Origin of the sequence: Niallia circulans, assembly GCF_003726095.1 — a bacterium.
Lineage (GTDB): Bacteria > Bacillota > Bacilli > Bacillales > Cytobacillaceae > Niallia > Niallia circulans_A.
In genome coordinates this window covers 1384117-1499459 of the sequence record NZ_CP026031.1, presented here as the reverse complement: position 1 = coordinate 1499459, position 115343 = coordinate 1384117, and the positions used below count along the sequence as shown (strand labels likewise).

Annotated in this window: 108 protein-coding genes, 1 pseudogene, 1 riboswitch and 3 other annotated features (2 of these 113 only partly in view); of the genes and pseudogenes, 91 read left to right on the top strand and 18 right to left on the bottom strand. The window is 34.9% G+C overall.

Annotation, left to right across the window (positions count from 1 at the left end):
* From C2I06_RS07020 to murQ, 3 genes and pseudogenes are all read right to left on the bottom strand, one after another.
* A pseudogene (locus C2I06_RS07020) lies at positions 1–1270 on the bottom strand (PTS transporter subunit EIIC); it reaches 94 nt to the left of the window's first position.
* A 102-nt stretch (positions 1271–1372) separates the two neighbouring features.
* The gene (locus C2I06_RS07015) at positions 1373–2227 is read right to left on the bottom strand and encodes a MurR/RpiR family transcriptional regulator (protein ID WP_095328958.1); all 855 of its coding nucleotides are present in this window, start codon (positions 2225–2227) and stop codon (positions 1373–1375) included.
* A 21-nt stretch (positions 2228–2248) separates the two neighbouring features.
* Positions 2249–3148 (bottom strand): N-acetylmuramic acid 6-phosphate etherase, encoded by a 900-nt coding sequence (gene murQ / locus C2I06_RS07010; protein WP_123257757.1) that lies wholly within the window; start codon positions 3146–3148, stop codon positions 2249–2251.
* Positions 3149–3350: 202 nt separating this feature from the next.
* Here murQ and C2I06_RS07005 point away from each other — a divergent pair, with 202 nt between their 5' ends.
* The 7 genes from C2I06_RS07005 to C2I06_RS06975 all read left to right on the top strand — a co-directional run bounded on the left by C2I06_RS07005 (position 3351) and on the right by C2I06_RS06975 (position 12063).
* The gene (locus C2I06_RS07005; RefSeq protein WP_123257756.1) at positions 3351–3794 is read left to right on the top strand and encodes a PH domain-containing protein; all 444 of its coding nucleotides are present in this window, start codon (positions 3351–3353) and stop codon (positions 3792–3794) included.
* A 32-nt stretch (positions 3795–3826) separates the two neighbouring features.
* The gene (locus C2I06_RS07000; RefSeq protein ID WP_123257755.1) at positions 3827–4522 is read left to right on the top strand and encodes a DUF5694 domain-containing protein; all 696 of its coding nucleotides are present in this window, start codon (positions 3827–3829) and stop codon (positions 4520–4522) included.
* Positions 4523–4650: 128 nt separating this feature from the next.
* Positions 4651–5352: an alpha/beta fold hydrolase gene (locus C2I06_RS06995; RefSeq protein WP_123257754.1), complete on the top strand. Its 702-nt coding sequence runs from the start codon at positions 4651–4653 to the stop codon at positions 5350–5352.
* Positions 5353–5415: 63 nt separating this feature from the next.
* Complete coding sequence (locus C2I06_RS06990) at positions 5416–7509, top strand: class I SAM-dependent methyltransferase (protein ID WP_123257753.1); 2094 nt, start codon at positions 5416–5418, stop codon at positions 7507–7509.
* Positions 7510–7651: 142 nt separating this feature from the next.
* Entirely contained in the window at positions 7652–7831 is a 180-nt protein-coding gene (locus tag C2I06_RS06985; protein ID WP_061796280.1) for an H-type small acid-soluble spore protein, read from the top strand.
* 269 nt (positions 7832–8100) lie between these two features.
* Positions 8101–9462: a methyltransferase domain-containing protein gene (locus C2I06_RS06980; RefSeq protein WP_095328952.1), complete on the top strand. Its 1362-nt coding sequence runs from the start codon at positions 8101–8103 to the stop codon at positions 9460–9462.
* The gene (locus C2I06_RS06975) at positions 9463–12063 is read left to right on the top strand and encodes a polynucleotide kinase-phosphatase (RefSeq protein WP_123257752.1); all 2601 of its coding nucleotides are present in this window, start codon (positions 9463–9465) and stop codon (positions 12061–12063) included.
* A gap of 93 nt (positions 12064–12156) precedes the next feature.
* Here the strand turns inward: C2I06_RS06975 and C2I06_RS06970 are convergent, their stop codons facing one another.
* On the bottom strand, positions 12157–12708 hold the full coding sequence (locus C2I06_RS06970) for a class I SAM-dependent methyltransferase (RefSeq protein WP_206426399.1): 552 nt from the start codon (positions 12706–12708) through the stop codon (positions 12157–12159).
* Positions 12709–12990: 282 nt separating this feature from the next.
* On the opposite strand from C2I06_RS06970, the gene C2I06_RS06965 reads away from it, so the two are divergent.
* The 12 genes from C2I06_RS06965 to C2I06_RS06910 all read left to right on the top strand — a co-directional run bounded on the left by C2I06_RS06965 (position 12991) and on the right by C2I06_RS06910 (position 25031).
* A complete protein-coding gene (locus tag C2I06_RS06965; protein WP_123257750.1) occupies positions 12991–14901 on the top strand; it encodes a methyl-accepting chemotaxis protein in 1911 nt (636 codons plus the stop codon).
* A 64-nt stretch (positions 14902–14965) separates the two neighbouring features.
* On the top strand, positions 14966–15883 hold the full coding sequence (locus C2I06_RS06960; RefSeq protein ID WP_123257749.1) for a CobW family GTP-binding protein: 918 nt from the start codon (positions 14966–14968) through the stop codon (positions 15881–15883).
* A gap of 122 nt (positions 15884–16005) precedes the next feature.
* The gene (locus tag C2I06_RS06955) at positions 16006–17016 is read left to right on the top strand and encodes a permease (RefSeq protein ID WP_164463639.1); all 1011 of its coding nucleotides are present in this window, start codon (positions 16006–16008) and stop codon (positions 17014–17016) included.
* A gap of 21 nt (positions 17017–17037) precedes the next feature.
* Entirely contained in the window at positions 17038–17811 is a 774-nt protein-coding gene (locus tag C2I06_RS06950; protein WP_164463638.1) for a TIGR03943 family putative permease subunit, read from the top strand.
* Positions 17812–18290: 479 nt separating this feature from the next.
* Positions 18291–19109: a hydroxyethylthiazole kinase gene (thiM, locus tag C2I06_RS06945; RefSeq protein ID WP_123257747.1), complete on the top strand. Its 819-nt coding sequence runs from the start codon at positions 18291–18293 to the stop codon at positions 19107–19109.
* A 4-nt stretch (positions 19110–19113) separates the two neighbouring features.
* Positions 19114–19914 carry a bifunctional hydroxymethylpyrimidine kinase/phosphomethylpyrimidine kinase gene (gene thiD / locus C2I06_RS06940; protein WP_095328944.1) on the top strand — a complete coding sequence of 267 codons (801 nt, stop codon included), beginning with the start codon at positions 19114–19116 and terminating at the stop codon, positions 19912–19914.
* Positions 19915–19926: 12 nt separating this feature from the next.
* Positions 19927–20586, top strand: coding sequence for a thiamine phosphate synthase (gene thiE, locus C2I06_RS06935; protein ID WP_095328943.1), 660 nt, complete (start codon positions 19927–19929; stop codon positions 20584–20586).
* 195 nt (positions 20587–20781) lie between these two features.
* The gene (locus C2I06_RS06930; RefSeq protein ID WP_095328942.1) at positions 20782–20916 is read left to right on the top strand and encodes a YjcZ family sporulation protein; all 135 of its coding nucleotides are present in this window, start codon (positions 20782–20784) and stop codon (positions 20914–20916) included.
* A 307-nt stretch (positions 20917–21223) separates the two neighbouring features.
* On the top strand, positions 21224–22507 hold the full coding sequence (locus C2I06_RS06925; protein WP_095328941.1) for an ammonium transporter: 1284 nt from the start codon (positions 21224–21226) through the stop codon (positions 22505–22507).
* A gap of 173 nt (positions 22508–22680) precedes the next feature.
* The gene (locus tag C2I06_RS06920; protein ID WP_123257746.1) at positions 22681–23664 is read left to right on the top strand and encodes a DUF294 nucleotidyltransferase-like domain-containing protein; all 984 of its coding nucleotides are present in this window, start codon (positions 22681–22683) and stop codon (positions 23662–23664) included.
* A 1-nt stretch (position 23665) separates the two neighbouring features.
* Positions 23666–24394, top strand: a complete 729-nt coding sequence (locus tag C2I06_RS06915) for an exonuclease domain-containing protein (RefSeq protein WP_123257745.1) — start codon at positions 23666–23668, stop codon at positions 24392–24394.
* A 43-nt stretch (positions 24395–24437) separates the two neighbouring features.
* Complete coding sequence (locus tag C2I06_RS06910; protein ID WP_123257744.1) at positions 24438–25031, top strand: GNAT family N-acetyltransferase; 594 nt, start codon at positions 24438–24440, stop codon at positions 25029–25031.
* A 311-nt stretch (positions 25032–25342) separates the two neighbouring features.
* Here the strand turns inward: C2I06_RS06910 and C2I06_RS06905 are convergent, their stop codons facing one another.
* Positions 25343–25696: a hypothetical protein gene (locus C2I06_RS06905; RefSeq protein ID WP_123257743.1), complete on the bottom strand. Its 354-nt coding sequence runs from the start codon at positions 25694–25696 to the stop codon at positions 25343–25345.
* Between the two features lie 422 nt (positions 25697–26118).
* Between C2I06_RS06905 and C2I06_RS06900 the strand changes: the two genes are divergently transcribed.
* The 3 genes from C2I06_RS06900 (at position 26119) to C2I06_RS06890 (ending at position 29727) form a co-directional block, all read left to right on the top strand.
* A complete protein-coding gene (locus C2I06_RS06900) occupies positions 26119–26871 on the top strand; it encodes a DeoR/GlpR family DNA-binding transcription regulator (protein ID WP_095328936.1) in 753 nt (250 codons plus the stop codon).
* Positions 26868–27776, top strand: a complete 909-nt coding sequence (gene pfkB / locus C2I06_RS06895) for a 1-phosphofructokinase (RefSeq protein WP_095328935.1) — start codon at positions 26868–26870, stop codon at positions 27774–27776. Before C2I06_RS06900 ends, pfkB begins: the two co-directional genes overlap by 4 nt.
* Positions 27777–27849: 73 nt before the next feature.
* Entirely contained in the window at positions 27850–29727 is a 1878-nt protein-coding gene (locus tag C2I06_RS06890) for a PTS fructose transporter subunit IIABC (protein WP_123257742.1), read from the top strand.
* A gap of 80 nt (positions 29728–29807) precedes the next feature.
* Here C2I06_RS06890 and C2I06_RS06885 read toward each other — a convergent pair whose 3' ends face one another.
* Positions 29808–31106: a bacillibactin exporter BcbE gene (locus C2I06_RS06885; RefSeq protein WP_123257741.1), complete on the bottom strand. Its 1299-nt coding sequence runs from the start codon at positions 31104–31106 to the stop codon at positions 29808–29810.
* Between the two features lie 169 nt (positions 31107–31275).
* Between C2I06_RS06885 and C2I06_RS06880 the strand changes: the two genes are divergently transcribed.
* The 8 genes from C2I06_RS06880 to trpA all read left to right on the top strand — a co-directional run bounded on the left by C2I06_RS06880 (position 31276) and on the right by trpA (position 38989).
* Positions 31276–31917 (top strand): MOSC domain-containing protein, encoded by a 642-nt coding sequence (locus tag C2I06_RS06880; RefSeq protein WP_123257740.1) that lies wholly within the window; start codon positions 31276–31278, stop codon positions 31915–31917.
* Positions 31918–31976: 59 nt separating this feature from the next.
* Positions 31977–32226 (top strand) — a binding site (T-box leader).
* A 37-nt stretch (positions 32227–32263) separates the two neighbouring features.
* Positions 32264–32499, top strand: a binding site (T-box leader).
* Between the two features lie 88 nt (positions 32500–32587).
* Positions 32588–33985 carry an anthranilate synthase component I gene (gene trpE / locus C2I06_RS06875; protein ID WP_123257739.1) on the top strand — a complete coding sequence of 466 codons (1398 nt, stop codon included), beginning with the start codon at positions 32588–32590 and terminating at the stop codon, positions 33983–33985.
* Complete coding sequence (locus tag C2I06_RS06870) at positions 33966–34553, top strand: anthranilate synthase component II (RefSeq protein ID WP_123257738.1); 588 nt, start codon at positions 33966–33968, stop codon at positions 34551–34553. Before trpE ends, C2I06_RS06870 begins: the two co-directional genes overlap by 20 nt.
* The gene (trpD, locus tag C2I06_RS06865) at positions 34550–35575 is read left to right on the top strand and encodes an anthranilate phosphoribosyltransferase (protein WP_095328929.1); all 1026 of its coding nucleotides are present in this window, start codon (positions 34550–34552) and stop codon (positions 35573–35575) included. The genes C2I06_RS06870 and trpD overlap by 4 nt, the downstream gene beginning before the upstream one ends.
* Entirely contained in the window at positions 35576–36370 is a 795-nt protein-coding gene (trpC, locus tag C2I06_RS06860) for an indole-3-glycerol phosphate synthase TrpC (RefSeq protein WP_123257737.1), read from the top strand.
* Positions 36367–36978 carry a phosphoribosylanthranilate isomerase gene (locus C2I06_RS06855; RefSeq protein ID WP_123257736.1) on the top strand — a complete coding sequence of 204 codons (612 nt, stop codon included), beginning with the start codon at positions 36367–36369 and terminating at the stop codon, positions 36976–36978. Before trpC ends, C2I06_RS06855 begins: the two co-directional genes overlap by 4 nt.
* 18 nt (positions 36979–36996) lie before the next feature.
* Positions 36997–38193, top strand: a complete 1197-nt coding sequence (gene trpB, locus C2I06_RS06850) for a tryptophan synthase subunit beta (protein WP_123257735.1) — start codon at positions 36997–36999, stop codon at positions 38191–38193.
* Between the two features lie 4 nt (positions 38194–38197).
* Positions 38198–38989, top strand: a complete 792-nt coding sequence (trpA, locus tag C2I06_RS06845) for a tryptophan synthase subunit alpha (protein WP_095328925.1) — start codon at positions 38198–38200, stop codon at positions 38987–38989.
* A gap of 493 nt (positions 38990–39482) precedes the next feature.
* Here the strand turns inward: trpA and C2I06_RS06840 are convergent, their stop codons facing one another.
* Positions 39483–40409: a LysR family transcriptional regulator gene (locus C2I06_RS06840; protein ID WP_249928284.1), complete on the bottom strand. Its 927-nt coding sequence runs from the start codon at positions 40407–40409 to the stop codon at positions 39483–39485.
* Positions 40410–40861: 452 nt separating this feature from the next.
* On the opposite strand from C2I06_RS06840, the gene C2I06_RS06835 reads away from it, so the two are divergent.
* The 14 genes from C2I06_RS06835 (at position 40862) to C2I06_RS06770 (ending at position 55806) form a co-directional block, all read left to right on the top strand.
* On the top strand, positions 40862–42574 hold the full coding sequence (locus C2I06_RS06835; protein WP_095328923.1) for an ABC transporter ATP-binding protein: 1713 nt from the start codon (positions 40862–40864) through the stop codon (positions 42572–42574).
* Positions 42575–42765: 191 nt separating this feature from the next.
* Positions 42766–43740: a DMT family transporter gene (locus C2I06_RS06830; RefSeq protein ID WP_095328922.1), complete on the top strand. Its 975-nt coding sequence runs from the start codon at positions 42766–42768 to the stop codon at positions 43738–43740.
* 378 nt (positions 43741–44118) lie between these two features.
* Positions 44119–44895: a Cof-type HAD-IIB family hydrolase gene (locus C2I06_RS06825; RefSeq protein ID WP_095328921.1), complete on the top strand. Its 777-nt coding sequence runs from the start codon at positions 44119–44121 to the stop codon at positions 44893–44895.
* A 379-nt stretch (positions 44896–45274) separates the two neighbouring features.
* Positions 45275–46372 carry a glutamate 5-kinase gene (gene proB / locus C2I06_RS06820; RefSeq protein WP_095328920.1) on the top strand — a complete coding sequence of 366 codons (1098 nt, stop codon included), beginning with the start codon at positions 45275–45277 and terminating at the stop codon, positions 46370–46372.
* 16 nt (positions 46373–46388) lie between these two features.
* A complete protein-coding gene (locus C2I06_RS06815) occupies positions 46389–47636 on the top strand; it encodes a glutamate-5-semialdehyde dehydrogenase (protein WP_095328919.1) in 1248 nt (415 codons plus the stop codon).
* A gap of 55 nt (positions 47637–47691) precedes the next feature.
* The gene (locus tag C2I06_RS06810; protein WP_095328976.1) at positions 47692–48591 is read left to right on the top strand and encodes an AEC family transporter; all 900 of its coding nucleotides are present in this window, start codon (positions 47692–47694) and stop codon (positions 48589–48591) included.
* A 359-nt stretch (positions 48592–48950) separates the two neighbouring features.
* Positions 48951–49283, top strand: a complete 333-nt coding sequence (locus tag C2I06_RS06805) for a PadR family transcriptional regulator (protein ID WP_095328918.1) — start codon at positions 48951–48953, stop codon at positions 49281–49283.
* On the top strand, positions 49280–49924 hold the full coding sequence (locus C2I06_RS06800; protein ID WP_095328917.1) for a hypothetical protein: 645 nt from the start codon (positions 49280–49282) through the stop codon (positions 49922–49924). Before C2I06_RS06805 ends, C2I06_RS06800 begins: the two co-directional genes overlap by 4 nt.
* 93 nt (positions 49925–50017) lie before the next feature.
* Positions 50018–51499, top strand: coding sequence for a DUF4153 domain-containing protein (locus C2I06_RS06795; RefSeq protein ID WP_123257733.1), 1482 nt, complete (start codon positions 50018–50020; stop codon positions 51497–51499).
* A gap of 72 nt (positions 51500–51571) precedes the next feature.
* Complete coding sequence (locus tag C2I06_RS06790; RefSeq protein ID WP_095328915.1) at positions 51572–52186, top strand: sigma factor; 615 nt, start codon at positions 51572–51574, stop codon at positions 52184–52186.
* 26 nt (positions 52187–52212) lie between these two features.
* The gene (gene clpP / locus C2I06_RS06785) at positions 52213–52794 is read left to right on the top strand and encodes an ATP-dependent Clp endopeptidase proteolytic subunit ClpP (protein ID WP_095328914.1); all 582 of its coding nucleotides are present in this window, start codon (positions 52213–52215) and stop codon (positions 52792–52794) included.
* 340 nt (positions 52795–53134) lie between these two features.
* Entirely contained in the window at positions 53135–53551 is a 417-nt protein-coding gene (arr, locus tag C2I06_RS06780; RefSeq protein ID WP_095328913.1) for an NAD(+)--rifampin ADP-ribosyltransferase, read from the top strand.
* 97 nt (positions 53552–53648) lie between these two features.
* The gene (locus tag C2I06_RS06775) at positions 53649–54839 is read left to right on the top strand and encodes a class I SAM-dependent rRNA methyltransferase (RefSeq protein ID WP_095328912.1); all 1191 of its coding nucleotides are present in this window, start codon (positions 53649–53651) and stop codon (positions 54837–54839) included.
* Positions 54840–55026: 187 nt separating this feature from the next.
* Complete coding sequence (locus C2I06_RS06770; protein ID WP_123257732.1) at positions 55027–55806, top strand: HAD family hydrolase; 780 nt, start codon at positions 55027–55029, stop codon at positions 55804–55806.
* A 75-nt stretch (positions 55807–55881) separates the two neighbouring features.
* Here C2I06_RS06770 and C2I06_RS06765 read toward each other — a convergent pair whose 3' ends face one another.
* Positions 55882–56328, bottom strand: coding sequence for an Lrp/AsnC family transcriptional regulator (locus tag C2I06_RS06765; protein WP_047940607.1), 447 nt, complete (start codon positions 56326–56328; stop codon positions 55882–55884).
* A 226-nt stretch (positions 56329–56554) separates the two neighbouring features.
* On the opposite strand from C2I06_RS06765, the gene C2I06_RS06760 reads away from it, so the two are divergent.
* From C2I06_RS06760 to ppc, 4 genes are all read left to right on the top strand, one after another.
* A complete protein-coding gene (locus C2I06_RS06760) occupies positions 56555–57181 on the top strand; it encodes a YitT family protein (protein WP_095328910.1) in 627 nt (208 codons plus the stop codon).
* 184 nt (positions 57182–57365) lie between these two features.
* A complete protein-coding gene (locus tag C2I06_RS06755; RefSeq protein ID WP_095328909.1) occupies positions 57366–57746 on the top strand; it encodes a hypothetical protein in 381 nt (126 codons plus the stop codon).
* A gap of 241 nt (positions 57747–57987) precedes the next feature.
* Positions 57988–58287, top strand: a complete 300-nt coding sequence (locus C2I06_RS06750; RefSeq protein ID WP_061796239.1) for a heme biosynthesis protein HemY — start codon at positions 57988–57990, stop codon at positions 58285–58287.
* A gap of 457 nt (positions 58288–58744) precedes the next feature.
* Positions 58745–61507: a phosphoenolpyruvate carboxylase gene (ppc, locus tag C2I06_RS06745; protein ID WP_095328908.1), complete on the top strand. Its 2763-nt coding sequence runs from the start codon at positions 58745–58747 to the stop codon at positions 61505–61507.
* A 238-nt stretch (positions 61508–61745) separates the two neighbouring features.
* Here ppc and C2I06_RS06740 read toward each other — a convergent pair whose 3' ends face one another.
* The gene (locus C2I06_RS06740; RefSeq protein ID WP_123257731.1) at positions 61746–62063 is read right to left on the bottom strand and encodes a thioredoxin family protein; all 318 of its coding nucleotides are present in this window, start codon (positions 62061–62063) and stop codon (positions 61746–61748) included.
* A 309-nt stretch (positions 62064–62372) separates the two neighbouring features.
* On the opposite strand from C2I06_RS06740, the gene C2I06_RS06735 reads away from it, so the two are divergent.
* A complete protein-coding gene (locus C2I06_RS06735; RefSeq protein ID WP_095328906.1) occupies positions 62373–62807 on the top strand; it encodes a hypothetical protein in 435 nt (144 codons plus the stop codon).
* A gap of 58 nt (positions 62808–62865) precedes the next feature.
* Here C2I06_RS06735 and C2I06_RS06730 read toward each other — a convergent pair whose 3' ends face one another.
* Both C2I06_RS06730 and C2I06_RS06725 read right to left on the bottom strand, forming a co-directional pair.
* Positions 62866–63660: a Cof-type HAD-IIB family hydrolase gene (locus C2I06_RS06730; RefSeq protein WP_095328905.1), complete on the bottom strand. Its 795-nt coding sequence runs from the start codon at positions 63658–63660 to the stop codon at positions 62866–62868.
* A 125-nt stretch (positions 63661–63785) separates the two neighbouring features.
* A complete protein-coding gene (locus C2I06_RS06725; RefSeq protein ID WP_123257730.1) occupies positions 63786–64721 on the bottom strand; it encodes a helix-turn-helix domain-containing protein in 936 nt (311 codons plus the stop codon).
* A gap of 251 nt (positions 64722–64972) precedes the next feature.
* Between C2I06_RS06725 and C2I06_RS06720 the strand changes: the two genes are divergently transcribed.
* From C2I06_RS06720 to C2I06_RS06710, 3 genes are all read left to right on the top strand, one after another.
* Positions 64973–66130 carry a metallophosphoesterase gene (locus tag C2I06_RS06720; RefSeq protein ID WP_095328903.1) on the top strand — a complete coding sequence of 386 codons (1158 nt, stop codon included), beginning with the start codon at positions 64973–64975 and terminating at the stop codon, positions 66128–66130.
* Positions 66131–66220: 90 nt separating this feature from the next.
* Entirely contained in the window at positions 66221–67225 is a 1005-nt protein-coding gene (locus C2I06_RS06715; RefSeq protein WP_123257729.1) for an LLM class flavin-dependent oxidoreductase, read from the top strand.
* A gap of 107 nt (positions 67226–67332) precedes the next feature.
* On the top strand, positions 67333–67740 hold the full coding sequence (locus C2I06_RS06710) for a hypothetical protein (protein ID WP_095328901.1): 408 nt from the start codon (positions 67333–67335) through the stop codon (positions 67738–67740).
* Positions 67741–67854: 114 nt separating this feature from the next.
* Here the strand turns inward: C2I06_RS06710 and C2I06_RS06705 are convergent, their stop codons facing one another.
* Complete coding sequence (locus tag C2I06_RS06705) at positions 67855–68859, bottom strand: cation diffusion facilitator family transporter (protein ID WP_095328900.1); 1005 nt, start codon at positions 68857–68859, stop codon at positions 67855–67857.
* Between the two features lie 224 nt (positions 68860–69083).
* Positions 69084–69257: a hypothetical protein gene (locus C2I06_RS24920; protein WP_164463637.1), complete on the bottom strand. Its 174-nt coding sequence runs from the start codon at positions 69255–69257 to the stop codon at positions 69084–69086.
* Between the two features lie 237 nt (positions 69258–69494).
* On the opposite strand from C2I06_RS24920, the gene C2I06_RS06700 reads away from it, so the two are divergent.
* The gene (locus C2I06_RS06700) at positions 69495–71150 is read left to right on the top strand and encodes a copper resistance CopC/CopD family protein (protein WP_164463636.1); all 1656 of its coding nucleotides are present in this window, start codon (positions 69495–69497) and stop codon (positions 71148–71150) included.
* Between the two features lie 281 nt (positions 71151–71431).
* Here C2I06_RS06700 and C2I06_RS06695 read toward each other — a convergent pair whose 3' ends face one another.
* The gene (locus tag C2I06_RS06695) at positions 71432–72004 is read right to left on the bottom strand and encodes a biotin transporter BioY (RefSeq protein WP_235850211.1); all 573 of its coding nucleotides are present in this window, start codon (positions 72002–72004) and stop codon (positions 71432–71434) included.
* A 150-nt stretch (positions 72005–72154) separates the two neighbouring features.
* Between C2I06_RS06695 and C2I06_RS06690 the strand changes: the two genes are divergently transcribed.
* The 7 genes from C2I06_RS06690 (at position 72155) to tnpA (ending at position 76772) form a co-directional block, all read left to right on the top strand.
* The gene (locus C2I06_RS06690; protein WP_095328898.1) at positions 72155–72487 is read left to right on the top strand and encodes a DUF3889 domain-containing protein; all 333 of its coding nucleotides are present in this window, start codon (positions 72155–72157) and stop codon (positions 72485–72487) included.
* Positions 72488–72570: 83 nt separating this feature from the next.
* Positions 72571–73284: an MOSC domain-containing protein gene (locus C2I06_RS06685; protein ID WP_171509648.1), complete on the top strand. Its 714-nt coding sequence runs from the start codon at positions 72571–72573 to the stop codon at positions 73282–73284.
* 258 nt (positions 73285–73542) lie between these two features.
* Positions 73543–73839 carry a YfzA family protein gene (locus C2I06_RS06680; protein ID WP_095328974.1) on the top strand — a complete coding sequence of 99 codons (297 nt, stop codon included), beginning with the start codon at positions 73543–73545 and terminating at the stop codon, positions 73837–73839.
* Positions 73840–74045: 206 nt separating this feature from the next.
* The gene (locus C2I06_RS25775; RefSeq protein ID WP_275068594.1) at positions 74046–74177 is read left to right on the top strand and encodes a hypothetical protein; all 132 of its coding nucleotides are present in this window, start codon (positions 74046–74048) and stop codon (positions 74175–74177) included.
* Between the two features lie 298 nt (positions 74178–74475).
* Entirely contained in the window at positions 74476–74910 is a 435-nt protein-coding gene (locus C2I06_RS06675; protein WP_095328896.1) for a MarR family winged helix-turn-helix transcriptional regulator, read from the top strand.
* Positions 74907–76130 carry an MFS transporter gene (locus C2I06_RS06670; RefSeq protein ID WP_123257726.1) on the top strand — a complete coding sequence of 408 codons (1224 nt, stop codon included), beginning with the start codon at positions 74907–74909 and terminating at the stop codon, positions 76128–76130. Before C2I06_RS06675 ends, C2I06_RS06670 begins: the two co-directional genes overlap by 4 nt.
* A 186-nt stretch (positions 76131–76316) precedes the next feature.
* Entirely contained in the window at positions 76317–76772 is a 456-nt protein-coding gene (gene tnpA / locus C2I06_RS06665) for an IS200/IS605 family transposase (protein WP_095330205.1), read from the top strand.
* Positions 76773–76881: 109 nt separating this feature from the next.
* On the opposite strand, the gene C2I06_RS06660 is transcribed toward tnpA, so the two are convergent.
* Positions 76882–80052 (bottom strand): S8 family peptidase, encoded by a 3171-nt coding sequence (locus tag C2I06_RS06660; RefSeq protein WP_123257725.1) that lies wholly within the window; start codon positions 80050–80052, stop codon positions 76882–76884.
* 223 nt (positions 80053–80275) lie between these two features.
* Here C2I06_RS06660 and manA point away from each other — a divergent pair, with 223 nt between their 5' ends.
* Complete coding sequence (manA, locus tag C2I06_RS06655; protein WP_123257724.1) at positions 80276–81220, top strand: mannose-6-phosphate isomerase, class I; 945 nt, start codon at positions 80276–80278, stop codon at positions 81218–81220.
* A 269-nt stretch (positions 81221–81489) separates the two neighbouring features.
* Here manA and C2I06_RS06650 read toward each other — a convergent pair whose 3' ends face one another.
* The gene (locus C2I06_RS06650; RefSeq protein ID WP_123257723.1) at positions 81490–82281 is read right to left on the bottom strand and encodes a histidinol-phosphatase HisJ family protein; all 792 of its coding nucleotides are present in this window, start codon (positions 82279–82281) and stop codon (positions 81490–81492) included.
* 200 nt (positions 82282–82481) lie between these two features.
* Here C2I06_RS06650 and C2I06_RS06645 point away from each other — a divergent pair, with 200 nt between their 5' ends.
* The 6 genes from C2I06_RS06645 (at position 82482) to spoIIP (ending at position 87875) form a co-directional block, all read left to right on the top strand.
* Positions 82482–83249 (top strand): alpha/beta hydrolase family protein, encoded by a 768-nt coding sequence (locus C2I06_RS06645; RefSeq protein ID WP_095328891.1) that lies wholly within the window; start codon positions 82482–82484, stop codon positions 83247–83249.
* Between the two features lie 137 nt (positions 83250–83386).
* Positions 83387–84160: a DeoR/GlpR family DNA-binding transcription regulator gene (locus C2I06_RS06640; RefSeq protein WP_095328886.1), complete on the top strand. Its 774-nt coding sequence runs from the start codon at positions 83387–83389 to the stop codon at positions 84158–84160.
* Entirely contained in the window at positions 84157–85029 is an 873-nt protein-coding gene (locus C2I06_RS06635) for an HAD family hydrolase (RefSeq protein WP_095328885.1), read from the top strand. Before C2I06_RS06640 ends, C2I06_RS06635 begins: the two co-directional genes overlap by 4 nt.
* Positions 85030–85456: 427 nt before the next feature.
* The gene (locus tag C2I06_RS06630) at positions 85457–86062 is read left to right on the top strand and encodes a lysophospholipid acyltransferase family protein (protein WP_095328884.1); all 606 of its coding nucleotides are present in this window, start codon (positions 85457–85459) and stop codon (positions 86060–86062) included.
* On the top strand, positions 86059–86478 hold the full coding sequence (gene fabZ, locus C2I06_RS06625; RefSeq protein WP_235850209.1) for a 3-hydroxyacyl-ACP dehydratase FabZ: 420 nt from the start codon (positions 86059–86061) through the stop codon (positions 86476–86478). The genes C2I06_RS06630 and fabZ overlap by 4 nt, the downstream gene beginning before the upstream one ends.
* Positions 86479–86735: 257 nt before the next feature.
* Positions 86736–87875 carry a stage II sporulation protein P gene (gene spoIIP, locus C2I06_RS06620; protein WP_095328883.1) on the top strand — a complete coding sequence of 380 codons (1140 nt, stop codon included), beginning with the start codon at positions 86736–86738 and terminating at the stop codon, positions 87873–87875.
* A gap of 51 nt (positions 87876–87926) precedes the next feature.
* Here spoIIP and C2I06_RS06615 read toward each other — a convergent pair whose 3' ends face one another.
* Positions 87927–88874, bottom strand: coding sequence for a tyrosine-type recombinase/integrase (locus C2I06_RS06615; protein WP_095328882.1), 948 nt, complete (start codon positions 88872–88874; stop codon positions 87927–87929).
* Positions 88875–88981: 107 nt separating this feature from the next.
* Here C2I06_RS06615 and C2I06_RS06610 point away from each other — a divergent pair, with 107 nt between their 5' ends.
* The 8 genes from C2I06_RS06610 (at position 88982) to C2I06_RS06580 (ending at position 96000) form a co-directional block, all read left to right on the top strand.
* Complete coding sequence (locus C2I06_RS06610; protein WP_095328881.1) at positions 88982–90466, top strand: aminotransferase class V-fold PLP-dependent enzyme; 1485 nt, start codon at positions 88982–88984, stop codon at positions 90464–90466.
* Between the two features lie 163 nt (positions 90467–90629).
* Positions 90630–91235: a TetR/AcrR family transcriptional regulator gene (locus tag C2I06_RS06605; protein ID WP_095328880.1), complete on the top strand. Its 606-nt coding sequence runs from the start codon at positions 90630–90632 to the stop codon at positions 91233–91235.
* Positions 91222–92481 (top strand): MFS transporter, encoded by a 1260-nt coding sequence (locus C2I06_RS06600; protein WP_095328879.1) that lies wholly within the window; start codon positions 91222–91224, stop codon positions 92479–92481. Before C2I06_RS06605 ends, C2I06_RS06600 begins: the two co-directional genes overlap by 14 nt.
* 109 nt (positions 92482–92590) lie before the next feature.
* Positions 92591–92689: riboswitch (TPP riboswitch) on the top strand.
* A 69-nt stretch (positions 92690–92758) separates the two neighbouring features.
* A complete protein-coding gene (thiT, locus tag C2I06_RS06595) occupies positions 92759–93340 on the top strand; it encodes an energy-coupled thiamine transporter ThiT (RefSeq protein WP_095328878.1) in 582 nt (193 codons plus the stop codon).
* A gap of 153 nt (positions 93341–93493) precedes the next feature.
* Positions 93494–93913, top strand: coding sequence for a GNAT family N-acetyltransferase (locus C2I06_RS06590; protein ID WP_123257722.1), 420 nt, complete (start codon positions 93494–93496; stop codon positions 93911–93913).
* Between the two features lie 146 nt (positions 93914–94059).
* Entirely contained in the window at positions 94060–94182 is a 123-nt protein-coding gene (locus tag C2I06_RS25770) for a hypothetical protein (RefSeq protein ID WP_268926805.1), read from the top strand.
* A 194-nt stretch (positions 94183–94376) separates the two neighbouring features.
* Positions 94377–94541, top strand: a complete 165-nt coding sequence (locus C2I06_RS25460; RefSeq protein ID WP_249928283.1) for a hypothetical protein — start codon at positions 94377–94379, stop codon at positions 94539–94541.
* Entirely contained in the window at positions 94495–96000 is a 1506-nt protein-coding gene (locus C2I06_RS06580) for a glycosyl hydrolase family 18 protein (protein WP_249928282.1), read from the top strand. Before C2I06_RS25460 ends, C2I06_RS06580 begins: the two co-directional genes overlap by 47 nt.
* 54 nt (positions 96001–96054) lie before the next feature.
* On the opposite strand, the gene C2I06_RS06575 is transcribed toward C2I06_RS06580, so the two are convergent.
* Entirely contained in the window at positions 96055–97767 is a 1713-nt protein-coding gene (locus C2I06_RS06575; protein WP_123257721.1) for a methyl-accepting chemotaxis protein, read from the bottom strand.
* Positions 97768–98313: 546 nt separating this feature from the next.
* Here C2I06_RS06575 and C2I06_RS06570 point away from each other — a divergent pair.
* The 16 genes from C2I06_RS06570 to C2I06_RS06495 all read left to right on the top strand — a co-directional run.
* The gene (locus tag C2I06_RS06570) at positions 98314–98727 is read left to right on the top strand and encodes a CoA-binding protein (protein ID WP_095328873.1); all 414 of its coding nucleotides are present in this window, start codon (positions 98314–98316) and stop codon (positions 98725–98727) included.
* 641 nt (positions 98728–99368) lie between these two features.
* Positions 99369–101348: a DNA topoisomerase IV subunit B gene (gene parE, locus C2I06_RS06565; RefSeq protein ID WP_095328872.1), complete on the top strand. Its 1980-nt coding sequence runs from the start codon at positions 99369–99371 to the stop codon at positions 101346–101348.
* Positions 101345–103780, top strand: coding sequence for a DNA topoisomerase IV subunit A (gene parC / locus C2I06_RS06560; RefSeq protein WP_095328871.1), 2436 nt, complete (start codon positions 101345–101347; stop codon positions 103778–103780). The genes parE and parC overlap by 4 nt, the downstream gene beginning before the upstream one ends.
* Before the next feature lie 894 nt (positions 103781–104674).
* Positions 104675–105451 carry a hypothetical protein gene (locus C2I06_RS06555; RefSeq protein WP_095328870.1) on the top strand — a complete coding sequence of 259 codons (777 nt, stop codon included), beginning with the start codon at positions 104675–104677 and terminating at the stop codon, positions 105449–105451.
* Positions 105452–105529: 78 nt separating this feature from the next.
* Positions 105530–106594 carry an AbrB family transcriptional regulator gene (locus tag C2I06_RS06550; RefSeq protein WP_123257720.1) on the top strand — a complete coding sequence of 355 codons (1065 nt, stop codon included), beginning with the start codon at positions 105530–105532 and terminating at the stop codon, positions 106592–106594.
* 144 nt (positions 106595–106738) lie between these two features.
* Positions 106739–107302, top strand: a complete 564-nt coding sequence (locus C2I06_RS06545; RefSeq protein ID WP_095328868.1) for an SGNH/GDSL hydrolase family protein — start codon at positions 106739–106741, stop codon at positions 107300–107302.
* A gap of 8 nt (positions 107303–107310) precedes the next feature.
* The gene (locus C2I06_RS06540) at positions 107311–108042 is read left to right on the top strand and encodes a class I SAM-dependent DNA methyltransferase (protein ID WP_095328867.1); all 732 of its coding nucleotides are present in this window, start codon (positions 107311–107313) and stop codon (positions 108040–108042) included.
* A 21-nt stretch (positions 108043–108063) separates the two neighbouring features.
* On the top strand, positions 108064–108708 hold the full coding sequence (locus C2I06_RS06535) for a histidine phosphatase family protein (RefSeq protein ID WP_123257719.1): 645 nt from the start codon (positions 108064–108066) through the stop codon (positions 108706–108708).
* A gap of 47 nt (positions 108709–108755) precedes the next feature.
* Complete coding sequence (locus C2I06_RS06530) at positions 108756–109280, top strand: P-loop NTPase family protein (RefSeq protein ID WP_123259125.1); 525 nt, start codon at positions 108756–108758, stop codon at positions 109278–109280.
* A gap of 53 nt (positions 109281–109333) precedes the next feature.
* Positions 109334–109545, top strand: a binding site (T-box leader).
* Positions 109546–109590: 45 nt separating this feature from the next.
* Entirely contained in the window at positions 109591–110052 is a 462-nt protein-coding gene (locus tag C2I06_RS06525) for an HIT family protein (protein WP_123257718.1), read from the top strand.
* The gene (locus tag C2I06_RS06520) at positions 110052–110858 is read left to right on the top strand and encodes a PP2C family serine/threonine-protein phosphatase (RefSeq protein ID WP_123257717.1); all 807 of its coding nucleotides are present in this window, start codon (positions 110052–110054) and stop codon (positions 110856–110858) included. Before C2I06_RS06525 ends, C2I06_RS06520 begins: the two co-directional genes overlap by 1 nt.
* 126 nt (positions 110859–110984) lie before the next feature.
* Complete coding sequence (locus C2I06_RS06515) at positions 110985–112016, top strand: glyceraldehyde-3-phosphate dehydrogenase (RefSeq protein WP_123257716.1); 1032 nt, start codon at positions 110985–110987, stop codon at positions 112014–112016.
* A 248-nt stretch (positions 112017–112264) separates the two neighbouring features.
* A complete protein-coding gene (locus C2I06_RS06510; RefSeq protein WP_123257715.1) occupies positions 112265–112978 on the top strand; it encodes an ABC transporter ATP-binding protein in 714 nt (237 codons plus the stop codon).
* Positions 112971–114131 carry an ABC transporter permease gene (locus C2I06_RS06505; protein WP_164463635.1) on the top strand — a complete coding sequence of 387 codons (1161 nt, stop codon included), beginning with the start codon at positions 112971–112973 and terminating at the stop codon, positions 114129–114131. The genes C2I06_RS06510 and C2I06_RS06505 overlap by 8 nt, the downstream gene beginning before the upstream one ends.
* 30 nt (positions 114132–114161) lie before the next feature.
* Positions 114162–114779 carry an NUDIX hydrolase gene (locus C2I06_RS06500; protein WP_095328860.1) on the top strand — a complete coding sequence of 206 codons (618 nt, stop codon included), beginning with the start codon at positions 114162–114164 and terminating at the stop codon, positions 114777–114779.
* Positions 114780–114873: 94 nt separating this feature from the next.
* A protein-coding gene (locus C2I06_RS06495) for a nitroreductase family protein (RefSeq protein WP_095328859.1) crosses the window boundary here: on the top strand, positions 114874–115343 show its 5' portion. It continues 100 nt past the right edge of the window; the window shows 470 of its 570 coding nt (coding positions 1–470); its start codon is at positions 114874–114876; the stop codon falls past the right edge of the window.

The following is a 115343-nucleotide window of genomic DNA, read 5'->3' as shown; positions in this document are numbered from 1 at the left end:
AGAAACACTTGACCGGTAACAACAAGGAATGCAAGTGGGATACCAGATACGCCGATAGCTACAGTAGCAACTCCGAATGCAGCCTGAAACGCTCCGCCGATTCCAGCTCCCAAACATGCCGTTAAGAAGGGACGCCCTAGCGGAAGGGTAACACCAAATATCAATGGCTCGCCAATCCCAAGAATCCCTGCAGGAAGACCACCAGCAATAGCTCTCTTTAATCGTTTTTTCTTTGTTTTAAAGTAAATCGCAAACGCTGCACCTACTTGGGCAGCACCACCCATTGCAAGGATTGGCAGAAGAGGATCATTATCAATTGTATTAATTAACTCAAGATGTATTGGTGTTAACCCTTGGTGTAACCCAGTGACAACAAGGGGAAGGAAGGTTGCCCCAAGAACAAATCCTGCAACTACACCCCCATTTCCAGTAAGGAGGTTAATCCTTTTGTAATGACATCAGAAATAAGACCGCCAAGCGGCATAAATATGAGATAAGTCAAGATACCAGTAAGCAATAAAGCGACAGTCGGCGTAATAAAAAGATCTAGTGAGGTTGGCACATATTTACGAACCTGTTTTTCAACTAATGCGATAAAGATTGCTGCGAATAGCACGCCAATTAGTCCGCCTCGACCAGGCAGTAAATCTGTGCCAAATAAATGAATGCCAGCAACAGCGGGGTTTATTATCAAAATACCGGCAATAGCTCCAAGCGCTGGCGAACCGCCAAATTCTTTTGCTGCATTTGTACCAACTAATATGCCGAGGTATCCGAATAATCCACTGCCAATCACAGATAAAATGATGGCAAGTTGTGATTCTTCTGCCAGCACACCGGCCTGGACAATGGCTTTTGTAATTCCTGTTATCAATCCAGACGCTACGAGAGCAGGAATTAAAGGAATGAAGATACTAGCAATTTTGCGCAAAAATAATTTAAAAGGTGTTGCATTTTTTTTGTTAATTTCAGCTTTTGTGCTTGCTGCCTTTTCTTTTAGATTAATCCCGCCAGCATCTTCGATTAATCTACTAAAGGCTTCTGTAACTTTATTTACTTTTCCAGGGCCAAGAATAATTTGCAGTGTTTCTTCAACTACAACTCCTAATACTCCATCCACTTTTTTTAATTCTTCTTTATTGATTAAGGAAGAATTTTTCGGTGTGACACGAAGTCTTGTCATACAATGTGTGTAGCTAACAATATTTTCAGGACCACCTAATTGTTCGAGAATCTTTTCTGCTAAAATTTTATTGTTTTCACCAGCCATCTTAAATTCCCTTCTCTCCACTATTATTTATTTTTGCACTCCTATCAAATGTGTCCAGGCACCATGTTGTTTCTAGATAGGGAAGACACATTTAAGCGAATGCTACTTTCCTTCTTTAATAAATTGAATAGCTTCTCTTGTTTTATCAATAGAGGTAATAGTGTCCTCATATTGAACTGTTGCCATTGAGAGAAACAAAATATCCATGATATATAGCTGAGCTAGACGTGACGATGTGGCTGCACTTCGAAAGGGAGCTTCAGCTGAATAGGAAGTAAACAGCTTTATATCTGATAATGATGCAACAGAAGATTGACCGTATTTTGTTAGACTGATTGTTTTTACACCATGTTTCTTGGCAAGTGACATGACTTTAATTACTTCGGGAGTTTCGCCTGAATGGGAGATTCCAAAGACAATATCATCCTTGCCTGCATTTCCGATTAATGTAGCGACAAGATGTATATCAGTAAAGGCAGTAGCGTTTTTATGAATTCGCAGAAGCTTTTGCTGAGCATCTTTAGCGATAATATTGGAAGCACCAATCCCAAAAAAATGAACATTTTTTGCAGCAGATATAGTGTGGACAGCGCGCTCCAATTCTTCATAATTAATTATTTCTTCAGAATCACGGATACTCTGAATGCTGTTACTAGTTGTTTTTTGAACAATAGAGTAGAAGGATTCATCTGGTTCAATATCGCGATATCCTTGTTCAAGGGGCTTCACTAAATCGCCAGCAATTCTAACTTTTAAATCTTGAAAGCCATTTAAGCCTAAGGATTTACAGAGTCGAATAACCGCGGCTCCGCTTGTACCTGCATGCGCGCCGATTTCATGAACGGTACTGTTTAAGAGCATATTTGGATTTTCTAGTATAAATGCAGCAATCTTTCGCTCGGAAGCGGGGAGCTGCTCCAACATGCTTTGAATAATTTTTAAACCACCTGCTACCACAATCTTAACCACCTTTTCAGATTACTTCTGAATTGCTTTTTTTACATAACCATTAGCATTTGCTAAAAGCTGCTCTGCTTCTTGCTTGCTTGAATTTGTTTTTAACATGACGATTGCTGTTTTGACTTGTAAGTTTGCCTCTTCCAATGTTTCTAATGCTTGTTCATAGGAGACATCTGCAATTTTGCAAATAATAGCGATTGCTCGTTCCTTAAGCTTTTCATTGCTTACATGAACATCTACCATTAAGTTTTCGTATGCTTTTCCTAGCAATATCATGGAGGAAGTGGAGATCATATTTAAAATCATTTTGTGTGCAGTGCCTGATTTTAACCGGGTTGAACCGGTAAGCACCTCAGGACCGACAATCACTTCGATTGCTTGCTCTGCTTCTTTACTGATGGCTGCATTTTTATTACAGGATAAGGCAATTGTTTTTGCTCCAACTGCTCTTGCATACTGCAATGCTCCGATAACATAAGGAGTCCTTCCACTGGCGGCAATACCAATCACCGTATCATTTTTTGAAAGACTTATAGCTTTTAAATCTTTGATACCAAGCTCTGGCTGATCTTCTGCTCCTTCGACCGCTTTAAAAAAGGCTGTTTCTCCACCAGCGATCAGTCCTTGCACCATTTCGGGATCTGTACCAAATGTTGGTGGACATTCTACAGCATCGAGAACGCCTAATCTTCCACTCGTTCCTGCGCCCACATAAATAAGGCGACCGCCTTTTTGGAAGGATTCAAAAACGTATTGGACGGCTACCTCTATATCAGATAAGACTTCCTTGACTGCAAGAGCCACTAGTTGATCTTGTTCATTCATCAAACGCAATATTTCCATTGGTTCAGCCGTATCGATTTGCATTGTTTGCTCATTTCGAGATTCTGTTGTTAATAGCTCAAGCTTTTCTTCCATGGTAAATACTCCTTCTCCAAGTTTGTTTAGATTTGAAAACGATTTCCTTGAGATGATTATAATAAAACTAAAATGAAATTTCAATAATTCATAACAAATAATAAAATCAAATTTTATTTCAAGATGCTTACATAAAAGAAAAGACAATTGACTGAAACTTACTGTTATCCTTATACGTATGATAAGAGGAGGGGGTAAAAACATGATTTTCCGTTCGAAAGTAGATCGCTTCTTTATTATCATGTTGTTAGTCGTTATTTTTAGTATTGGGCTTGTTACGTTAGGTCCATTGTTTATAGAGAAGGAACGAACCATATTGCCCAGTATTATTATGAGTACCATTTTTATCTTATGTACTTCTTTTTTTGCATGGATTACATTTGGTATTAAGTATGTGTTTACCGATGAGTATTTACTAGTAAAAGGGGGACCTTTTCACAGTAAAATCCGCTATGAAAATATTACTAAAGTTGCTAAGACGACTGATATATTTACTGGTTTTCGACTGTTAACTTCCAAATCAGCAATCGAAATATTTTACATGACAGCGAGCCTTGGCAGTGTAAAAATATCGCCGCAGAACGCTGAATTATTTTTAATAGAATTAGAAAATAGAATTTCAAAAAGAGGAAAAAACAATAATTAACGATAAGTTATTTTAACGATGGCGGTGGAGATGTGAAGAAGATAATATTAGTAGGCACTTTTCATTTTGCGGAAAATGCTGATATGATAAAAAGGAAAGACGAAGAGATCGAAGAATTAGTTCAATTATTAGCAGAATGGAGACCTTCCAAAATTGCCTTAGAATGGGATAAAAAAGATGAGCAGCTTCTTATTGAAAAATTTCATCAAGAAAGTAATCAATATTCTTCAGATGAGATTGAACAAATTGGTTTTAGATTAGCGAATAAATTACACCATGATAAGGTATATGGTGTAAATTGGGAAGGGGAATTAGGGCAAGAAGATGTTCAAAACCTATTTAATGAAATAAAGGAAAATTATCAAGAACTATCTGAAAAAATGGAAAGTTTAAATAAAGCTAGTCCCGTGTTGTCTGCAACAAGTTCATTAATAGAGGCATTTCGCCGATTGAATGAGAACGCATATATACATAGACTTGAGGATCTTTATTTATCTTTTGTCTTAGTTGAAAATAAACAGGGTGTAAAAATTGGTATTCCCTTTCTAGATAAATGGATGAAAAGAGAATTGTATATATTTAATAATGTGCTAGAGATTACAAAGGATAATGATCAAGATTGTATTTTGCTTCTTATTGGCAGTGACCATTTGTGGCTATTAAGAAAGTTTTTTGAAGGAATTGGCTGGGAAGTAATAAATCCTTTTTCCTATACAAACAAAATATAAGGGGCAGGAGGAATGTTTCATGTATTCAATAGAAGGCTTCCATTAACGTTCAAGGTTACTGCCATTTTCACGAGCTCCCCCATTTTCTATAGGCATAAGAAGAATGGAAAAAGGGAGGATGAAAATCGATGGCAATTCACTACTTGAACATTAATAATAAAGAATTATATGTGGAAACGCATGGGAAAATGACAGGAAAAGCTATTCTATATTTACATGGCGGCCCAGGTGAAGGGTGTTTTGACTTTTCCATGAATCAAACACATCGTCTAAACAATTTTTTTCGTTTAGTTGTTATAGATCAGAGAGGAGTATGTCGCTCTGAAGAAATTTTTAAGGAGGAGTCTTTTGGAATAAACCATTTAATAGAAGATTGCGAAGAACTACGTATCCAACTAGGTATTTCTAAATGGTCGATTATAGGGCATTCTTTCGGTGGATATTTAGCCGTCCTATATGCAAATCGCTATCCATTTAAATTAATCGAGAACGGACGTTACGATCATTTTCAATATACAGATATAGACAAGAAAAAAGAAGTAGATATGATAGATAAGGAATTAAGAACGGATGCCTATTTCCAAAAGAAGGTTTTTTCCTTAAAAGAATATTTTGACGATTTTACAGAACTTCTGAGAGAAATACAAAAACCGACTCTGATTATAGCTGGTAAATCTGATCATGCTGTTGGACCAAACCATCATTTAACTTTTCCGTGTGAAAATGCAGTCATTCACTATATTAATGGCGGGCATCATCCATACATAGAGAATCAAGATGTGTTTAAAGAGGCAGTATTAAGCTTTGTAAATGATAAAAAGACTGTTTAGAATTAAATTAAATTAAATCCGATGATAATATTGTATTCATCATTTTGTCAGGAGTGAAAGGAAATGCTAGCCTCTCTACAGGTAATTCAAGAAGTGAGACAAGGAAATAAAGAGGTATTACGTCAACAGAAATGGCTGCAATATCTTTATATAACAAAAGAAAAGAATGTGAATTTAGAACAAGTTCCTTCGTTAGAAGGGTTAGAAAGCAATCCGGTTTTATCCTATGTGGAAAAGACTCTATTAATCTTAGATAATTGTACGAGTTTAAATGATCCTGAAAAACAAATAATAGAACAGGTTTTAATTTGGAGTGATGTAGCAAAATGTGGATCGCCTTCTCAGCGCAAATATTGGAGAGAAAGGGGATTTCAATTAGGCATTCATAATATTGGTTCTGCGCAAATTTATGCAGAGGAAATAAGAAAGACAACAAATGGCGAACGTAACTTGGTTTTAGAAGAGCTTATTTTTACACTTATTTATACACATGGATTAATAGGTCAATTTATAAGAGGAGAAGTTCGCTATTGTCAGTTAGAACCATTAATTTTATCTATGAATAAAAACATCGTAGTAGATCAAAATGATAGGTACCGTTTATTATATGTCTTGAATCAATGTATCATCGAAGCTGTTTCACCGCAAATATGGAAGGAAGTTCAAAAGGAAGTTAAAGAAGTTATCAGCTCTATTTTGGAAGGGAAAAGGGAGCAAGAGTTGCCATTAAAGGAAAGAATAAAGAGGCTGAGAAAAGCTGCTATCCAAAACGGTGAAAATTTTGATGAAGAGTATAGTCGTTTTTTAAAAGAATCGAAAAGAAATGAAATGCTTCAATTATTTTTTCATAAAACGGATATGTGGTATGTGGAGTCTGCTCTGCATGATTTCTCCTTGGAAGAATTTTTGAAAATCTTCCTATTAATCTATCAAAAAGTCGATCCATTAACAATAAGGCAAATCAGCTTTGAACCGTTTATGAAAGACATCTATTATGACTATAAAGGTAAAAAGACAATTAACTTATACAAAAAGAGAATCATTGAGGCATTTTTGAAAGAACAAACGATTGATGATTTAATTGCCGGCACAAAGTGCGCAAATGAACATGTCGAATTAGTGATTATTCCGCTTGACTCTTTAAATGAAAATATTAGCGTAACATTTGTTTATTCAAAGGCTGGGGAGAAATTAATTGAGTTTTGTCAGGAAGCAGAAAAATCCCCCCTTTATGAACGGGCAATCATTCTTTTATATGATTTTTTTGGTTTTCGAAAGGATGGCTTTGATCGAATGCAAAATGAACAAAACTATCTTGCTGATATGAATAATGCTGAAGACCATAAAAAGATGATTGCTGACTATGCAATAGGAAATAAGCTGCTGGATATAGGGGCAGGCGGTGGAATTATGTTAGATATTCTATCGGATCGTCATCCCCAAGCAACTGTTATCGGCATTGATATTTCTACCAATGTTATCGAGGCATTAGAAAAAAGGAAAATAAGAGAAAAGAAAACATGGCTTGTTAAACAGGCAGATGCACTGCAATTAAAAGAAACTTTTGCGGTGAATAGTATGGATACCATTGTATTTTCTTCGATACTTCATGAGATGTATTCTTATATTCCATATAAAGGGATGAAATTTAATCCAGAGGTTATTTTGGATAGCCTAACAAGTGCATTTGAAGTCCTTAAACCGGGCGGCAGAATCATAATTAGAGATGGTATTATGACCGAACCGAAAGAAGAATGGAGACAAATTGAATTTAAGCAGCCAAATGGTTTGGATTTTTTTAAACGCTATGTAAATGATTTTAAAGGCAGACAGATCGAGTTTGAGCAAATTAATGAAAGCACTGTTAAATTGCCGATAAATGATGCGATGGAATTTCTATATACTTATACATGGGGAGAAGAGGCCTATCCGCATGAAGTACAAGAGCAGTTCGGGTACTTTACCCCTGCAGAATATAAAGATGTTATTAAAAGGGTGATTGGCAATAAGGGGAAAGTGCTATTGTTTGACCATTATATACAAGATGGCTATGCAGAGCATCTATTACCGAAAGTAAAATTGATGGATTCCTCTCAAAACGTGGTTAAACTTCCTGACAGCACCTGTTTTATTGTGATTGAAAAACATCTTAGATAGAGCTTTAAATAGTTTTCAAGTAAGGCAAAAAAATGGAGAGAATAGATTTCCGCCTACTTTCACATAATGAAAAAGGATCTATTTTAATAAAGGAACCCTATGGGGAACTTAACATTTCTTTATATAGAAAGTAGGTGGAATGATGGATATTAACAGAGCAAAACAAATACTTTCCTCATCAGCAGAAATAGAAGTAAAGTATAACGGTGCCTCAGTTTGGCTGGAAGATATTAAAGAAAAAGATGCAACCGCAATCGTTCATCTGGTAGGCGGAAGTCAAGAACAAACAGAAGTTGACATTGCAAGCCTAGAAGAAGCTTAAAATCTCTCGCAAGACAACCACGAGGATAGAGGTTCCAGTTGGTAGACAAAAGGAGAGGATCAGAATGTTTTCATTCTGATTCCCTTTTTAACACTTGTAGCGGAAAACAACATCTCTATTAGAAGGGATTACAAAAAAAGAGTATAGGCAAAACTCCTAATTCAAGGAGTTTGTCCTCATTCTGCAACCACTCGTAATAGTGGTTCTTTTTTATGAAAAATATGGTAAAATAGTATTCAAATGGTTTTGAGAGAAAAAGAGGTGAGTTTATGCAAATAAGTCTTAAAGTATATGGCGAGCATGCAAGGATGGTCTCCCATCTTATTGCTAAAAATCCCCATAACTTATATGAAAGAAAAGAGAAAGGCGGGTTAGTGCGCATTGTTTTTACCAAAAACGAGGAGCATGAAGTCCAGATATTATTTTTCGTTACAGTAGATAATATGGAATTAACGAAAAATCAAACTAACTTTTCGTCTATTACACATTATATTAATGATAGAGAAAGTGCTGTCAGCAGTATTTTCTGCTCAGTTTTACGAAAGGCAGTTGGAACTGCATTAAATGGAAAGCCAAAAGATGAATTCAAAGAGTGGGTGAACTATTCTTTTCCCCTAGAAATTACATTTGGACCGCTATCTACCAAGTTAACCAATCATGAATTAGCAGAACTCTTTGAACCTTTAGGATATGAGCTTACGATCGAAAATGGCAAGGTACTTTTACCAAAGTCATTCGCGAAAAAAAGTTCAGCAAAATTTATTACGTTAAAGGCAAAACAGACGATACAAGACTGTTTCCGTCATTTGTTTGTGCTGATTCCAGTAATGGACCAATATAAACATTATTATATTGATGAAAAAGAAGTGGATAAGCTGAAGCGTTACGGAGAAGGATGGCTTTCCTCCCATCCGAAAAGAAATGAAATTATAAAGGAGTCGCTTGTTTTTTCAGATTTAATAGAAAAATCAAGGTTAATAGAATCAAAGCCTTCAGAGGAAAAACAAGCACCTTTGACAAAGAAGAAAAGCTTAAATCAATGGCGCTATGAGAAAATTATAGAAACTGTAAAGAAGCTTCCGCATAATAGCCGAATTGTAGATATGGGTGCTGGAGAAGGAAAGCTAACGGCCCAATTAGGCTTTATAAGCGGAATAGAAGAACTTATCGCAGTAGATCCTTCTGAACGAGAACAGTTAAAAGCTAAAAAAAGAATCGAGGCATTAGTGGATAAGCCTGACTTTCTTCTTCCAACTTTTAAATGGGGCTCTTTATTTTATTATGATAGTGAATTGGAAAAGAAAGATATCTTTATTCTCTGTGAAGTCATTGAGCATATTGACGAAAATCGATTAGGGAAGGTATTTGACACCATTTTTACAAAATACAAGCCTTATCATGTAATTGTGACAACGCCTAATCAAGATTACAATGCTGTCTATGATATGAATGAGGCAAAAAGGCACAGCGACCATCGATTTGAATGGACGCAGCAACAGTTTGAAGAATGGACCAAGTATTGGGAAAGTCATGCTAACTATAAGGTACAAATCGATGGGATAGGTGAATATATAGAAGGTTACGGCTATCCTACACAGATGGCCATATTTTCGCAGAAAAGAGGTGGATAAATGAAAACGATTCGAATACCCTATAACAGTATTGTTTTATTAATAGGACCATCAAATAGTGGCAAATCAACAACATTGGAAAATTGGATAAACAAAGGTTTTCTGCAAGCGGAAGAAGTAATTAGTTCCGATCATTTTCGGAAATTAGTCAGTAATATTGACTTTGTAGACTGGACAAATCAACCTAAAGAAGTAGCTGCCAACTTGATGGAAGAATATAGCCAAATCTCAACAGCGGCCTTTGAAATGATGAAACAAATGATTAGCGCAAGAGCGACATTGAATAAGCGAAGCTATATCGACGCAACCCATTTAAAAGAGGCAGAACGGGAAAAGTATCGACTTCTGGGAAAAAAATATCATGTTCCTGTAGTAGTGATTGTTTTTGATCTCTCTTTATCTGTCCTTCTGGAAAGAGACGAAAAGCGCACCCATCCGAGAGGAAAAGGGAAGGTAAAAAGACAATTTGAAATAATGCGTCAGGAAATCCGCAAAATCCAAAGGGAAAGCTATCACGCAATATATTATATTAGAGATCGGGACGAGTCAGTAAGTATCGAAACAGAAGAAGCTTCGTACTATTTAAATGCTGATAATGGCTTAGATATTATCGGAGATATTCATGGATGTATGGATGAATGTTACGAATTGCTAGAACGTTTAGGTTATATAAAACATGATGATGGGTTATATCGCCATCCAGAAGGTCGGAAATTTGTTTCGGTAGGGGATATTATGAGCCGCGGCCCAAAATCTACAGAAGCACTTTTCTTTTTCTCTGCTCACCTTAACCATAATCTTGCGTATATGATTGATAGTAACCATGGATGGAAAATAGCAAGATGGCTTGATGGGAAAAAAGTGACACTAAATCACGGAGATGAATGGATTAAAGAAACGTTTACTTCCTTTTCCCTTACATATACAGATGAGCAGATAGAAAAAATAAGAGAAGATTGGAAAACTATGCTTCTTCAGTCACCTTCCCATTATGTTCTGACAAGAAATGGTGTGAAAACAGCAGTTGTTGCTCATGCAGGGATAAAAGATCATTATATTGGCAAACAATCAAACACGATTTCCGATTTTACAAGATATGGAGAAACATTAGGAATGGACACAGATGGGAAGCCGATCCGTGGAGACTGGTACAGAAATCATCTATCAAAAGAATTAATTATTTGGGGACATGATCCGAAACCGGAGCCGCTCTTTGTGAATAATACAATCAATATTGACCAAGGGGTTGTTTTTGGCGGAAAGTTAACGGCTTTTCGTTATCCAGAAAGAGAATTTATTTCGGTTAAGGCTCAAAAGGATTATGCTCAAATTGAAGATAATCCATTAAAAAAATGGCAGGAAACAAGGCTTTCTCTGCCGAATGTTCAGCGATTTATTAATGGCTATAGTGTTTGGACAGATACGTTTGGAGAAATTAGTTGTCCGCAAAATAATGTGAAAGCAGCGATGGACAAGGTGTCCCATTTTACAATTCCCATGGAAGAGTTAATCTATATACCGCCAACGATGAGTCCTCCGCCGCAAACTTCAACAATCGAAGGATATTTGGAACATCCAATCGATGCCTATCATTACTACAAAGATAATGGGATAGACCAAATGGTTGTCGAGAAAAAGCATATGGGCAGCAGAGGGATACTTTTGTTATTTAAGAATCCAGAGGCAGCAGAAAAGTATGTTGGGAAAAGAAGTTTAGGCACTATCTATACAAGAACAGGGAGAGCCTTTTTTTCTATAGAGCTCGAAGAAAAAATTCTGACAAAGCTCCATTATGATCTGACAACTGTAAATTATTTTGATAAGAATCAGACAGACTGGGTATTGCTTGATGCTGAAATCCTTCCATGGAATTTAAAGGCAAAGGATTTAATTATTCAGCAATACGCACATGTGGCTGAAATGAGCGTGATGGATAGAGACAAGATTTACGAGCAGCTTCTTTGTGCGCAGCAAAATGGCATGGCTGTTAATGGCTGGGTAGAAGAATTTGCACAAAAGCGACAAAATGCGCAAAGTTTTAGTGAAGTGTACAATCAATATTGTTGGGAAATTCAACAATTAGAGGATATAAAAATCGCTCCATTTCATATCCTTGCACATAGCAACGAAAGTTATTTTCATCAAACACATCAGTGGCATATGGAACAAAACGAATATTTCAGCACAATTAGCAGTCTTTTTATGAAAACAGATTATCTGATTGTAAATGATGATGAATCATTAAAGAAAGCTGTCAGCTGGTGGGAAGAAATTACGACAGATGGCCATGAAGGGGTTATCTTTAAACCTTATCAATTCCTTGCGAGAAATCCAAAGGGAAAATTACTTCAACCAGCCATTAAAGTAAGAGGACGGAAATATCTTCAAATTATATATGGCATGGATTATTTAGAAAAGGATCAATTAAGACGATTAAAAGACCGTAAAACAGCTAAGAAGCAGCGCAATGCCTTAAAGGAATTGGCTTTAGGAATAGAAGGAATCAATCGTTTTATCCAGTTGGAGTCAGTGGAAAGAATTCATGAATGTGTCCTTGCGACATTGGCTTTGGAAGAAGATCCGATTGATGCAAGATTATAAGATAAAAAGCAAATTCAGAAGGATATTTTCTCGATGAATTTGCTTTCTATCCCAGCTTGATATTTATAAGGGAATGCACTGGTTAATTTTTCATTATCTTTTCCATGCATCGATTATAAGAGAAGGAAATAAAAGCTTTTCCCCGTTATTTCTTTGATCGTATTTTTTGGACCTAAAAATCACGCCATCTTTTCCGTGCCATTCATTTTCATGAAAAACACCTTCTTCATCACAATACTCCAATAAATGTACTTCGAATCCTGCTAATTCAAACATTTTTGACAATGTTTGATAATTATGAACAATCTTATGAGTGAAGGCAGGATGGTTTTTAGGCCCGGGCCCTCCGATTTGCACTATTCGTTGATACGATTCATCCGGAAAGAAACCGTCTGGTACAGCACAGCGAATATAACCTCCTGGGTTCAAATATTGATAGCAAAGTGAAGCTGCTTGAACACCTTCCTCAAAGGTGAGATGCTCCCATACATGTTCCGCTAAAATAGCGTCTATGGAACATTTTACAAACTTTAGCCAAGTTGAATCGTCCAATAAGTTAAGCTCATCTTCCTGTGTATGTATCCAGCCAGGATTATTCCTGTATTCCCCAGCACCAATAACAATCTTTATCGTTTCATCCTTCATATGAATCCCTCCATTTTAGAAATTACCATTAGCATACAATATAGAATATAAATTACTTTTTCGACAAGATAAAAATGTTAACGAGTAACAAATAAAAAACAGGTCAAATGACATAGGAATCATCGCCTATCTATTGTAAAATAATAGTACAGAAAGGATTACCTTTTTTCATGTAAGAATGTATGCGTATTCAAAGAGAGGGGAGATGACAATGAAAAAATTTCTTATAAAAAAAGAAAAGGAATTCCGTTAAAAAAGAAGCTTATTATTTCCTTTTTAGCAATGCTATTAATTCCGAGTATCTTAATTGGTGTATTTTCTTTTTTATATGCAAACAAGCAGATGGAAAAAGATTTTATAAGCAATGCGAGTACTAATTTAAACATGCTGGATAAGAGTATAACCAATTTAATGTCTGAAAAAATTTATGATGTGTCAGCATTAACAGAAACAATGACGAAAAAACTATTGGAAAAAGATCCGGAAACTCTGCAGAAAACCATTGAGCAGTATAGCCAAGTCCATCCTGAAGTTTCTAGTATCTATATTGGAACAAATGATGGAAAGCTTTTTCAGAAGTCTATGGAGGAAAATAATGATCATATGGATCCAAGGTTGAGAGATTGGTATAAAGCGGCTGTTAATAAACCAGGAGAAGCAGTTATCATGGATCCTTATCTTTCCCCAGTTTCTAAAAAGATGGTTATTACCATTGGAAAAACGATTGCAGATAATGCTGGCGTTATGGCAGTAACCATGAATTTAGATTACTTAGCAGAACTCGCAGGTGAAATAACATTTGGAAAAGAAGGCTATGTCATCTTACTTGATCAAAAGAAACGGTTTATTGTTCATCCAGATGAAAAACAAGGGGGTGTGGTGAAAGCCTCCTATTATGAAACACTTTATAACCGACAAGCTGGCACATTGGATTATTCAGCAGATAAGATTAGTCGGAAAATGGTTTTTCAGACAAATAAGCTGACTGGATGGAAGTTAGCAGGAACGATGGAAAAATCAGAAATTGTCAATCATTCCAAAGATCTATTGTATGCGGTAACAGGGATATTAGCTGTCTCTATTATTATTGGAGGGATCATGATGATGGTGATTGTTTCCTCTATTATCAAACCAATTAAAAAATTGAAAGAACAAGCCATTACAGTGAGTAAAGGGAATTTAACTACGGACATTAACATAACTGCTAAAGATGAAATTGGCGATGTTGCAGCAGCATTTCATACGATGCAAAATAATTTACGACAGCTTATTAGCAATATCGAGCAAAGTTCCGAGAATGTCGCTGCAAGTGCCGGTCAGTTAACAGCAAGTGCGAATGAGGTGACTATTGCATCAGAGCATGTAACCAATACTATCCAGCAAGTAGCTAGCGGTGCGGAAATTCAGACAAAAGGTTTGGATAATAATGTCGATAGTCTTAAGTCTGTCTTAAATGGAACAAATCAAATCGTTATTTTTAGTAAAGAGGTTTCAGATCTTTCAACAGGCACGATAGAAAAAGCATATGCGGGAGGGAACTCCATACAAGCAACACTGGAACAAATGCATGTAATCAATGGGACAGTTGCTGAATCAAATAAAATGATTAAAGAACTCGTAGAACAATCCAAGCATATCGAAAAAATAACAGAAAGCATTACTACTATCTCCGAACAAACGAATCTTCTTGCATTAAACGCAGCGATAGAAGCAGCAAGGGCGGGGGAGACAGGCAAAGGTTTTGCTGTTGTAGCAAATGAAGTACGTAAACTTGCGGAACAGTCTGGACAATTTGCCAGTAATATTTCGCAATTAATTACGGATGTACAGAAAACGACCGAGAATACAGTTCAAAGAATGGCAGAGGTATCACGAGCTGTTCAAACAGGACTAGAAGTAACGGATGAATCTCATATAAGATTTCAAGAAATTGTACATAGTATGAAGGAAATGACCCCACATATTCAAAAAGTTACGGACACTTCAAATGAGATGGCAACCACTCTAAAGGAGGTAAGCATCACAGCAGGCGAATTAGCGCAGATTGCCTCTGATAATTCGGCTTCTTCTGAAGAAGTTGTATCCCTAACGGAAGAACAGCTGGCTGCTATTGAAGAAATTTCAGGTTCCGCAAAGAATTTGTTGAATATGGCGGAACAACTCAAACGAAATCTTCATCAATTTACCTATTAATCGTCATATGAAAAGTACCTCTTGCATAAAGTAGCGTTAGGCTTTATATGCAGGAGGTATTTTCGTGGAAAAAATAAAAGTTTATTTAATAAATGGGTTTCTTGGGAGCGGAAAAACAACAACTCTATTAAAATGTATGGAATATTTTAAAGGGAAAAATAAAAAATATGCTATTATCTTGAATGAACTTGGGGAAACAAATATCGAAAAACACCTTTTTAAAGAGGAGTCACTCTATGAATTGTTAAATGGATGTGTCTGTTGTTCCATCAAAGAAGATTTAAGATCAACACTTAATGACCTAACCGTGACATTGCATAAAGAGAACATAGAAATTGTGTTGTTAGAAGGGACAGGAGTAGCAAATCCTTGCGAAATAATGGAGACATTTAGTGAACAGAGATATAGAGATAAATTTGAGGTCGTTGAAAGAATTTGTTTAATTGACAGCTTGCATTTTACAGAATATACAAGTATTTTTTCGAGCAGCAAAGAAGTGAGGCAGCTGCAGAAAGAGCAAATTGAGAACGGAACAGTATTAGTCCTAAATAAAATCGATCAGCTTTCAAGCAAGCTTGCTGTTGAAAAGGTGGAAAAGCGAATTAGAAAGATAAATCCTGATGCTCCGTTATTACATAGTAACTATGGCCATGGAGTAACAGCATATTTGGAAAAACAGGAAGGTACTAAAATCAAAGACCAATCTATTTCCCATCATCATCACCATCATCATATTAAAGCAATGAAAATAGTTCAAACAACCCCTATGACGAAAAGCGAATTACGAGATTTCTTAAAAAATAATCAAGATAAGTTACTGCGAGCTAAAGGAACAATCAAAAATAGTGATGATCATTCTTGGTATCATTTTCAATATGCTTCTGGTTTGCTAGAATGGCAAAAAGTAAAGGAATATCTTCCTGATCGAAAAGGAGAGATCATTTTAATAGGTGAAAAATTACCTGAAAAAGTAATTCTATAATACTTTCTTTGTGTATCTTAATCGAATCTAGCATAAGATACACTATTTTTTGCATAGATAGGATAGGACAAGCATAGATATAAACTATATAAGGATACATGATCGAAGAAAAGGAGTATGCTATGTCTATCCCAACTCGTATGAAGGATATTTTTATCTTTTGCTTATTTATCGCTTTAATGTATCTATTTTTTTTCGGGGATCTTTATGTGGCAAAGCAATGGAGCTTCGCATTGCCAGATCAAATAAAAACTATTTTTGTGTTATTTCTTGGGATTTTGCTTGAGGCACTTCCGTTTTTATTATTAGGTGCTATCGCCTCCTCTATAATTAATATTTATATTTCAGAAGAGTATATTGCTAGAATTATGCCGAAAAACCCAATAGCGGCCATTGGTGCTGCTTTAATTGCTGCAGTGATTACACCAGTCTGTGAATGTGCCATTATTCCAGTTGTTCGCAGATTAATTCAAAAAGGAATTCCTGTCCATATTGGTGTTGTCTTGTTAATGGGAGCTCCAATTCTTAATTTTATCGTTTTTGGCAGTACGTACTATGCCTTCCAACATAATTTATCGATTGCATACGGACGTTTTATCATTTGCGTATTGGCAGCCATTATAGTGAGTCTCATTATTTATTTCTTTTTTTCGAAACAAAAGGTATTAAAAACACAAAGGGAAGATTTAATGGCAGCCGTTCCTATTAATGAAAACAAAGGTGATTCTAAATGGAAAGGAATTTTGCATCATACGTGTCATGAATTCTTTACGATCGGGAAATATTTCATTGTTGGAGCAGTATTTGCAAGTGTTGCCCAAGTATATTTAAAGGATAGTTTTATCATGCAGGCGGGGGAATCACCAATTGAAGGAACAGCAGTAATGATGGGGCTAGCATATGTGCTATCACTTTGTTCAGAGGCAGATGCTTTCGTAGCAGCTTCCTTCTCCAAGATGTTTACCCCTGAAGCGATTATTGGTTTTTTAGTTTTTGGACCAATCCTTGATTTTAAGAATACATTTGTCATGATGGCCTCTTTTCGGGTGAAATTCGTATTCGTGTTTATTACGATTGTTACAATGATTGTCTTCTTGCTTTCGCTAGCTTCACGATTCATTTTGTTTTCATGACACATATAAGGAGGAAAAATGGTGAAAATTAAATGGAGTCCAACCTGGCAATTAGCAAACGAACTGCAAGGAATTGTGCTGATTGGCTTCAGTCTCCTTATTTTCAAGTTATTGGTGACAGGAGATGTCGGACAGCTTGTTGCCCCTAAAATGGTGCCATTATTAGGTATAACGATGACATTAATGTTTCTTCTTGGTTTTTTCTGGTTGTTAAATAGCAACTTAAAGGGAGCAGATTGTGATTGTGATGTATGCGACGAGAATGCCTCTTTCCTGAACCTTACTTTTTCTTATCTGCTATTCTTTAGCCCGTTGATGTTGTTTTTTACCTTACAAGACATGTCGATTGATAAAAGCATGCTCCCAAATATTCAATTTGAGCAAGGACAAACCTTTTCTGTTAGTGAAGGTCAGCTCAAAACCTCTGAAAAAGAAGATATGATTACAATTGAAGATGACAATTATTTGCAGACAATGGATATGATTCATACAAATTTGGATGATATGGCGGGTAAAGAAGTGATGATTACGGGTTTTATTCATCGGGAAGAATCCTTTTCCGATAATCAAGCAGTTATTGCAAGATATGTCATGACCCATTGTATTGCAGATTTAGGCTTGTTTGGTTACATGCTGGAGGGCGAAGTTGGTGGATTACAAAGTGATCAATGGTATGTGATAACAGGAAAATTGGATAAGAAGGAATATGAGGGTCAAATAATGCCTATCATTAAACTAGAAAAGGCCGAAGAAACAATAGCACCTGATGAAGATTACATATATTCATTAGACTAATAGGCTACCATTCTTGCATTATTCCTATTTTTTCGTTAAAATTTAAGAGAATTCAATTAAATATAAGCGGGGGCTTGTGGAAACAGGCTGAGAGTATGGCTAATCTGCCATTGACCGAATGAACCTGTTGGATAATGCCAGCGTAGGGAGGTGTAATGGGATCAAAACACTTTGCTTAGGCGTAGTGTTTTTATTTTGCCATAATTGCTGAAAAATCGCACGGCGCTTCCTTCGTATCCGTGTTAGGAATTCAGTTAGTTATGGCTTTTTTTGTTTGTACGTAATTTATTTCACGTTTGAAACGGGAAGATGCCATTGTAAGCATATCTATATTTGAGGAGAATAAATCGGCCTCAGAAAATACTATCTGCAAAGGTACTATGAAAGGGAATTCCCGTGAGAGGGAGATCACTTTGCCATCAAAACGTTAATAGTCTTAAGATTAATAGGGAACTTTAGAAAGGAAATGAGATTAAGAGATGAATGAAAAAGTTGACATGGTAATTCCGGCTATTTTAACAAAACTTCGAAAACATGTTCCGTTGGTTCATAATATTACTAATGTTGTTGTTACTAACTTTACGGCAAATGGATTACTAGCATTAGGAGCTTCACCGGTAATGGCATATGCAAAGGAAGAAGTTGCAGAAATGGCAGCAGTAGCGGATGCTCTTGTCCTAAATATTGGAACACTAACAGCTGAAAATGTAGAGAGTATGATTATTGCTGGGAAGGCTGCGAATCAGGCGAATACACCCGTAATTTTAGACCCTGTTGGTGCAGGAGCTACTAGTTACCGTACGGAATCTGTGCACCGTATTATGAAGGAAGTAAAAATCAGCTTGCTTCGCGGAAATGCAGCAGAAGTAGCGAATGTAGCTGGAATTAAAGCAAAAATGAGAGGAGTAGACTCTGTCGGCGAACATAATAATCAAGGAATCGCGCTGGAAGCTGCAAAGCTTTTACAAGTACCAGTGATTATAACAGGTGAACAAGATATAGTCGCAGTTGACGGGAAACTGGCTATTATCCATAATGGGCATTCCATGTTAACAAAGGTTACAGGAACAGGTTGTTTACTTTCCTCCATTCTTGGTGCATTTATTGCAGTAGAAAAGGATATCTTTCTTGCTTCTATAGCTGGTTTAGTAGCATATGGAGTTGCATCAGAAGATGCTTTTGAAAAGACGAGTGAAGAAGGTCCAGGAAGTTTTCAAATCGAATTATTAAATCAATTATCGAAAATAAAGGAAGAGAATGTAAAAGAAGCGATGAGAGTGGAGATTAAGAGGGGGTAATTTTATGGCTACAGCAAAAGCATTAACAATAGCAGGGTCAGATAGTGGCGGAGGAGCTGGAATCCAAGCAGATCTAAAAACCTTCCAAGAACTTAAAGTATATGGAATGAGTGCCATCACCGCTATTACCGCGCAAAATACCCGAGGTGTAGATGGGGTATACCCAATGACGCTTGAGGCAATTGAGAAACAACTAGAATCTATCGCAGTGGATTTACGACCAGATGCGTTAAAAACAGGTATGCTATTTAATAGTGAAATAATTGAATTGGTAGCGGAAAAGATAAAAGAGTATCATTGGAAAAATTTGGTGATTGACCCTGTGATGATCGCTAAAGGTGGTGCTAATTTATTGCAGAAGGAAGCAGCAGAGTCCATGAAAAGAAAGCTCCTCCCTCTAGCTACTGTTTTAACACCGAATATACCAGAGGCAGAGGTATTAACAGGGATGGATATTCGAAATATAGAGGAAAGGAAAGAAGCTGCCAAAAGATTAAATGCGATGGGGGTTGCTTATGTCGTTATAAAAGGTGGACATGGGGCCGAGAAGGAAGCTATTGATCTATTATTTGATGGCAGCGATTTTTCAAGCTTGGTGGCGGAAAGAATTCCAACGAAAAATACGCATGGAACAGGATGTACTTTTTCGGCTGCGATTACAGCGGCCCTTGCCAATGGTTATTCTATTAATGAAGCTTTCCGATTAGGGAAGGATTTTATTCATCAAGCTATAAAAAATGATCTTCATATAGGCAGTGGACATGGTCCAACCAACCATTGGGCTTACCAAGAAAGCAAAAGATAATATGGGGGATATATGACAACTTATACAAAAGAACGAATAAAACAATTGTTGAAAATTTATTTTATAACGGGAAGCAACAATAGTACATCTGATCCAAAAGTTATTTTGGAAGAAGCACTTAAAGGCGGGATATCGATTTTCCAATTTCGCGAAAAGGGAAATGGGGCATTAAGAGGAGAAGACAAAATTCAACTGGCAAAAAGGTTGCAAGAACTTTGCAAGCAATATCATGTTCCATTCATTGTGAATGATGATATTGAATTAGCCTTGGCCATTGATGCTGATGGGGTACATATCGGTCAAGATGATGAAAATGCCATAAAAGTTAGAAACATGTTAGGTAATAAACTGTTGGGGGTTTCTGCTCACTCCATAGAGGAGATTAAAGCAGCGATAGAGGCAGGAGCGGATTATATTGGCATAGGTCCTATTTACCCAACAAGTACGAAAAAGGATGCCAAAGCAGTACAAGGCACCTCTCTTATTGAAAAAGTAAGACAAGAGAACATTTCGATACCGATTGTTGGGATAGGGGGAATTACTACTGAAAATGCTCCTCCTGTTATACAAGCAGGAGCAGATGGAGTTGCTGTTATTTCGGAAATAAGTTTGGCAGAAAATCCTTATAAACAAACGATAAACTTAAGAAAAGCAGTTTTTGACCAAGCATAAGTTATATTTTTTTTAAGTAAAATGGCAAGAGTTTATATTTTTTGCGGAAAATAGACATTCACCCAACCCAAATATAGCTGCCTGCATACAATGGTTTTGTAGAGGAGCTAGAATAAAGAAAATATAAAGGCTCCTTATTCGTTAACCAAAAAAGAAATGGTTAATCTACTACAAAAGAGAAAGGGAGATGTATATATGTACGGTTATGGTGGATATGGATGCGGATATGGTACTGGAGCTGTTGGTGGTGTTGGCTACGGTGGCGGATTTGCATTAATCGTAGTATTGTTTATCTTATTAATTATCGTCGGTGCGACATTTATTTGTTAATAAAAGATAAAAAGCTGACCTTGTGTCAGCTTTTTTTACATATAAAAGAATTTACGTTTTGTTCATTAATGGGTATTTTTAAAATATAAATGGTAACGGTTTCGGAAAAATATCGAAAAATACATACAATTATCGTAATAAAACAACAGGTATAATAAAATAAATATAATATTTTAAGTTTTAAGAAAATTAAATTTAAAATACTTATTGACAGAAAATTTAATATGGGTAAAATAAAGTTATTAGAGTGTTAGATTATATGACACTCGATGGAAAAATAACGTACATAAAGGGGGAAGGTAACTTAATGGAAAATTTAGAGTTTTTAATGAACAGCTTGTGGACGATGATTGCTGCAATTTTAGTTATTTTTATGCTTGGTGGATTTATCTTATTAGAAGCAGGTTCGACAAGAATGAAAAATGCAGGCCATATTGCTGGTAAAACAATTTTTACATTTGGGATAGCTTCGTTAGTTTTCTGGGCTGTTGGTTATGGATTTATTTTTGGAGACAATGCTAATTTCTTTGTCGGAATGAGTGAGTTTTTCTACAATGGCGGTAGCGTTGGCCAAATAGATGGAGATGGATTACAAACTACTGTTTTCTTCGTCTTCCAACTAGCGTTTGCAGGGATTTCTTTAACAATTGCACTTGGTGGTTTTGCGGAGCGTGCGAAATTATCTGTATATCTAATTTTCTCCGTATTATTCGGTATATTGGTTTATCCTATCATTGCCCATTGGATTTGGGGAGGCGGCTGGTTAGCTGAGCATGGAAAGCAAGACTTTGCGGGCTCAACTGTTGTTCACTTAACTGGTGCAGCAGCGGCTCTAGCAGCTACGATCCTTTTAAAGCCGCGTATTGGAAAATACAATGCTGATGGTTCGGCTAACCCGATATTTGGTCATAACCAAGTTTATACAGCGTTAAGCGTATTAATTCTTTGGGTCGGTTGGTTCGGATTCAATGCAGGTAGTACAGTTTCTGTAGCAGACGGTTTCTTTGGATATGTTGCTTTAAATACAAACTTAGCAGCAGCAGCTGGCGCAGTAGCAGCACTACTAATTTCCTGGATTGTTTTAGGAAAGTCAGATATTACAACCATGCTAAATGGTGCCTTAGCAGGTCTCGTTGCCATCACAGCATCTTGTGCATTCGTTGAGCCTTGGGCAGCAGTAGTAATTGGTTTAATTGCTGGAGTACTGGTATTTTATAGTGTTCGCTTCTTCGAGAATAGAAAAATCGATGATCCAATTTTTGCACTATCTGTTCATGGTACTGCGGGAATTTGGGGAACACTATCTAATGGATTATTTGCAACAGCAGAGTTAGCGGAATATACGGGAGTAGGGAAAGCTGGTCTATTTTATAACGGAGGCTTTGGGCAATTAGGCGTGCAGGCGCTTGGTGTTATAACTTGTGGGTTATTCGCTTTTGCAATAAGCTATGTCATTCTATTTGTTATCAAGAAGGTTAGCGGACTACGAGTAACAGAAGAAGAAGAAATTATGGGCTTAGATATTAGTGAACATGGTTCATATGGTTACCCGGAAGCATTCTTGTCAAAAGACGAAACAAAAAGCTTATAAAATCAGACGTTTAATAGTCGCGATTAAGAAAACAGCCTGTAAATTAAATGAGGATAGAAGTCTCGCTGAAAAGTGAGACTTTTATCTTTTTTCATAAATCAATTGCAAATAAGAACATGTTATGATAGACATACAGATTAATATAAATATCGACTAAAGAAGGAAGTGCATGGATGTGCTCTAAAAATCATAGATTAAATGAATGGAAAAGAGAAAAGGAACTTTTTTTACAAACAACCACTTATCAAAACACTCAATTAAATGATTTTTACGATGAACTATTTATGGAGTTATTTCAATTCATCCTTTTTGAATATAAAAAAAATTATGGAGAACCTCCATGCTCATTTGTCTGGTTTGTTACAGGAAGCGCTGGCAGAAAAGAGCAAGGCATCTTTAGCGATCAAGATCATGGCATTATCTATGAAAGCAATGACGAAAACAGCAATCAATATTTTATCCATTTTGGAGAATGGCTAAGTGATGCGCTAAATGAAATAGGTTATCCATATTGTGAAGGGAAAGTCATGAGTAGTAATCCAATCTGGTGCAAATCCGTAGAAGAATGGAAACACCAATTACAGCAATGGATGGAAAAAGAAAACTGGGAATCAATTAGATTTTTGCAAATCTTTTATGATAGTAGACAACTATTTGGAGAGGAAAATTATGTTCAAGAGTTGAGAAGTTATATTCATCAGTTCTGCGTTCTTCATCCAATGCTTCTAAAAAGATTTATGAATAATGTAATGCGTATAAAAAAAGGGGTCGGAATATTTGGCCAATTTTTTGTTGAAAGAACAGGAAGTCACAGAGGATCGATTCATTTGAAGCATACGATGTATTTACCGTATGTCAATTCGATTAGACTTCTCTCTATTAAGGAAAAAATCCAGCAAACATCGACGTTAGAACGCATTCAAACATTGAGAACGATGGAGACATATGACAACTGGTTAAAACCATATGAAAGCTCTTTTCGGAGAATATTAGATTATCGCATTAATTCATTTAAAGAGGCAAAAACTTATGAAGATGTTCACTATTTGAATATAAAAGAGTTAACGAAAGAGCAAAGACAAGAAATAAAAGGATTAATGCGCCATGGCATCAAATTATATCATCAAGTACAAAGGATAATTGAAAAAGGGTGTTAAAATGGGAGTCGAATCGTTTCTTCAATATATGAGAGATTTATATGGAAAAGTAAATTCGAGTGTATTGCACGCTACTTCAAGTGGGAGTAATTCTCAGCAAATTGCTTTTATGAGACAGCTTCAAAAGGATTTAAAGGTTGAGGCTGCCTCTAGGTTACCATTAAATAATTTAAAAGCAGTTGTTTTTGATATTGAAACAACGGGATTTTTACCTGATAAAGGCGATCAAATTATTTCAATAGGTGCTATAAAAGTAGAGGGGAGCGATATTTTAGATGAGCAATTTTATACATTAGTAAACGCTAGAGTAGAGATACCAGAAGAAATAAGCCGCTTAACAGGAATTAAAACCGAAGATTTACTTGATGCGCCGTCTTTATCTGATGTTCTTGTGCGATTTTTTGGTTTTGTAAAAGATGATACGCTCATTGCTCACCACTCTTCCCATGAGAAAAGCTTTATGCAGTCTGCATGCTGGAGAAGTTTTAAAACACCATTTAAGCATCGAATCGTTGATACTTCTTTCTTGTTTAAAATCGTTGAACCACAACAAAGAATATTGACATTAGAGGAATGGTGCGAATTTAGTGATATTCCAGTCATTAATCGTCACCATGCCTTAGGAGATGCTAAATTAACTGCTGTTCTATGGTGTCAGTATTTACAAAGGGCTGAACAATTGGGCTGTCGCACGTTACAGGATATATATGAAAGGCTAGCATGTCGATAAAATAGAGGACAAAGTTTTAACAATTTACTGGTGGTGAATGTAAATGGATGTGTTTGAGACAAAAAGACTGTTATTAAGAGGATGGAAGGAAGCGGATTATAAAGATTTATATGAATATGCGCAAAAGGAAGAAGTAGGTCCGTTTGCGGGCTGGTCACCACATAAAAGTGAACAAGAAAGCAAAGACGTAATCCGCTATTTTTTACAGAATGAAAATTCATATGCGATTGTTTGGAAAGAAGAGAATAAGGTGATTGGAAGTATTGGTTTTCATGAACGAATGCCTGATGTTAAACTCTCTCATTTAGCACAGCGCGAAGTAGGTTTTGCCCTTAACCCCCGGTATTGGGGAAGAGGGGTTGTGCCAGAAGCAGTCAACCATCTATTAGAATATGGATTTGAAAAATTGTGTTTGGATTTAATATGGTGTGGTCATTTTGATTTTAATACGAAGTCAAGACGAGTAAATGAAAAATGTGGGTTTCGTTATAAATTCCAAAAAACCAATCACTATAAACTTTTTGATAACCAGTTAATTACAAGCGTTTATTATTGTATGACGAAAGAGGAGTATTTTAAAAAAATACGAGAAGCTTCAGTAGGTGTATCCCATACAAATCAAGTAAGAAGCACATAATAGAGACCGCTTCCCTAAAGGTGGAAGTGAATAATGAATAGGCTGCCTCGAACTTATCGGGCAGCTTTTTTGTATGAATTTTGGTAATTAAAAAGCACTTCGATCAAAACATTTAATTAATAGGGGGATATTAAAGACGGATAGAGGAAATTAATCCAAAAAAAAGTCGCTTCATAGAAGCGAAAAGAGACATTGGATTAAAGATTGAATCGATAACTATATATAGTGTGATTTTATAAAAAAACAACTATATATTGATTTGATAGTATCATACAATTTATTTTTACGCAATTATTTTCTATTAAATTAATCTAGGAAACAATGAGTAATACAATATAAAACAAGAGGATAAATCCTATGCCGAATAGTATTAGGTATTTCGTCCACATCGAGGAAAGCTTTTTTCGCTCTCGATTTTTAGTAAAGCCAATAAAAGATAGAGTGTTTTTGTATAACACAAAATAAATCAAGGCAAATCCTATATATTGTAAAATAAATAATCCTGTTAAAGACTGCTTTCCCTTTAAAAATTCCACATTAGGAAATGAGTAACCAGTAATAAGTTTTATAATCGTATCGTTAACTGTTCCGAAAATGGCAAATAAAAGGACCGCAGAAAATAGTATTTTAACAAAGTCTAAATAATAATAAGAAATTCTCTTCATATATTCCTTCCTTTTCTTTTGTAAATATTTTTCTCACCAGAACACAGAATACCATAAACAACGAGGAAATGATAAAGGAAATTCTATCTGTGTTGAACATTTAGTGCTGCGATTTTCGTAAAATCGGTAAATTAAAAGAGATAATTTAGGGAAAAATAATGATAGTTTTAAAAGGGAGAACAATAAAAAAATTCATATTATACTAAAAACGTTCACAAAACGTCAAAAATATGATAATATTTGATTGTTTTTGAAAGAAAATGCTTGAAATGTGAAATCGTTTACAGTATGATGTTCTTAAATTAAGTTGTTTTTTAATGAGGGTAAAAATCATATTTATCGTATCCTGTTTAGTTAAGGTTAATCACCTCAAAGAAAATGACATAATCCCAAGACATACCCTAAAAGGGAGCGTGATAATCTTGTTAACACCTGAAAGGCATGAACTTATTTTACAATTACTGAAACAACATAGTGTTGTGAAAATTCAAGATTTGATAGATGTTTTGAATACTTCAGAATCCACCATCAGACGCGATTTAACTCAATTAGAGCAAGAAGGGTTCTTGAAACGGGTGCATGGTGGAGCAGCTAGGCTCCAAAGGAAAATAACGGAGCAGAGTATGAGTGAAAAAGCGTTCAAAAACCTCCAAGAGAAAAAAATGATTGCGGCATACGCAGCAAAGCTAGTAGAAGATGGAGATAGTATATATTTGGATGCTGGTTCAACCATTAAAGAAATGATTCCATTCTTAAAGAATCGAGACATTGTTGTGGTAACGAACGGACTTACGCATATGACAAGCTTACTTGAAGCTCGTATTCAAACCTATATAACAGGTGGTTATGTCAAAGAAAAAACAAACGCGTTAGTCGGTCGTGGCGCATTATTAAGTCTTGATAACTATCGATTCGATAAATGCTTTATGGGTGTCAATGGTATTCATCCTGAATATGGGTATACTACTGCTGATCAAGAAGAAGCAATGGTGAAAAGCAAAGCATTATCATTATCAAGAGAAGCTTTTTTTGTCGCAGATGATAGTAAATTTTCCGAAGTTTACTTTGCAAAGATAGCTGATTTGCACAATGCTTCTATTATTACTAACTATCTGGATGAAGAGGTAAACGATTTATATTCAAGGAAAACTAGCATAAAGGTTGTGAAAGAATGATTTATACCCTAACTTTAAATCCTTCTGTCGATTATATAATCGAAGTGGCAGAAGTGCATTTAGGAGAACTAAATCGCTTAGAAAAAACAAGTAAATTTGCAGGTGGAAAAGGAATAAATGTTTCAAGAGTGTTAAAAAAAATGGGCGTGCAAAGTAAAGCGTTAGGATTTGTCGGCGGATTTACTGGAAGCTTTATTGAAACACAACTATTATCAGAAATGATTGAAACAGATTTTGTGAAAGTAGAAGAAGATACACGTATCAATGTGAAGTTAAAGAGTGATACAGAAACAGAATTAAACGCAAATGGTCCCGCTATTTCTGAAGTAAAGTTTCAGGAATTGAAAGAGAAGATTGCTGCTCTAACGTCAGAAGATCTACTAGTTTTAGCTGGAAGTGTTCCGTCTACTCTTCCTAAAACCACCTATGAAGAGCTAGTCAAAATCTGTCACGCAAATAATGTTTCTTTCGTCGTAGATGCAGAAGGTGAATTATTAAAAGCAGTCTTGCCTTATCAACCGTTTTTAATCAAGCCTAATCATCATGAACTGGGTGAATTGTTTGGGGTAACTATTTCGACTCCAGAAGAAGCGATCCCGTATGGAAAAAAACTATTGGAAATGGGAGCGCAAAATGTGATCGTCTCTTTAGCAGGTGATGGCGCAGTCTTGATTACTCAACACGAAGAAATTATTAGTACGGTTCCGAAAGGGCAAGTGAAAAGCTCAGTTGGCGCAGGAGATAGCATGGTAGCAGGCTTCTTATCTAAATATGAGGAGACACAGGATATAAAAGAATCCTTCCGCTATAGTATTGCCTCAGGAAGTGCGACTGCTTTTTCAATTGGATTATGTACAAAGGAAAAGGTAGAAGAGCTTCTTCCGCAAGTCCAAGTACAATCATAATCGATACACACCATTTCATAAGAAAGATAGATGAAAGTGGATAAAAATATAAATAAAAAGGGAGCGTTATGGAATGAAAATTACTGAATTATTAACGCAAGAGACTATCCTTTTGAATATTGAAGGAAATGGTAAGCTTGATGCCATTAATCAGTTAGTGGATATTCTTCATTCAGCGGGGAAATTAACAGATAGAGAAACGTATAAGCAAGCGATTTTAAATAGAGAAGAGCAAAGTACAACGGGAATTGGCGAAGGAATAGCAATTCCCCATGCAAAAACGAGTGCTGTAAAAACTGCTGCTATTGCGTTTGGGCGATCAAGCAGTGGTGTCGATTATGAATCATTAGATGGACAGCCGGCGAATTTATTTTTTATGATTGCTGCACCAGATGGAGCTAACAATACTCATCTCGAAGCACTTTCAAGACTATCTACATTATTGCTTAAAGAAGAAGTGCGCAGTAAGTTATTAACTGCAACTACAAAACAAGATGTAATATCAATAATTGACAGCTATGATGTAGAGGAAGAAACGGTTGACGAAAATATTGCCGATAAGAAGAATTTTATTGTGGCAGTAACTGCTTGTCCAACCGGTATTGCTCATACTTACATGGCAGCAGATTCATTAAAGGCAAAAGCAGCTGAAATGGGTGTTGATATTAAAGTTGAAACTAATGGTTCCGGTGGAGCAAAGAATGTTCTGACAGCAGAGGAAATTGACAAAGCAACAGCTGTAATTGTTGCTGCTGATACAAAAGTGCAAATGGAACGCTTCAACGGGAAACATGTGGTTGAAACACCTGTTGCAGATGGTATTCGAAAACCTGAGGAATTAATCAATCGCGCTATTAACCAGCAAGCACCGGTATATAACGGTGGATCAGGCTCTAATTCCGGCGAAGTTAACACAGGAAAAAAAGGCATTGGTAGTCAAATTTACAAACACTTAATGAACGGTGTTTCGAACATGCTGCCATTTGTTGTTGGTGGCGGAATACTAATTGCTATTTCCTTTATGTTTGGTTATAACTCAGCTGATCCGAATGACCCGAGTTATAATGCTTTTGCTGCTGTTATTAAATATATTGGTGGCGATAATGCCTTTGCATTATTAGTGCCAGTTCTTGCTGGTTTTATCGCGATGAGTATCGCAGATCGCCCAGGTTTTGCTCCTGGTATGGTTGCAGGATTTATGGCTGCTCAAGGTGGTGCTGGTTTTCTTGGTGGATTAATTGGCGGATTCTTAGCTGGTTATTTAGTTATCGGTCTAAAGAAAGTGTTAGAAGTACTTCCTAGATCATTAGAAGGAATTAAAACGATTCTACTTTACCCATTACTAGGAATTTTCTTTACTGGCCTTATTATGAATTATGTGATTATGGAACCTGTTGCAGCTATTAACACTGGTATGACAAATTGGCTGTCAAATATTGGTACGGGTAATGCCGTCTTCTTAGGAATTATCTTAGGTGCAATGATGGCGATTGATATGGGTGGACCAATCAATAAATCGGCATATGTTTTTGGAACAGGGCTAATTGCAAACGGTGTATTTGAGCCAATGGCTGCTATTATGGCTGGTGGAATGGTACCGCCATTAGCAATTGCTTTAGCAACAGTTTTATTTAAAAAGAAATTTACAAAGCAAGAAAAGGATGCAGGTTTAACAAACTTTATTATGGGTCTTTCCTTTATTACAGAAGGTGCTATTCCTTTTGCAGCAGGTGATCCGTTACGCGTTATACCATCTGTTGCAGTTGGTGCGGCAGTTACGGGTGGACTATCAATGTTCTTCCATATCGGTTTAAGAGCACCACACGGCGGTGTGTTCGTAGTTGGATTGGTTGATGGAAATCCATGGCTATACCTATTGGCTATTGTAATAGGGGCGATCATATCAGCTTTATTGTTAGGATTAGTAAAGAAGCCTGTTCAACAAAAATAAGTATAGAAAAAGCTGTAAATTGACTTTACTCGTTAATTTACAGCTTTTTTAATATGATCAAAGAACTGATGGAAGTTTTTCTATTGGTTTATTTTCTTTTCTTTCTTTTCTTCTTGACCATCCACGTACTTTAAACGAAAGAAGGCAGCGATCGCAGCGATTAATGTGATTGCACTTAGTAAATAAAATTGTAAATGGTCGATATGCTTCATTAAAATTGCCATAATAGGTGGTCCTGCAGCGACTCCGATAAACCGCATACTGCTATATATACTTGTGATGGTTCCTCTTTCTTTTTTTTCAATTCCCTCCGTAATAAGGGCATCAAGAGGTGGTAAACTAGCACCAATGCCAATGCCAGCCACTGTAAGAAAGAGAATGATAAACCACATATTGTCCGAGAAGTTGAGTGCAATCGTACCAATAATGATTGCAAGCAATCCAATAAAAGTAATCCAGCGCATTAAGTTTTTGTCTTTTTTAATTTTTTTCCCGGTAATATAGGAAGTAAGACATAAAGCACCAAGCGGTATAGCAAGATAGAGCCCTTTTTTAACATTTTTTATATGATATTTTTTTTCTAAAATATCTGATAGGTAAAACATTTCGGCAAATAATACAAACATAACGATTACCCCAATAAAGAAAATGGCATAGAGCCATTTTTTATCTTTATGCATTGTTTCTTTTGTATGCTGAATAAATTCCTTAAATGGTGCAGGTTTTTCTTTACTTTTTGGTGATTTTACAAAGATCAAAATCAAAACGATGGAAACCAAACAGAAGACAGGAATAGACATAAATGGGATGAACCAAATAAATCCTGCCAAAAAAGCTCCAAGAATGGGACTAAGTACTTTCCCAAAAGTGTTAGCTGTTTCAATAACTCCTAAAGTACTACTAACTTGTTCTTCATCCTTAAACAAATCACCTACTAGTGGCAATACTATTGGGAAGGCCCCAGCTGCTCCAACACCTTGAAGAGCCCGTCCAATAAGGATAATCCAGTAACTGTTATCCATCAGCCATGCAGCTAAACCAGAAATTACACCGCCAACACCTGCGATTATTAGGCTGGGGATAATCACTCGTTTACGACCGATACGATCAGATAGATATCCTGCCACTGGAATTAATATGATCGCTAAAACGGAATAGACTGTAATAATCATACTAACTTGAAAAGAGGATATATCCAGCTTTTTTTCAATCGAAGGCAATACTGGAATCAGCATACTGTTTCCAAGGGTCATTACTAATGGGATGGAAGAAAGTGAGAATATCGCCATTTTTGAAACCTTGACATTTTGCTTCTTCGCTGTCTTTTGTGCTTTGTTTGTAAGGTTTACTATGTTTTTATCATCATTTACATGATCCATTTTCATTCTCCCTGCTTTCAAATAGTTAACTATAGTTAATATGTACAGTCATGGCAAAAAATAAAGCATTTTCTTTCATCCAAAAACTGGATTTCATTATTTGGTTTACAAGCACTTTTCGTACAATAATATGGTATGATGAAATAAAAATAGTGGTGGTGTTTAATTAGTGGGGAAAATTATCACACTTAGTATTGGGAAGGAAAAAACATTTATATGGAAAAATAAAAGTATTTCTTCCGCGATTGGCAAAGAAAAAGTGAGTGAAGTCAGTCTAACATTTGATGGTTTTGTAGGCGATGGTGTTGCTAATCCAGCATTTCATGGTGGCAAGGAAAGGGCTGTCTGTTATTATCCTTTTGAACATTATAAAAAATGGGAAGACGAATTTAAAACAAAAATAAATCCTCCGGCGTTGGGGGAAAATATATGCGGAACGGAATTCACAGAAAAAAATACATATATTGGGGACATTTTTTCTTTAGGAAATGCTATTGTTCAGGTAACACAAGGAAGAGTACCATGTTCAACCATTTCAAAATATAATCAGATTGATCCATTTTTAAGTAGAATTGTGGAAACTTGTTATACCGGCTATTTTTTAAAGGTATTAGAAGAAGGCGTAGTCAGCGAACATTCTACGATGGAGCTAATAGAACGTCCGCAGAACAAGATATCAGTTTGGGACGCAACAAAAGTAATGCTTCTTGATCGTACAAATAAAGAAGCAATGCTTTCCATCCTGCAAATTGACGAATTAGCAGAAGATTGGAAGAATCGCTATAGAAAGGCACTTCAAAAAGTAAAATAAATTTTTGGGGAAAATGGTTGACTTTTATGTGAGAGTTCACTATTATGTAATTAACATATCGAACGGCAATGATGAAGAGTAGTATCTTTATTGAAAACGTCAGAGAGCTGGTGGTTGGTGTGAACCAGTGTGGACGATAAAGAGAATGGACTTCTGAGCTTCTAAACCGAACCAACCTTTGTAGTAGGCTTTAGCGAACGTCTCATCGTTACAAGAGACAGAAATTTGTCTAATAAAGACTGATTTCTTAAAGTGAGCTTAATTTTATTAAGCTAATGAAGGTGGCACCACGGGTTTCTCGTCCTTTTTATAGGAGAGAGACCCTTTTTTATTTTCAAAAAAATATGGCAAAACAATGAGGAAGAGTAGTAAGTATAAGAAAGATGTTAAAGAGAGTCGGTGGCTGGTGTGAACCGATACATTGATTATACTGAATGGACTTCTGAGTGGGGGCTTGAAAAAGAAGTAGGGCCTGACGGTATCCCCCGTTACTGGGATAGAGTATAATATTGTACTCGTAAAGAGAGAGTGAAGCTTCGCTCTAACCAGAGGTGGTACCGCGGTTTATGAATCGTCCTCTATTTGCAAATAACAATGCAAATAGGGGACTTTTTTTATAGAATTTTATAGATGAGCACTTTTCAAAAGCATCTGACTAGGAGGATTTATGATGGAAAATAGCATTTTGTTAATCGATGAAATCCAAGGAGATACACTGACACCCATTAGTATTTATCAAAGATTGTCTGGAAAAAAGAAATTTTTGCTCGAAAGCTCATTAAAACATGAAGATTCTGGAAGATTTTCTATCATTGGCTGCGATCCAACCTTTGAAGTTATAGGGAAAGGATTGGAAACAACTATTGTGGAAGGGGAAAAGCGAGAACAAAGAAAAGGAAGAGCACTCGATTTTATTAACGAATTTTTACCTGAAAACAAAGCGACGCTTCCCTTTCAACTACCAGTTAATGCGGGAGCATTTGGATATGTTGGGTATGACAATATCAGACTATATGAAAACATTGGCCCAGAAGCAAAGGATGAAATCGGGATTCCAGATGTGCATCTAATGTTTTTTGAAGATTTGGTAATTTTTGATCATTCAGAACTTAAAGTTTATTTAATTGCTAGCCCATTAAAGCACACAACAACGGAAAAAGAGTTAAAGTTCCGCCTTCAGATAAGAAAGTTAGAGATTACTGCACCATATAAAGAAGATTCACCTGAAGTAAAGGTAACTCCCTTTCAAGCAAGTATATCAAAAGAACAATTTATGGAGAAAGTGAAGAAAGCAAAACAATATATTTTAGAAGGAGACATCTTTCAAGTAGTTCCATCGCAGAGAATGACAGCTGAGATAGAAGGATCACCATTTTCTTATTATCGTAAATTGCGTATCAAAAATCAGTCCCCTTATATGTATTTCTTTGATTTTGAAGATTATGCAGTGCTCGGAAGTTCTCCTGAGAGCTTAATTAAAGCCGTAAATGGCAAAGTCATTACCAATCCTATTGCAGGTACAAGACCAAGAGGTAAGACGAAGGAAGAAGATAGCCAGTTAGAACAAGATTTACTATTGGATGAAAAAGAATTGGCGGAACATAAAATGCTTGTTGACTTAGCAAGGAATGATGTTGGGAAAGTGAGTAATTTTGGCAGTATTTCGATAGATAAATATATAAAAGTAGAAAAGTTTAAGCATGTTATGCACCTCGTATCGGAAGTAAGTGGAGAATTAAAGAAGGATTACTCGTGTGTAGATGCTTTAATTTCTTGCTTGCCTGCGGGAACAGTGTCAGGTGCACCTAAAATTAGGGCAATGCAAATTATAAATGAATTAGAAGGAACAAAACGAGGTATTTATTCTGGAGCTGTTGGCTATTTTTCCCAAAATGGGAATATGGACTTTGCTTTAGCAATTCGCACGATGGTTATTAAAGGCAAAAAGGCATTCATTCAAGCTGGAGCAGGAATTGTTCATGACTCTATTCCAGAAAAGGAATATGAAGAAACAATCCATAAATTAAAATTATTTTTGGAGGGACAACATGATTTTATTAGTCGATAATTATGATTCTTTTACGTATAACTTATTTCAATATTTAGGGGAGCTGGGAGAAGAGATAAAGGTTGTTCGAAATGATGAAATAACTGTAGAGGGAATTCGGACATTAAATCCTCATGGAATTGTTTTGTCTCCTGGACCAGGCAGGCCAGAAAATGCAGGCATCTTAATCGAACTTATCCAATCCCTTTATCAAGAATATCCAATTTTAGGGATTTGCTTAGGGCATCAGGCAATTGGATATGCCTTCGGTTCTGAGATAGTAAAGGCAGTAAATGTCATGCATGGAAAGACATCGACTTTACGAGTTACTGGTCATCCCTTTTTTCATGCTATGGAGGAACCGATTGAAGTGATGCGTTATCACTCTCTTGTTATTAAAAAAGGTACATTAACGAAGGAATTTGAGGTTTTGGCTAGTTCAACAGATGACCATGAAATTATGGCGATCAAACATAAAGATTATCCGTTGTATGGCTATCAATTCCATCCAGAATCGATTGGGACCGAGAGCGGCAAGCAATTTTTGCAAAATTTTATCAATGAAACTCGAGAGGAAGTGCAGAGATGAAACAATATGTGGAGAAAATCATGGCTAATGAATCATTAACTGAAACAGAAATGGAAGGGGCCGCTGATCTTCTTTTTTCTGATGACATTACCGATACAGAAATTGCTGCTTTTATGACAAGTTTAAAAATGAAGGGAGAAACAGTGGAAGAGATCGTGGGTATTGTAAAAGCCGTTCGTAAACAAACATTGTCTTTTGCTGAGCCTGTCAGTGGATGTATCGATAATTGTGGAACAGGTGGAGACAAATCACAAAGCTTCAATATTAGCAGCACGTCGGCATTTGTGTTAGCTGGAGCTGGAATTCCTGTCGCTAAACACGGAAATCGCAGTATTTCTAGTAAGACGGGAAGTGCAGATGTATTAGAAGAGCTTGGCATTAAGCTAAATATCACTCCAGAACAAAACATGCAGCAATTAGAAGAAGTTGGGATCACTTTCTTGTTCGCGCAACATGTGCAGCCGAAAATGGGGAGAATTATGAAGGTTCGCCGAGAATTAAGACTTCCAACTATATTCAATCTAATTGGTCCATTAACCAACCCAATTTCTTTGGAAAGCCAGGTGTTAGGGATATACAGAAGTGATTTATTGCTTACCTTTGCGGAAAGCTTACGGAAACTTGGTAGAAAACGAGCAGTTGTATTAAATGGAGCAGGTGGAATGGATGAAGCTTCCCTGCAAGGCGATAATCAGCTTGTCATTTTACAAAATGGAAGAATAGAGAAAATCGTCCTTACTCCAGATGATGTTAATCTGCCATATTATACAAATGAACAAATACGTGGAGGCGATGCTAAGGAAAACGCAGCTATTTTATTAAAAGTGTTGAAAGGAGAAAAAGGTGCATATCGAGATACAATCCTATTAAACGCTGGCATTGGTATCTATACAGCTGGAAGAGCGGAAAGTATTGGAGAGGGAGTCCATATAGCAAAGGAAAGCATTGACTCTGGAGCCGCACTTTATAAGTTAAACCAATTAGTAGAGGTTAGTAAAGAATTGGAAGGGGCAGGGATTTAAGTGACAACCATATTAGATAAAATTATTACAAAAAAAAGAGAAACAATTGCTGACCTTTATGAGAGAAAAGAAGTACTGCATACGAAAAAGCATTCTTTTAAAAAAAGATCCTTTATAGAGAAACTGAAGGATGCGGAAAAGTTAGCAATTATAGCTGAGTTTAAACGGGCATCCCCATCAAAAGGGGATATAAATATCGATAAAGATCCGAAGGAACAGACGAAAATGTATGAAATATATGGTGCAGATGCCATTTCTGTTTTAACGGATACCCCATTTTTTAAAGGCACATATGAGGATTTGGCGGAAGTAAGAGATACAGTAAATCTGCCGATTCTCTGCAAGGATTTTATCGTCGATAAAATCCAAATTGATTTTGCGAAATATTATGGAGCGGACATTATCCTATTAATTGCTGCAGCTTTAAAAGATAATGAACTTCATGAGTTATATACGTATGCAACAGAAATTGGTCTGGAAGTGTTATTAGAGGTTCACAATGAAGAAGAGCTAGAAAGAGCTTTGAAGACAAAGGCGCAATTAATTGGGGTCAATAATCGGAATTTAAAAACATTTGAAGTAACATTAGATACTACCGAGAAACTGGCAGGGAAAATTAAAGAAAGTGGCAGGTATATGATTAGTGAAAGTGGCATCTCCACATATACAGATATCCAAAAAGTTAGTGCAAGCGGAGCAAATGCTATTTTAGTAGGGGAAAGTTTTATGAAAGCAGCGGATCTTGAAACAAAAATGAAAGAAATGAAAGTGTCTATAAGGGCGGAGATAGAATGAATGTAAAAATTTGCGGAATTACAACAATAGAAGCAGCAGCATGTGCTGTTAGCTATGGTGCAAGTGCAATCGGTTTTGTATTTGCAAATAGTAAAAGAAAAATAAGCGAAGAAGAGGCTAAGGATATTATCGCTACTCTTCCTAAAGATTTAATGAAGGTAGGCGTTTTTGTCAATGAGTCCAAAGAAAATATAATGAAAATTGTGAATGTTACAGGCATCAATGTAATTCAGCTTCATGGTGATGAAACGGCAGAATTCGCAGCAAGTTTTTCCTTGCCAATCATTAAAGCATTTAGTATTTCCACGCCAGAGGATTTAAAACAAGTGGCAGCATATCCTTGTGACTATGCACTACTTGATAGCCCGAGAGGAAAGTATCATGGCGGAAATGGAATAGCGTTTGATTGGAATTTGATAAAGGATTATGACTTTGGCAATAAGAAAGTTATTCTTGCCGGCGGTCTAAACGAAAATAATCTTACGGAAGCATTAGAAACCACCCATCCATTTATGGTCGATGTAAGCAGCGGCGTGGAGACAGATGGCAAGAAAGATTTAGAAAAAATAAGAGTTTTTTTAGAATTAGCAAAAACTGTTCAAATTTAAGAAAAGAGGGAGCTTATTATGACAGAAACTTATGTTTATCCAGATAATAGAGGCCATTTTGGAAGGTATGGAGGTAGATATGTTCCGGAAACTCTGATGCTGGCAGTGACAGAGCTTGAAGCGGAATATAAAAAGGCACAAGAAGACCCTGCTTTTCATGAAGAATTAAATAATCTCTTAAAGGATTATGTAGGCAGAGAAACACCGCTATATTATGCAGAAAATCTTACAAAATATGCTGGCGGTGCAAAAATCTATTTGAAAAGAGAGGATCTAAATCATACTGGTGCTCATAAAATTAACAACTCTCTTGGGCAAGCACTTCTTGCAAAAAGAATGGGCAAAAAGAAAGTTGTTGCAGAAACAGGAGCAGGCCAACATGGAGTAGCAACGGCGACAGCATGTGCCTTATTAAATTTAGAATGTACGATTTTCATGGGAGAAGAGGACATTCGAAGACAGAAATTAAATGTCTTTCGAATGGAGTTATTAGGCGCAAAGGTTGTTAGTGTTACATCCGGAAGTGCTACCTTAAAAGATGCGTGTAATGAAGCCTTACGTTATTGGGTAACAAATGTGATAGATACTCATTATATTCTTGGGTCAGTTATGGGACCACACCCATTTCCGATGATGGTACGTGACTTTCAAAGTGTTATTGGTAAAGAAGCGAAAAAACAATACATCGAAAAAATTGGCAGGCTACCTGAGGCGATTGTGGCATGTATTGGCGGCGGCAGTAACGCAATGGGAATATTTTATCCATTTATTGAAGAGGAAAGTGTCGCTTTACATGGAGTAGAGGCTTCAGGACATGGCCTTGATACAGATAAACATGCTGCATCATTGTCGAAAGGAAAACCAGGTGTTTTACATGGTTCATATATGTACTTATTACAAAATGAAGACGGTCAAATCCAAGAGGCACACTCTATTTCAGCTGGTTTAGATTATCCTGGTATCGGTCCTGAACATAGCTTTCTACATGATATCGGACGTGCTAACTATGAATCTGTTACAGATGACGAAGCCTTTGAAGCACTACAATTACTATGTAAGATCGAAGGAATTATCCCTGCTTTAGAAAGTGCGCATGCCATTAGTTATGCAGTAAAACTTGCAGCGAAGATGGATAAAGAGGAAGGCATTATTGTTTGTTTATCTGGTAGAGGAGATAAGGATGTAAATACAGTTATGGAAAGAATGGGGGAGTAAGCGGATGATTACAATTGAAGCAGCCTTTAAAGCGACACTTGATAAAGGGGATAAAGCTTTTGTTCCATATATTATGGCTGGAGATGGAGGACTGGAAACATTAAAGGAGAAAGTACTTTTTCTTGAAGAAGCAGGCGCAACAGCAATTGAGCTTGGCATTCCTTTTTCTGATCCAGTTGCGGATGGACCGATTATTCAAGCAGCAGGGATTCGTTCTCTTCAAGCGGGCACTACTCTTAAAGGGGTATTAGAAACTATACAGTCGTTTAGAGAGCTAACGAATATCCCGCTTGTTATCATGACTTATTTAAACCCTATTTTAGCCTATGGCGTGGAGAATTTTTTTCAGGATTGTGAAAAAGCTGCGATTAATGGATTAATCGTACCTGACTTGCCTGTTGAAGAAGAAGCATTACTAGAGGAAGTAGCAGCAAAACATTGTGTTGAAATTATTCGATTAGTAACCTTAACAAGCCCATTAGATCGCATCGAAAATATTGCCAAAAAAGGGAATGGCTTTTTATATGCTGTAACTGTTACCGGTATAACAGGGTCTCGAACAAGCTTCCAAGCTCATTTAGGTACCCATTTATTAAAGGTCAAGGAAGTTAGTCCTATCCCTGTTCTTGCTGGATTCGGAATATCTTCTCCTGAACATGTTGTCAGCATGACTGAGTATTGTGATGGTGTCATTGTAGGAAGTAAAATTGTACAACTATTTTCTGAAAATAAACTGGAGGAAATAAAAGCATTAATAGCAGCTAGCAAAAAAGGGAATACATTACCCGCTATTTAAGTTTGGAGCATGAGTTCCATTTAGTGATAATAGTGAACAGGATTGAAAAATCGCAAATTTCTGTATTTTATTATAAATTAAAAAGGAAGGTTTCAGTAAAGTCACTTGTTATTTACCCGCAGGCTGAATACACTTCGCTTGCCGTGGGGGTTACTGCATTCAGCCTGCGAGTGTTACCACAAACCTTCTTACTTAAAATTAATCAAAAACCCCAAACATACGAATTTTAGTGTATGTGTATAATTGTTTGGGGTTATATTTGATTGAAATACTTATGTCCCAATCTGAATAGAAAGAAATGGTTTATACTAATATTCATCAGTTAGCAAGCTAACATGAGAATGTTTTTCTTTGTTATTTAGTTTTGTTCGAATGCTTCTAACGTCGTATATTGGCTAAAAAAATGCGCAAATTATTTCCAAATCACGGATCATTAGCTCAATAGCATTCTGTCCTTCTTGTCTCCTAGCAGTACTGGAAACTCTCCTACATATTACTCTCCTAAATTTATGTTTCGATATAATCGTTTATTTTCTTTCGTCAGCTCCTTGATTAGCGGAGATACTGCATGTTGTTTAAAAGAAAATTCTGGAGTGATATAGGAAAAATATCTGGTAATTGGCCTATTTTTGATCCGTAATATTTTTAGACTTCCCATGGAAAATTCTTTTTGGATAGCGTATTTAGAGAGAATAGAAATGCCTAAATCAGCTTCGATTGATTCTTTAATAATCTGTATGCTCCCAAATGACCGAATCATTGGCGGGGAGAATGCCTGGTTTTGAAAAAACTGATTAATAATCTGCCTCGTACCGGACCCCTCTTCCCTTAGGATCCAAGTTTCCTCATATAAATCGCTTAATTCCACGAATGTTTGATGGGCAAATCGATGATTTTTACTGACGATGATTACTAATTCATCTTCTTTAAAAGGTGTAATGGATAGGTGAGGGTGTGCTTTTAAAGGACTATCAATGATACCTAAATCAATTTCTCCACGTAAAAGTTGATCAACAATACGGTTCGAATTTCTAATACTTATCATTGGTTTCTCTTGGTTATTATTGATTCTAACATTGTTAGCCATTATTTTTGGCAGTAAATACTCTCCAAATGTAAAGCTTGAACCGATGGTGAGAGGACGGCTTTCTTTTTCGGAAAGGTGTTCAATTAAATTATTTACTTCCTTGTATTCCGATAAAATTTTCTTAGCATGAAAATAAAATAGTTCGCCTGCTTTTGTTAGCTTTACATACTTATTCGTTCTGTCTAAAAAGGTAATATTATACTTTTTTTCCAAGGCTTTAATAGAAAGAGTTACTGCTGATTGCGTAATATGTAAGCTTTCTGCGGCTCTCGTAAAATTCAGTTTTTCAGCAACTGTTACAAAGGTTAAGAGATGATAATCCAAAAAAAACACGCTCCTTTATAAGACATAGAATACATGATACATGAAGAAAGCAATATCGAGATTACCTAAAATAAGAGACAATACATTCTTTCTATCTATTATACTAAAAACTAGTAAAGAAAAAAGATTAATTAATAGAATAATCTAAAAATAAAGAATATTAACTAAATTATTATTTCTTTTTTTAATTATAAACAAGCAATCAGTCCTTACTCCTATTTTCATAAATGTTTTCTTCTGTAATTATTTCGGGATGATAAATATTTTTCTTGTAGAAAAAGTGAATTGCTAATATAATCAATAATGATTCTCATTATGATGGTATTTGGTAAAAGATTACATTGTGCGCTTTAGAAGAATCGAAGCAAGAGAAGGTTAGGATTTCGCAATAATAAATAAAGAGAAAACTAGTTTGATTGGTAAAATGGTAAATAAAACGATAGGAGTGAAGGAGAAAAATCATGATAAAACGCTTTTTTTCATATTATAAGCCACATAAAAAATTATTTACACTCGACTTTTCCAGTGCAATAGTGGTTGCTTTATTAGAGCTGGCATTTCCACTTGCAGTCTCTTGGTATATTGATGAACTACTTCCCGAAGGTAATTGGAGTAGTATTTTATCTGTAGGAGTAGGTCTGTTGCTATTATATGGTATCAGTACTTTTCTTCAATACATTGTTAACTTTTGGGGACATAAATTAGGGATTAATATTGAAACAGATATGAGAGGTCAATTATTTACTCATGTACAAAGACAATCCTTTTCGTTTTTTGATAATACCAAAACGGGACATATTATGAGTCGGATTACCAATGATTTATTTGATATCGGGGAACTGGCCCATCATGGACCAGAGGATTTATTTATTGCTATTATGACATTTGTCGGTGCATTTTGGATTATGCTTACGATTAATATTAAACTAGCACTTATCGTTATCTTTATTGTTCCAATTCTAGTTTGGTTAATTACATACTGTAACCGAAGCATGAACAAAGCTTGGGGACAAATGTATGGAGATATTGCAGATGTTAATGCAAGAGTGGAAGATAGTGTATCTGGGGTTCGTGTTGTTCAATCATTTACAAATGAAGAGTTTGAAATTTCTAGATTTACAGTGAATAACCGAAGATTCCGCAAAGCAAAAATCGGAGCATATAAAGTAATGTCGATTACTTCTTCTTCTGTTTATATGTTAATGCGATTTTTCACATTAGTCGTTCTAGTATTTGGTGCCTGGTTAACTTTTAATAATCAGATGAAAATTGGCGAACTAGTATCTTTTATCCTTTTTGTAAATATATTACAAAAACCGATTGATAAAATTAGTGCAATTTTGGAACTTTATCCGAAAGGAATGGCAGGATTTAAACGGTTCTTGGAGTTGTTAGATACGGAACCGAAAATCCAAGATCGCGATGATGCAATTGAAGTAGAATCCTTAAAAGGAAATATCCATTTAAACGATGTAAGCTTTGGCTATGATAAAAATCCTGTCTTGAAAAATATTAATCTTTCCATTTCGGCTGGGGAAACAATTGCTTTTGTAGGTCCATCCGGAGCTGGAAAGACTACGATTTGTTCATTAATACCACGTTTTTATGATGTAAATAGTGGTAGTATTAAAGTTGATGGTATCGATATTCGTGATATGACAATGAGTTCATTAAGATCACAAATTGGAATCGTACAGCAAGATGTCTTTTTATTTACAGGTACACTGAAAGAAAATATTGCATATGGAAATTTACATGCTACAGATGAAGAAATTCACGAGGCAGTAAGAAGAGCACATTTGGAAGAGTTAGTGCTTAAATTACCAGAAGGATATGAAACACAAATTGGGGAAAGAGGATTAAAGCTTTCTGGTGGTCAAAAACAAAGGATTGCCATCGCTCGGATGTTCCTAAAAAACCCGCCAATTTTAATATTGGATGAAGCCACTTCTGCCCTAGATACAGAAACAGAATTAATTATTCAAAATTCTTTAAATGAACTAGCTAAAAATCGAACTACTTTAATTATTGCTCATCGACTTGCAACTATTCGTAATGCTGATCGCATTGTAGTAGTTACTGAAAATGGGATAGAAGAAGAAGGAAAGCATGATGAATTATTAGAGCGTAATGGTATTTTTGCTAACCTTCATCGTGTTCAATATCAACGATAAACATATGGTCTGTACTTTTAAAGGTGCAGACCTTTTTTTATGGGTTGGTCACAACAATGAAGAATCCACAATTAAATTAAACAAAAAAACATAGGTTAGAAGGAAATAAAAAAAATATTGTTATTAATATCCAATATGCGATATATTGGATATAAGTTTTCGTGATTAACAAAAAAATAGGGGGGGAACAATTGAGACCAATCATTTTAGGGATATTTTCAGCTTTGTTTTTTGCGTTTACTTTTGTATTAAATCAGTCCATGGAAATAGGAGGAGGAAGCTGGATTTGGAGTGCTTCCCTGCGTTATTTTTTTATGGTCCCGTTATTGCTCCTAATAGTTGGGTGGAGAAGGAATTTAACAGCAGTATGGAAAGAATTAAGAGACAATCCAGTTACTTGGATCTTTTGGAGTTCAGTAGGATTTGGATTGTTTTACGGTGGTATTTGTTTTGCTGGAGCATATGGACCTGGTTGGCTGGTTGCAGGAACATGGCAGCTTACTATTATATCTGGAACATTGCTTGCTCCCTTTTTTTATGAGCAAAAAATGGACGGAAATGGCCGTATTCAAAAAATCAGAAGGAAAATTCCTTTTAAAAGCTTAACCTTTTCCATGTTAATTGTATTGGGTATTATCATTATGCAGCTTGAATTTGCCGTATCTATTTCCTTAAAGAATGCATTATTTTGCCTTATTCCAATTCTTATTGCATCCTTTGCCTACCCACTAGGTAACCGGAAAATGATGGAGGTATGTGATGGGAGATTAGATGTATTTCAAAGGGTACTAGGTATGACTGTAGCAAGTATTCCTTTTTGGGTTCTATTATCAGGTGTTGGTGCATTCACATTAGGATTACCTGGAAAGCAACAAGTGTTTCAATCTGCTATTGTGGCCATATTTTCCGGTATAATTGCTACCATCTTATTTTTTGCCGCAACAGATTTAGTAAAAGACAATTTGATTAAATTAGGAGCGGTAGAGGCAACACAATCATTAGAAGTTTTATTTGCCTTAATAGGAGAAGTTCTATTTCTTTCTGCCCCATTACCTAGCCATTTAAGTTTTTTTGGTATCTGTTTAGTTATGTTTGGAATGGTTTTACATAGTGTATATTCAAGTAAAAAATTACACATAAATAGAAGCATGGAAGCATCTTCATAAATGTTACGATCATATGTTGAAGATAAGGTAAAAATTTTGTTAAAACCCTAATGATTTTATGAAGTTTTGTTAGACTTATCGGAATTTTTTACTTTTTTATCCCTATTCGTTATACTATGGTAATGAGTAGGAAAGGCAAATTTAGAAGTTGAATATGTTAGTCAGAAGAAATGATTTGAATTTTGTTACTACGTGGATTGGCAAAAAATTTTAGAGGATTATTGCAAACAGTTTATTTAGCATAGCATGAACATGCTCTGTTTCAAAAATCTAGTTATGGTAAAAAAAGATAAATATACAGCTTAAGAATACGGAAATTCTGACAGTCGTGTTTTTTGGCTATCACTTCTAAAAATAATCATTAGGAGGAACAGCAAAATGACAAAGAGGTTAGAAGACAAAGAGATTAAATTAATCGCACTAGATATGGATGGTACTTTATTAGATGAAAAAGGAGAAATTCCAGAAGAAAATAAAAAAGCGATTAAAGAGGCCCATGACCAAGGACTGCATGTTGTATTAAGTACTGGTCGAACTATTGCAACTTGTAGAGATCATGCAAAAAGTCTGTTATTAAACTCTTATTTAATAACGGTAAATGGTAGTGAAATATGGGATATGAATGGTAATTTAATCGAAAGAAATCTTGTCGATGCAAGCAATATTCAATGGATGTGGGAATTAGCACAACAGCATAAAGCTAAAATGTGGGCTGCTAGTTGTGAGAAAGTCTGGGTAGATGAAATGCCAGAAGACATAAATAAATCAGAATGGCTCAAATTTGGCTATCATATAGAAGATGATAAAGTTCGTGAACAAGTCTTAACAAGTTTAAACGAGAAAAAATGCTTTGAAATCAGCAATTCTTCCCCAGTAAATATTGAAGTCAATGCGCTTGGTATAAATAAAGCAAAAGGACTTAAAAAAGTATGTGAACTTTTAGATATTACAATGGATCAAGTACTAGCTGCTGGAGACAGTTTAAATGATATTAGCATGATTAAAGAAGCAGGAATAGGCGTGGCAATGGGAAATGCACAAGATATAGTGAAACAGACAGCAGATGTTGTTACCTTGACGAATAATGATAATGGTGTCGCTTATGCAATCAGAAAATGGGCCTTAAAAAAAGAAATGGCCGGGATAAAAGAATAATCACTTACTGACAAATAGAACAAAAATTTTTTTGCTATTCTTATAAATTTCAAAAAACGATTGAAACAATAGTGAAAACTGCTTATAATTAGAAAAAAGAAAATCGAACGAAGCGAAAGGATTAGTATGTGAGAACCTTTCATAAAAGAGAGTGAAGTTTATAAGCTGAAAGACTTCATAATGAAAGAACACAGAACCTGCCTCTCAAGTCCTACTACAGTAGGCGCATTTCTTGCGTTATCAGACAAAGTGGAATCAATATTTATATTGGTTCAATTAAGGTGGTACCACGGAAAGCTCATTTTCGTCCTTTTAATAGGATGAAAATGAGCTTTTTTAATTGGGTGTATTCGGAGTAACTTAGTACGGAGGAAATCAAATGGAGAAGAAAAGAATTGTTGTAAAAATCGGGAGCAGCTCTCTTACAAATACAAAAGGAGCAATCGATCAATCAAAGCTAAGTGACCATATCGCAAGCATTGCAAAATTAAGAGAATATGGGCATGAAGTACTTTTAGTATCATCTGGAGCAGTGGCTGCGGGCTTTGGAAAACTCGGCTATCCTTCAAGACCAGTTACATTGAAAGGGAAACAGGCAGCAGCAGCAGTAGGTCAAAGCTTGCTAATTCAAAGCTATAATGAACAATTAAGTAAGTTTGGGATTGTTCCCGCTCAAGTATTACTAACAAGAAATGATTTTTCCAAACGTGATCGCTACCGAAATGCTTATTCTACATTAACAGAATTATTAGAAAGAAATATCTTACCAATTATAAATGAGAATGACACTGTATCTGTAGAAGAATTAACGTTTGGAGACAACGATATGTTATCAGCCCTTGTTAGTGGACTTGTCCATGCCGATCAATTAATAATTCTCACAGATATTAATGGCTTATATGACAAAAATCCAAAGGAAGATGCCTCAGCAAAACGGATTGATTATTTGCCTGAAATAACGGTGGAATGGAAGGATGCTGCGAAAGGATCTGGGTCAAAGGTTGGAACTGGTGGCATGAAATCAAAGTTGATTGCAGCAGAAACAGCAAATTCCTTAGGAGTAAAGGTTTTTATCGGAAAAGGCGAGGGGGAGAAGAAGCTCATCGATATTATAGAGGGGAAAGGAGACGGAACCTATATTGGTTCTGATGCTTTATCATCTATAAACAGTAATCGTCAATGGATATCCCTTCATTCTACAGTAGAAGGAAGTCTGTATGTGGATGAAGGAGCAGAAATGGCGTTGCTAAATAAAGGTGGGAGCTTGCTTCCAGCCGGTATTTATAAAGTTGAAGGGCTCTTTGAAAAAGGAAATGTTGTCGAAGTCTATGGTGAAAAAGGAGTTATCGGTAAAGGGGAAGTACTCTATTCTTCTGAAGAGCTAAAAGCGATTATTACACAAAGAGCAGAAGAAAAAACAATGATAAAACATCCTAAAATCGAAGTTATTCACCGTGACAAATGGGTGAAATTATAAAAAGGAGAGATGGAAAATGGGCGAAGTATATCAAAAAGGTAAATTAGCAAAGAATGCAAGTTATCAATTATTAAATAAGACAACGGAACAGAAAAATGCAGCTTTATCTTTTATTAGTAAACAATTAATAGAAGATCAAGAATTAATAATAAAAGCAAATAAAATAGATCTGGAAAACGGGAAAGAAAATGGTCTATCTTCTTCTGTTTTAGATCGAATTATGCTGGATGAAAAGCGGATTAATAATATGGCCTTAGCACTAAAAGAGTTAATTAAACTGAATGATCCAGTTGGTGTAGTGGTGGAAGAAATCGAAAAAGAAAATGGCTTAAAAATTATCAAGAAAACTGTGCCAATTGGCGTAATGGGAATGATTTATGAGGCGAGACCAAATGTAACGATTGATGCAGCAAGTCTTGCTCTGAAAACAGGGAACAGTATTGTCTTAAGAGGAAGTTCATCTGCTAAGCAATCAAATCTGGCTCTTGTTGACACAATCCATCGCGCGCTGGAGAAATCCGCAATTCCAAAAGAAGCAGTCCAGCTAATTGAAGATACAAGCAGAGAAACAGCGAAAGAACTATTTCATTTGAAAGAATTTTTAGATGTATTGATCCCTCGTGGCGGCAAAGGGTTAATTGATACGGTAGTAAATGAAGCAACCGTTCCGGTCATTGAAACAGGAGCTGGCAATTGCCATTTATTTATTGATGAAACCGCAGAGTTAACTATGGCCCTTGCGATTAGTTTGAACGGCAAAACGCAACGTCCATCAGTATGCAATGCCTTAGAGACTATTTTAATAGAAACAAAATGGTTTGCTCAACATGGATTAGCACTATTAGAAGCACTACATCATAATGGTGTGGAGATTTATGGAGATGAAACTGTCTGCACTACTTTTTCTTTTGCAAAAAAAGCGACAGAAGAAGATTGGTATACAGAATACTCTGCTTTGAAAGTAAGTATAAAAACAGTAGATGGAGTGACAGAAGCAATTAACCATATTAATACTTATGGTACTAAGCATTCAGAAGCGATTATTACAGAAAATATTGAAAATGCCGAAACTTTTTTATCAGGAGTAGATGCAGCAGCAGTCTATCATAATGCTAGTACAAGATTTACAGATGGATTTGAATTTGGTTATGGGGCGGAGATTGGAATCAGTACGCAAAAACTGCATGCTAGAGGTCCAATGGGATTAAATGCTTTAACATCCTTTAAATATTTTATTTATGGAGAAGGTCAAGTTAGAAATTAATTGCTGGCAGTTTACACCAGGGTATGTCATAGTTCACGAAGATTGGATGATGTTATTGGAATATTTAAGTATTTTATTACCTATTTTCTTTATTTTTTCCGTTGGTTTCATTGGACAAAAGATGCTTCATATTGATATAAAATCTGTTTCAGCTGTATCTGTTTATTTGATGACGCCGTTGTTGTCTTTTAGCGTTTTTTATGAAACAACTTTTACAATAGACTATTTGTATATGACACTGTACGCATTAACGTTAGTATTAAGTATTGTCGCGATCGTTTACATTATTGGATTTTTTAGAGGTTATTCGGTTAGAAAGACATGCGGAATGATACTATCCTCGGCATTTATGAACAACGGTAATTATGGAACTCCGCTTGTTTTATTTGTTTTCGGAGAGCCAGGCTTGCACTATGCAGTTATCTTAATGGTTATTCAGCAATTAATTATGGTTACGATCGGTGTTTATTATGCAGCCAAAGGCTCTGTTGATGATGGAAATGGGAAAGATACTTTAAAAAAAGTATTAAAAGTACCAGTTATGTATGGAGCAATTCTAGGAGCAGTCTTGCATTCTCTTCATCTACCGATTGGAGCAACGATGCTTGAGGCTATTAAGCTAGTTGGCAATGCGGCGATTCCAACCGTCATGCTTGTTTTAGGAATACAGCTTGCTAATGTCCGTCTAAAAAATATTTCTTATCGCCCTCTATCTGTTTCATTGTTACTTAAACTTATAGTATCACCAGTGATTGCATGGCTGCTAACGCTTGTATTGCCAGTAGATGAGATATTAAAACAAATAATGATTCTGCTTGCTGGAATGCCAGCAGCAGCAAACACAACCCTTTATGCTGTCCAATATGGAACAGAACCTGATTTTGTATCAAGTGCAACCTTTTTTAGCACATTAGCTAGTTTAATAACATTGCCTGTTATTTTGTCTCTGATTTAATCATTATTGTAAAATTGACAGGGGATATCAGTTTTTCTGTTTAAGATCAGAGATGGGGGAGAAATATTCCATTTTATTTTAAACCTGAAAATTATGTGAGTATGCTAAGACATGTTCGGATAATTATTCGGGTTTTTACTCGTTTTTTTAGAAGAAAATAGCATTTGAAAAAAGAACTGGAATGAAAGAACCAATTCATACGTTAAACTATATACAATGGCTAAATGAAGAATGCTAGTCTTTAAAGGCGTAGATTTGAGCAAAAAATTAGATTGGAGAGTCATATTTCATATTGCATTATAGCGATAGGAACGATACAATACTAACAAAGTACATTTTATTTCTAGGTAGGTGAAAATATGTTCAATAGAGAGCTAGTAAAAGGGAGTACATCTTTAATACTTCTACAGCTATTAGCAGAGAAAGAAATGTATGGTTATGAACTAGTCAAAGAAATGGAAAAAAGAAGTGATTATTCTTTGCAAGTAAAAGAAGGGACCTTATATCCCGCTCTACATAAATTAGAAAAACAAGAATATGTAGAATCTTTTTGGAAAGAATCAGAAAAAGGACCAGCAAGAAAATATTACCGAATTACCGATTCTGGTCAGCAAATATTGGAGCAAAAAACAGCAGAATGGAAAAACTTTGTGCAAACGATTGATAAAGTGATTGGGAGAAAGGGAATATGATTTCTTCAAAAGAATCCTACATGAAACAGCTGCGGGATTTACTCAAAGATCATGAGCAATCTGAAGAAATATGCATGGAGTATGAACTTCATCTAATAGACATATTGGAAGAGATTGCTTTTGAAAAACAATGTTCAGAAGAAGAAGCGTTAATTATGGCAATCCAAAGATTAGGAACACCACTAGAGGTTGTTGCCATGTATCAAGAAGAGTTAAACATGACTGCGAAAAAAACGCAATGGAATTTCTTTTTCGCTAATTTGTTTTTCTTTGTCGGCGGAATTGGTTTGACGATCATTTATCATCGCCTATCTAATCCAACAATCAGTAAATTATGGTCACTCTTAACCAGTATTCCATTTTTTCTTATTGTTCTTTACTTATTCTTTTGGCTTTTACTTGGATATGAAGTAGGCAAGGAATTTGGCCTTGGCGGAAAAAAACTTTTACTGAAGACATTTTGTATTTCATTAGTTCCTAATCTATTGCTTATGTGTTCCGTTGTCTTTAAGATTATTCCATTAACACTCTTTGATCCATTATTAACACCGGAATTTGTCCTTATCTGTATTTCTTTTACGATAATGTTATATCCAATATGTTATCTTGCCTTTCGCTATGGAACAACAAGATCGGTATAAGTTGTTCTTTTGTATACTACCTAGTATTACTGTGCAACGAATTTCTTTTTATTTCACTATATAGATAAACTATGTAAAGGGAGGGAAAATAACTTGAACAAGAAAAATTTCATTTATTTTATAAGCTGTTTTTTACTGGCAATTATTGCAGAAATAACGCTATTTACAGAGACAATTGGAATTTCCCTTAGTATTTTTGTTGTTGTTTTTTATGTTTTTTATTTTTATCTAACGAGGAAACAAACGCACACACATCGTTTAATTGGTATATATCTATTTGTGTGCATATGGCTATTATCATTGTCTTTTGTTTTCATAGCTAATCCTTCTTTTTATTTCTTTAATTTTATTGTTATTTTTAGTTTAATTGGTTTTCATACCACGTTATTAACAAGTCCTTCTTTTCTTAGTTGGTGCAATACCGATGTTTTCTTTTATTTAAGAAAGAAAGTCTCTTCCTTTTTTAAATTAGGAAAATATTTAACCTTTCTAGTATGGAAATCAGTAAATGCACGTTCTGATGAAAGGAATTATATCGCTATAAAAAGAATAGTATTAGGAATGGTAATTGTAATGCCAATTTTAATGTTATTAATTTTCCTGCTTAGTTCCTCAGATCAGCATTTTAATAATATGATGGTAACCATAATCACCCGGCTTTTTTCATTCCATATAGATGGAATAAGTACATTGCTAAGAATAGGTTTAATATTTGTTTTTCTATTACTATTCATGAAGACAATTAGTAAAAGGTCGATTATTATTCCAAGCGAAAGAAAAGGAAAACAAGGAAGATGGGAGCAAACAACTTTATTAACCATTTTACTTTTCATTAATGGGCTGTATATATTTTATACCATCGTACAGTTCCAATACTTTTTCAATGATGTATTATTGAATGGTTTTACATATGCTACCTATGCGAGAAGAGGATTCTTTGAACTTATTATCGTGACTGTGATTAACATATCAATTATTTTGTTAGTAAATAGCTTTGCTAAAAAACGCACTCTTTTTTTAAAAATATTTTTATCCTGTTTAATTGCTTTTAGCTTTATCATTCTTTTGTCTGCTCATTTACGATTATCTTTATATGAACAGGCGTATGGATATACATATTTACGATTATTTTCTCATTCCTTTATTTTACTCTTAGCGGTATTTTTCTCCTTCACATTGATAAAAATTTGGATGAAGAAAATTCAACTTATGCGTTTTTTCTTATTATTTTCCCTGTTATATTACTGCAGCCTGAATGTCATGGATATCGATCGCATAATCGTTAGCAAAAATTTGCAGCGGTTTGAGGAAACAAACTTAATTGATTTTCTCTATATAGATTCTTTATCTTATTCAGCTATTCCGGTTCTAGTAGATTATTACGAAAAAAATCCTGATATGGAGAGCGTAAAACAATTATTGCTTGCTAAAAAGGAACGCCTTCAGCAGACAGATCAAAAATGGCAGAGCTATAATATCGTGGAAGACCGTGCAAGAAAGTTACTTAATGCAATGGAGTTGCCTAAGAAAGTGCCTGAAAATCATGAAGAGAATAAATATCGATTAGAAGAATAATTTTTTTGACCCCGTATCTTTTTCGCTACCTGAAACGTTCTATATATAAACAGTAAAAGGAGGGATTTATCAATGAGGATGGAAATGCAAAATATAAAAAATCTGTATCAAAAACTCGATTCCTATTGTCGGTATCTTTCCTTAGATAAATGGGAACGAGAGGATTTAATTCAAGAAGCCCTTTTAAAAGCGATGGAAAATTATCAAGATAAAGATATTACACCTGCTTTGCTTAAAAAAATAGCTGATAATCAATGGATTGATAAAATAAGAAAAAAACAAGATATTATTGGTATCCAAGTAAAGGAACCAAGAGCAGAAGAAAAAAATTTAACCTCTATGATGCTGGCAGAATTTCTATCTGAAAAATTAACCTTTAAGCAAGGGATTGTCTATCTGCTCGTAGAGGGGTTTCAATTTCGCTTAAAAGAAGTTGGAGAATTATTAAATATAACAGAAACTGCTGTGAAATCAGTATTGTTCCGAGCTAGGAATCAAGTGAAAAAAGAGGCGATGATCGTTAAAAATCAGCATGATGAAGATAAGGAAAACATGCAAAGGATGTACTATGAAGTACTTAAGAGAGAAGATCCCGCTATTCTAATTAATTCAATCTATAAAAACATCCTTTTAGCTAAAGAAGATAAAAAATATTTGTCTCAACAGCCAATGCTTATGGCCGCATAATAATAGAATACAGGAGGTTAATAACAATGAGTACTATTCCTTATGTTATTGAACAATCAGCAAATGGAGAAAGATCCTATGACATATATTCAAGACTTTTGAAGGATAGAATTATTATGCTTGGGGATGAGATCAATGATCAAGTTGCTAATAATATCGTGGCTCAGCTGCTATTTCTTGCAGCAGAAGATCCAGAGAAAGATATTTCTATATATATCAATAGTCCTGGCGGTTCCACCTCTGCTGGTTTTGCTATTTATGATACGATGCACTATATTAAGCCAGATGTTCGGACGATTTGTACAGGAATGGCAGGATCCTTTGGTGCGTTATTACTTCTTGCTGGTACGAAAGGAAAAAGATATGCCTTACCGAATAGCGAAATTATGATTCATCAACCATTAGGTGGAACGAGAGGGCAGGCAACAGAAATTGAAATATCTGCGAAACGAATATTAAAACTTAAAGAACATATTAATCGTATTATGGCAGAGAAAACGGGCCAGTCTTTTGAGAAAATAGCAAATGATACAGAAAGGGATTATTTCATGAGTGCTGAAGAAGCAAAAGAATATGGCATTGTCGATGAAATAATTAGCGTGAAATAAAAAGAGGCGGAGCAAAAGGAGTCTAACCGAATATAAAACCGAACGAATATACGGCGATAGTTAAAGGGTAGCGTATATTTCGTTTGGTTATTTGTTTTTTGGTAAAAGTATTGTAGTAGCGGCCTATTCCATTGTGATCTCCGAAGCAGGATCTAGGAATTCTCGCGGCTTTCTTAAGAGAGTATCTAGACTTCTCCCTTTTAGTTAAATTCTTTCTTTCTTTCTCTACTTACATTATACCATTACTAACAGTACTATTTATAGACTAGTTTTTTTATAATTTCCCACTATACTAATATTGTTCTACAAAAATGAAAATAATAATTTAGGAGTGCATTGAATGAATATTAAAACAAACGCTTTAGACAATGGCCCGTTTTTTCATGGTACGAAAGCAGAACTGAAAATTGGCGATTTATTAGAACCTAATCACCTATCAAATTACCAAGATAAAAAATCGAACCATATATATTTTACTGCAACGATTAATGCTGCTAAATGGGGTGCTGAATTAGCAAGGTCTACTTCAAAAGAACGTATTTATATTGTAGAACCATTAGGTGAGTTTGAAAACGACCCGAACGTAACGGACAAGAGATTTCCGGGAAACCCAACTCGTTCCTATCGTTCTAAGTCTCCTTTGAAAATAATAGCGGAGTTAGGCGCGTGGGAAAGACATTCTGATGAAGAAATAAATCATATGCTTGAATCTTTAAAAAAATTAAGCGAAGCAGGAAAAAATGTAATTTACGATTAAGTCACATAACGATAGAGAAGATTAGCGTCTAGCTTCATTTCATGTATAATAGAAAGGGCATATGAAAATATTAGGTCGGAAAGTTAAAGGTGGCAAAATGGAAATCGTAACAGTACAAATTGAAACACCATTTGAGAAAAATTTATTAAATGGAAATCCCTTAATTTATAAAGAAGCTATAAAAGCTAATATTTCTCTTGAAGAAGGGCAAATAATAGATGTTGTAACAAAGAAAAACAAATTTATTGGCAGAGGATATTATGCCATTCAAAATAAAGGAATTGGTTGGATTTTGACAAGAGAAAGAAACATTCCTATTGATGATTCTTTTTTTGAAAATCGATTAAAAAAAGCAATTGATAAAAGAGCAGCCTATTTTAAGGATCCTGAAACGACAGCATTTCGGATCTTTAATGGGGAAGGCGATGGAATCGGAGGCTTTTCTGTTGATCTTTACCAAAATTATCTGTTAATCCAATGGTACAGTATTGGCATTTATAAATATAAAAGCTGGATTGTTGAATCGTTGCAGCGATTATTAGAAATAGACGGAATCTATGAGAAAAAAAGATTCGATGATAATGGAACATATATGGAAGACGATGATTTTGTGGTTGGTAAAAAAGCTGATTTCCCCCTTACTATTTTAGAAAATGGGATTAAATACGCAGTAAACTTGAATGAAGGTGCGATGACAGGAATCTTTTTAGATCAAAAAGATGTCCGTAAAACAATTCGAGATCAATATGCAAAAGGGAAAAATGTTCTAAATACTTTTTCTTATACAGGGGCTTTTTCGGTTGCGGCAGCTGTTGGTGGTAGTTTATCGACTACTAGTGTTGATTTGGCAAATAGAAGCAAGCAGAAAACGGCAGATAATTTTCTGTTAAATGATATTGACTTATCGAGTCAAAAAATTATCGTAGAAGATGTTTTTCACTATTTTAAATACGCAGTGAAGAAACAACTAAGCTTTGATATGGTCATTCTAGATCCTCCTAGTTTCGCACGTTCAAAAAAGCATACTTTTCGCGCAGCAAAAGACTATACTAATTTACTTAAAGAAGCAATTGCCATAACCAATAATGGCGGAATTATTGTCGCTTCCACTAATTGTGCAACCTTTGATATAAAGAAGTTTAAGGGATTTATTGATGCTGCCTTTCATCATCAGAAAGAAACATATCAAATAGTTGAACAATTTGGTTTACCTGCCGATTTTGCGAATATTAAAGAAGTAACAGAAAGTAATTATTTAAAAGTTGTTTTTATAAAAAAACTAAAGTGATATCTTAGAATATTATTTTCGATTTGAAATATCAAAGAAGGATTTTGCTGTTCAATAGCAAAGTCCTTTTTTATGAAAAAGAAGGGTTTACGTGGTTTAAAAACACTTGTAATCTTATAGAGAAAGATTCCTTTTGCTTGGCTATGCTTTGAATAAAATATTTTTTGTTTAAAAGGAGAACGGAAAAATGACAATTAAAGCAATTATTTTTGATTTGGATGATACACTACTATGGGATAAAAAAAGTGTACAAGAAGCTTTTTTTAAAACATGTAAATTGGCAGAAGAAAAATATAAAATTTCTCCTGTACGTTTAGAAGAAGCTGTGCGGAAGGAAGCCAGAGCTTTATATGAAGGTTATGATACATATGAATTTACGAAAATGATCGGGATTAATCCCTTTGAAGGACTTTGGGGAGAATTTCTTGAAGAACATGCTTCTTTTCCAATAACGAGAGAGATTATCCCGGTTTACAGGAAAGATGCATGGACAAAAGGATTACTAGCACTCGGAATTGATGATCCCGAATTTGGCGAAGAATTAGCGGAAGCTTTTCCAGAAAACAGAAAGACATCTCCTTACGTATATGAAGAAACATTTTCTGTCCTTAATCAATTAAAGGGTAAATACTCATTGTTATTATTAACAAATGGATCGCCTCATTTGCAAAATACTAAGCTATCTATTACACCAGAAATTTCTCCTTATTTTGATCATATTGTAATTTCTGGCGATTTTGGCAAAGGTAAGCCTGATCCTTCTATCTTTGAGCATGCTGTTTCTTTAATAGGTGTAGATAAAACTGAATGCTTAATGGTGGGAGATAATTTAATGACAGATATTTTAGGGGCTAATCGGGCGGGAATAAAGTCCGTTTGGATTAATCGTGAAAAGGCTGCAAAGCAGGATGTACTGCCCACATATGAAATACATCACCTTGAAGAATTATTCGCTTTATTAGATTAAGAAAGAAGAAAAGACTAGTGATCATTGGAGACATTTTGCCTCTTATGACGACTAGTCTTTTCATTTTTTAATTCATTATTGTGATTGTTCATTAGGTAATATATGTCTAAAAGGAACAGGTGAAGCTAAGATGACGGAAGTATTAATAGTGCCATAAGGAATTAAGCGGTCGACCAAGTTTCTCATTCCGTCAATTCCAGAAACAGCTGCTTTAATAATATAACTGACAGTACCGGTTACACGATGGCATTCAATAATGTCTGCTTCTGTTTTAATAAATTCCTCAAATGCATGTGGTTCTTCTTTTAGTTCACTGATTTGAATGTATAAAAGCGTTTCTCTCCCCAACTTTGCAGGTGAAATTCGGGCGCTGAATTCTAAAATTATCCCCTTTTCTTGCAATCTTAATAATCTTTCCGAAACACTCGGGCGACTCAAAGCTAATTTTTTGGATAAATCACTAACCGTAATTCTGGCATCTTCTTGTAAAATTTTTAGTAGTTGTATGTCAACCTTATCCATTTTAATGAATACTCCTTTTTGCAAAATGAATGTAATGATGCATATATTTATGCGAAATAGAGGAAGTACAAGGTAATTACATTCATATTGGTATGTAAAAACACTTCGATATATTCTATCATTATATATGTAAGAATTCCACCCTAAAATCACAAATTTTTAGGATTTCACCGATAAATCCTCGTTTATCTTCCGCTTATCATGATTACTATAGGAGTGTGTGGCATTGAGAAAAATAATTGTAATGATGTTTGGTTGTTTAATTACATCATTCGGTCTGTTTTTATTAAAAGGGTCAGCAATTGTTACTGGTGGAACAGCAGGACTCGCATTAAGTATCTCTTACTTATTACCTATTTCATTTTCCATCTTATTTACTTTAATAAACATACCGTTTTATATTTTATCCTACTTTAAAATGGGGAAGAAATTTACGTTATCCACCATCTTAGCTGTATCCTTAGTTACTTTATTTTCCTATTTATTATCCATCATTCTACCGCCGCTCGCTCTATATTCCCTACTAGGGTCTATCATCGGTGGCTTTATTATTGGAATAGGAACTATTATTTTGTTTATGAATGGTTCGTCTTTAGGGGGAGCACAAATTCTGTCTATTACGCTTCAAAAACAATTAAATTGGAATATGGGAAAAACAAATTTTATTTTTGATTCAATTGTTATTTTAATTGGCTTGTACAGTGTAGGATTAATTAGAGGTCTTTACAGCATTGTGTCAGTATTTATCATTTCGTTTATGATGAGTACGTTTAAGGAAAAAATAGCTAAAAGAAATACGAGTAATGCTAATATCGAAAAAGTTAACTCTGTGGTTGAAACACAATCTGTTTAACAATAGGAACCCCTAACTCCTCTCCTTCATATGAAAGAGGGGAGTTAGAGGGTTGTTTTTTGTTATAATAAAAAGGATATTCTTTATATTCAATATTATAATAAGGAAAAATAATTGACAGTGATAATCATTTTCATTTAAAATGTAAACAAATAACGAAATGAATAGGAAGGTGTAAGATATAATGAAAAATGATTTCATTGTTTTAGCTCCATTTCAATATATGATCGAATGTACCTGTCCTAGACCTGAACATACATTCATTCTTGATTTACATAAAGGGGATATCATTACCATTACTGAAGAAAAAAAATACGTTGATTCGCTTGGCTGGCTACTGCTTGTTATGGTAAATGACTATAGTTTCTTCATGTTTATCGATGAAATAGAAGAGTTTATTGCGAATAAAAAGATTACTTCCTTAATGGATATGGAATTAAGAATGAATTATTTAGAATATAAAGTAAATGAATCGTTAGATGGCTTAAATAAAGAGCAATTTGAGCTTTTTGCCAAGGAGCTTAATGATTTAAAATCCATTCAAAATGAGCTTGCGTTGATTTGATTATATAAATTTTCAAGAGTAATCCATGTAGATAAATTGGATTGCTTTTTTATTTTTATAAACGGATAGCGAAACAATCTAGTAAATCCTATGAAAGAGCCAAGGAGATTTTTTACAAAAGAAACAGAAAAAATGAATTAATTCAAACATAAAGTCTTGAATATTTGCAAACGTCTTTCTAGAAGATTACAATGGGATAGTATTATGAAGAAGGCAAATGTTCGCTTAGGAGGATTATTAGATGAAAGTCAAAATAAACAGACACGCTGTTAAAGTACTTAATCAAATGTTAGAAAAGGCTGAAGAAGGAGAAATGATTCGTGTATACATAACAGAGAATCATGGAAACCATGCACATTACGATTTAAAATTGGACAAGAAGACAGAACATGATGAAGTGGTGCAGTCTGATAAAGATATTCCTATTTTATTAGATACAAGAGATGCAGATTTCTTGGATGGTGTTTGGATTCAATATTTCCATGTTCCACAGCCAGGATTCACTATTTATAATCCATCAAAAGAACAACATCATCATTAAAAAAACAGGAAGTGGAAACACTTCCTGTTTTTTTATATTTGCTTTTGTCCTCATTTTAAATGAGATATTTCCATACTGATTGTTATATGTTATAATTAACTCCTAAATGAAAGTTGTTCTGTATTTAATCCGTCACTTTTAAGCGTAACAGAGCATTTAGGTTTACATATTTCATTTTTTAGGCTATATACTTTAAATGACATAAATGATGAGAATCAAGAAAAAATAATATTTAGGTCTCATATGTTCCCATAAATCTACCAGAAAATTTACATAAAAATCCAATGGAAGTTAATTGTTGTATGATTAATATAAAAAATAGATGATTTCTTAAAGATCTATCTTATCTATCTATTAATTATCGATTTTTGTTAATGAATTTTTAAAAGAATAATGATAGGATTAATGGTAATAAAGTATTTATGTTAAAAAATTTAGATTAAGGGATGGTAATCTAATGACAACAACGATAAAAGGAAATGAGAGCAGTTTACCTTTACGAAAAGATGTGAAACACCTTGGTAATATTCTTGGTGAGGTACTTATCCACCATGGTGGCCAAGAATTATTAGACAAGGTAGAAATAATTCGTAAATTAGCAAAAGAACTGCGGGAAACGAATAATGAACATACATATAACCAATTAAAGTTCGAAATGGAAAGACTAGATAAGCCAGTTCGCAGACAAGTTATTCGAGCATTTTCGAAATATTTTCATTTGGTGAATGTTGCTGAGTTAAATCACCGTATACGTCGTAGAAGAGAATATCAGCTAAGTCAAGAAAAAGGTGTACAGCCATATTCCATTGATCGTGCAATCATGGCATTTAAACAAAAGAATTTATCTGAAGAGACCATTCAAGAAGTCTTAAATACTCTTTCACTTGAACTTATTATTACAGCACATCCAACAGAATCAACAAAACGTACGATTTTAGAATCGCAAAAGAGAATTGCTAATATCTTAAAACAACTTGATAACCCAATGTTGACGAAGAAAGAGAGACAGCATTTAAACGATGATCTCTTTGAAGAGATAACGATCATGTGGCAGACAGATGAATTACGGCAAGAGCGTCCTACCGTAATGGATGAAGTTAGAAATGGTCTTTATTATTTTGAGCAAACATTATTTGATGTATTGCCAGAAATCCATCAAGAGGTTCAGGATGCACTGGATGAAAACTATCCTAATTTCGAATGGAAAGTACCTAATTTCTTATGGTTTGGTTCTTGGATTGGTGGAGACCGAGATGGTAACCCAAATGTAACACCTGATGTTACATGGCAAACACTGCATAAACAAAATGAATTAGTCATCCAAAAATACATTCATGCAGTAGATGAATTGATGAAGAGATTCAGTCATTCTACTAATCGTGTTAAGGTTAGTTCAAAGCTTATTCAGACAATTATGGAGGAAGAACAACTATATCTTACACCAGAAAAGAAATGGCCAGTTGAAAAAGAAGTTTATCGCCGGAAATTTTCAATTATTTTAGAAAGATTAAAAGAATATGGCAAATCTGAAAAAGGCTATGTGAAGGCAGAAGAGCTACTTGAAGATTTATATTTAATTCAAGAAAGCTTCGCCTTGCATCAACCAAAAGCCCATCAGCAAAAAGATTTACAAAAATTAATTCGACAAGTGCAATTGTTCGGTTTTCATTTAGCAACTCTGGATATTCGTAATCATAGTGGAGAGCATGAGGCAGCTATAGATGAGATTCTGCGTAAAGTTGGCATAACAGATAATTATAAAAATTTACCAGAAAATGAAAAAATAAGAATTCTTGAATCTGTTTTGAATGACCCTCGTCCTATTCTTTTATTAAACGAAGATTATTCAAATGAAACACAGGAAATGATTAGCACATTTAACATGATTAGAGAAGCACATAAGAAATTTGGAGAACGAGCTATTAATGTTTATTTAATCAGTATGACCCAGTCGCCAAGCGATATTCTTGAAGTACTTGTATTAGCAAAAGAAGCTGGAATTTATCGACTGCATGCGGATGGAACCGTAGAAAGTCACTTAAATGTAGCACCATTATTAGAAACAATTGATGATTTAATCGCGGGACCTAAGATTATTGAAACATTATTCCGCATGCCGGTTTATCGAGAACATTTAAGACAACATAATGACCAGCAGGAAATCATGCTAGGATATTCTGATGGCAGTAAAGACGGTGGCACATTAACAGCAAACTGGAAATTATTTAAAGCTCAGCGTGAAATTCACGAAATGGCTAGTAACTATCAAATCGGCTTGAAGTTTTTCCATGGTCGTGGTGGTTCACTTGGTCGCGGCGGCGGTCCGTTGAATAAGAGTATCCTATCTCAACCAGGTGAAACATTAGGGGATGGCGTAAAAATTACGGAACAAGGGGAAGTATTATCCTCGCGCTATTTATTAGAAGATATTGCTTTTAGAAGCTTGGAGCAAGCAACTTCTACATTGCTCATGGCAATTGCTCATATTTCAAAGGATATTAGCGAACATAAAGAAGAGAGAAATCTTTGGGAAGATTGCATGGAAGAAATATCTGCTATCGCGCTTGCAAAATATCAATCATTAGTTTTTAATGACCCTGATTTTATGACTTATTTTAAAGAGGCAACTCCTTTAAATGAAATAGGAAATTTAAAAATTGGTTCACGGCCAATGAGCAGAAAAAATACAACAACTTTTGAGAATCTTCGTGCTATTCCATGGGTTTTTGCATGGACTCAAAGTAGACAGCTTCTGCCCGCTTGGTATGCTGCTGGTACTGGATTAACAGAGTTTGCTCAGCAAAAGCCAGCTAATATTGAAATTTTAAAACAAATGTATGCAAAGTGGCCATTTTTCCACTCGACAATTGATAATTTACAAATGGCCTTGATGAAGGCAGATTTAACAACTGCTAGAGAATATTCTTCTCTTGTGGAAAATGAAGCAATCGGCAATCGGATTTATCAAAATATTAAAGAAGAATATGATAAGACAAGAGCTATTTTATTAGAAATCACTGGTATAGAAGAATTACTTGATCACACACCTTCTATTCAAGAGTCTGTTTATAGAAGAAATCCATATGTAGATCCATTGAATTTCTTCCAAGTTGATTTAATTAAACAGCTTCGTGAACAAGAAGTTCTTGACAAGGAATTACTGAATCAAGTTCTATTGACCATTAATGGTATCGCTGCTGGTTTACGAAATACAGGCTGATTTGAGGATAGCCTGAAAAAAAGATGAGTCTAATCTCAGACTGTAGACAAACTCCTTGAAATTCGAGGTTTTGTCTATGGTTTTTTTGTATAACCTCTTCTAATGGAGTGGTGTTTCCGCTACAGGGTTTTGCTTTCATATATGACAAAAGGGGATCAGAATGAAAACATTCTGATTCCCCTTTTGTTGATAAACTGAGAGGACAAATTAATATTACTCCTCTTTTTATTTCCCAAAATTATTTATATGATGCTAAAAATTCTTCTACCTGTTCAGGTGTTTTGGCATTGGCGCTGTGTAAGTGGCCAATTTTTTCACCGTCTTTAAAAACTAACAGACTTGGAATTCCCATGACATCATACTTTTCAGCTATTTCAGGAAGCTCATCTTTATTTAAACTATACCATTTTTTGTCATTATTTGCTTCCATGATTTCCCCAATGAACATATCCATTCTTGTACAATCAGGACACCAAGTGGTAAAAAACTTCACAATATTTGTATTACCATTGTTAATAATTTCCTCAAATGTTTCTACTGTTTTAATTTCATTCATATCTTTAAGCTCCTCATTAAATAAATTCCAAATAACTATGAAAAGTTACTACAATTTTTATTATACACATGAAACGTATTTCTTTCCTCCAAAATGCATTCTTTTCTCTAAGCATTTTATTTGCATTATAACGTTAGAAAGATAAGAATATACAAGGTAGGAGATGAAGGATGCAAACAATATGATATTGCCATTATAATTTATATTTATGCAGTTATTTTTTGACCCCTTATTTCGTTATAATAAATGAAATGTTGTCATATGATAAAGAGGGTTCATTTTGCGGTTTCAAGTAAGAGGAGGTAACAAATGAGTTCAACAAAAATAAACATCTCACCAGTGGAAAATACGTACATACGCTTAATATTAGCAATAGAGAATATGGATAAAGAGAAATTAGTAGATCTAGGTGATTCCTATTTACTAAAAGTCAATAAGAAAAATAAAAGCGGTAACGAACTTCACTTTTCCATGCTTTTTAACAAAAAGTTGATAAACAAAGTAGCAAGAAGTACGAATCCAACTGTAAATATTACAAAAAATAAACATCTTATCTCTCTTGAAATCACTATTATGCTTGATTTAACAGAGCCAATAAAAGAAGAGAATTTTTTCTGGATAAAAAAAGAATTTGCCAGCACTCCAGCATTTGAAATCTCCTACAAAATGAATGAAGAATATTTTGATAAGAAAATATTACAGCATCTGAACAAAGAAGCAAATGAGGAAAGTACAGAAGTTTAACAAAAAAGGATCAGTTTCCGTTTTAGGAGACTGATCCTTTTTGTTAAGGAATGATTACTTATTCTTCGATTAATCCAAGCCATTTTAAGCCATTGTAAATACCTGAATCGGTAACAGATGTGGTTGTATGCTTAGCATAGGAAAACAACAACTCATGTGCATTCCCCATCGCGAATCCTTCTCCAACTACTTGGAGCATTTCTTTGTCATTTAGGCCATCTCCAAAAGCAATAGAAGCTTCTTTCTCGATTCCTAATCTTTTTAAAATAAGGGAGACAGCAAACCCTTTATTTACTTTATCACTAATAACATCATAGGAATGTCTAAATCCATCGATATTAACTTGTGATAAGTGGATATCAGGGAAATCTTCGTATAGTGAAATATCTTCCTCTCTTAAATTGATTATAGTAATTCCTAGAATATTCGCTTTTTCATCTAGAGTAAAAGCTCTATTTTGCTTTAAGTGGAATTTTGCACTAAATTGTTTTGTCATTTTCCCTTCAGGGTGGGAAAGTAAATTATGAGTATTTGTATATAAAATTAGTTCATTTCCTTTTTCATTGGCAATGTCTAAGTATTTCGTGACCAAGTCAGGACTCATCGGTTGTCTAAAAACATCTTTTCCATTATGTATTGCATATGCGCCATTATAACCGATAAACGATTCTATGGCGAGTGTCTCTCCAATATGTGATATTTCATGCAGTGGTCTTCCAGTTGCTAAAAAGACCTCTAATCCTTTTTCTTTCATTAATTGCACCGCTTTTTTTGTGGAATCTTGGATCGTATCTTCTGGTGTTAAGATAGTTCCATCAATATCTAGGAACAAAACTTTATAAGTAATTGACATTTTTACCTCCATTAAATTTACATTTCTTCAATACCATACTACCATATAAAAAGGACAAATGAAAAAGAGTAACCAAAAAGGGAAATTATTTGGCTACTCTTTCAGCAGAATTTAAATGTTATCCATTATTTGAAAATTTTCCACCAGGATCTCCTTTTTTCTTGAGCAGCTGCGGCATGACGAAATGTTTGTACAAGTTCTTGAAAACTTCTTTCTCTTTGTTTAATTTCTTTATTCAGTTGTTCTCTTTCTAGCTGCAATGTTTCCATAAAATATTGATCATTTTCATTTAATTGCTCGACTGTTTTGTTTAGCTCTTCATTTGATTTCGAGAGATGCTCAATCATTGATTTAATTTCTTTTGCGGAAGAAACATTAGATGTCCATTGTTTCGAGTAGGTTTTTCTTTCAGCTTTCGAAATTTGGGAAAGTTTTTTGATTTTCGTTTGAATTTCTTCATATTTTGTTGTCGTAGTTTCTGCGTTTTTATGTAAAAGTTCGGAAAATTCATCTAAATGTTCGTATGTTTGTGTCTGCGTTTCCTTTACTGTATTAGTAATATGGGAAATTGTTTCTTCATGACCAGCTTTTATTTCCTTTGAGATCGTTTCTAATACCTCTGTTTTAATCCCATTTCTAATTTCATCTTTCACTTCTTCAAGAAAATCTTGTTTATAATTTTCCAAGGAAGAAAGTAATAGGCGAAAGTTTTGTTCTGTAATTTGTGATTTCGCCGTCTCAACAGGTTCTAAAGCTCCCTTTTTAGGAAGCAATTCGATGGTTGTGTTTTCGCTTTTTTCTTTTATTTCCACAATCTTTTCTTTCTTAGGTCTGTTAAGGAGCATTGTTAATGTTTCTTTTACTTCAGCTGTTTTTCGTTTCTCTTTATATAAATTTTTCACCTCATGTAGGAGGGTTATTTCTTTTTCGGTATAAATACGTGCTCCTGTTTTGGTTCTAGGTATCACGATAATTCCTTGAAATTCCTTTTCCCATTGTTTTAGCATTGTTGGCGTTGTCGTCAGTTTTTTTGATGCTTCACCTATCGTATATGCTTTCATTTTTTCTCTCTCCTTTTGAATAATCAATTTAATTGACCATCTTTACTGTATGTATTTAGAGAAGCGGGAATTAATTTCCTGCAACAAGACAAAAGCTATCAAAACTTCTGATTAGTTGACAAATTTCCCACTTTTTCTAATTTAGGAAACGATATTATTAATTCCTTTCTTCATTTATGTGTAGGTATGTTCATAAATGTATAAACTAAGACAATCGAAAGGTGTGCTCGGAGAAAAGGGGAGACTTACATATGAAAAAGAAATTCTTTGTTAGTATTTGTATTACTTTTATCCTTTTTATACATGCCAACCCTCTACTTACAAAAGCTTCTGATGAAAATCACAAGGAATCTATCTTTCCACTTCGAATTTTAGAAACAACGGATATTCATTCCTATCTTTTAGATTATAATTACGAAGAGAAAAAGAAAACGATTGAATATGGATACAATCGTGTTGCAAGTTTAATATTGCAGGCAAAAAAAGAACAAAGAAATACAATGTTGTTTGATGTAGGGGATGTAATAAAAGGAAGTCCACTTGCTGAATATGTAGCAAGTTCGCCGATGTTTTATTCTAGTGATATTCATCCAGCCTATAAGAGCATGAATTTAATGGGATATGACGCGGCAACGGTAGGGAATCATGAGTTCAATTTCGGATTAGATTTTTTGTTAAATACACTAATAGGGGCAGATTTTCCCTATACGAATGCCAATATTTATGTAGATGATCATAATGGTTATGAACAAGATGATATTCATTTTTTTCAACCTTTTCTACTATTAGATAAAATATTAGTAAATGATCAAGGAAAAACGGAAAATATTAAGGTGGGTGTCATAGGATTAATTACTCCAATAACCGGGGTATGGGACAAGGAGCATTTGGAAGATAAACTTATCATAAAAAATATGCAAAAAACAGCAGAAGAAATTGTCCCACAAATGAAAAAAGCTGGCGCAGATATAATTGTTGCTTTAGTGCATGCCGGTTTATATTCTGATCAATATTGGCCAAAACAAGGGAATAATGTCAGAGATATTAGCAAAGTCAAAGGAATAGATGTTATTCTTTATGGTCACTCGCATGGTATCTTTCCAGTTAAAGGAGAAAAAGGACCAAAAGGTGTTAACCATGAAAAAGGTATAATTAATGGAAAACCGACGGTCCAGGCAGGAAACTGGGGAAATCACCTTGGAATAATTGATTTAACGCTTAAGAAGAAAAAAGGAAAATGGGCAATTGTCGATTCAAAATCAACTGCAAAACCAATTATTAGGATTATAAAAAACAAAAAAATACCGATTGTTTCCCCAATGCCGCAATTGGAATATATTCTTTCGCGATATCATCAAGATACATTAGAGTATATAAACAGTAAGCAATTACTAAATCATTTTGATTAATATATTCGCAGAAATTTCAATATACAGGCAATAAAGTTGAAGGGAAGAACGGAACAGCTTTATAGTAAGTAGAGAGAAGGGGTTGGATATATGGGAAAAACATTACAGGAAATAAAATATTCCGTTCTTGATTTAGCACCGATTAGAGAAGGAAGCAATGCTGCTGAAAGTTTTAAAAATAGTTTAGAACTTATTCAACATGCTGAACAGTGGGGTTATAACCGCTATTGGGTAGCTGAGCATCATAGTATGCCTGGAATTGCTAGTAGTGCTACTTCGGTATTAGTTGGCTATTTAGCTGGGGGTACAAGCAAGATTAGAGTCGGAGCAGGCGGAATTATGTTACCGAATCATTCGCCTTTAGTTATTGCTGAGCAATTTGGTACATTAGAATCTATGTACCCCAATCGTATTGATTTAGGTCTTGGAAGAGCGCCTGGCAGTGATCAACTGACGGCAAGGGCATTAAGACGTTACCATCAAAGTGATGGAAGTGATTTTCCTGAATTGCTAGAGGAATTAAGAACGTATTTTAAACCATATGAAGAGACGAATTTACCAGTAAGGGCTATACCAGGGGAAGGGGTAACGATACCGATTTGGCTGTTAGGCTCTAGTGACTTTAGTGCTAGATTGGCTGGTCAACTTGGTCTGCCTTTTGCATTTGCTAGTCATTTTTCGCCAGACTATACGATTCCTGCACTTAATACTTATTATCAATCATTCTGTCCATCAGAAATTTTAACGAAGCCATATGTGATGGTTGGAGTGAATATTATTGCAGCAGACACGGATGAAAAAGCGGCCTATCTTGCTTCATCTTCTCAGCAGCAGTTTTTAAGTCTTATCCGGAACAAGCCGACACAACTGCAGCCCCCAGTTTCCAATATGGAGGAGATGTGGAGTACTTATGAGAAAGCTATTGTTCACAAGCAATTGAAAGCATCTATTATCGGCTCCAAAGATACAGTTACTCAGAAATTACAAACATTTTTAGAGGAAACCCAAGCGGACGAAATAATAATCAACACACAAGTGTATTCTCAATCTGAACGTCTTCGTTCATATGAAATTGTAAAAAATATTTTAAAATAAAAAGGCTGTAGCAAGTACAAAATGATATTATTTCATTTTGTACTTGTTTTTGTGTATGATAAAGCTATAGATATTTTGTCAGCTGTAAATACTTGGAGGGAACTGTTGTGAAAACAACTATGAAGTTGGTTAATCAAGAAAAAATCAAACAGATTTTAAAACAAATGGTCGATGATGCTTATGCTAATATAAAAGGAGAAGAGGTTTTACTTTGTATGGAATGTTGTGACGTAGATTTATACGTTGCGGCAGAATCTTGCGAACCATTTATAGAGGCAGTGAAAGTAAACTTTGAACTTGATGATTTAGGTGAAATTATGGATAGAGAAGCATACCACATATTAATGAGGGAACTCGATGAATACTATGTGGATTTACATGTGAAGTCTGGCTATTATGATTATTTTCCAGCAGGCACATATAAAGTCGATGGGAGAGAAGAGGAGTCAGAAACCAATGTTCTGGCACCTAAAGGAGTATTTTATGCGCCGTTTGAAGACGCGGTAATTAAATAGATTCTTTGTTAATTTTAAAGGCCAGGGATTTTTTATGTATTCCTGGCCTTTAGCATAGAAGAATAGTTGATTTTTAATTCACCTATTCAAGAATGAACCTTATAATCTTTGATTTTAATTTGTATGCTTTTCAGCCATCTTTTTATGCTTATCCAATTCGGAAATAAAATGGGGCCATTTTAAAATACCATCATCTTTATCAAATTCGATAATCACATCAGATACGCCTTTTTCTGATAAAATCTGCTTTTCAATTCGTTGTCTTATTTTATCTACTTGCTCAACGGTTAATTTACTATCGATTTCGATACTGAGTTCTACATGAAAATCTTCCCCTTCTTTGTAGACTGCTAGATCTTGGATATCGCGTACATCAGGATCTTTTATCGCGATATTGCCAATTGTATCTTGCATTTCTAAATCTGCTTCTCCTATAGCTCCTGCAGCGTTATCTAAAAAAACTCTCCCAACAACAATAAACATAAAAATGCCGATGATAATGGATACAACGCCTTCAGCTTGTTTAAAGTTTGTATATTCACTTACTATTACTGCCGCAATTGCTAAGATTCCTCCTGCTGTTGCTACGGAATCTTCTAAAAATACCAATTTTGTTGCAGGCTTGGCAGATTTTAAATAGGCAATGCTGGCAGAAAACAATTGTAAACCTCTTGTTTTTAAACCTGCTGTTGCAACAATTTCTTTCATTGCTTTAATTAAAACGGTAAATTCTAAGCAAACAGATATGGAGAGGATAATGATAATGAGTAAAAAGCCTGTTGATTCTTGTGGCTTAAAAACATGATCAAGCCCTTCGCGAATTGTTTCATAAGCCATAATTCCAACAATTAAAACCGCAAATAATAAAACAACATTGACAAGTCTGCCAAATCCTCCTGGAAAGCGTTTTGTTGGAGCTTTTTTACTTAATGCAGATCCAATAAACACAAAAAATTGATTGGCTGCATCACCAAGGGAGTGCATTGTTTCAGCAAACATCGCCACATTGCCGGTGAGAAAGTAAGCAACTCCTTTTAATAAGGAGATAACGGTATTTACTAAAGCAGCAAGCAGAGCTGAACGGTTTCCATTCTTTAATAATAATAAGAATTCCTTCATCCTATCTAATACCCTTCTTCCTCAGTAAAGGTCGTATACAAATAAAAAGAGAACTTCCCGTTTGTAACCAATTAAAGTTTAAGTGGTTACATTGTAAGGGAAGCCTCTATTAACTTCTAATTGATACTGAAAAAAACGTGTTCATTAAATTTTTTTCGTAAGTCTATGGTGTTATCAGACAATCGTTGAATATGTATGTCTAAGAAGTAGTAAATCCGGCATTTTTAAGCTGATTCGCTTTTTTCAACCGCACTGTTCCAATCAGGAAAATAATGGAGCGCATGGCGCATTAAATCTGGATGGCTTTGTTTTATCTTCTTTTTATTCATATTCATGCCATTTGAGCGTAATTGTTGAATGGCCAACAATACTTCATCAGCATTCATGCTAATATCCATGGACCTACCTCCTTTTAAATTTATTCATATTATTTACCAGTTCAACATATTTTATTCGCTTTTTCCGTAAATATTTCTTGGGAAAGCGCAAAAAATGCGCTATAAAGACAAATGTTGACTTCTCTACCTAGTTTAATGTCGAACTCTTTTAGGAAGGCAGCACTTCATTGTACGAATGTCTATTCTTTCGCTATAATTGGGAGGGGAATGAGAAAATAGAAGGACGTGATTTTAAAAGTGAATAGCAAAAAGTTGCTTATGATTCTTCCTTTCGTTGTATTAATGTTTAGTCTTTTAGGGATTAATAATGTTTCTGCACATGCTTATATTACAAATTCAAACCCTAGTGAGAATGAAATATTAGAGTCAGCGCCAGAGAGAGTATACATAGAGTTCAATGAAAAGATCCAAACTGGTTTTAAAATATTAAATGTTTTAAATTCATCGGGAGAAAGAGTAGACAAGAAAAATGTAGTCATTAATCCTGATACAGAAAAATCAATGGAAGTTGATCTAAAGTCAGATTTACCGAATGATATATATACGGTAGAGTGGAGAGTTGTTTCTGCTGATGGCCATTCTGTGTCTGGGATGATTCCTTTCAGCATTGGGGAATTACCGGATGGTGCAGATTTTCCAACTCAACAGGACAGTGGTAATCTAGTAAGTTTTATAAGCACGATGATCAATAAAGGCTTTCTTTATATAGGTTTTTCTGTCTTTATGGGATTATTGTTATTCTATACATTTTGGTATAGAAATAATAAATTATCCGCTAAGCTAGTAAAAAGAACGAAAAGAATTTCTATTATTGCTGTCTTATTACTTGCTATTAGTATTATTAGTGCATTAGTTATTCAAACACAAAGCTATGCTGGTGTAAGTCTATTAGCTAGTTTGAAGCCAAGTAATTTAATGGAAACATTGACAAGTACAAAGGAAGGAATTATTTGGATTGTACAAATGATCCTTTTAGCTATTTTATTCCTTGGACAACGATTTATTTGGGCAAAAGAAGCTTATTTAGATAGAAAACATTGGATAATTCCTGGATTAGCATTTATAGGCATCATGCTTTCAAAAGCATTTCTTGGCCATCCTTCCAGTTCACCTTATGAGACTGTAGCTATTGTACTTGATTTCTTTCACTTAATAGCAGCATCTATTTGGCTTGGCGGAATGATTGTTATTATTCTCTTTTTACGAGAAGGCATATTTGCTAAAGAAGGGGAAGGGCATGATTTATATTGGGGAACTATGGAGAAATATTCATTATGGGCCCTTTTTACTGTTGCGGTTTTAGCCATTTCTGGTGCAGTAAATGCTTCCTTATTAATTCCTGATTTTCAGTCATTAGTAAGTACGGCATATGGAAAGGTTTTGCTTATTAAAATTGGTTTACTTGTATTAATGTTGATTTTTGGTGCATATCACCTCGTTAGCAGACTTCTATTAAGAAAGAAAGACTTTTATAAAAAATCAATAAAAGTGGAAATTACACTTGGCATATTAATACTGATAGTAACTACAGCATTTACTCAAATACAGACACCGACCTTGCCTATCGACCTGCCATTTTATGAAGAAGCAGAACTTGGGTATAATGAAAATATCAGTTTATCGATCACACCTAAGAAAACGGGTGTGCAAAATCAGTATGAAGTATTTGTATTTGATAATAATCGTAAGCCAATTGATCCCGTGGAACAAATTACAATTAGTTTAAAACAGGGAGACAAAGAAATGGCGTTTCCATTAACGAAGGAAAAGGAAGGACATTATTTTGCAGAGAATCTTCAATTAAATCAGCCGGGAAAATGGGATGTAGAAATACATGTGTTAACCGATAAATTAGAATCACTGGATTATTCTTATTCTATTGACATAAGATAAAGTTTCATATAGAGGGCAATGGGAAATAGAGAAGAGGATAATTATTTCTCGGGAAAGCGCATAATCAGACAGGATTTTTAGAAGAGAACGTCGTATAATAGCGAATAACATAGAAAGCAATCGGTTTTAGTAACAAACTTGTTCGCTATTACCGAGGATTTTCAGACTATAGGCAAATACCTAAAATAATTATGGGGTTTGTCTATAGTCTTTTTTATTAGCTAAATGAGAGATTGTCCTTTAAAATGTGCCAGTCTTTCTTATCGAGAAAAATTTTCATGCTAATGCACGCGAAAGGAACTTTTTTTGATGACGGAATAATATAAGCGATGTCCTATAATACCAGCGATAAAAGTTAGGATAATGTCTTTTATTAAAGGTAGAGCCATCCAACTCCACATTAGTTGGTAGGTAAACCCTTCTGGTGCAGCATACCAAAGTTTGTAGGACATATACATCCAACTAGTCCCAATGATGTAATTAATCAATAATCCAATGAAGGCGCTAAAAATATAGAATGGGACGGTTTGCTTTTTTTCGATTAAGGAACCCACAAGAAATGCTGTCATAATAAAAGCTAAAATAAATCCAAACGATGGCCTAGTAATCACCATAAGACCGCCAGATATCCCCGCAAAGATAGGTATTCCAATAAGGCCAACAAGCATATATACAAACATCGCCACACCGCCTAACCTTTTCCCAAGAATCAACCCTGCAAGAATAGAAAAGAAAGTCTGAAGAGTTACGGGAACACCTCCAATTATAAGAAAACTTGTAACATTTGCTCCCACCGCCATAAAAGCAACAAATAAGGCAATCATTGTTATATCTATTGGCTTCCACTGTTTCAAAATGGCCACTCCCTTTTGTTTAATTTCTGTAATAAATATACTTCTCTAATTAATTTGTGTCAACTTATAATTTTAATTGGTTAACATATAAAAATACATATATTTTGTTTCTCTGTTCATACTAGAAATAACAAGAAAGGAGATGTTTGCATGAAAAAATTAAAATATCCATTCATAAGCATCTTTTTGGTAAGCTTATTCCTTATGCAGCTTAACGGTCCTTTACATACAGGTGCGGAAGAGCTGCCTTCCTATGTAAAATGGGGGAGAATTGCCATAACAAAAACGCAAGAAAAATATCCTAATAGTGAAGTTACTGATTATCTTCATGTAGGCAAGGAAGATAAGAAAGGAACATCTGTGGAAAAGTTTAAACTAATTGTAAACAAAGATCAAAAGGAAATTGGTGTATTTGTTCATTTAACTTTTGACACCCGCACAGAACGACTATTGTCGGTAGATATGCAGGAAACAAAGCCTTAATTTTCGAAAAACTCTCTAAAAGAATTGGTTTTAGAGAGTTTTTTTGTTTTAATAGAAGAAAGAGAAGTAAAAGGGGAGAAATTATGATAGGGAATATACAAAAGATTATGCGCTATCCAATAAAATCATTTACTGGAGAAAGCTTGGAAAAGGCACGGATTATGTCTTATGGAATATACGGCGATCGTAGTCATGCTTTTATCGATAAAGCAAATAATAAACATCTAACAATAACACAATACCCTAAAATGGTTACATATAGAGCAGGCTTTTCAGGAGAAGAGTCAATAGAAAAATTTCCTGATTTAACTATAACTGCAAATGATGGCTCGGAATATATTTGGGGGGAAACAGCATTACTAGAAAGATTAGAACAAGAAACGAATCGGACACTAGATTCAATTACCTATGCTCCGACCTTTGTTCCCTTTCCAGCAATTGAAGAAGACAATCTTTTATTAATTTCCACAAAGGCCCTATCAGAATTATCTACATCATTTGGTGAATCAATTGATGAGAGAAGATTCAGAGGAAATATTGTCTATGATCTCCAAGAAAGTGGTATAAACGAACAAGATCTACTAGGGAAAAAAATAAAAATCGGCTCAGACGTAATTCTGAAGATTAATAAGTTTTGTGAAAGATGTATGATCATAACTGTAGATCCAGAAACAGGCATCCGACAGCCGAAGCTATTAAAACAGATAGTTAAAGAGCGAAATAACCATTTTGGTTTATATGCAAGTGTGATTCATACTGGAATTATTCATATTGGTGATGAGATAGCTATTTTATAAAGAAATGGATAAATACGGATGGTAGAAACATAAAAGTAAATTATTTAAAGTTGAACAATCTATAATTACGAGTATCCACCCGCCATTTCCTTCTGATTTAATGGCTATTGATGATTTAAATAACAAGTTAGTAGAAATGGTATATATTCAATTTAATTTTTTCCAATAATACAGAAAAATTTTGAAACTTAATTCCTAACTATCCGTATGAATTTATGAATATATAGACAAGAGTATTCGTAAAGGATGGGATTTACATTGGTTAGGAAACAAAAAGCTTCAACATTTCTGGAAAAATATTGGGTATCTTCTATTAGCGTATTTGTATTGTCACAAATATTCTTTTTTACTTCAGAAGCCACAGGATGGATACTTAAATACAGAGATATGGATGGAACAATATTTGGGAGGCTTCTTGACAGTTATATTATCACTGAATGGTTTAATTTCTATGAAACACCACAGTATAATTTACTCACTGTCTTTTTTGTCGTCTTTTTTCTTGTGCCCGGAATAATAAGTGCGATAATAAAGATTTTTACTCGCGGTAAATAATAATACCATTGCGGATTTAAGCTGTAATAATAGATATGTGTGCAAGTGGGGAATAGAATAACGCTGGAGGCCATATTTAAACACTGCTGCTATTAAGCTGCCTGCTTATAGAAAAATGGTAGGATAGCGAAAGATCTATTCAGGCAGTCAATTTATAGTTATTAACCCAGAATAGGTACCTAAATTTTATAACGGGAAGTTAGAAGATGAAAATTAAAACAAGAAAGCGTAACAGTTTTTTTAAAGAAGTATTATTTGAGGTAGTAGGGGAAGTAGTCTGGAATATTGTACTGTTTATACCAAGAATGGTATTTCGTTTAATTAGTAGCATTTGGTAAATAGTTAGTTGATGTTTAAGTTTAATTAGTTACAAATTAAAAGACTATAGCAGCTTGTCATCCAGAAACATTGCTTCATTCAAGTTTTGGGGAAGATGTCTGCGATACACTACCGAATAAAGCAGCAGAAACATACTAAGATTAATAGCACAAACCAAGGCCATGGTTTGTGCTATTAATCTTAGTATGTTTGTATTATGTTTAATCAAACGTTTGTTTAAATGAAATATTATATTGCCATCTCCCACAAAGATATGATATAGTTACCTAGGTAATTATTTTTAGATCGGAGAAAGCAATGAACACGACTCATGATTTATTCCATTCTATCCAGCAGCTCGCACGACAATTAACCAAACAATTAAATACAGCACTTGAGCCATTTGATATTTATAGTTCTGAATGGGCAATTTTGTATGTATTAAAAAAGAATGGTCCCCTTACCCAAAAGGAAATCGCCGATTATCTATCCATAGAACCCCCTCCAGTAACACGTACCATAAAGAAGCTCGTGGAGAAAAAATATGTTCTGCAAATAAAGGGAGAAGACAAGAGGACAAATAGAGTTTTTCTAACAGATTTTGCTATACAGCAGTATGCGAAATGGGAAGCAGCTGTTCTGCAAGCAAATCAGGAGTTACTTGAACAATTGCCAATCGAATCTCGAAAGACTTTACAACACATAATTTTTGAATGGACTCATTCATTAACAATCAAGGAGGAAAAGAATTGAATAAAGAACCATTATGGACAAAGGGATTTATCCAAATATGGATAAGTAACTTTTTTTTATTTATGACGTTTTATTTTTTATTAGTTTCATTACCAATTTATGCGATTCGAGAATTGAATGGAAAGCAGTCTACAGCAGGCTTAATTGTTACGGTATTTATTATAACAGCTATTCTCATCCGCCCAGTAGCTGGTAACTTGATGCAGAAGTTTGGCAAAAAAGCTATATTTGTTACTTCATTACTTATTTTCTTAGTGGCAGCGGTTTTTTATTTATTTACTGATTCAATTACTAGTTTGCTCATCGTTCGCGCAATACACGGCATTGGATTTGGTATGGCTACAACTGCAACAGGAACGATTGTTGCAGATATTTTGCCAAGTTCTAGAAGAGGAGAGGGCATGGGGTATTATTCGATGAGTATGAATTTAGCAATGGTAGTCGGTCCATTTATCGGACTGCAAGCAATTAACTCATGGGGAACTTCTACCTTGTTTACATTGGCGCTAATTTTTGCTTTCTTTGCGATTCTAACAGGTGGATTTATGAAACTAGAGTCAGATATAGAGACAGAGAGAGTAGACAAAGAAGCAGAGGCGAAAAAAGGATTTCAATTTGATAGAATTATAGAGAGTACGGCAGTAAAAATTAGTATCGTAGCAGCGATATTTGGGATTGTTTATTCATCGATTCTTTCATTTGTTTCGGTTTACGCTGAAAAAAAAGGATTTATAAGTGTTTCAGGATATTTCTTTGTGGTTTACGCTATCTTTATGTTAATAGCAAGACCTTTTGCTGGTAAGTGGTTTGACCGCTATGGTGCAAATAAAATTGTTTATCCGTGTATCATCTTATTTTCCATTGGGATGATTATCCTGGGGACTGCACAAACAGAATGGATGTTCTTACTTTCTGCTGCATTAATCGGCTTAGGATATGGATCAATGTTTCCATGTCTACAAACCATTGCGATTCAGAAAGCAGCGCCACATCGAAGAGGGCTTGCAACAGCTACATTTTTATCCATATTTGATATAGGAATAGGGTTCGGCTCCTATATTGTAGGAATTATTGGTGATGCTATTGGGTTGAATTCATTCTATTCATTAAGCAGCATTTATATTTTAATCGGCATTGCTGTTTATTACTATTTGCATGGTAAAACGATTAGAAATGAAACGACAGTAGCTAAGGAAGAACAATTAAATACAAGTGCTTAAAAAAAGACTCTCCTTTTAGAAATGGAATTTTTCTAAAAAGGAGAGCCTTTTTATTTACTCTTTTTAAACCACAGGCTCTGCCTGTGTGAAAATAAAACTTGTAGAGTCGTATTAGAAAAAAACTCCAATCGTTATAATAGAAGATGGCCGTCAAACCAACTTCAAATAACGAGAGGAGTTCTGCTCATGTCGAGCGACAATAGTTTATCACATACAAGATGGAATTGTAAGTATCATATCGTATTTATTCCCAAATACAGAAGGAAAGTAGTATATGGGAAATTAAGAAAAGATATAGGTGCTATATTGAGAAAACTATGTGAAATGAAAGATGTAGAAATAATGGAAGCACATGCCATGCCAGATCATATACACATGCTGGTAAAAATACCACCGAAAATGTCTGTTTCGTATTTCATGGGATATTTAAAAGGTAAAAGTTCATTGATGATCCATGATAGACATGCAAATTTAAAATATAATCATGGAAATCGAACGTTTTGGGCGAAAGGATATTACGTAAGTACGGTTGGATTAAACGAAAAAACAATTGCAAAGTATATACGAGAGCAAGAAGCAGAGGACCGTTTGCGAGATAATATGAGCAAACGAGAATACGTCGATCCATTTAAAGATAAGTAGGGAGAGTAAACGGTTGGCGGTCAATTTAGAGGTCCCTTTAGGGGCTTCGTTGGTAAAGTGCCCTTATAGGGCGAAATTAAAACCGCCGGTTCTACCGGCGGATACTTACTTATTTTGCCTTTGTGACCACTTTTTTAACAGGTTTGCTGACATTACCAGATGTATCTTTTGCCGTAATAGTTAAAGAGGTTTTTTCTTTTTGCTTTTTAATTTTGATAGAAAAAGCTCCTTTTTTATTTGTTTTTCCTTCTGCTAATACTTTGTTGTTTCTTTTAATGATAATGGTCGCATTTTTTTCAGAAGTTCCTGTCACTTTTGTTGTTTTCGTCGTGATCGTATTTACTTTTGGCTTAACAGGAGCTATTTTATCTACTACTGTAATAGTCTTCGCTTTACTTATATTTTTTGCCTTATCTGTAGCTGTAACACTGATTTTCGTATTTTCTTTTTGCTTTTTAATTTTAATCGTATACTTTCCTTTTTTATCAGCAACTGCAGAACCGAGCTTCTTTTTGCCTGCTTTGGCAGTAACAGTAGAATTAGCTTCCGCTTTACCAGTGATTTTATCTGATTTATTACTGATTGTTCCCGTTATCGTTGGCATGGGAGGTGGAGTGTTATCCACAACTTTTACGGTTGCTGGTTTACTTGTATTTTTTGCACCATCTGCAGCTGTTACAGATACAATTGTATTAGCTTTCTGTTTTTTGATTTTAATAGCGAATTTCCCATTTTTATCTGCATTTCCTTTACCAATCAATTTCCCCTTAACCTTTGCATTAATATAAGCAAAAGGTTCACTTGTACCTTTCATCAAACTATCATTATCGCCAAGTTTTTGAATCGTTGGTAAATTTGGAGCTTTCGTGTCTCTTTGAACAGTCGTTCTGAGGGAAGTACTTGCATTTCCATTTTTGCTTGAAAGTTGGATATACATAAGCTTATCCGGTTTTTGTAAAGGTATTTCTACTGTAAACTTGCCATTTTTGTCTGCTGACGAAGAATAGGTTTTACTGCCAAGTTTTACACTTACTTTGCTTCCTTGTTCAGCTGTCCCGGTAAGTAATCGAGTACTATTATAAACAGGATTAATTTTTGCGTTTAATTTTAGAGCACTAAAAGCAAAAAATGCGTTTAATCGCCCCCAGCCAGATACTTTATCAAAACCGATGGGATTACTACTAGCAGGTAAATCTTCTGGATATTCTTCCGAAAATTCATTTTCAGGATTGTCATTTTCCTTAAAAACAATAGATGTTGTTGTTTCAATTAAATATTTTTCTACTTCTTTAGGCTTCAGCTTTCCATTTAAAGAAAGCAATAATCCAGCTACAGCAGATACATGTGGAGTAGCCATTGAAGTACCACTGTATAACACGAGATTTCCATTGGGAACCAGACTTGGAATGTTGGAACCTGGTGCAACAAGCTTAAGCTCTTTTCCATAACTTGAATAATCAGCAACGATATCTAAATCGTTGGAAGCCCCAACAGCCGTTACATATTTGGAAGAGCCCGGATAATCAAGGCCTTCATAACCATTATTTCCGCTTGCGGAAATAATAGTGACATTTTTGCTGTTGGCATATTGCAGCATGGACTCAATTACTCTACTATAACCACCACCCAAACTCATGTTGATAACTTTTGCACCATGATCTACTGCATATTTAATTCCTTTTGCAATTTGTTCCGTGTCACCAGAGCCAGATGCATCTAATATTTTGACTGGCATAATTTTTGCGTTTGTATGGATGCCAGACATTGAATAGCCATTATTTATGCCCGCTGCAATAATGCCACTTACATGTGTGCCATGATTATTGTCATCATATACATTGTCTGATTCGTTAATAAAATTATAACCCGCTGTGATTTTATTTTTTAAATCGGCTAATGAAGCATCCACACCAGTATCTAAGACAGCAATTTTCATTTGTTTAACATCAGTAGATTGTTGAAGCTGATAAAGCTTTTCAAATTGAATATCAGCACCATTTTTCCCATTTGTTTGGGCAGTGTTTTTTAATGACCATTGGTAAGGTGCAGAAACATCACTTGGCAAGGATAGTAAGGTATACTGCTGTACAGGCTCTATATATTCTACTTCTTTTGCTTTTTGAATCTTGTTAATAAGAGTATTAGCACTTTTCGTTGTGTATTTTCCTTCCTTTAATTCAAGGGTAAACATGCCGTCAGCAATTTTTTCGCTTCCTTCTAAACCTTTAATCGTTTGAGCAGAAGCCTTACCCAAGCTGTTTTTTAAAGAAGAAACTGTTTTACCAGCTTTTATTTTTACAATATATTTATTATTTATCTCTTTGTTCGTAATACTTGAACTGGAAGCTCCTAATAAAGTAAAAATGTCATCAAGCGTTTTTCCTTCAATATTAGATAATTCTACTTTGTTAGCGAGGGTTGAAATCTTAGTTTGTAAAGCGGTAGGAGAAGCTTCTAAGGCGATTTCATACAAATTATTTATTGCTTTTGCTTCGTTTTTCCCTATCTTATAGGTGCTACTTGTACCATTATCAAGCAGATTAGCGAAAATCGGTTTTAATGTATTTAAATTTGTTAATACATCTTGTCTTAGCTGCTTATTAAATATCATTTTCGCTGATAAAAATGGAGATACTTGATAGTATAAAGAAGATAGTTTTTTCCCATTTTCGGTTGAAGACAAAATGGTATCTCTAATGGTACGTAATTGTGTAAGGAGTGGTTGATTGTCCTTTGTCTCCTTAGTACTTAATTCAACTGGACATGCTTCTTCTGTTTCAACAGTAGGAGCTTGCTTTGTATCCGTTACTTTTAAGGAAAATTGACTATTCGGTTCAGGTACTTCCTCTTCTTCTATGTATTCCTCGTCATCTGTGTTGGAATAATACTCAACCTTAATATAGTATGGCCCTTCCCAAGCAATCGGGAAGTAAATGACGCCCTTATTATCCATAAAGCTAACGGCGTTATATCGATCGAAGGTGTTGTCTGACATAGCATTATCTTTACTTGAATATACGCTAATATTCATTTCTTCCGTCGAATTCAATTCGACCTCCAGGTGAGTTGCTTTAGTCACGACAGATTTTGGATCAATCTTAAACCATTTAACATATTCATCTGGCTGAAAGCTCGAGGATAACTCTTTTCCGATTGAAAGAGTATCAGCTGAAATTTCTCCTTCTGATGCTAGAATCTCTTTCGATGGCATGGCGCTTAATACTAATGTCACCGTTAATAACAAAGCAAATAAGGTTTTCCATTTACGCTTTTTATACATAATTCTCCTCCTATTAGTAATATATTACAAATCTATTAAAACACCTTTCTACCTCTTTGTCCTCATATTTTTTGTATTTTTAGAAAAAAATGTATGTTATCAATTTCATTTAATAATATAGAAAGCAGATCGACATTTTCGTTTTATGAAAATAAAAACCAATTTACTTTGGAATATGATAGAATAGTCTAGTAAATATTGTAAAGAAGGAGTTCCAAATCACATGAACGAGCCATTATTTTTTAAACCAGTATTTAAAGAAAGAATTTGGGGCGGTACAGCACTACGTAGCTTTGGGTATGATATTCCCAGTGAAGTAACAGGAGAGTGCTGGGCGTTTTCAGCACATCCTCATGGCCAAAGTATGGTGAAGAACGGATCATTAGCGGGTAAAAACTTAGAAGAGTTATGGGAGAATCATCGTGAGCTTTTTGGAAATATGGAAGGTGACCGTTTTCCTTTATTAACAAAAATATTAGATGCTAATCAAGATTTATCTGTGCAAGTGCATCCAAATGATGACTATGCAAAAGTTCATGAAAATGGAGAACTTGGTAAAACGGAATGTTGGTATATTATTGACTGTCAGGATGGAGCAGAAATCATTTTTGGGCATCACGCGAACACAAAAGATGAATTAACAACGATGATAGCGGAAAATAAATGGGATGAATTACTAAACAAGGTACCAGTGAAAAAAGGTGATTTCTTCTTTGTACCTAGCGGAACGATTCACGCTATTGGTGAAGGGATTATCATCCTTGAAACGCAACAAAATTCGGATACCACATATCGCGTATATGACTATGATCGTACAGATAGCGACGGCAATAAGCGAGAGCTGCATATTGAACAGTCAATTAACGTTACAACTGTTCCACATCAATTAGCGGCAACTACTCCACTTGTTAAACAACAAGGAAACATGGAGATTACTAAATTTGTTACATGTGATTATTTTACAGTAGAAAAATGGGTGTTGGACGGACAGTCTACTAGAGAACAAGACCAAGCTTTTTTACTATGTAGCGTAATTGAAGGAGATGGATCTCTGCAAAAGGATGGCAAAGAATTCACTTTCCAAAAAGGGGATCATTTCATACTGCCATATAAATTTGGTGAATTTGAATTGGCTGGGAAAGCAGAGCTGATTGTTTCCTATATCTAAAACGAATTTGCAAAAATAAAAAAAGAGTGTCATTTGGATACTGATCTCCAAAAGTTAGAATAACAATACTAACTTTTATCGGTAACTACCTATGCACTCTTTTTTTATTTAGTTTGGGATGATTATTGAGTAGTGCTGTATTATCCTTTTAATTGATAATTTTTTCATCCTATCCTAACGGAATGGTCGGAAATCCTTCTACTTTCTCATTACAATAGAAGAGTCTCTGCTAGTATAGCTCTAATGCTTATAAGAAGCTGTTAAGATTTCTACATATCTATTCGAATAGGTTTTCTTTTTTCATATTTGTAATATGCTGTAAAACCTGCTTTCTTTGCTAGATTAAGAGCTTGCATGAAACCGGCGCCAACATCGTCTTTTCTATGGGAATCAGAACCAATTGTAAGTATTTCGCCACCTAACTTTTTATATAATGCCAAAACTTCTATAGAAGGTAATGATTCATTTAAGCTTGTTCGCCAGCCAGAAGTATTAATTTCTAAACCAATGTTTCTTTTGATTGCTGTTGTTAAGATAGTAGTGATAATCTCCTGATAGTCAGGGAAGTGATAGATACCTCGTATGGGATGGGCATAGCGCTTCATTAAATCAAAATGAGCGAGGACATCAATATCTGCGTATGTAACTAATTCAAGAACCTCTTTAAAATAAGTAAGATAAATATCCTCATCAGGGTGAGTATTCATATATTTACGAAGTGTAAGCCCATGTAAATTGTGAACAGAACCAAGGATATAATCAAAAGGAATCGGTGCTAACACTGCTTTATATTGTTCACGTAATAAATGGGGTTCACATAGTTCAATTCCTAATTTAATTATTAATTGATCCTGATAACGAATTCTACATTTGTTAATGTCTTCTAGATATGTTGGCCAAATCATATGACCGTAAGTAGGAGCATTCGGATTGACAGAAAAGTGTTCGGTAAAACAAATTTCGTTTACCCCTTTACTTATGGCATTTTCACAAATATCCATCATTATTGCCTTAGAATCAAATGAATGGTTGGAATGATGATGATAATCAATATAATACATAAGAATCTCCTTTAATGACGCGCTTTAATTAATGAAATATTGCTTGTTTATTCTACCATATTTTAATAACAAACTTGAAGTTGGAAAGAGGTTCTATTATTTTATGAGGAAAAAGATTTCAGAAAATTCTTCTTTTAAACTTACTAAACAGGTAGGAATAATGTATAATAGATATATGAAGTATTTAGGAGGAAGAAATAATGACCGAGGTAAGAACAATCAACTGGAAAGACGATACTATTGTTTTGTCTGTTGATTATCCAAAGAAAATACAGAGTGAATATAAAGTAGTGATAATGTGTCATGGGTTAATTGGCAGTAGAATTGGCGTTGATCGCTTGTTTGTAAAGGCAAGTAATGTACTGACTGAATTGGGTTATTTAGTGATTCGTTTTGATTATAGGGGATGTGGTGAATCAAGTGGTGAGTATGGCAGCACGCAATTGTCTGATTTAATAGAACAGACAGAAGCAATTATTCAATTTGCTTATGATGGATTCTCGATAACGGAACTTATTTTACTTGGTCATAGTCTGGGAGGAGCTGTCGCGGTATTGACAGCTATCAAAGATTCACGGGTCAGCCGGTTAATTCAGTGGGCTGCTGTCGGAGATCCAGCGGTTGATATTAAACGAATATTTGGTAAAGCTAGATTATCTGAATTAGCAGAGAGGGAAGTTGTTGATTTTTATGGTTATTCTTTTTTTCAAACTTATTTTGATTCTTTAACAGATTATCAACCATTAACTAGCTGTCATAAATTTTCAGGAGATGTGCTTCTAGTGCACGGTACAGCTGATGAGGATATTCCTTATCACTATTTGAATAAATATAAAAATGAATATTTAACTAGAAATACAGGAACAGTTGATTCCATACTTATTGAAGATGGTGTACATACATTCTCATCTGGAAGGCAATTTTTGAAGCTGATTAATGGAACGGTTGACTGGTTAGAAAGGAAATAATTAAAAACGCAAATGGATGAAATAGATATCCGTTTGCGTTTTTTTTAAGTAAAAATAATTATTTTGCTTATTATAATGGAAATTTATAAGTAAATAACTTAAAATGTAAATAGATGAAATGAATTTGAGGGGATAATATGGCACAAGAGCAAAGATTAGTGGAGATTATACAGCACTTAAATGAGCATGAAAAAATAACGGTGGAAGAAATTTGTTCTCTCTTTCATGTTTCCAGAGATACAGCTAGAAGGGATTTAGTAAAACTAGAAGAGGAACAAGCAATTATTCGAACAAGGGGTGGTGCGCTTTTACCAAAAACTCATCGCAAAGTAGATAATTATCATAATCGATTGAAAGCTGTCTCAGAAGAAAAGAAAGCAATTGGAAAATTAGCTGCATCCTTTGTTCGTGAGAATGATCATATAATTTTAGATGCTTCTACCACTGTACAGGCAATCGGAAGTTTTATTAATCAAGAATGTACAGTGATAACAAATTCTATTAATTTGGCAGATATTTTATCAGATAAACAATTGCCGAAAATCCACTTATTAGGTGGAGTAATGCAAAAAGAACATCGCTATTTATATGGGAATTCTGTTATTCAACGATTGGATAAATATTATGTAGATAAAGTGTTTATTGGTATTGTCGGTATATCTGAAAAGGGACTAACAATTGTTGACGAAGAAGACGGCGATGTTAAAAAGAAGATGATGCAGCAAGCAAAGCAGGTTATTGTAGTTGCCGATAATAGCAAGATTGGCATCACTGACTTTTACCAATTCGCGAATCTTTCCGATATTGATCTCTTTATCACTGATAAAGAACCGGAAGAATGGTTTATTCAATTATTAAAGGAAAATGGTGTGGAATTATTAGTGGCAGACAGGAAGGATGGAGAAGGATGATTACATGTATTGTAACCGATTTAGATGGAACTCTTTTAAATCATGAAAGTAAGATTAGTCCAGAAAATGCAGCCAGTTTGAAAAGTGCACAAGAAAAAGGAATAGAAGTAATTGTAGCAACAGGGCGAAACTATCCAGATGTTATGGAGATTTTCAAAGAAACCGGACTAAAAACATGGGTTATTGGCGCAAATGGTGCGACTATCCATGATCCAGAAGGAAAACTATTTGATCATCTTCCGATGGATAAGACAAAAGCAATGAATCTATTGCAATGGTTAGATGAGAGAGATTACTATTATGAAGTTTTTAGCAACGATTATCTATACTCGCCACAGCGTGGTAGACAATTAATTGCCATTGAACTAGATCGTTTATGTACGGCAAATCCTCAAATTAGCAGAGAAGAGCTTGAAAAACATGCGACTATTCAATTTGCGCAAACAGGATTTTCTTATATTGATAGCTATAAAGAAATAGAAAATCCAGCAATTGATGTCTATAATATTTTGGCATTTTCCTTTGATAAGGAGAAGCTAGACACTGGATGGAAAACGTTCGAAGATGATTCCAGCATCACCATTGTAACATCTGGTACCTATAATTTTGAATTTGAACATAAGGATGCCTCCAAAGGAAATGCACTGGCAAAATTAGCAAATCACTTAGGAATTCACTTAAAGGATGTGTTAGCAATGGGTGACAGTATGAATGATCTTTCGATGCTGACAAAGGTCGGATATCCTGTGGCGATGGGAAATGCAAGGCAGGATGTAATAGAAGCTTCACTAGAGGTTGCTGAAACGAATGACCAGGATGGAGTCGCAAATACGATTAAACGATTAGTATTGTCTTCGATAACCGTATAATATAGGAACCCTGCATGGATATAAGACTTAGAATCAAATATAAACCTAAACAATTATACGGAGAGGCCATTAGAATTTCGTATGATCGTTTAGGTTTTTTTATTATTTGGATAAATAAAGGTTGTGGTCATTCTTTGATCACCAACTTGTTTGAAAATTAGTTCGATAAATTACTGCTTTAATTACAGTTGATCCATTATGTGGAAGACGCCTATTTTGTAGTTGTTTGATACTATTTTTTTTAAGGAGAATGAGATATAATAAGTAGGTAGTAAAAAAATAGTATCTAGTACTAATAGCAGATGATATTATTTTTGATAGCGGTTTTTAACAGCGGAATATTTGTATTTGGCCATTTTAAAAATCTTACATATAGTATAGCTACACATAAATAATAAGTAATTTTCACATAAAGGAGAAAGAAAAAATGTATGCATTTACGAGCAGATTTGCAAATGTTGTCTTAAAAATTTTCGGCAGAACAAAGGTAATCAATAAAGATAAATTACCGCAAGATACTGGTTATGTGGTTGCATGTTCTCATATTGGATGGGTGGATGTGGTTGCGCTTGGTACTTCTTTATTACCAAATGAAATTCACTTTATGGCTAAGAAAGAGTTATTTAATAAACCAAATGCAGCGAAATTTTTGCATAGTATTAATGCTTTTCCAGTGGATCGAGAAAATCCAGGCCCAAGCAGTATTAAAACGCCAGTAAAACTTTTAAAGGAAAAAAAGATAGTAGGAATTTTTCCTAGTGGAACAAGAACTTCTGAGGATGTGCCATTAAAAAAGGGAGCTGCTACGATTGCAAACTTGGCGAGAGTACCTATCGTTCCAGCAGCTTATAGTGGTCCTACGGATTTAAAGGGGCTGTTAAGGGGAAGGAAAATCCGTGTTATATTTGGTGATCCAATTTTTTTGAAAAATGAAGATGGTACGAAAAAAGATCCAGCTGATATTACAAGAGAATTAAGCGATGTAATGGCACAATTACAAAATGAATTAGATAAAAGAGGCGGTAAGCAATGATGAATCTACAGAAAGTGAAGGATATACTAAGTCGGTATCCTCTGCCTCTAGTAGATGAAATATTAGAGTTAAAAGAAGGCAAAATGGCAGTTGGAGTAAAGCAGATTAACAAGGAAGACACATTTGCGACGGGGCAAAACCCCAATAATCCGATTATGCCAGGCGTCCTTATAATTGAAGCGATTGCGCAAGTTACAGCAGTAGCTATTCATAGCGAAGAAAAACATAGGAATAAATTCGCCTTATTAGCAGGCATTAATCATTCCAAAATTCGAAAGCCAGTTTTTCCTGGAGATGAACTTTGTATGGAAGTAATGGTTGAAAAGGTGAAAAATAGCTTTGCTAAAGCAAGTGGGAAAGCAACAGTAGCTGGTGAATTGATTTGTGAAGCAGAGTTTCTTTTTTCCTTTCAATAAGCAAAGTAGTTACTTGGTCACTTTCTAGAAAAGGACAATCTTTCTAGAAGGTGATTTTTATTTTTATGGAAGACTGGATAGCTAAAAATAGCAGCTTCCTATAGTCTTTATAATAAATTTTACGCAATCAACATAATAAAAAAATTTCTCAATCATCTTTAAAATAATTACATTTCCCTATCAAATATTTCATAGATTACAAGACTATTTTCTAGTAAATAGACATATATCTATAAGGAGAAAGGGGATGTACCTATATGCAAACCTCCAAAACACGTACATTAATCCAATATTTGAATACAACAATATTAGGAATCATCCTAATGTTTATCCTTATTGCGGGAATCACGACCTCTATTTTTTCCTTTAAATTAACTTCTGATAATGTTGCCAATATTTTAAAATCAGTAAATACAACGGAAATTTATACAGAAATATTTCATAGTGAAAATCATCTTTTTCCAAAATCAGATGGAAAGGGACTTTCAATCGGAAATATTCTTTTTCAAATTGCCACTAATATTCGTTTAGATGACACACGCACTCTTTTAGGAAGAGAACTACCTGCTCTGACTTTTTTTCATACTGAAATAGTTGTCGCAGAAGAAGGGACAAGTCTTGCTAATCTACCATTTGAGTCAACTCCTTCTAAGGAGCTTATGAAGAACCCTAAAGAAGTAGATGAAGAAAAAGTGGAGAAGGAAGATAAGCCTTCAGAGAATAAAGCTCCAGTAACTACTCCTAAAAATAAAACAGTTTTGGTTTACAATACTCATAATCTAGAAGCATATCTACCACTTTTAAAGAATGCAAATGAAAATGAAGCAGTCAGCTCAGATGAACGGGCCAATGTAGTTGGGCTAAGTAATAAATTAAGTAGTATATTGCAAGATGAAGGAATTGGCGTGCAATTAGATAAAACAAATATTAACCAAAAGCTTCTTGATAGAGGCTGGAATTTCTTCTCATCTTATGCCGTTTCTAAAGAGGTGGTGGAGACAGCAGTTAGCGAAAATAAACATTTAAACTATTTAATTGATATACACCGAGATTCAGCAAGGAAAAAAACTACTAGTGCTACGATTGATGGTAAAAGCTATGCCAAATTACTATTTATTATAGGCAATGCGAATAAAGGCTATGAAAAAAATCAAGAATTTGCCAAAAAGCTTCATGCAGAACTGCAAAAAAAATACCCTGGAATATCGAGAGGCGTATTCTTGAAGGGAAAAGAAGAAGGAAACGGAGTATACAATCAGAACTTTTCTGATCGTGCTATTCTACTTGAAGTAGGTGGGATAGACAATACGCAAGGAGAACTGAATCGCAGCATTGAAGCATTTGCTGACGTATTCTCAAAGGTGTATTGGGAAGAAAATGATGCGACACAGCAATAACGAAGAAAAAGCTGGACCAACTTTTATATTGGAGGTCCAGCTTTTTTCTATTTATCTATTGATTTTATTTTGCAAATATTGTTTATACCTTCTAAGGGCAGCTTCACTTGTTAAATGAAATTGATGCATTACCTTCTCATCGCTTACGCCTAATGCTAGTTCTTTTAATATAGCAGCATTGCGAAAATTGACTGCAGAAATTTTACGCAAACCTGCTCTTTTTACTTCATCTTTAATCATTTCTTGAATAGCGCGGACAGACAGAGCTTTTGGTTTTTGTCGATCATAATCATATTGAAAAGAATAAGAAATATTGTTAAAAGCAACAAAGACGGGATCATTAGAATAATATTTTGGCCGCAAGACTTCCGGAATGGAAAAGTAGTATGCTCGTAATTTTGTCAGAATATCATTTGGAATGGTGAGAAGGAACCCAGATTCTTCTCTATGAAGAGTTAGTTCTCCTTGTGCAAAGTTCACATCTTTCATTTTAATACTGTGTATATCGAGAGGTGTCAGGCCAAAGGTTTTTAATAAAGTCACAATTGTCCAATTTCTTGCCAGCAGATAGTTTCGAGCCGATTTTTTAGTTCCTTCAAAATCCTTTGTCAGCAGGTTTTGCAATAATTTATTAGATTCTTCACTTGTAATAAAATCTTTTGTAGTTAGGGAACGCAATGGGGCAGCTTCAGCTAGTTTATGAATTTCATGGGCGCAAACACATTGGTGGTACATCAATAGTCGGCTAAGGACAGATGCAAGTCGGCGTATAGTTGCTTGTGACAGTTGCTTTTCCTTTAAATAATGAAAGTAAGCGCGAATATCATCAGCACCTAATGCCTTTATTGTTTCAAATTTAGTATTTTCCTTGTATGTAGAGAGCCAGCTGAAAAATTTCTTTAAATCAGATTCATATTGTTTTAATGTAAGTTTGCTTCGTCCAGATTGATTTAAGTTCTCCATATAATCAAGTGCATAATCAGGCAAGGTAATCATCATATATGTTCCATCCTTCTTATGAATTTTTTTCAAACTATCCGAAATGCAATAACCTCTCTTCTTATTTTGACATAGGTTAAAGAAGGAGAGAGAAAGGGGATTTTAAATTGATTAGAATTAAAGTTGGTGAGTCTGTCTACCAATATCATACTAAATTAGAGCAATATTTTTCAAAAATTAAGCATAATATCATTGGCAATAATTTAACCTTTTCTACACCTTATGGAACGCAACAGCTGCTATATGCGGATTGGACGGCAAGTGGCAGATTATATAAGACTATTGAAGAGAAGATCATCCATAAATTAGGACCGTATGTTGCTAATACACATACAGAGTCAAATATTACGGGTACTTATATGACTAAGGCATATAAGGAAGCAAAGCGAATCATCAAAAAACATGTTCATGCAGACGAAAATGACATTATTTTATTCGATGGATTTGGTATGACAGGGGTTGTTAATAAATTACAAAGAATAATAGGTTTAAAGAATGGCTGTGCCTGTGCGAAAAAAGAGAAAATCGCTGTAATATTTGTCACTCATATGGAACATCATTCTAATTATTTATCATGGTTGGAAACAAATGCAGATGTCATAATGATTAAGCCAAATGACAGTGGGGATGTCAGCATGGAACATTTAAAATCTCTGCTAGAGCAATATAAGGACATCCCATTAAAAATAGGGGCATTTACAGCATGCTCCAATGTTACTGGAAGGAAAACAAATTACCACGAGCTGGCAAAAATAATGCATAAGTATAAAGGCTATTGCTTTGTTGACTTTGCTGCATCAGCTCCTTATGTAGAAATGAATATGCATCCTGATGATAAAGAGGAACGATTAGATGCTATTTATTTTTCACCTCATAAATTTCTAGGTGGACCGGGAACGAGCGGAGTGCTAGTGATGTCAAAGAAGCTTATTTATTCCAGTATACCGGATCAGCCAGGAGGGGGAACCGTTGATTTTACGAATGAGTGGGGAGATATCCTTTACAAAAAAGAGGAGGAAGAACGAGAAGATGGGGGAACACCAGGATTTTTACAAGCGATTAAAATAGCATTATGTATACAACTAAAAGAAGAAATGGGAATAGAAAGAATAGCAGCTAGAGAGAAGGAATTAATTCAATTAGCTATGACAGAACTGAAGAAAATCAATAGAGTTCGAATACTAGAAAGCGAAAATGAAGATAGGTTAGGGATTATCTCGATTATTTGTGAAGATATTCATTATGATTTAGTTGTACTATTATTGAATGATCGCTTTGGTATACAAGTAAGGGGTGGCTGTTCGTGTGCTGGTCCATACGGACATTATTTACTACCAATTACAAAGGCATATTCAAAAGAAATAAGCAAAGAAATACAAGAAGGAAATTTCTCGCATAAACCAGGGTGGGTGCGAATATCCTTACATCCTACTATGAGTAACGCAGAAGTATATTATATAGTGGATGCTATTAAAAAGATTCTAAATTATCAAGATGAATGGAAAAAGGACTATGTAACAAAGCCGTTCTCTTGTGAATATCATTCAATAAGAAGAGATAAATTACAGATGAAGGATTTGTTTACGATATAAGTGACAGCAACGAACGACATACATTTACTTCACTCCCTTAATAAGGGAGTTTTTAGTAAGGGGATAAATAGTTTGAAAATTTCACAAAAAGAGTTTGACTACCAATATTTTCTTTTATATAATATGATTGATTAATCAATCATTTAAGAAATGAGGAATTCAAATGGCTAAACCAAGATCTGAACAAAAAAAAGAAGATATTTACCAAGCTGCTTTAAAGTTGTTTTCACATAACGGTTTTAGTAAAACAACCATTAAGGATATTGCTGCAGAAGCAGGTGTTAGTTTTGGAACGGTATTTACTTATTATGAAAATAAAGAAACTTTGTTTACAGAATGTGTAAATAGACCTCTCCAATTATTTAAGGAGATAATAAATGAAACCAAAAATGAACTTACTGATTTAACTGAAGAAAAACTTAAATATATCATTCGAAAACATCTGAATTTATTCATGGAGTCCGAAAAAGAACTTCGTATTGTGCAATATGTGATTGGGCAGCCAGATAGATTCGCTGAAATTCATGCATTAGATGAATTTGTTGAACTATTTTTAGTTTATATTCAAGAAATTGTTCATATAGGAATGGAAAAAGGCTTCTTGCCAAAAAGTAACTCCAAAGAGGTGGGGTATGGATATCTGGCTTTCCTAATGGGAGCTCGGTTAACCTATTCAGATCATGCGCATGCTATGTTTACAAGCACATTTACAAATCAAGCTTACCGTTTATTTGGTATGGAAGGGGAATATGCCGATGAAAACATTTAGCCAATTACATATTTCCCTTCGTATCCGCATGTATTTACAGTTTGTTACTTCTTTAACATCAAGTGCAATCATCCCTTATATATCTGTTTATTTTAGCTCACTAATCGGAACAACGGTAACAGGAGTAATTGTCATCATAGTCATTCTCTCTGGTATAGTTGGCGCATTAATCGGCGGCTACTTGGCAGATAGAATCGGGAGAAGAAAAATGATGATAATAGCAGAAGCGGGCATAGGAATAACCTATCTTTTTATTGCAGTCTTTAATTCACCACGGATTAATCTACCATATATAAGCGCAGGTTTATTTATGATTAATTTATTTTTTAATGGCATGTTTTTCCCTGCATCTACAGCAATGATTCATGATTTAGTATTGGCAGAGCAACGGAAATTTGTTTTTACAGCGATGTATTGGCTAGCAAATTTAGCAACCGCACTTGGTACTATCACAGGAGCATTTTTCTTTATTGACTATCATTTCTATTTCTTCCTATCAGTTGGTATTGTGTCACTTGGATCAAGCTTAGTTACCTATTTATTTATTAAAGAATCTCTTATGAAAAATAAATTTTTAAGGAGCGACAATAAATCTAAATTTACTATTTGGTCTAATTATCTTCATGTCTGGAAAGACCGGACTTTTATGATTTACTTACTTTCCTGCTTCCTTATCTTCTCTCTTGAGAGCCACTTAACAAATTATATTGCCATTCACTTAAGAGATACAATGCAAGATACTAACCTTTTTGGAATCCTTCCTGTAAATGGTATCAATATGGTGGGGATTCTTCATGCGGAAAATACTATACTGGTAGTTTTTTGTGTAGGTATTGTTACATGGATGATGAAAAAAATATCGGACAATAAGCAATATTTTATAGGAATGTGTTTATTTGTGGTTAGTTATTGTATCCTAACCTATATCTCGTCACCATTATGGCTTATTATGATGATGCTGTTTATTTCAATAGGCGAATTGATGTATGTTCCGATTAATCAAAGCATCCTTGCAGATTTAGTGAATGAAAATTACCGCAGCTCTTATTTAGCTCTGAATGGATTGATTGGTCAAGGACAGATGATAGTAGCTGGCTTAGCAATTACGATAAGCACTCAAATTTCTGCCTTAACCATGTCTTTAGGATTATTCTCATTTGGGATATTAGGTTTGTTATTAATGGGTTATGTTGTTAAAAAGGAAACAAATTCTAAAAAACAAATGAACATAACCCAAACAGTTTAAAAATCTCATTATTGATGCTATAAACATTAACGTCTGAATTTTATTTATTTAAAGAAAACGCCTATTTATAATAAGAATCTATGTTATAATGAATGTAATTTGATAAAAAGCAAACCACAAGGGGAGCGTAATGCTGAGAGTGATCAATCGATCTGACCCTTCGAACCTGTTAGTTAATTCTAACGTAGGAATGTGGGAAGAGTTTATATAGTATAGCTATATTATTCATTTCGCGCGTTAGTTCTCCTTTTGGTCTGCAAAAAAAGGAGATTTTTTTATGAGAAATATGAAATTAGTTGTCATGATAGAAGTGGCAATCATGGCGGCCGTTGCACTTATCCTTGATTTATTACCTTCTATTCCAATATTTAATACTTCGATTTCTTTTGCCATGGTACCTATTTTTATCGTCGCATTTCGCTGGGGCTTTAAAGCTAGTGCAAGTGCAGGATTTTTATGGGGACTACTGCAAATAGTTTTTGATTTACAAGCTTTAACATTCTGGCAAGTAATTTTAGAATATTTAGTTGCATTTGCTTGTATTGGCTTTGCTGGATTATTTGCTTCCTCTATTCAAAAAGCGTTAAAAACGGAACAAAAAGGAATAGCGACTGGCTTAATAATATTAGCAGTGGTAGTTGGTGGGTTTACTCGCTATATTTGGCATTTCATTGCAGGTGTAACTATTTGGGCGAGCTATGCACCAAAAGGAATGTCACCATTTATCAACTCCTTGATTGTAAACGGCGGTTCCTACGTAGGAGCAACTATTTTATGTTCGATTATTCTAGTTCTTTTATTAGTTTCTGCTCCGCGCATTGTCCTTGATCGACCGGTAAATGGAGCTTCTAAAAATTAAAGAGTACAAAAGAAGGCGTTCCTTGAGGAGCGTCTTTTCTTATCATATGGTACAATATTCCAAAGGGGAAAATCATATTTTTTATAAGAAAATGATTGCAATACACCAATAACTACTAAGATATTCAAAAATTAGAAAAGTAGGTGTGCGAAAATGATTAATTTAAAAAATGGGTTAGGTATTCAAATTCATCCATATAAAGAGGACGATTTCCAATCAATTCATGAATTAAATAAACGAGAACAATGGACTAACTTAGTAGAGAAGAAAGAAGATACTAAGTCTGCCTGGAATCATTCGAATGCAGCCTATGTTGCCACTCTTAATGATCAATTAATAGGCTATATTAGAGGCATTACCGATCGATCGATTACTTTGTTTATTTGTGAGTTACTCATTGCTCCGGACTATAGAGGGATTGGTCTTGGGGAAAAACTCTTATACTATGTACATAGTAAATACCTCTCAACAAGAGTAGAAATGCTGGCTAGCAGTACTTCTAATACTTACTATGAAAGCAAAGGCTTCCGGTCATTTTATGGATTTAGGAAAACGTTCCTTGAGTATAATTAGTAAGGTATTTATGAGCGAATTAAGACGCACTTCCAGAAGTGAGAGGAGAGTTAGTAATGAACAATAAGAGTAATTTTATATTCATCCTTTTATTTTTATTTTTCCCATTAATATTTTTGATTAGTTCTTTCGGTTGGAGATATATCTTGCAACAGAAAGAGTTAATGGTAGTTGCAACAGACTGCTTTGCTATTTTAGGTATTTACTATGTGATTAGCAGTGTTTTCTTTTCTTTTACTTTTAAAAAGATAAATTTAAAAGATTTATAATAGAAAAGACATACGAGTTGAGAAATCGAAAAAAGAATAGAGGTATAGCTATTCCTTAAGAAAGGGAGCCATCTTTTCGTTTGGATGGTTCTTTTTTTTGTCGAATTCTGTGATAATATGAAACTATTATCATTCGAAAATCGTCTAGATTTTGAGAGAATCTGTTTTGCAAGGACTACTTCAAGGAGGTACAAATGACAGAAATAAAGTATTCATTTCAAAAAAAGCCAACAAAGAGAAAATTAATTGGCGGCATTATCATAGCGGCATTATTAGTCGTTATATCTTTCATTATGCTAATGTTCTACCCATTTGCCAATAAGGATAAGGTGGAGTATTTCAAAGGAAAAAATAGATGAAAGTATCACTTATGATGAGAATAGTAATTCCGTTATTGTCACGACTAAAGATAAGGTGATCCAATTTCCGTCTGATTCTGTTTCCTATTATGTAAATAATAAAAACACTAAACTTTCCTTTCATCCATTAAGAGATGAGAATGGAACAGTTTACTTGGCTTTAGATCCATTAGCGAGCTTTTATCCAATCCAATACTCTATAGTAGAGGATAACCATGTGGTGCTTTTAGAGGAAAATGGACAAGAAAGAGCAAGCGGAATATTTACTACGAAAAAAGTTAAAAACGATTTCACCAGATTGCGTTCGGAGGCTGCATTGCGATCTCCTTATACAGGGGAATTAGTACCTGGTGAGCATGTAACAATTGAAAAAGAAGTAGATAGTTTTTATTTTGTAAGAAAAGCGAATGGAATTGCCGGGTTTGTAAAAAAGAAATATGTAGATAAAGGGAAATCAGAGGTTGTTGAAGTTGAATTAGAACAGAAAGAACCTAAATTGAAGAAGATCAATGGGCCAATCCAATTAACATGGGAAGCTGTTTATTCTAGAAATCCAGATACTTCAAAGATATCAAAAATGCACGGTGTAAATGTTGTTTCCCCAACTTGGTTTAAACTGAAGGGAACTGACGGTAATGTCAGTAATTTAGGCTCAAAAGCTTATGTTGAGTGGGCGCATAAACAAGACTATCAAGTATGGGGATTATTTTCTAATGCTTTTGATCCGGATAAAACACACGAAGTATTCAAGGATTATCAAAAAAGGCAAACAGTGATTAGACAACTTTTAGTTTATAGCGAAATGTACGATTTAGATGGAATCAACATTGATATTGAAAATGTTCGGGAAGAAGATGGCAAATATATCACCCAATTTGTGAGAGAAGCTACACCTTATTTACATGATGTGGGTCTGACTGTATCAATGGATATAACGTTTATAGCTGGCGGGAATTATTCTGCATTCTTACAGCGAGACCATTTAGCCGAGATTGTCGATTATCTTGTTGTGATGGCATATGATGAGCATTGGGCAACAAGCCCGAATCCTGGAAGTGTGGCAAGTTTTCCATGGGTTGAAGCGAATTTAGAAACATTACTTGATATTGTTCCAAGTGATAAGCTTGTCCTCGGAGTACCATTATATGCTCGACTATGGGAAGAAAAAGAAAATGGAGAATTATCCTCTAAATCACTTTCGATGGAAAGTGTGGAGGAGTGGTTAAAAGAACATAAAGTTACCCCTACCTATGATGAAGCGAGCGGTCAAAATTATGGGGAATATTATGATGAAAAAACGAAATCAACCTTTAAAATTTGGCTGGAAGATGAATTATCTTTAACAAAGAGAGCAGAATTAGTCGAAAAGTATAACTTAGCTGGACTTGCAAGTTGGTCGCGTACTTTTGCTAATGAAGCAGCATGGTCTGCTTTATCTTTAGAGAAAAAAGAACAATAAGTATTGCTTTAAAACCACTTTCCCATACAAAGGAAAGTGGTTTTTGCTATCATTTTATATTTTAAATAATTTAACTATCGTTTGTAACTCTTCAGCTAATTTCGCAAGAGATAAGGAAGAAGAAGAAATTTCCTCCATGGAAGCTAGTTGTTGCTGTGTTGCTGCTGATATATTCTGTGTTCTATTTGCAGATTCAATCGCAACATCGCTTACTTCATAAATCGTATGACTAATAATGTCTGTACCTTCTGTAAATTTAACTAAGGCATTCGATATTTCTTCGATTTGACCTACAACGTTCTTTACAGCTATCTCTATTTTTTGAAAAGAGCTTCCGGCAATCTGGACAATATCTAGTCCAGATTGTACTTCGTTAGAAGCTTTTTTCATTGTTTCAATGGTTTGCTCAGTATCCTTTTGGATCATATGGATTAACTTCGCAATATTTTCGGTAGAGGCCGTTGATTCTTCTGCAAGTTTTCTTACTTCGTCAGCAACAACGGCAAATCCTTTTCCGTGCTCACCAGCTCTAGCAGCTTCTATAGCGGCATTTAAAGCTAAAAGGTTTGTTTGGGCTGAAATTCCAGTAATAACATCCGTTATCTGGCCAATTTCCGCTGAACGTTCATTTAAAATACTTATTGCATCTGAAAGACTATTAACATTAGAATAAATCGAATTCATTTGCTTATTTACTTGTTGAATAGCTTTGTTACCTTCTGTCGACATATCAGATGCATGCTTTACGTTTTCAGACATTTTTTCCGTATGAGCAGCAATTGAATTTGTATGTTCCGAGATTGTTGTGATGACTTGGTTGCTTTCTTTTACTTTCATTACTTGTGTTTCAGATCCAGTTGCTAATTCTTGAATGGTTAGACTTATATGCTCACTTGCACTGCTATTTTGTTCTGCACTTGCACTAAGTTCTTCCGATGCGGACGCTACATGCTGCGAGGATTCCTGTACAGTACTAAATACATTGCGAAGTTTCTCCGTCATTCGGTTGAAAGAGGTAGTAAGTTCGCCGATTTCATCTTTTGATTGATAGGTTCCCTTTACCGTAAAGTCCCCTTGTTCTGCTTTAAATAATAAATCTTTTATTTGTTTTACTGGTCTTACAATCATACGACTGATAATAAGACTAATAAATAATAAAAGGATGAGAGCAGCAACGCTAATGATAAAGACAATAATAGTAACTGTTTGTACACTCTCTATGTTTTTTTTATAAGTAGCTTCTGCGGAGGAAGCCTTTAAGTTTTGAAGCGATGTCAGAGTGTCATTTACTTTGACTCTATATTCCTCGACATCTGTTGTGAAAATACGGTAAGCATCTTCATTTTTATTCTGTAAAGCAAGGGAAATTACATCTTTTCGCGCATCATTTAATTTTTGCATTTCTTCGTTATATACGGTAACTAGCTCTTTTTCCTCGCTTGTTATGTTGTCTTTTAAAAATTCAGACAATAGCTGATCTGTTTCTTGAGATGTAGCTGTTAACTGATCATTTAATTCTTTGTTTTTGGCTGATTCAGTAGTAAGCAAGAGTTCTAAAGTGTAGCCGTTACTAGCTCTTGTGTTAATTCTCATCTGCATAAGATTGGATATTGGTATTAAACTTTTCTCATACATTTCTTGTGAATCTTTTGCCATATCCTTAATGTAGTGCAATCCCGTGTAGCCAATAGTTCCCAGAGAAAGGGCACTTACTAAAATAATGATAAAAAGCTTCCGAGTAATATTTAGATTTTTCAGTAGTTTCAAGCAGATTTCTCCTTTAAATTAAAATAATATTTACACTACTATATCGGCAAGGATATGGCAGTACATAAGTAATTTTTAAAAAATATTTTTGCAGCTGAATTTTTTCCTTTTTTTAAAAGAACCAAAAGAAAATGGATAGTACTATATATCAAATTTCGTTTTATCGAAGCATGCTGTTTTTAGAGCAACTATTTTTAAAAGGATAAGTGGAAGGAGCATTAATAATATTGTTGAAGTGTTTATATAAAACAATTGAAAGGGTCTCTCTGGGAGAGTTATGCTTACGGCGAGCAATTCTTAGAGCAAAAAGTGGGGAATTTAAGGGTCTCTATGAAAAATAACCCCTTACATTTATAAATTGTTTAGTTAGAGAATTTTATTGCCAAAAACTTTATGTAGGCATAAATCTATGCAAATAATGCAATTTTCTTTTGAAGTGTGGCAAAATTTGCTATTGTTAGAGTGTGTTCTATTATGCTTTCCATCGTTTTTTCTTCCCTTTTTGGGGAAATATACTAGAAATGAATTGGAATAGGAGCGATTTTAATGACAATTGAAAATCCAAGTCGAGAAGAGATTGGCAAAATTTTAAAAAAAGCGAAAAAAATTGCGGTAGTTGGTTTAAGCGATAATCCTTCTAGAACATCCTATATGGTTTCAGAGGCGATGCAAAAGGCAGGATATGAAATTATCCCCGTAAATCCAACGGTAGATGAAGTGTTAGGTGTGAAAGCAGTTAAGCAATTAACAGATATCAAGGGACATGTTGATATTGTTAATGTGTTTAGAAGATCGGAATTCTTACCAGAGGTTGCAGCTGAGTTTGAAAAAATAGATGCAGATATATTTTGGGCTCAATTGGGACTTGTACATGAAGAAACATTTCATGATCTAACAGAAAAAGGCTATACGGTAATCATGGATCGCTGTATTAAAGTAGAGCACGCGATGACAAAATAGAAAAAGAAAAAGCAGAATGGTTGTCACTAATCATTCTGTTTTTTCTTTTGTAATAGAATAGCATTTATCCTAAAAAAACTGTTTGTTTGAGTGGATAAAACGATATCATTTAAAAAAAAATGAACGCGGTATTTATAAACTTATTCGTTTTTCCAAAGAATCTGTGTTAACATAATATAGATAAAAAGAGGAAATCCTCTTAAAAAAATCTTTTGCTTTTGCGATTATTGGTATAATATTGGTTTTGTCAGGAAAAAATCGAAAGATAAAATGGAAAATGAACGTGAAAAATGAGATTATGTGCTACAATACGATATAAGAACAAATGTTCTTTGTTGGACAGGTATCAACAACTGTTTATTAAAATTCGATAATTTGAAAAAAAGAAGGTTAGTAGAAAAGCCTTCTTTTAAACTCGTCTAATAAAAGTAGGGCTGTTTTAGAATTTTTGTTAACGATAGAAATTACAGCTTTATATAAGAAAGTGACAAAAATTCTTAACTGCCTAAAAAACAATTACCCGATAAATATTTTGGAACTTAGAGGATAATTCGTTTTTTAGACGAATACATAAACAATTGTTCGACATGATACATAGAAAGATACTATGTCGGATTTGTAGAAGTGAAAGGGGTATGTCAGTGGCAAAAGATCAGCAAGCATTCGAATATAATGATGATGCCATTCAGGTGTTAGAAGGTTTAGAAGCTGTCAGAAAACGTCCGGGAATGTATATCGGGAGTACAGATTCTAGAGGATTGCATCATCTTGTATATGAAATTGTAGATAACGCAGTCGATGAAGCACTGGCTGGATATGGAGATGCGATTATTGTAAAAATTCATCGTGACAATTCCATTAGTGTCAAAGATAGAGGACGTGGAATGCCGACTGGAATGCATAAGATTGGAAAGCCAACTCCTGAAGTTATCTTTACCATTCTTCATGCTGGAGGAAAATTTGGACAAGGCGGTTACAAAACTAGTGGCGGCTTACATGGTGTAGGTGCTTCTGTTGTTAACGCATTATCAGAATGGGTTGTTGTAAAGATCAAACGCGATGGTTTTATTTATGAACAACGTTTTGAAAACGGCGGAAAACCTGTCACCACACTAGAAAAAGTCGGGAAAACAAATCAAACTGGAACAACGATTCACTTTAAGCCAGATCCAGCGATATTTTCAACAACCACTTATAATTATGAAACGCTTTGTGAACGTTTAAGAGAATCTGCCTTTTTATTAAAAGGGCTAAGAATTGAAATTATCGATGAAAGAAATAATGAGCACGGTGTTTTCCATTATGAAAATGGAATAGAAGCTTTTGTTGAATATTTAAATGAAGAGAAAGATACCCTGCATCCAGTCGTAAGCCTTGAAGGCGAAAGTAACGGGATTGAAGTGGAATATGCTTTTCAATTCAATGATGGCTATTCAGAGAATGTTTTGTCCTTTGTTAATAATGTCCGCACAAAGGATGGCGGGACACATGAAGCTGGGGCCAAAACAGCCATGACACGTATGTTTAACGAATATGCGCGAAAAGTTAACCTTCTGAAAGAAAAGGATAAAAACTTGGATGGTTCGGATATCCGTGAAGGCTTATCTGCTATCGTTTCTGTACGTGTACCAGAAGATTTATTACAATTTGAAGGGCAAACAAAAGGAAAATTAGGGACCAGTGAGGCAAGATCAGCGGTGGATGCTGTTGTCTCTGAACACTTAGCCTATTTCTTTGAGGAAAATCCTGAAGTCAGCTCTCTTTTAATTAAGAAATCGATTAAAGCGGCACAAGCTAGAGAAGCTGCTCGAAAGGCAAGAGAAGAAGCAAGAAGTGGGAAAAAACGTAAGCGTGGAGAGGCAGTTCTTTCTGGTAAGCTAACTCCTGCTCAATCGAAAAACCCACAAAGAAATGAATTATATTTAGTGGAAGGAGATTCTGCTGGCGGTTCCGCAAAACAGGGGAGAGATCGTCGCTTTCAAGCTGTTCTTCCATTGCGCGGAAAAGTAATCAATACGGAAAAAGCAAAGCTTGCAGATATCTTTAAAAATGAAGAGATAAACACAATTATCCATGCAATTGGGGCTGGAGTGGGAGCCGACTTTAAAGTAGAGGATTCTAACTATGATAAAGTCATTATCATGACAGATGCTGATACAGATGGAGCACATATTCAAGTACTTCTATTAACGTTTTTTTATCGTTATATGAAACCTCTTGTGGAAGCAGGTAAGGTATATATCGCTTTACCGCCATTGTATAAGGTTAGTAAAGGTTCTGGAAAAAAAGAAGTCATTGAATACTCTTGGAGCGATGATGACTTGCAAGATACCATTAAAAAAGTGGGGAAAGGCTATATTTTGCAGAGATATAAAGGTCTTGGCGAGATGAATGCCGATCAACTTTGGGAAACAACAATGAATCCTGAAACAAGAACGTTAATACGAGTTAAGATAGATGATCTTGCTCGTGCTGAACGTCGTGTCACAACATTAATGGGTGATAAGGTGGAACCACGTAGAAAATGGATTGAATCAAATGTTGCATTCGGATTAGAAGAAGAAGGCAATATTCTCGAAAATGAAAATATTATGGTCACTGAGGAGGAGAGTCCATCATGAGTTCATTAGAGCAATACCGTGATTTACCTTTAGAGGATGTTCTCGGTGATCGTTTTGGACGGTATAGTAAATACATTATTCAAGAACGGGCATTACCGGATGCGAGAGATGGATTAAAGCCTGTTCAGCGTCGTATTCTTTATGCGATGCATGAAGAAGGAAATACACATGATAAACATTTCCGCAAATCAGCAAAAACAGTCGGGAATGTTATTGGTAATTACCATCCCCACGGCGATTCTTCTGTATATGACGCGATGGTAAGAATGAGTCAAGAATGGAAGGTTCGTAATGTCCTAATTGAAATGCACGGAAATAACGGGAGTATTGACGGGGATCCACCGGCGGCTATGCGTTACACAGAGGCTAGATTATCGGCTATTTCTGCAGAGTTACTTCGTGATATTGAAAAAAGAACTGTGGATTTCATTCCAAACTTTGATGATACATCCAATGAACCAACGGTGTTACCAGCGAAATTCCCGAATTTGTTAGTCAATGGTTCTACAGGTATCTCGGCTGGATATGCAACAGATATACCACCACATCACTTGGGAGAAGTTATCGATGGTGTGATTGAGCGTATGGATTCACCAAATTGTACGGTGGAAGACATTATGAAACATATTAAAGGTCCAGATTTCCCGACTGGTGGTATTATCCAAGGAGTAGAAGGAATTAAAAAGGCATATGAGACTGGTAAAGGGAAAATCATTGTTCGTGGAAAAACAGAAATTGAAACATTACGAGGCGGCAAGCAGCAAATTGTCATTACAGAGGTTCCTTATGAGCTAAATAAAAGCAATCTGGTGAAAAAGATTGATGAATTGCGTTTGGATCGTAAAGTAGAGGGAATCGCAGAAGTAAGAGATGAAACGGATCGTACAGGATTGCGAATTGTAATCGAGTTGAAAAAAGAAGTCGATGCAAACGGAATTCTAAATTTCTTATTTAAAAATACCGATCTACAGATTACTTACAGCTTTAATATGGTAGCCATTCATAATAAACGTCCAAAATTAATGGGAATTATCGCTTTACTTGATGCTTATATCGAGCATCAAAAAGAAACGATTAAACGACGTACTGAATTCGACTTGCAAAAAGCTAAAGATCGCGAGCATATTGTGGATGGATTAATAAAAGCATTATCTATTCTTGATGAGGTTATAGCAACGATCCGCGCATCAAAGGATAAACGAGATGCGAAAAATAACTTGATGGCTGCTTTTCAATTTACTGAGCCTCAAGCAGAAGCAATTGTGTCTTTACAGTTATACCGCTTAACCAATACAGATATAACGGCATTAGAAGCAGAGGCGGCAGAGTTGGCCCAAAAAATTGAAGAGTGGACGGCAATCCTAGCAAGTGAAAAGAAATTGCTATCGGTTATCAAAAAAGAACTTAAAGATGTAAAAAAACGCTTTGTTAGTGAAAGACGTACATTAATACAAGATGAAATTGAAGAAATTAAAATCAATCTTGAAGTCTTAATCGCGAGTGAAGATGTAATTGTCACTGTAACGAAAGATGGATATATTAAGCGCACAAGCCAGCGTTCATATGCAGCAAGCAATGGCCAAGATTTTGGTATGAAAGATACAGATCGAATACTTGCCAAAATAGATGTAAACACAACCGAAGTCTTGTTATTGTTTACAGACAAAGGCAATTATCTCTATTTACCGGTACACGAGTTGCCAGATATACGCTGGAAGGATCTAGGTCAGCATATTTCCAATATCATACCAATTGACCGAGATGAATCGATTATTAAGGCAATGCCTATAAAGGACTTTGAACAAAATCAATATCTGCTTTTCTTTACAAAAAATGGTATGGCGAAGAAAACAGAGTTGATTAACTATAAAGCACAGCGTTACTCTAAACCATTAGTTGCTATTAACCTAAAAGGAGACGACGAAGTAGTAGATGTTTTCCTAACAAACGGTAAACAAGAAGTTTTAATAGCAACTCATATAGGTTATGCCTTACGATTCCATGAGGAAGAAATCAATATTGTTGGTGCAAGAGCAGCTGGTGTCAAAGGTATTAATCTTAAAGACAATGATTATGTTGTTGCTGGTAAAGTTATAACAAATCCTCTGCAGGAAAGCGTCGTAATTGTTACGCAACGTGGTTCCATAAAAAAAATGAAACTCACTGAATTTGAGTTTTCTGGAAGAGCAAAACGAGGCTTGATTATGCTTCGAGAATTAAAAGCAAATCCTCACCGTATTGTTGGGATGACAATAGCAGGGGCACAAGATATCATTTATCTTCAAACCGAGAAAGGCGATATTGAATCGCTGAAAACGGCAGATCTTCGCTTTAATGATCGCTATTCCAATGGATCCTTTGTTATCGATGAAACAGAGGCAGGTAAAATTGTTGAATTATGGGAAGAAAAAATTACCGATGAGCAAGTATAAATAATATTAGTTTAAGAGGTTCCCGATTCGTAAGGTCAATTGCGAATTGGGAACCTCTTTTAATTAGAATGAAATTGTTTTGGATAAAGGGAAGGTAAAGCGATGAAAATCACTTTGGAAGAGAATGTCGAAGAAAAAGGTGTTCATCGAGTGAATGAAAACCACTTTGAAGGAGAACGCAGGAGAAAATAGCGTTCATCGAGTGAATGAAAGCAACTTTGAAGGAGAACGCAGGAAAAAATAGCGTTCATGAAGAAAATGAAAGCCACATTGGAGTAGAACGTAAGAGAAAATAGCTTTCATCGAATGAATGAAAACCACTTTGAAGGAGAACGCAGGAGAAAATAGCGTTCATGAAGAAAATGAAAGCCACATTGGACTAGAACGCAGGAGAAAATAGCGTTCATGAAGAAAATGAAAGCCACATTGGAGTAGAACGTAAGAGAAAATAGCGTTCATCGAATAAATGAAAACCACTTTGAAGGAGAACGTAAGAGAAAATAGCGTTCATCGAATAAATGAAAACCACTTTGAAGGAGAACGCAGGAGAAAATAGCGTTCATCGAGTGAATGAAAGCAACTTTGGAAGAGAATGCAGGAAAAAATAGTGTTCATGAAGAAAATGAAAACCACTTTGCAGGAGAACGCAGAAGAAAATAGCGTTCATCAAACAAATGAATACTACTTTTTATAATACCACTGAAAAAGGCAGTCTTTATCCGAGCAAACCCCGCTTTTTTAAATACGAAAATCATAAACAATGGAGTTCATTTACCTTCTAATAATGCCAGTTTACTTTATGCAAAACCTCCAATTAAAATTTCTTTTCCTTTCTTACATGATTTTACCAAAAAAGGACATCCTAAAAGTAATAAGACATAGGGAGGTTTTAGCATGAGAAGGGAAATGCTTGTGGCTTTATGTGCTTTCTTTTTGATGACTTTAACTGCTATTACTGGTGTATATGCAATGGAGAAAGAAGATAAAACAAACAAATTAATTTTGGAAGAAAAAATCGATATAACAAATGATGAACAGGAAGAAACCGTGCAATTAAAAGGAGATGCATCCGATCAGCCTGAAAATAGCAATTTCTTTAAGGAATTTTTTTTAAAGGTAACGAAAGGAAAAGATAAGAGCGCCACTCTAACAGTGGAAGGTGGATTTGATCCTGTATTACATATAATCGATATAAATGATGATCATCAAAAAGAAATATTACTTACTGTTTCTGCGAATGAAAGAGGGTCAGAAAAAAACTTTTATTTCTTTCAACTACAAGGCAATCATTTAATAGAATTGCAAAAACCAGAGCTGGCATCGGTTGAAAGTCAGTTTAAAGATGCCTATAAAGCGGAAATAAAAATAAATAATGAAAAAACATATATATTCGATTTATATGATCGGAGAAATCATTATGAGAAACTTGGTCTTTATCATAAAGCAAGATTAAATGAACCAACTGAATTAATTTTATCCCCCTTTTCCGAATTAAAAGTAACAAGATTCAACAATCAAACGGCGATGAAAGGGAAACAAAGAATTAGTGGGCTGGCGACAGTTGATACGATTGGTTACTTGGAAACTTGGTGGATATGGAAAAAGGAAGAATGGATATTAGAAAAAGTAAAAGTGAAGGAAATTAGTTATAAAGGATCGCAGCACCATTAAAAAAAGAGATTCTTCATTTTAAGGAGAAATAAGTAGTATAATGAAAGTACTTATTTCTTTTATGAAAGGATCGAATTTATGTCATTACTTTTCTTATGTTTAAGTGCTGTATTTGGGGGATGGTTGTTTCAAGTATGCCAGCTTCCTCTGTCTTGGCTGCTTGGCCCCATGTTCAGTACCATCCTTTATGTTCGACTTGCCAAAAATTCTCCGAATTTACCTTTCTCCTTTCGAGATATCGGACTCCTTGTTATTGGCTACCTCATTGGAAGACAATTTACCAATCAGACACTTATTGAAATGGGAACCCACCTCCCCTCCATGCTTTTGATGACGGTTGTTATGCTTGCCTTTAGTTTCCTTCTTGCCTTTACAACTTCAAAATTAACGCATAGTAATTTAAAATCAACTGTTGCCGGTAGCATCCCAGGAGGACTATCTCAAATGGTGGCGATTAGTTCAGAAATAAAAGGAATTGATCTCACTGTCGTTACAGTTATTCAAATAAGTAGAATTTTATCTGTCATGATTCTTGTTCCACTCCTCGTATATAGTCCTATTTTGTATGGCAATCAAGCAGTTGCAGCAGTAACAACCACTAGCGGAAGCCCGAGCTATAATTGGATGATTTTCCTAATCTTATTCTTTTGCTCTCTAATTGCAAGCAAAGTGAAAAAGTGGAAGTTTCCAGCGCCGTTTATGATTGGTCCAATGATTTTTGTTGCAACCATATCGATTGCTGGGATGGATGTACCCGAAATTCCGACTTCTCTTGCATGTGTGGCACAAACATTGATTGGAATTGATCTTGGTTTACAAATTAAATTTGGTAATATCGAAAACAAAGCAAGGTTTTTAAGTGTTGTTACAGTAACTTCTGCCTTACTAGTCCTTTTTTCTTTAGTACTTGGCTATATTTTAGTAAGAGTAGATCAGGATATTTCATTATTGACTGCTTTTATTGGATTAGCTCCAGGAGGAATGGCGGAAATGGCCGTACTGGGGCAATCCGTTCATGCTAACTTGCCGATTATCACAACGTACCAGTTATTTCGATTGTTGTTTATCTTATTTTGTGTCCCAATTATTATGAAATGGGGTTTTCAGCGTGTAGAAAAAAGATTAGCAGAGCGAAAAGGTTAATTTCAATAGGATTAATTTGTGCAACAATCTAATTGCTACTTTTAAGTTTTATTTCCGAAAAGAAAAAGACGAATCATTCCAATTAGTATAAAATAGGATAGAAGCAAGTGGTTTGAATATTCTTACAGGAAGGAGGGAGAAAAAATACCGCTTTTAATTTGCTTTGGAGATAGTATTACTGCAGGGAGAGAAACTAGAAATGAACCTGTTTTGACAGCCATGCTGGCAGATAAAATCGATCATTATGAAATAATCAATGCAGGAATAAATGGGAATAACACAGTTGATGCATTAAAAAGAATACAAGCAGATGTTATCCAGAAGCAGCCTGATTTAGTAACGATTCTATTTGGTGCAAATGATGCAGCCTTTCATAAGATGATTGACTTACCCACCTATCGAAAAAATATGAAGAGAATCGTCCAATTGATTGGTCCAGACAAGGCTATTCTGATTACGCCAGCTCCAGTCGATGAAACGTTGCAGTTTGCAAGGACAAATGAGGTTTTAGCTAGGTATGCAAATGCAGTTAAGGAAGTTGCTAATGAAACAGGAGCAAACTTTATTGATTTTTATACTGAAATGCTCTCTTTAAAAGATTATCAGAAGAAACTAAAAGGTATACATAATGATGGTCTTCATTTTGGGGAAGCAGGTTATGCTATTTTAGTAGATTTGCTTGTGAAAAAAATAGATAAAATTTGGTAGGTGGAGATATGGCATATACAGGTTCTTCTGTATACGATCAGGAACAGTTCTTTGAAAATTATCGGGCTAGAAGAAATCGAGAAACAAGCCCCAATAATAGTATAGAAAGCCCTATTTTATCTGAATTATTAGGGAAAATAGACGGTAAGTCTATCCTTGATTTAGGTTGTGGAGATGCAAGTTTTGGTATAGAACTTTTAGAAAAAGGTGCAGCAAGTTATACAGGAATAGAAGGTTCGAAGAGAATGTTTGACGAAGCTTCCCATATTTTAAATGGCACAACTGCTTCTGTGTATCATTCTACACTAGAGGATTGGAAATTTAGCAATAGCAAAATGGATATCGTTGTCTCAAGGCTAGTATTTCACTATATTAAAGACTTACAGCCAATTTTTCAGGGTGTATATGATCAGTTAAATGATAATGGTAAGTTTATCTTTAGTGTGCAACATCCTCTATGCCTTTCTACATTTGACAGTTCCGTTTCCTCGAAAAAAAGAACGAATTGGATTGTCGATGATTATTTTTCTATAGGAGAAAGAATAGAGCGATGGATAGATGAGGAAGTAGTAAAATATCATCGCACGATTGAGGAGTATTTTCGGCTGTTAAAAGAAGCAGGCTTTAAAATAACCGATTTACGAGAAGGAATGCCGAAACGAGAAAATTTTTTGCGTAAAGAAGAATATGAAAGACGAATGAGGATTCCGCTTTTCTTGATAGTATCTTGCGAAAAATAAAGCAAAGGAAGGGAGTTTCAAATGAAGAAGGAATTGAGACTGTATTTTATCAGACATGGAGAGACTCAATATAATATCGAAAAGAGAATGCAAGGTTTTTGTGATTCTCCTTTAACAGAAAATGGGATATTACAAGCAAGGTCAGTTGGTGCTGGTTTAACAGATATACCTTTTGAGGCTGCTTATGCCAGTGATAGTCAGAGAGTGTTAGATACGGCAAAATTTGCTATTGGTAATAGAAATATTCAACTAACAAAAGATGCAAGATTAAAAGAAATGAATTTTGGAGTGTTGGAAGCAATGCTGCAGACAGACATTATCGCACAGCATGGAGATATAGTGGAAAGACTCTTCTCCTTTACAGATATGGAAAGCAAAGTTCAAGATGGAGAATCCTTTACTGAATTATTAACGCGAACAAGAACGGCTGTTGACAATATTATTGCTAAGCATAAAGATACAGGCGGCAATATTTTGGTTTTCTCTCATGGTGTTACGATTGGATTTTTCATTAAATCTCTGCTAAATATGGCTGATTACCCACACCATGATAATTGCTGTGTTTCTGTAATTAATGTAAAAGATGGTGTATTAATGGTCGAAAAAGTAGCAGATCCTTCGTTTCGTGATAATGGAAAGCTATCTTTATCTTTAAGTATAGATTAGATATTTCCCCCAATACTTATGTGAAAACTTATATAAAGGAGGGGGGAATAGTGAAAGCTACTCCTAATAAGATTCATATCATTGGTTCTGTAGCTAGTGGAAAAACGACATTAGCAAAAGATTTATCAATGAAATTACAAATTCCCTATTATGAATTAGATAATGTTGTTTGGAAGCGATCAGATCGTGGAGATATTAGAAGATCGGAAGAAGAGAGAAAAGCAAATTTACAATCCATAACCCAAACAGATAGATGGATTGTAGAAGGTGTGCATAGTGAGGAATGGGTACGTGGCAGCTTCCAACAAGCAGATGTCATTGTTTTTTTGGACACCAATTATTCTAAACGTACCTATCGTATAATAAAACGATACGTTAAACAGAAGCTTGGTCAAGAAAAGGCCCATTACCAGCCAAACTTAACGATTTTCTTTAAAATGTTTAAATGGAATAAGCATTTCGAGCAAGTAGGTAAACCTTCTTTCTTTCATACATACAAACAGTATCAGAACAAAATTTTTGTGATAAAAAATGAAAATGAATTATCGGACCTATTTAAAAATAACGATTGACATTTTTTGAAGTTTTTCCTAAAATGACAGAAAGTTTCAATTAGTTCCATAAGATAAACACGATGATTAGGAGTATTAAGAAGTAAGTATGCTAGAGAGAGCTGTCGTTTGGTGAAAGATAGCGCATATCACTTCCCAACTCGCCTAGGAGTGGTTAGGTAGAAATGTATATCTAGACGGTTGGCTCTCGTCATTGAGCTTAAGAAGGTTCGTTTTCTAACGAATGAAGAAGAGTGGTACCACGATAAATCCTATCGTCTCTTTTAAGAGACAATAGGATTTTTTTATACTATTTTAGGGGGAAAGGGAAATGGAAACCAATTGTTTCATATGCGATAAACATAAAGGGATTATTAAAACAGCAGGAATACCAATCTATGAAAATGAATATGTTTATGTTGGTCATATTGACAGAAAAGGCAAGGGCAGTTACCTAGGACATCTTATGATCGATTTAAAAAGACATATTCCTACACTTGCTGAGATGACAAATGATGAAGCAAAGGCGTTTGGACTTATTATTTCAAGAGTCAGCAAGGCATTAAAGGAAACAGAAAACGCGGAACATATTTATGCTCTCGTCTCAGGAAATTCGGTTCCTCATCTTCACCTTCATCTAAATGCAAGATATCCGAATACTCCTGAAAGATATTGGGGACCAACGGAGTTATATGATTGGCCAGAGGCTCCGATTGCAAACGCAGAGGAAATGAGCTCTTTATGTAAAAGAATAAAAAATTACTTAGCAAATGAAGTTTTTGAGGAAGCGTAATGGAATATAAATGGGTAGGATCTGATAAGAATTATGTAGATGAAATTAATATCCTCCATCTAAGAAATAATTTAGTACTTGGACGCTTTGGAGGAAACTCCTCTGCAGGTCAATATAAAAATGAAGACGGCTGTTTCATTTGGATAGAACGCGAATGGGAGCTTGTCATCCTCTTGGATGCACATGATTCAGCACAAAGTGCAGAATTAGTAATAAAAAGTATAGCGACAAAGAAAGAGGAGATCAAAACAATTCTCCAATTACCGTTAAAAAGAGTGTTCCAAGAAATTACTTCCTTTTTCTTAAACCATTTCGCAAGCAAGGAATTTCTGGAGCAATGCAAGATGATTCAAGGAGAAACTGCATGCTTAATCGTTGTAAGAAAAGCACACTATTTATGGTGGTTATCAATTGGCGACTGTATACTTGCACTCCATCATCCAGAACTTTCAAGATTAGGAGAATACCAGCAAAATCACCGAAGCTTCTATGAATGGATTGGGGTAAATAGTACTTTCCATCAAGAAGTACCCTCCTATAATCAAGGAGTGAAAGAATTAAGAAAGGGCAAAACACATATCTTTCTCACTACTGACGGACTGATTGAATGTCCCAACACGGATTATCATAGGATGGAATCTATTTTTCAAGCTTTTGATACGTTTTCTAATCAAGAGAGCGTCTATTATTTATTAAAAGAAATAAAAAAGAAAAATGTCCGTGATAGCACAACGATAATATCTTGGATTGTTCATAATAACAAAGAAGCTACGATGCCAAGTGATTTTTCAAAAGGAGTGAGATAAAGTTCAAGGCGCTATAAGAATACATCTTATTTTCAATCAAATAAGATGTATTTTATTTTAAATATGTTATACTTATTATAGAGTGTTAATTTAATAGTATAACATATTTAAAAAGGAGCGAAGTCTATGACAATATCAGTTGCAATAAATGGCTTTGGGAGAATTGGAAGAATGGTGCTTAGAAATGCTATTAATGATCAAAGTATACATATTACTGCTATTAATGCCAGTTATCCTTCTGAAACGATAGCACATTTAATAAAGTATGACACAATTCACGGTAAGTTTCCAGGTAAGGTTGTGGCTAAAGAACATTCGATTTTTATAAATGACCAAGAGATTCTATTAGTGAATAACCGTAATCCAGAAAAACTTCCGTGGCGTGAATTGGGAATAGATATCGTAGTAGAAGCTACAGGGAAATTTAACGCGAGAGACAAAGCAGCAATGCATTTAAAAGCTGGTGCGCATAAAGTAGTGCTTACCGCTCCTGGTGTAAATGCTGATGCAACCATCGTCATGGGTGTGAATGATAGTATATTAAATATTGATAAACATCATGTTATTTCGAATGCATCATGTACGACCAATTGCTTAGGACCGGTTGCTAAGGTTATAGACGAACATTTTACGATAAAGAATGGATTAATGACAACAATTCACTCCTATACCAATGATCAAAACAATATAGATAATCCCCATCATGATTTACGGCGGGCAAGGTCATGTGGGCAAAATATTATTCCCACTTCGACTGGAGCAGCTAAGGCCTTAAAACAGATCCTTCCACATTTAGAAGGAAAACTTCATGGAATGGCGTTAAGAGTGCCAACACAAAATGTTTCTTTAGTCGATTTAGTCGTCGATTTAGAAAAAAATGTGACAAGTGAAGTTGTTAATCAAGCTTTTGAAGAGGCCTCAAACGGAAAACTGAAAGGGATTCTAAGCATTACAGAGGAACCTTTAGTATCTGTTGATTTTAATACAACAACCGAGTCTGCAACTATTGATGCTTTATCTACAATGGTCATCGGGCAAAATAAAGTGAAAATACTAGCTTGGTATGATAATGAATGGGGCTATTCTAATCGAGTGGTTGAATTGGTAAAGCTTGTTGGAAGCAAGTTGCGTGTGAAAATGGATAGTCAAGCTGTGTAAAAGATAGTTAATCGATTAAACGATAGAATAGATGCAGGAAGGTAAGATTATCTGACTGCATCTATTTTTTTGTTGCTTTCTTCATGATGCTCCTATATTTATAAAACGAATTAAATCAGAAATAAAGCAACTGTTTTAGGCCTGCACCAGTGGTCCGATTTTTTTATCTCCAAAAATTTTTTCTAATTTAGAAACTTTCTTACAGATTTGTCCGTATGAAAGAAGAACGTGATAGGGAGGGTGTGTAAATGTCTCTTTTAGAAGTAAAGATTCAATCAGCTGGATATGAGCAAAAGAAAGAAATTATTAGAGAAATTAATTTTACTATTGAAAAAGGAGAATTGGTTGGTTTAATTGGGCCAAATGGTGCTGGCAAAAGTACGACAATCAAAAGTTTATTAGGTTTAATCGAACATTTAGAAGGAACGGTTTCCTACATAGATGGCATAACTTATTCCTATTTACCAGAACGACCTATTTTCTATGATGAATTAACATTATGGGAACACCTAGACTTTGTTGCAGCAGTAGAGGGGTTAGAAGAAAAGGAATATAAGCAAAAGGCTAATGAATTGCTAAATGTGTACAAGTTAGCGGAACACGCGCATGAAAACCCAACTAAATATTCAAAGGGAATGCAGCAGAAAGCGATGCTTATACTTGCGATGATTACAAATCCATCCTTATATATTATTGATGAACCGTTTATGGGACTTGACCCAAATGCCATGAAGCTTTTTCTCGGATCGATGGAAATAGAGCAAAAACATGGTGCTGGCATATTAATGTCTACCCATGTATTAGATACAGCAGAAAAGATTTGTGATCGATTTCTTATGATCCATAATGGCCAGCTAGTGGCAAAAGGAACATTAGAGGAGATAAGGGAGCAATGTCAGTTGCCCGCTGGATCTTTGTATGATTGTTTTCATTTGTTAGCAGAGGATCATGGTAATGAATAGTAGAAAGTTGTTTTTTTCACGTTTAATTAGGAATTGGCACTATCAATGGAAAGTGCTTCGATCGATTGCTGATTGGACGGTAATTGTATATATCTTAGTCCCTCTAGGTGTTTTCTGTGTAGCTATCTATCGTTCTTGGTGGCTGGAGATACCTGTCTGGATACATAAGATCCCTTTTATTGTTCCTTTTTTCTGCCTTTACTTTCTGGCATGGATTGGCAATATCAGAACCCTTATTGTGGAAGCTGATAAAGTATTTTTAGTCAAACAGCTTCATTTGATTGGAAGGTTAAAAGCACTGAGCTATTTCTATTCTCTGTTCTTTCAAACAATGGTGCTTTCAGCAGGCTTCTTATGCTTACTACCATTTTTACTCCATTATTATTTGTTAAATTGGTCAGTAATCCTTGTCTTATTTGTCTATTTCACTGCTTTACAATCTTGCTTCATGTTATGGAAGTACCATATCCGAAAAATAGGTTCTATGTGGGCAAAAAGCTTGCTGGTGGTTTTCTTGTTTCTTGTATTTAATTGGTTTAGTCAATGGATTTATCATATAGTGGATATGGGAATGACTATTCCAGTATATGCTCTGTCACTAATTATCCTCTTGTTGTCGATCTTCTTTAGTTTGACAGCTTTACAAAAGATCGCATCTATTGATCTCCATATTGAATTAGAGCAAGAGCGTAAAACTAGTATCGTTCAGGCCATCTATTTAGCAGCTCCTGAAATAGAAAAGCCGGTCATTATGAGAAGAAAGAAACCGCGTATTTTCAAAAACTCTAAACGGATCTTTCAAAATCGCACACCAGTTAACGGCTTTATCGAATTATTTATTAAGATAGTTATACGTAATTCTAGTTATTTATATGGGTATTTGATGTTAATTAATAGCACAACCGGTGCCATGATTATAGTACCGCCCCTATGGTTAAAGATTCTTATTTTTGTAGGGTTTTCTATTATCATGAATGGGTGGCTTACGACCCTATGGAATAAAGTGTGCCACTACCATCCGTTGATGAAAAAATATATGGAAAGTGATGCTTATTTTTCAGCAAGGAAAAAAGCTGTAAGAGGTATGCTAAGCTTTGCGTTAGTGCTGGTACTTTTTTTAACTTGTGTTTTTGGTTTTATCATTGGAAGGTAAGTCAAAGCAATTTGTAAAGGAGGTCATTAGATGGAACCGAAATGGTTACAATGGGCGAAACAGCTGCAAGCAATCGCCCAAGCCGGATTAACCTATTCAAAGGATACTTTTGATTTGGAAAGGTTTGAAGATATCAGAAAGATCAGCTTAGAAATTATGTCGGAATATACCAAGGTGAATGAAACAAGAATTCGTGATCTTTTTGCAAATGAAACAGGGTATGCTACGCCGAAAGTAGATATTAGGGCAGTAGTTTTTCAAGGTACTAAAATACTAATGGTGAAAGAGAAGACAGATAATTCCTGGGCCTTGCCAGGAGGTTGGGGCGATATTGGCTTAACTCCAGCTGAAGTCGCAGTAAAAGAAGTACAAGAAGAATCAGGATTTAAGGTGAAAGCAGTAAAATTAATTGCGGTTATGGATAAGAAATGCCACCCGCATCCTCCATCTCCTTACCATGTATATAAAATGTTCATCCAGTGTGAGATTGTAGGAGGAGAGGCGCAGGAAGGAGTAGAAACTAGCTCTGTCGGTTTTTTTGCAAAAGAGGATCTCCCGCCTTTATCCATTCCAAGAAATACAGAATCACAAATATTACTAGCTTTTAAACATATGGCTAATCCGTTGGAGCCTGTTTATTTTGATTGATTCTTTCTATTCTTTAGAATCAATTAGTTGAATTGCCATTTTTTTATAATTAAAATGGAATAGAAGTGAAATAAATTTTGAGGGTGGAATATTTATGAAGGAAAATGAAATACATACATTTCGTCAAGCAGACCACGAGATTGATCCTATTTTTTTAAATCGTTGGTCACCCCGTTCTTTTTTAGATAAAGAAGTTTCTGAAGAAGTCTTAATGCGCCTGTTTGAGGCTGCTCGCTGGGCGCCTTCTGCAAATAATTTGCAGCCATGGCGTTTTATTATTGCTCGAACGGTAGAGGAACGATCATTATTTCATTCTTTTATTTTTGAAAGAAATTTAGAGTGGTGTAAAAATGCACCGGTATTAGCAGTGCTTATTTCGGATAAACAAAATGGGATGCATGCCTTTGACAGCGGAACTGCATGGGGATTCTTATCCTTGCAGGCTATAAAAGAAGGTTTAAAAACACATGCTATTGGTGGATTTGATAAAGCAAAAGCTCGTGAAGTATTAAACATTCCAGAAGAATTTGATATTCAAGTAACTATTGCCATTGGTTATCAAGG

Coding starts and splice junctions, on each gene's coding strand:
- C2I06_RS06910 (WP_123257744.1), top strand. CDS start 24,438: ATGGATGTGTTTGAGACAAAAAGACTGTTATTAAGAGGATGGAAGGAA.
- C2I06_RS06985 (WP_061796280.1), top strand. CDS start 7,652: ATGGATATTAACAGAGCAAAACAAATACTTTCCTCATCAGCAGAAATA.
- trpA (WP_095328925.1), top strand. CDS start 38,198: ATGATTACAATTGAAGCAGCCTTTAAAGCGACACTTGATAAAGGGGAT.
- trpE (WP_123257739.1), top strand. CDS start 32,588: ATGGAAAATAGCATTTTGTTAATCGATGAAATCCAAGGAGATACACTG.
- C2I06_RS06640 (WP_095328886.1), top strand. CDS start 83,387: ATGGCACAAGAGCAAAGATTAGTGGAGATTATACAGCACTTAAATGAG.
- trpD (WP_095328929.1), top strand. CDS start 34,550: ATGAAACAATATGTGGAGAAAATCATGGCTAATGAATCATTAACTGAA.
- C2I06_RS06955 (WP_164463639.1), top strand. CDS start 16,006: ATGTCTATCCCAACTCGTATGAAGGATATTTTTATCTTTTGCTTATTT.
- C2I06_RS06885 (WP_123257741.1), bottom strand. CDS start 31,106: ATGGATCATGTAAATGATGATAAAAACATAGTAAACCTTACAAACAAA.
- C2I06_RS25460 (WP_249928283.1), top strand. CDS start 94,377: ATGACAGAAATAAAGTATTCATTTCAAAAAAAGCCAACAAAGAGAAAA.
- C2I06_RS06775 (WP_095328912.1), top strand. CDS start 53,649: ATGGAAATCGTAACAGTACAAATTGAAACACCATTTGAGAAAAATTTA.
- C2I06_RS06890 (WP_123257742.1), top strand. CDS start 27,850: ATGAAAATTACTGAATTATTAACGCAAGAGACTATCCTTTTGAATATT.
- C2I06_RS24920 (WP_164463637.1), bottom strand. CDS start 69,257: ATGGATATTAGCATGAATGCTGATGAAGTATTGTTGGCCATTCAACAA.
- ppc (WP_095328908.1), top strand. CDS start 58,745: ATGACAACAACGATAAAAGGAAATGAGAGCAGTTTACCTTTACGAAAA.
- C2I06_RS06805 (WP_095328918.1), top strand. CDS start 48,951: ATGTTCAATAGAGAGCTAGTAAAAGGGAGTACATCTTTAATACTTCTA.
- thiD (WP_095328944.1), top strand. CDS start 19,114: ATGGCTACAGCAAAAGCATTAACAATAGCAGGGTCAGATAGTGGCGGA.
- murQ (WP_123257757.1), bottom strand. CDS start 3,148: ATGGAAGAAAAGCTTGAGCTATTAACAACAGAATCTCGAAATGAGCAA.
- C2I06_RS06735 (WP_095328906.1), top strand. CDS start 62,373: ATGAGTTCAACAAAAATAAACATCTCACCAGTGGAAAATACGTACATA.
- C2I06_RS06855 (WP_123257736.1), top strand. CDS start 36,367: ATGAATGTAAAAATTTGCGGAATTACAACAATAGAAGCAGCAGCATGT.
- fabZ (WP_235850209.1), top strand. CDS start 86,059: ATGATGAATCTACAGAAAGTGAAGGATATACTAAGTCGGTATCCTCTG.
- C2I06_RS06725 (WP_123257730.1), bottom strand. CDS start 64,721: ATGAAAGCATATACGATAGGTGAAGCATCAAAAAAACTGACGACAACG.
- C2I06_RS06510 (WP_123257715.1), top strand. CDS start 112,265: ATGTCTCTTTTAGAAGTAAAGATTCAATCAGCTGGATATGAGCAAAAG.
- pfkB (WP_095328935.1), top strand. CDS start 26,868: ATGATTTATACCCTAACTTTAAATCCTTCTGTCGATTATATAATCGAA.
- thiM (WP_123257747.1), top strand. CDS start 18,291: ATGAATGAAAAAGTTGACATGGTAATTCCGGCTATTTTAACAAAACTT.
- C2I06_RS06525 (WP_123257718.1), top strand. CDS start 109,591: ATGGAAACCAATTGTTTCATATGCGATAAACATAAAGGGATTATTAAA.
- C2I06_RS06800 (WP_095328917.1), top strand. CDS start 49,280: ATGATTTCTTCAAAAGAATCCTACATGAAACAGCTGCGGGATTTACTC.
- C2I06_RS06635 (WP_095328885.1), top strand. CDS start 84,157: ATGATTACATGTATTGTAACCGATTTAGATGGAACTCTTTTAAATCAT.
- C2I06_RS06770 (WP_123257732.1), top strand. CDS start 55,027: ATGACAATTAAAGCAATTATTTTTGATTTGGATGATACACTACTATGG.
- C2I06_RS06915 (WP_123257745.1), top strand. CDS start 23,666: ATGGGAGTCGAATCGTTTCTTCAATATATGAGAGATTTATATGGAAAA.
- C2I06_RS06500 (WP_095328860.1), top strand. CDS start 114,162: ATGGAACCGAAATGGTTACAATGGGCGAAACAGCTGCAAGCAATCGCC.
- C2I06_RS06980 (WP_095328952.1), top strand. CDS start 8,101: ATGCAAATAAGTCTTAAAGTATATGGCGAGCATGCAAGGATGGTCTCC.
- C2I06_RS06515 (WP_123257716.1), top strand. CDS start 110,985: ATGACAATATCAGTTGCAATAAATGGCTTTGGGAGAATTGGAAGAATG.
- C2I06_RS06920 (WP_123257746.1), top strand. CDS start 22,681: ATGTGCTCTAAAAATCATAGATTAAATGAATGGAAAAGAGAAAAGGAA.
- arr (WP_095328913.1), top strand. CDS start 53,135: ATGAATATTAAAACAAACGCTTTAGACAATGGCCCGTTTTTTCATGGT.
- C2I06_RS06925 (WP_095328941.1), top strand. CDS start 21,224: ATGGAAAATTTAGAGTTTTTAATGAACAGCTTGTGGACGATGATTGCT.
- C2I06_RS06730 (WP_095328905.1), bottom strand. CDS start 63,660: ATGTCAATTACTTATAAAGTTTTGTTCCTAGATATTGATGGAACTATC.
- C2I06_RS06715 (WP_123257729.1), top strand. CDS start 66,221: ATGGGAAAAACATTACAGGAAATAAAATATTCCGTTCTTGATTTAGCA.
- C2I06_RS06550 (WP_123257720.1), top strand. CDS start 105,530: ATGTCATTACTTTTCTTATGTTTAAGTGCTGTATTTGGGGGATGGTTG.
- C2I06_RS06870 (WP_123257738.1), top strand. CDS start 33,966: ATGATTTTATTAGTCGATAATTATGATTCTTTTACGTATAACTTATTT.
- C2I06_RS06835 (WP_095328923.1), top strand. CDS start 40,862: ATGATAAAACGCTTTTTTTCATATTATAAGCCACATAAAAAATTATTT.
- C2I06_RS06740 (WP_123257731.1), bottom strand. CDS start 62,063: ATGAATGAAATTAAAACAGTAGAAACATTTGAGGAAATTATTAACAAT.
- C2I06_RS06690 (WP_095328898.1), top strand. CDS start 72,155: ATGAAAAAATTAAAATATCCATTCATAAGCATCTTTTTGGTAAGCTTA.
- C2I06_RS06650 (WP_123257723.1), bottom strand. CDS start 82,281: ATGTATTATATTGATTATCATCATCATTCCAACCATTCATTTGATTCT.
- C2I06_RS06660 (WP_123257725.1), bottom strand. CDS start 80,052: ATGTATAAAAAGCGTAAATGGAAAACCTTATTTGCTTTGTTATTAACG.
- trpB (WP_123257735.1), top strand. CDS start 36,997: ATGACAGAAACTTATGTTTATCCAGATAATAGAGGCCATTTTGGAAGG.
- C2I06_RS06505 (WP_164463635.1), top strand. CDS start 112,971: ATGAATAGTAGAAAGTTGTTTTTTTCACGTTTAATTAGGAATTGGCAC.
- C2I06_RS06965 (WP_123257750.1), top strand. CDS start 12,991: ATGCTATTAATTCCGAGTATCTTAATTGGTGTATTTTCTTTTTTATAT.
- C2I06_RS06815 (WP_095328919.1), top strand. CDS start 46,389: ATGGGCGAAGTATATCAAAAAGGTAAATTAGCAAAGAATGCAAGTTAT.
- C2I06_RS06675 (WP_095328896.1), top strand. CDS start 74,476: ATGAACACGACTCATGATTTATTCCATTCTATCCAGCAGCTCGCACGA.
- C2I06_RS06905 (WP_123257743.1), bottom strand. CDS start 25,696: ATGAAGAGAATTTCTTATTATTATTTAGACTTTGTTAAAATACTATTT.
- C2I06_RS06605 (WP_095328880.1), top strand. CDS start 90,630: ATGGCTAAACCAAGATCTGAACAAAAAAAAGAAGATATTTACCAAGCT.
- C2I06_RS06720 (WP_095328903.1), top strand. CDS start 64,973: ATGAAAAAGAAATTCTTTGTTAGTATTTGTATTACTTTTATCCTTTTT.
- C2I06_RS06755 (WP_095328909.1), top strand. CDS start 57,366: ATGAAAAATGATTTCATTGTTTTAGCTCCATTTCAATATATGATCGAA.
- C2I06_RS06540 (WP_095328867.1), top strand. CDS start 107,311: ATGGCATATACAGGTTCTTCTGTATACGATCAGGAACAGTTCTTTGAA.
- C2I06_RS06555 (WP_095328870.1), top strand. CDS start 104,675: ATGAGAAGGGAAATGCTTGTGGCTTTATGTGCTTTCTTTTTGATGACT.
- C2I06_RS06570 (WP_095328873.1), top strand. CDS start 98,314: ATGACAATTGAAAATCCAAGTCGAGAAGAGATTGGCAAAATTTTAAAA.
- clpP (WP_095328914.1), top strand. CDS start 52,213: ATGAGTACTATTCCTTATGTTATTGAACAATCAGCAAATGGAGAAAGA.
- C2I06_RS06600 (WP_095328879.1), top strand. CDS start 91,222: ATGAAAACATTTAGCCAATTACATATTTCCCTTCGTATCCGCATGTAT.
- tnpA (WP_095330205.1), top strand. CDS start 76,317: ATGTCGAGCGACAATAGTTTATCACATACAAGATGGAATTGTAAGTAT.
- C2I06_RS06975 (WP_123257752.1), top strand. CDS start 9,463: ATGAAAACGATTCGAATACCCTATAACAGTATTGTTTTATTAATAGGA.
- spoIIP (WP_095328883.1), top strand. CDS start 86,736: ATGCAAACCTCCAAAACACGTACATTAATCCAATATTTGAATACAACA.
- C2I06_RS06970 (WP_206426399.1), bottom strand. CDS start 12,708: ATGAAGGATGAAACGATAAAGATTGTTATTGGTGCTGGGGAATACAGG.
- proB (WP_095328920.1), top strand. CDS start 45,275: ATGGAGAAGAAAAGAATTGTTGTAAAAATCGGGAGCAGCTCTCTTACA.
- C2I06_RS06520 (WP_123257717.1), top strand. CDS start 110,052: ATGGAATATAAATGGGTAGGATCTGATAAGAATTATGTAGATGAAATT.
- thiT (WP_095328878.1), top strand. CDS start 92,759: ATGAGAAATATGAAATTAGTTGTCATGATAGAAGTGGCAATCATGGCG.
- C2I06_RS06685 (WP_171509648.1), top strand. CDS start 72,571: ATGATAGGGAATATACAAAAGATTATGCGCTATCCAATAAAATCATTT.
- thiE (WP_095328943.1), top strand. CDS start 19,927: ATGACAACTTATACAAAAGAACGAATAAAACAATTGTTGAAAATTTAT.
- C2I06_RS06990 (WP_123257753.1), top strand. CDS start 5,416: ATGCTAGCCTCTCTACAGGTAATTCAAGAAGTGAGACAAGGAAATAAA.
- C2I06_RS06750 (WP_061796239.1), top strand. CDS start 57,988: ATGAAAGTCAAAATAAACAGACACGCTGTTAAAGTACTTAATCAAATG.
- C2I06_RS06630 (WP_095328884.1), top strand. CDS start 85,457: ATGTATGCATTTACGAGCAGATTTGCAAATGTTGTCTTAAAAATTTTC.
- C2I06_RS06590 (WP_123257722.1), top strand. CDS start 93,494: ATGATTAATTTAAAAAATGGGTTAGGTATTCAAATTCATCCATATAAA.
- C2I06_RS06995 (WP_123257754.1), top strand. CDS start 4,651: ATGGCAATTCACTACTTGAACATTAATAATAAAGAATTATATGTGGAA.
- C2I06_RS06790 (WP_095328915.1), top strand. CDS start 51,572: ATGAGGATGGAAATGCAAAATATAAAAAATCTGTATCAAAAACTCGAT.
- C2I06_RS06615 (WP_095328882.1), bottom strand. CDS start 88,874: ATGATGATTACCTTGCCTGATTATGCACTTGATTATATGGAGAACTTA.
- C2I06_RS06645 (WP_095328891.1), top strand. CDS start 82,482: ATGACCGAGGTAAGAACAATCAACTGGAAAGACGATACTATTGTTTTG.
- parC (WP_095328871.1), top strand. CDS start 101,345: ATGAGTTCATTAGAGCAATACCGTGATTTACCTTTAGAGGATGTTCTC.
- C2I06_RS06705 (WP_095328900.1), bottom strand. CDS start 68,859: ATGAAGGAATTCTTATTATTATTAAAGAATGGAAACCGTTCAGCTCTG.
- C2I06_RS07005 (WP_123257756.1), top strand. CDS start 3,351: ATGATTTTCCGTTCGAAAGTAGATCGCTTCTTTATTATCATGTTGTTA.
- C2I06_RS06930 (WP_095328942.1), top strand. CDS start 20,782: ATGTACGGTTATGGTGGATATGGATGCGGATATGGTACTGGAGCTGTT.
- C2I06_RS25775 (WP_275068594.1), top strand. CDS start 74,046: ATGAAAATTAAAACAAGAAAGCGTAACAGTTTTTTTAAAGAAGTATTA.
- manA (WP_123257724.1), top strand. CDS start 80,276: ATGAACGAGCCATTATTTTTTAAACCAGTATTTAAAGAAAGAATTTGG.
- C2I06_RS06825 (WP_095328921.1), top strand. CDS start 44,119: ATGACAAAGAGGTTAGAAGACAAAGAGATTAAATTAATCGCACTAGAT.
- C2I06_RS06765 (WP_047940607.1), bottom strand. CDS start 56,328: ATGGATAAGGTTGACATACAACTACTAAAAATTTTACAAGAAGATGCC.
- C2I06_RS06535 (WP_123257719.1), top strand. CDS start 108,064: ATGAAGAAGGAATTGAGACTGTATTTTATCAGACATGGAGAGACTCAA.